Origin of the sequence: Streptomyces sp. NPDC093065 (assembly GCF_044754585.1) — a bacterium.
Lineage (GTDB): Bacteria > Actinomycetota > Actinomycetes > Streptomycetales > Streptomycetaceae > Streptomyces.
Genome location: NZ_JBIVPJ010000011.1, coordinates 1 through 110,754, shown reverse-complemented (window position 1 = coordinate 110,754; position 110,754 = coordinate 1). Strand labels below are relative to the sequence as shown.

102 protein-coding genes, 7 tRNA genes and 2 pseudogenes (1 of these 111 only partly in view) are annotated in these 110,754 nt (G+C 72.7%); 31 read left to right on the top strand and 80 right to left on the bottom strand.

Going from position 1 to position 110,754, the window contains the following annotated elements:
* On the top strand, positions 1-697 hold the 3' portion of the coding sequence (locus ACIQFU_RS20515; protein ID WP_402553270.1) for a DUF349 domain-containing protein. The gene continues 533 nt to the left of window position 1, outside the view; the window shows 697 of its 1,230 coding nt (coding positions 534-1,230); its start codon lies beyond the left edge, outside the window; the stop codon is at positions 695-697.
* Between the two features lie 79 nt (positions 698-776).
* On the opposite strand, the gene relA is transcribed toward ACIQFU_RS20515, so the two are convergent.
* The 15 genes from relA to pgsA all read right to left on the bottom strand — a co-directional run bounded on the left by relA (position 777) and on the right by pgsA (position 16,898).
* Positions 777-3,320, bottom strand: a complete 2,544-nt coding sequence (relA, locus tag ACIQFU_RS20510; protein ID WP_402553268.1) for a GTP pyrophosphokinase — start codon at positions 3,318-3,320, stop codon at positions 777-779.
* Positions 3,321-3,493: 173 nt separating this feature from the next.
* Entirely contained in the window at positions 3,494-4,042 is a 549-nt protein-coding gene (locus ACIQFU_RS20505) for an adenine phosphoribosyltransferase (RefSeq protein ID WP_402553266.1), read from the bottom strand.
* Complete coding sequence (secF, locus tag ACIQFU_RS20500; RefSeq protein WP_402553265.1) at positions 4,039-5,160, bottom strand: protein translocase subunit SecF; 1,122 nt, start codon at positions 5,158-5,160, stop codon at positions 4,039-4,041. The genes ACIQFU_RS20505 and secF overlap by 4 nt, the downstream gene beginning before the upstream one ends.
* 3 nt (positions 5,161-5,163) lie before the next feature.
* A complete protein-coding gene (gene secD / locus ACIQFU_RS20495) occupies positions 5,164-6,978 on the bottom strand; it encodes a protein translocase subunit SecD (protein ID WP_402553263.1) in 1,815 nt (604 codons plus the stop codon).
* 135 nt (positions 6,979-7,113) lie between these two features.
* On the bottom strand, positions 7,114-7,626 hold the full coding sequence (gene yajC, locus ACIQFU_RS20490) for a preprotein translocase subunit YajC (RefSeq protein WP_402553262.1): 513 nt from the start codon (positions 7,624-7,626) through the stop codon (positions 7,114-7,116).
* A 175-nt stretch (positions 7,627-7,801) separates the two neighbouring features.
* Complete coding sequence (gene ruvB / locus ACIQFU_RS20485; RefSeq protein ID WP_402553261.1) at positions 7,802-8,875, bottom strand: Holliday junction branch migration DNA helicase RuvB; 1,074 nt, start codon at positions 8,873-8,875, stop codon at positions 7,802-7,804.
* A gap of 47 nt (positions 8,876-8,922) precedes the next feature.
* The gene (gene ruvA / locus ACIQFU_RS20480) at positions 8,923-9,528 is read right to left on the bottom strand and encodes a Holliday junction branch migration protein RuvA (RefSeq protein ID WP_042825788.1); all 606 of its coding nucleotides are present in this window, start codon (positions 9,526-9,528) and stop codon (positions 8,923-8,925) included.
* Complete coding sequence (gene ruvC / locus ACIQFU_RS20475) at positions 9,525-10,091, bottom strand: crossover junction endodeoxyribonuclease RuvC (protein ID WP_402553258.1); 567 nt, start codon at positions 10,089-10,091, stop codon at positions 9,525-9,527. Before ruvC ends, ruvA begins: the two co-directional genes overlap by 4 nt.
* Before the next feature lie 185 nt (positions 10,092-10,276).
* Positions 10,277-11,029: a YebC/PmpR family DNA-binding transcriptional regulator gene (locus ACIQFU_RS20470; RefSeq protein WP_402553257.1), complete on the bottom strand. Its 753-nt coding sequence runs from the start codon at positions 11,027-11,029 to the stop codon at positions 10,277-10,279.
* A gap of 49 nt (positions 11,030-11,078) precedes the next feature.
* A complete protein-coding gene (pdxT, locus tag ACIQFU_RS20465) occupies positions 11,079-11,687 on the bottom strand; it encodes a pyridoxal 5'-phosphate synthase glutaminase subunit PdxT (RefSeq protein ID WP_402553255.1) in 609 nt (202 codons plus the stop codon).
* A gap of 12 nt (positions 11,688-11,699) precedes the next feature.
* Positions 11,700-12,611: a pyridoxal 5'-phosphate synthase lyase subunit PdxS gene (pdxS, locus tag ACIQFU_RS20460; protein WP_402553253.1), complete on the bottom strand. Its 912-nt coding sequence runs from the start codon at positions 12,609-12,611 to the stop codon at positions 11,700-11,702.
* 111 nt (positions 12,612-12,722) lie between these two features.
* Entirely contained in the window at positions 12,723-13,265 is a 543-nt protein-coding gene (locus ACIQFU_RS20455) for a membrane protein (RefSeq protein ID WP_007447575.1), read from the bottom strand.
* Between the two features lie 824 nt (positions 13,266-14,089).
* A complete protein-coding gene (locus tag ACIQFU_RS20450; protein ID WP_402553251.1) occupies positions 14,090-15,253 on the bottom strand; it encodes a glycosyltransferase family 4 protein in 1,164 nt (387 codons plus the stop codon).
* Complete coding sequence (locus ACIQFU_RS20445) at positions 15,250-16,179, bottom strand: phosphatidylinositol mannoside acyltransferase (protein ID WP_402553249.1); 930 nt, start codon at positions 16,177-16,179, stop codon at positions 15,250-15,252. The genes ACIQFU_RS20450 and ACIQFU_RS20445 overlap by 4 nt, the downstream gene beginning before the upstream one ends.
* Positions 16,176-16,898, bottom strand: coding sequence for a phosphatidylinositol phosphate synthase (gene pgsA, locus ACIQFU_RS20440; protein ID WP_402553442.1), 723 nt, complete (start codon positions 16,896-16,898; stop codon positions 16,176-16,178). The genes ACIQFU_RS20445 and pgsA overlap by 4 nt, the downstream gene beginning before the upstream one ends.
* Before the next feature lie 207 nt (positions 16,899-17,105).
* Here pgsA and ACIQFU_RS20435 point away from each other — a divergent pair, with 207 nt between their 5' ends.
* On the top strand, positions 17,106-19,304 hold the full coding sequence (locus ACIQFU_RS20435) for an elongation factor G-like protein EF-G2 (RefSeq protein WP_402553247.1): 2,199 nt from the start codon (positions 17,106-17,108) through the stop codon (positions 19,302-19,304).
* Positions 19,305-19,545: 241 nt separating this feature from the next.
* Positions 19,546-21,201: a hypothetical protein gene (locus ACIQFU_RS20430; protein ID WP_402553245.1), complete on the top strand. Its 1,656-nt coding sequence runs from the start codon at positions 19,546-19,548 to the stop codon at positions 21,199-21,201.
* Between the two features lie 72 nt (positions 21,202-21,273).
* Here ACIQFU_RS20430 and ACIQFU_RS20425 read toward each other — a convergent pair whose 3' ends face one another.
* The 4 genes from ACIQFU_RS20425 to ACIQFU_RS20410 all read right to left on the bottom strand — a co-directional run bounded on the left by ACIQFU_RS20425 (position 21,274) and on the right by ACIQFU_RS20410 (position 25,886).
* Entirely contained in the window at positions 21,274-21,834 is a 561-nt protein-coding gene (locus tag ACIQFU_RS20425; protein ID WP_402553243.1) for an HIT family protein, read from the bottom strand.
* 88 nt (positions 21,835-21,922) lie between these two features.
* A complete protein-coding gene (thrS, locus tag ACIQFU_RS20420) occupies positions 21,923-23,899 on the bottom strand; it encodes a threonine--tRNA ligase (RefSeq protein ID WP_402553241.1) in 1,977 nt (658 codons plus the stop codon).
* A gap of 92 nt (positions 23,900-23,991) precedes the next feature.
* Complete coding sequence (locus ACIQFU_RS20415; RefSeq protein WP_402553240.1) at positions 23,992-25,266, bottom strand: hypothetical protein; 1,275 nt, start codon at positions 25,264-25,266, stop codon at positions 23,992-23,994.
* Positions 25,263-25,886 (bottom strand): DUF4365 domain-containing protein, encoded by a 624-nt coding sequence (locus ACIQFU_RS20410; RefSeq protein ID WP_402553238.1) that lies wholly within the window; start codon positions 25,884-25,886, stop codon positions 25,263-25,265. Before ACIQFU_RS20410 ends, ACIQFU_RS20415 begins: the two co-directional genes overlap by 4 nt.
* A gap of 171 nt (positions 25,887-26,057) precedes the next feature.
* Between ACIQFU_RS20410 and ACIQFU_RS20405 the strand changes: the two genes are divergently transcribed.
* Positions 26,058-26,783, top strand: coding sequence for a 3'-5' exonuclease (locus tag ACIQFU_RS20405; RefSeq protein WP_402553237.1), 726 nt, complete (start codon positions 26,058-26,060; stop codon positions 26,781-26,783).
* A gap of 139 nt (positions 26,784-26,922) precedes the next feature.
* Here ACIQFU_RS20405 and ACIQFU_RS20400 read toward each other — a convergent pair.
* The 9 genes from ACIQFU_RS20400 to ACIQFU_RS20360 form a co-directional block, all read right to left on the bottom strand.
* Positions 26,923-26,994: transfer RNA gene (locus tag ACIQFU_RS20400), tRNA-Val, on the bottom strand.
* 39 nt (positions 26,995-27,033) lie between these two features.
* A complete protein-coding gene (locus ACIQFU_RS20395) occupies positions 27,034-27,492 on the bottom strand; it encodes an SRPBCC family protein (protein ID WP_402553235.1) in 459 nt (152 codons plus the stop codon).
* Between the two features lie 39 nt (positions 27,493-27,531).
* Complete coding sequence (locus tag ACIQFU_RS20390) at positions 27,532-30,270, bottom strand: Tat pathway signal sequence domain protein (protein WP_402553234.1); 2,739 nt, start codon at positions 30,268-30,270, stop codon at positions 27,532-27,534.
* A gap of 134 nt (positions 30,271-30,404) precedes the next feature.
* Positions 30,405-31,004 (bottom strand): hypothetical protein, encoded by a 600-nt coding sequence (locus ACIQFU_RS20385; protein ID WP_402553232.1) that lies wholly within the window; start codon positions 31,002-31,004, stop codon positions 30,405-30,407.
* 12 nt (positions 31,005-31,016) lie between these two features.
* Entirely contained in the window at positions 31,017-31,928 is a 912-nt protein-coding gene (locus ACIQFU_RS20380) for a carbohydrate ABC transporter permease (RefSeq protein ID WP_402553230.1), read from the bottom strand.
* Complete coding sequence (locus tag ACIQFU_RS20375) at positions 31,925-32,923, bottom strand: carbohydrate ABC transporter permease (RefSeq protein WP_402553229.1); 999 nt, start codon at positions 32,921-32,923, stop codon at positions 31,925-31,927. The genes ACIQFU_RS20380 and ACIQFU_RS20375 overlap by 4 nt, the downstream gene beginning before the upstream one ends.
* Positions 32,923-34,224: an ABC transporter substrate-binding protein gene (locus ACIQFU_RS20370; RefSeq protein WP_402553227.1), complete on the bottom strand. Its 1,302-nt coding sequence runs from the start codon at positions 34,222-34,224 to the stop codon at positions 32,923-32,925. The genes ACIQFU_RS20375 and ACIQFU_RS20370 overlap by 1 nt, the downstream gene beginning before the upstream one ends.
* A gap of 377 nt (positions 34,225-34,601) precedes the next feature.
* Positions 34,602-34,673 (bottom strand) — tRNA-Val (locus ACIQFU_RS20365).
* 78 nt (positions 34,674-34,751) lie between these two features.
* Positions 34,752-35,204: a TIGR02611 family protein gene (locus tag ACIQFU_RS20360; RefSeq protein WP_402553225.1), complete on the bottom strand. Its 453-nt coding sequence runs from the start codon at positions 35,202-35,204 to the stop codon at positions 34,752-34,754.
* A gap of 191 nt (positions 35,205-35,395) precedes the next feature.
* Here ACIQFU_RS20360 and ACIQFU_RS20355 point away from each other — a divergent pair, with 191 nt between their 5' ends.
* Complete coding sequence (locus ACIQFU_RS20355; RefSeq protein ID WP_004002642.1) at positions 35,396-35,809, top strand: SsgA family sporulation/cell division regulator; 414 nt, start codon at positions 35,396-35,398, stop codon at positions 35,807-35,809.
* Positions 35,810-36,110: 301 nt separating this feature from the next.
* A complete protein-coding gene (locus tag ACIQFU_RS20350) occupies positions 36,111-36,671 on the top strand; it encodes a CGNR zinc finger domain-containing protein (RefSeq protein ID WP_402553224.1) in 561 nt (186 codons plus the stop codon).
* A 106-nt stretch (positions 36,672-36,777) separates the two neighbouring features.
* On the opposite strand, the gene ACIQFU_RS20345 is transcribed toward ACIQFU_RS20350, so the two are convergent.
* Both ACIQFU_RS20345 and ACIQFU_RS20340 read right to left on the bottom strand, forming a co-directional pair.
* Positions 36,778-36,957, bottom strand: coding sequence for a hypothetical protein (locus ACIQFU_RS20345; protein WP_402553222.1), 180 nt, complete (start codon positions 36,955-36,957; stop codon positions 36,778-36,780).
* Between the two features lie 163 nt (positions 36,958-37,120).
* Entirely contained in the window at positions 37,121-37,573 is a 453-nt protein-coding gene (locus ACIQFU_RS20340; protein WP_402553220.1) for a hypothetical protein, read from the bottom strand.
* Positions 37,574-37,764: 191 nt separating this feature from the next.
* Here ACIQFU_RS20340 and ACIQFU_RS20335 point away from each other — a divergent pair, with 191 nt between their 5' ends.
* A complete protein-coding gene (locus ACIQFU_RS20335; protein ID WP_402553218.1) occupies positions 37,765-38,289 on the top strand; it encodes a DsbA family protein in 525 nt (174 codons plus the stop codon).
* A 36-nt stretch (positions 38,290-38,325) separates the two neighbouring features.
* Here the strand turns inward: ACIQFU_RS20335 and ACIQFU_RS20330 are convergent, their stop codons facing one another.
* From ACIQFU_RS20330 to ACIQFU_RS20320, 3 genes are read right to left on the bottom strand one after another with little or no spacing between them, the layout of a single operon-like run.
* The gene (locus tag ACIQFU_RS20330; RefSeq protein WP_402553217.1) at positions 38,326-39,150 is read right to left on the bottom strand and encodes a GNAT family N-acetyltransferase; all 825 of its coding nucleotides are present in this window, start codon (positions 39,148-39,150) and stop codon (positions 38,326-38,328) included.
* 52 nt (positions 39,151-39,202) lie between these two features.
* Positions 39,203-40,024: an aminotransferase class IV gene (locus ACIQFU_RS20325; protein ID WP_402553215.1), complete on the bottom strand. Its 822-nt coding sequence runs from the start codon at positions 40,022-40,024 to the stop codon at positions 39,203-39,205.
* Positions 40,021-41,085, bottom strand: coding sequence for a chorismate-binding protein (locus tag ACIQFU_RS20320; RefSeq protein ID WP_402553213.1), 1,065 nt, complete (start codon positions 41,083-41,085; stop codon positions 40,021-40,023). The genes ACIQFU_RS20325 and ACIQFU_RS20320 overlap by 4 nt, the downstream gene beginning before the upstream one ends.
* Before the next feature lie 177 nt (positions 41,086-41,262).
* Here ACIQFU_RS20320 and ACIQFU_RS20315 point away from each other — a divergent pair.
* The 5 genes from ACIQFU_RS20315 to ACIQFU_RS20295 all read left to right on the top strand — a co-directional run bounded on the left by ACIQFU_RS20315 (position 41,263) and on the right by ACIQFU_RS20295 (position 41,731).
* A tRNA-Gly gene (locus ACIQFU_RS20315) sits at positions 41,263-41,335 on the top strand.
* Positions 41,336-41,373: 38 nt separating this feature from the next.
* A tRNA-Cys gene (locus tag ACIQFU_RS20310) sits at positions 41,374-41,447 on the top strand.
* Between the two features lies 1 nt (position 41,448).
* Positions 41,449-41,520 (top strand) — tRNA-Val (locus ACIQFU_RS20305).
* Positions 41,521-41,556: 36 nt separating this feature from the next.
* A tRNA-Val gene (locus tag ACIQFU_RS20300) sits at positions 41,557-41,628 on the top strand.
* A gap of 31 nt (positions 41,629-41,659) precedes the next feature.
* Positions 41,660-41,731, top strand: a tRNA-Val gene (locus ACIQFU_RS20295).
* Between the two features lie 129 nt (positions 41,732-41,860).
* On the opposite strand, the gene ACIQFU_RS20290 is transcribed toward ACIQFU_RS20295, so the two are convergent.
* The 3 genes from ACIQFU_RS20290 to ACIQFU_RS20280 all read right to left on the bottom strand — a co-directional run bounded on the left by ACIQFU_RS20290 (position 41,861) and on the right by ACIQFU_RS20280 (position 43,562).
* Complete coding sequence (locus ACIQFU_RS20290; RefSeq protein WP_402553212.1) at positions 41,861-42,148, bottom strand: zf-TFIIB domain-containing protein; 288 nt, start codon at positions 42,146-42,148, stop codon at positions 41,861-41,863.
* Positions 42,149-42,249: 101 nt separating this feature from the next.
* Positions 42,250-43,185, bottom strand: a complete 936-nt coding sequence (locus ACIQFU_RS20285) for a phosphotransferase (RefSeq protein ID WP_402553210.1) — start codon at positions 43,183-43,185, stop codon at positions 42,250-42,252.
* A gap of 194 nt (positions 43,186-43,379) precedes the next feature.
* Complete coding sequence (locus ACIQFU_RS20280; RefSeq protein WP_402553208.1) at positions 43,380-43,562, bottom strand: hypothetical protein; 183 nt, start codon at positions 43,560-43,562, stop codon at positions 43,380-43,382.
* Positions 43,563-44,151: 589 nt separating this feature from the next.
* On the opposite strand from ACIQFU_RS20280, the gene ACIQFU_RS20275 reads away from it, so the two are divergent.
* Complete coding sequence (locus tag ACIQFU_RS20275) at positions 44,152-45,588, top strand: protein kinase (RefSeq protein ID WP_402553440.1); 1,437 nt, start codon at positions 44,152-44,154, stop codon at positions 45,586-45,588.
* Between the two features lie 52 nt (positions 45,589-45,640).
* On the opposite strand, the gene ACIQFU_RS20270 is transcribed toward ACIQFU_RS20275, so the two are convergent.
* The 9 genes and pseudogenes from ACIQFU_RS20270 to ACIQFU_RS20230 all read right to left on the bottom strand — a co-directional run.
* Complete coding sequence (locus tag ACIQFU_RS20270) at positions 45,641-46,459, bottom strand: TrmH family RNA methyltransferase (protein ID WP_402553207.1); 819 nt, start codon at positions 46,457-46,459, stop codon at positions 45,641-45,643.
* Between the two features lies 1 nt (position 46,460).
* Positions 46,461-47,693 carry a uroporphyrinogen-III C-methyltransferase gene (gene cobA / locus ACIQFU_RS20265; RefSeq protein WP_402553205.1) on the bottom strand — a complete coding sequence of 411 codons (1,233 nt, stop codon included), beginning with the start codon at positions 47,691-47,693 and terminating at the stop codon, positions 46,461-46,463.
* A 190-nt stretch (positions 47,694-47,883) separates the two neighbouring features.
* Entirely contained in the window at positions 47,884-51,552 is a 3,669-nt protein-coding gene (gene cobT / locus ACIQFU_RS20260; RefSeq protein WP_402553204.1) for a nicotinate-nucleotide--dimethylbenzimidazole phosphoribosyltransferase, read from the bottom strand.
* A gap of 373 nt (positions 51,553-51,925) precedes the next feature.
* Entirely contained in the window at positions 51,926-53,152 is a 1,227-nt protein-coding gene (gene cbiE, locus ACIQFU_RS20255) for a precorrin-6y C5,15-methyltransferase (decarboxylating) subunit CbiE (protein WP_402553203.1), read from the bottom strand.
* A gap of 115 nt (positions 53,153-53,267) precedes the next feature.
* Positions 53,268-53,906 (bottom strand): GNAT family N-acetyltransferase, encoded by a 639-nt coding sequence (locus ACIQFU_RS20250; RefSeq protein WP_402553201.1) that lies wholly within the window; start codon positions 53,904-53,906, stop codon positions 53,268-53,270.
* A 158-nt stretch (positions 53,907-54,064) separates the two neighbouring features.
* Positions 54,065-54,892, bottom strand: a complete 828-nt coding sequence (locus ACIQFU_RS20245; protein WP_402553199.1) for a MetQ/NlpA family ABC transporter substrate-binding protein — start codon at positions 54,890-54,892, stop codon at positions 54,065-54,067.
* A gap of 68 nt (positions 54,893-54,960) precedes the next feature.
* Complete coding sequence (locus tag ACIQFU_RS20240; RefSeq protein WP_402553198.1) at positions 54,961-55,698, bottom strand: methionine ABC transporter permease; 738 nt, start codon at positions 55,696-55,698, stop codon at positions 54,961-54,963.
* Complete coding sequence (locus ACIQFU_RS20235) at positions 55,695-56,768, bottom strand: methionine ABC transporter ATP-binding protein (RefSeq protein WP_402553196.1); 1,074 nt, start codon at positions 56,766-56,768, stop codon at positions 55,695-55,697. The genes ACIQFU_RS20240 and ACIQFU_RS20235 overlap by 4 nt, the downstream gene beginning before the upstream one ends.
* Before the next feature lie 431 nt (positions 56,769-57,199).
* Positions 57,200-57,719 (bottom strand): annotated as a pseudogene (locus ACIQFU_RS20230) (HAD-IA family hydrolase); the annotation flags it as partial.
* Between the two features lie 12 nt (positions 57,720-57,731).
* Between ACIQFU_RS20230 and ACIQFU_RS20225 the strand changes: the two are divergent.
* Both ACIQFU_RS20225 and ACIQFU_RS20220 read left to right on the top strand, forming a co-directional pair.
* Positions 57,732-58,091: a hypothetical protein gene (locus tag ACIQFU_RS20225; RefSeq protein WP_402553195.1), complete on the top strand. Its 360-nt coding sequence runs from the start codon at positions 57,732-57,734 to the stop codon at positions 58,089-58,091.
* A gap of 1 nt (position 58,092) precedes the next feature.
* The gene (locus ACIQFU_RS20220) at positions 58,093-58,509 is read left to right on the top strand and encodes a hypothetical protein (protein WP_402553194.1); all 417 of its coding nucleotides are present in this window, start codon (positions 58,093-58,095) and stop codon (positions 58,507-58,509) included.
* Positions 58,510-58,540: 31 nt separating this feature from the next.
* Here ACIQFU_RS20220 and ACIQFU_RS20215 read toward each other — a convergent pair whose 3' ends face one another.
* From ACIQFU_RS20215 to ACIQFU_RS20205, 3 genes are all read right to left on the bottom strand, one after another.
* The gene (locus ACIQFU_RS20215; protein ID WP_402553438.1) at positions 58,541-59,038 is read right to left on the bottom strand and encodes a GNAT family N-acetyltransferase; all 498 of its coding nucleotides are present in this window, start codon (positions 59,036-59,038) and stop codon (positions 58,541-58,543) included.
* Positions 59,039-59,095: 57 nt separating this feature from the next.
* Positions 59,096-59,596, bottom strand: a complete 501-nt coding sequence (locus ACIQFU_RS20210; RefSeq protein WP_402553437.1) for a sigma-70 family RNA polymerase sigma factor — start codon at positions 59,594-59,596, stop codon at positions 59,096-59,098.
* Between the two features lie 74 nt (positions 59,597-59,670).
* Positions 59,671-60,846 (bottom strand): glycerophosphodiester phosphodiesterase, encoded by a 1,176-nt coding sequence (locus tag ACIQFU_RS20205; protein WP_402553192.1) that lies wholly within the window; start codon positions 60,844-60,846, stop codon positions 59,671-59,673.
* A gap of 393 nt (positions 60,847-61,239) precedes the next feature.
* On the opposite strand from ACIQFU_RS20205, the pseudogene ACIQFU_RS20200 reads away from it, so the two are divergent.
* A pseudogene (locus ACIQFU_RS20200) lies at positions 61,240-61,984 on the top strand (lysophospholipid acyltransferase family protein).
* A gap of 76 nt (positions 61,985-62,060) precedes the next feature.
* Here the strand turns inward: ACIQFU_RS20200 and ACIQFU_RS20195 are convergent.
* The 4 genes from ACIQFU_RS20195 to argH form a co-directional block, all read right to left on the bottom strand.
* Complete coding sequence (locus ACIQFU_RS20195) at positions 62,061-63,593, bottom strand: MFS transporter (RefSeq protein WP_402553191.1); 1,533 nt, start codon at positions 63,591-63,593, stop codon at positions 62,061-62,063.
* Entirely contained in the window at positions 63,590-64,141 is a 552-nt protein-coding gene (locus ACIQFU_RS20190; RefSeq protein ID WP_402553189.1) for a TetR/AcrR family transcriptional regulator, read from the bottom strand. The genes ACIQFU_RS20195 and ACIQFU_RS20190 overlap by 4 nt, the downstream gene beginning before the upstream one ends.
* Positions 64,142-64,229: 88 nt before the next feature.
* Positions 64,230-65,201, bottom strand: coding sequence for an aldo/keto reductase (locus ACIQFU_RS20185; protein ID WP_402553187.1), 972 nt, complete (start codon positions 65,199-65,201; stop codon positions 64,230-64,232).
* A 94-nt stretch (positions 65,202-65,295) separates the two neighbouring features.
* Positions 65,296-66,723 carry an argininosuccinate lyase gene (gene argH / locus ACIQFU_RS20180; protein WP_402553186.1) on the bottom strand — a complete coding sequence of 476 codons (1,428 nt, stop codon included), beginning with the start codon at positions 66,721-66,723 and terminating at the stop codon, positions 65,296-65,298.
* A 286-nt stretch (positions 66,724-67,009) separates the two neighbouring features.
* Between argH and ACIQFU_RS20175 the strand changes: the two genes are divergently transcribed.
* The 5 genes from ACIQFU_RS20175 (at position 67,010) to ACIQFU_RS20155 (ending at position 71,421) form a co-directional block, all read left to right on the top strand.
* Positions 67,010-67,597, top strand: a complete 588-nt coding sequence (locus ACIQFU_RS20175; protein WP_402553184.1) for a pyridoxamine 5'-phosphate oxidase family protein — start codon at positions 67,010-67,012, stop codon at positions 67,595-67,597.
* 3 nt (positions 67,598-67,600) lie between these two features.
* On the top strand, positions 67,601-68,320 hold the full coding sequence (locus ACIQFU_RS20170) for a L,D-transpeptidase (protein ID WP_402553183.1): 720 nt from the start codon (positions 67,601-67,603) through the stop codon (positions 68,318-68,320).
* Positions 68,321-68,405: 85 nt separating this feature from the next.
* Positions 68,406-69,788: a ferric reductase-like transmembrane domain-containing protein gene (locus ACIQFU_RS20165; protein ID WP_402553182.1), complete on the top strand. Its 1,383-nt coding sequence runs from the start codon at positions 68,406-68,408 to the stop codon at positions 69,786-69,788.
* A gap of 27 nt (positions 69,789-69,815) precedes the next feature.
* Complete coding sequence (locus ACIQFU_RS20160; RefSeq protein WP_402553181.1) at positions 69,816-70,625, top strand: FMN-binding protein; 810 nt, start codon at positions 69,816-69,818, stop codon at positions 70,623-70,625.
* Positions 70,626-70,680: 55 nt separating this feature from the next.
* Positions 70,681-71,421: an FAD:protein FMN transferase gene (locus ACIQFU_RS20155; protein WP_402553435.1), complete on the top strand. Its 741-nt coding sequence runs from the start codon at positions 70,681-70,683 to the stop codon at positions 71,419-71,421.
* A gap of 196 nt (positions 71,422-71,617) precedes the next feature.
* On the opposite strand, the gene ACIQFU_RS20150 is transcribed toward ACIQFU_RS20155, so the two are convergent.
* The 6 genes from ACIQFU_RS20150 to ACIQFU_RS20125 form a co-directional block, all read right to left on the bottom strand.
* Positions 71,618-72,157 carry an arginine repressor gene (locus ACIQFU_RS20150; RefSeq protein ID WP_007447727.1) on the bottom strand — a complete coding sequence of 180 codons (540 nt, stop codon included), beginning with the start codon at positions 72,155-72,157 and terminating at the stop codon, positions 71,618-71,620.
* Between the two features lie 7 nt (positions 72,158-72,164).
* The gene (locus ACIQFU_RS20145; RefSeq protein WP_402553179.1) at positions 72,165-73,418 is read right to left on the bottom strand and encodes an acetylornithine transaminase; all 1,254 of its coding nucleotides are present in this window, start codon (positions 73,416-73,418) and stop codon (positions 72,165-72,167) included.
* Positions 73,415-74,335 carry an acetylglutamate kinase gene (gene argB, locus ACIQFU_RS20140; RefSeq protein WP_402553177.1) on the bottom strand — a complete coding sequence of 307 codons (921 nt, stop codon included), beginning with the start codon at positions 74,333-74,335 and terminating at the stop codon, positions 73,415-73,417. The genes ACIQFU_RS20145 and argB overlap by 4 nt, the downstream gene beginning before the upstream one ends.
* On the bottom strand, positions 74,332-75,483 hold the full coding sequence (argJ, locus tag ACIQFU_RS20135) for a bifunctional glutamate N-acetyltransferase/amino-acid acetyltransferase ArgJ (RefSeq protein ID WP_402553176.1): 1,152 nt from the start codon (positions 75,481-75,483) through the stop codon (positions 74,332-74,334). Before argJ ends, argB begins: the two co-directional genes overlap by 4 nt.
* Positions 75,480-76,508 carry an N-acetyl-gamma-glutamyl-phosphate reductase gene (gene argC / locus ACIQFU_RS20130; protein ID WP_402553175.1) on the bottom strand — a complete coding sequence of 343 codons (1,029 nt, stop codon included), beginning with the start codon at positions 76,506-76,508 and terminating at the stop codon, positions 75,480-75,482. Before argC ends, argJ begins: the two co-directional genes overlap by 4 nt.
* 93 nt (positions 76,509-76,601) lie before the next feature.
* Positions 76,602-77,126, bottom strand: a complete 525-nt coding sequence (locus ACIQFU_RS20125; RefSeq protein ID WP_402553173.1) for an AAA family ATPase — start codon at positions 77,124-77,126, stop codon at positions 76,602-76,604.
* Positions 77,127-77,315: 189 nt separating this feature from the next.
* Here ACIQFU_RS20125 and ACIQFU_RS20120 point away from each other — a divergent pair, with 189 nt between their 5' ends.
* On the top strand, positions 77,316-77,768 hold the full coding sequence (locus ACIQFU_RS20120) for a DUF6314 family protein (RefSeq protein WP_402553171.1): 453 nt from the start codon (positions 77,316-77,318) through the stop codon (positions 77,766-77,768).
* Here the strand turns inward: ACIQFU_RS20120 and ACIQFU_RS20115 are convergent.
* Complete coding sequence (locus ACIQFU_RS20115; protein ID WP_402553170.1) at positions 77,731-78,351, bottom strand: histidine phosphatase family protein; 621 nt, start codon at positions 78,349-78,351, stop codon at positions 77,731-77,733. The two genes, ACIQFU_RS20120 and ACIQFU_RS20115, sit on opposite strands and share 38 nt — an antisense overlap.
* A 119-nt stretch (positions 78,352-78,470) precedes the next feature.
* On the bottom strand, positions 78,471-79,910 hold the full coding sequence (locus ACIQFU_RS20110) for a PLP-dependent aminotransferase family protein (RefSeq protein WP_402553169.1): 1,440 nt from the start codon (positions 79,908-79,910) through the stop codon (positions 78,471-78,473).
* On the opposite strand from ACIQFU_RS20110, the gene ACIQFU_RS20105 reads away from it, so the two are divergent.
* Positions 79,909-80,835: a DMT family transporter gene (locus ACIQFU_RS20105; protein WP_402553167.1), complete on the top strand. Its 927-nt coding sequence runs from the start codon at positions 79,909-79,911 to the stop codon at positions 80,833-80,835. The genes ACIQFU_RS20110 and ACIQFU_RS20105 overlap by 2 nt on opposite strands.
* A 39-nt stretch (positions 80,836-80,874) precedes the next feature.
* Positions 80,875-81,069, top strand: a complete 195-nt coding sequence (locus ACIQFU_RS20100; RefSeq protein WP_402553166.1) for a DUF1918 domain-containing protein — start codon at positions 80,875-80,877, stop codon at positions 81,067-81,069.
* 19 nt (positions 81,070-81,088) lie between these two features.
* Here ACIQFU_RS20100 and ACIQFU_RS20095 read toward each other — a convergent pair whose 3' ends face one another.
* On the bottom strand, positions 81,089-82,330 hold the full coding sequence (locus ACIQFU_RS20095; RefSeq protein WP_402553164.1) for a glycoside hydrolase family 10 protein: 1,242 nt from the start codon (positions 82,328-82,330) through the stop codon (positions 81,089-81,091).
* Between the two features lie 137 nt (positions 82,331-82,467).
* Between ACIQFU_RS20095 and ACIQFU_RS20090 the strand changes: the two genes are divergently transcribed.
* On the top strand, positions 82,468-83,379 hold the full coding sequence (locus ACIQFU_RS20090; protein ID WP_079032931.1) for a 3-hydroxybutyryl-CoA dehydrogenase: 912 nt from the start codon (positions 82,468-82,470) through the stop codon (positions 83,377-83,379).
* Here the strand turns inward: ACIQFU_RS20090 and ACIQFU_RS20085 are convergent.
* From ACIQFU_RS20085 to infC, 9 genes are all read right to left on the bottom strand, one after another.
* A complete protein-coding gene (locus tag ACIQFU_RS20085) occupies positions 83,370-83,939 on the bottom strand; it encodes an NUDIX hydrolase (RefSeq protein ID WP_402553162.1) in 570 nt (189 codons plus the stop codon). The two genes, ACIQFU_RS20090 and ACIQFU_RS20085, sit on opposite strands and share 10 nt — an antisense overlap.
* A 118-nt stretch (positions 83,940-84,057) precedes the next feature.
* Positions 84,058-85,398 carry a transcriptional regulator gene (locus ACIQFU_RS20080; RefSeq protein WP_402553160.1) on the bottom strand — a complete coding sequence of 447 codons (1,341 nt, stop codon included), beginning with the start codon at positions 85,396-85,398 and terminating at the stop codon, positions 84,058-84,060.
* Between the two features lie 439 nt (positions 85,399-85,837).
* Complete coding sequence (gene pheT / locus ACIQFU_RS20075) at positions 85,838-88,351, bottom strand: phenylalanine--tRNA ligase subunit beta (protein ID WP_402553158.1); 2,514 nt, start codon at positions 88,349-88,351, stop codon at positions 85,838-85,840.
* Positions 88,351-89,472 (bottom strand): phenylalanine--tRNA ligase subunit alpha, encoded by a 1,122-nt coding sequence (gene pheS, locus ACIQFU_RS20070; RefSeq protein WP_402553156.1) that lies wholly within the window; start codon positions 89,470-89,472, stop codon positions 88,351-88,353. The genes pheT and pheS overlap by 1 nt, the downstream gene beginning before the upstream one ends.
* Positions 89,473-89,653: 181 nt before the next feature.
* On the bottom strand, positions 89,654-90,793 hold the full coding sequence (locus tag ACIQFU_RS20065; protein WP_402553155.1) for an ATP-binding protein: 1,140 nt from the start codon (positions 90,791-90,793) through the stop codon (positions 89,654-89,656).
* A 50-nt stretch (positions 90,794-90,843) separates the two neighbouring features.
* Positions 90,844-91,692, bottom strand: coding sequence for a TrmH family RNA methyltransferase (locus ACIQFU_RS20060; RefSeq protein WP_402553153.1), 849 nt, complete (start codon positions 91,690-91,692; stop codon positions 90,844-90,846).
* A gap of 181 nt (positions 91,693-91,873) precedes the next feature.
* On the bottom strand, positions 91,874-92,257 hold the full coding sequence (rplT, locus tag ACIQFU_RS20055; RefSeq protein ID WP_003977226.1) for a 50S ribosomal protein L20: 384 nt from the start codon (positions 92,255-92,257) through the stop codon (positions 91,874-91,876).
* A gap of 97 nt (positions 92,258-92,354) precedes the next feature.
* On the bottom strand, positions 92,355-92,549 hold the full coding sequence (rpmI, locus tag ACIQFU_RS20050; protein ID WP_003977225.1) for a 50S ribosomal protein L35: 195 nt from the start codon (positions 92,547-92,549) through the stop codon (positions 92,355-92,357).
* 114 nt (positions 92,550-92,663) lie between these two features.
* Positions 92,664-93,317: a translation initiation factor IF-3 gene (gene infC / locus ACIQFU_RS20045; protein ID WP_063829748.1), complete on the bottom strand. Its 654-nt coding sequence runs from the start codon at positions 93,315-93,317 to the stop codon at positions 92,664-92,666.
* 384 nt (positions 93,318-93,701) lie between these two features.
* Between infC and ACIQFU_RS20040 the strand changes: the two genes are divergently transcribed.
* On the top strand, positions 93,702-94,067 hold the full coding sequence (locus tag ACIQFU_RS20040; RefSeq protein WP_402553151.1) for a DUF1844 domain-containing protein: 366 nt from the start codon (positions 93,702-93,704) through the stop codon (positions 94,065-94,067).
* On the opposite strand, the gene ACIQFU_RS20035 is transcribed toward ACIQFU_RS20040, so the two are convergent.
* Positions 94,058-94,864 (bottom strand): SseB family protein, encoded by an 807-nt coding sequence (locus ACIQFU_RS20035; protein WP_402553149.1) that lies wholly within the window; start codon positions 94,862-94,864, stop codon positions 94,058-94,060. The two genes, ACIQFU_RS20040 and ACIQFU_RS20035, sit on opposite strands and share 10 nt — an antisense overlap.
* 119 nt (positions 94,865-94,983) lie before the next feature.
* On the opposite strand from ACIQFU_RS20035, the gene ACIQFU_RS20030 reads away from it, so the two are divergent.
* Complete coding sequence (locus tag ACIQFU_RS20030; RefSeq protein ID WP_402553147.1) at positions 94,984-95,961, top strand: serine hydrolase; 978 nt, start codon at positions 94,984-94,986, stop codon at positions 95,959-95,961.
* Between the two features lie 16 nt (positions 95,962-95,977).
* On the opposite strand, the gene mycP is transcribed toward ACIQFU_RS20030, so the two are convergent.
* Positions 95,978-97,159: a type VII secretion-associated serine protease mycosin gene (mycP, locus tag ACIQFU_RS20025; protein WP_402553146.1), complete on the bottom strand. Its 1,182-nt coding sequence runs from the start codon at positions 97,157-97,159 to the stop codon at positions 95,978-95,980.
* Positions 97,156-98,751, bottom strand: a complete 1,596-nt coding sequence (locus tag ACIQFU_RS20020; protein WP_402553144.1) for a hypothetical protein — start codon at positions 98,749-98,751, stop codon at positions 97,156-97,158. The genes mycP and ACIQFU_RS20020 overlap by 4 nt, the downstream gene beginning before the upstream one ends.
* A gap of 300 nt (positions 98,752-99,051) precedes the next feature.
* On the opposite strand from ACIQFU_RS20020, the gene ACIQFU_RS20015 reads away from it, so the two are divergent.
* Positions 99,052-100,260 carry an amino acid deaminase/aldolase gene (locus tag ACIQFU_RS20015; RefSeq protein WP_402553142.1) on the top strand — a complete coding sequence of 403 codons (1,209 nt, stop codon included), beginning with the start codon at positions 99,052-99,054 and terminating at the stop codon, positions 100,258-100,260.
* Positions 100,261-100,277: 17 nt separating this feature from the next.
* Here ACIQFU_RS20015 and ACIQFU_RS20010 read toward each other — a convergent pair whose 3' ends face one another.
* The 4 genes from ACIQFU_RS20010 to glnA4 are packed head-to-tail and all read right to left on the bottom strand — an operon-like array spanning position 100,278 to position 104,911.
* Positions 100,278-101,309: a DUF2510 domain-containing protein gene (locus ACIQFU_RS20010; RefSeq protein ID WP_402553434.1), complete on the bottom strand. Its 1,032-nt coding sequence runs from the start codon at positions 101,307-101,309 to the stop codon at positions 100,278-100,280.
* A gap of 37 nt (positions 101,310-101,346) precedes the next feature.
* Positions 101,347-102,129, bottom strand: a complete 783-nt coding sequence (locus ACIQFU_RS20005; protein WP_402553141.1) for a 3-oxoacyl-ACP reductase — start codon at positions 102,127-102,129, stop codon at positions 101,347-101,349.
* A complete protein-coding gene (locus ACIQFU_RS20000; RefSeq protein ID WP_402553433.1) occupies positions 102,126-103,529 on the bottom strand; it encodes an aldehyde dehydrogenase family protein in 1,404 nt (467 codons plus the stop codon). The genes ACIQFU_RS20005 and ACIQFU_RS20000 overlap by 4 nt, the downstream gene beginning before the upstream one ends.
* Positions 103,530-103,546: 17 nt before the next feature.
* Positions 103,547-104,911, bottom strand: a complete 1,365-nt coding sequence (glnA4, locus tag ACIQFU_RS19995) for a gamma-glutamylethanolamide synthetase GlnA4 (RefSeq protein ID WP_402553139.1) — start codon at positions 104,909-104,911, stop codon at positions 103,547-103,549.
* Between the two features lie 107 nt (positions 104,912-105,018).
* Here glnA4 and ACIQFU_RS19990 point away from each other — a divergent pair, with 107 nt between their 5' ends.
* Together ACIQFU_RS19990 and ACIQFU_RS19985 are read left to right on the top strand one after the other, a co-directional pair.
* Positions 105,019-105,729 (top strand): FadR/GntR family transcriptional regulator, encoded by a 711-nt coding sequence (locus ACIQFU_RS19990; protein WP_402553431.1) that lies wholly within the window; start codon positions 105,019-105,021, stop codon positions 105,727-105,729.
* Between the two features lie 76 nt (positions 105,730-105,805).
* Positions 105,806-106,498 carry a gamma-glutamyl-gamma-aminobutyrate hydrolase family protein gene (locus ACIQFU_RS19985; RefSeq protein ID WP_402553137.1) on the top strand — a complete coding sequence of 231 codons (693 nt, stop codon included), beginning with the start codon at positions 105,806-105,808 and terminating at the stop codon, positions 106,496-106,498.
* A gap of 354 nt (positions 106,499-106,852) precedes the next feature.
* Here the strand turns inward: ACIQFU_RS19985 and ACIQFU_RS19980 are convergent, their stop codons facing one another.
* Positions 106,853-107,707 carry a LysR family transcriptional regulator gene (locus ACIQFU_RS19980; RefSeq protein WP_402553430.1) on the bottom strand — a complete coding sequence of 285 codons (855 nt, stop codon included), beginning with the start codon at positions 107,705-107,707 and terminating at the stop codon, positions 106,853-106,855.
* Positions 107,708-107,906: 199 nt separating this feature from the next.
* On the opposite strand from ACIQFU_RS19980, the gene ACIQFU_RS19975 reads away from it, so the two are divergent.
* On the top strand, positions 107,907-109,085 hold the full coding sequence (locus tag ACIQFU_RS19975; protein WP_402553135.1) for a TDT family transporter: 1,179 nt from the start codon (positions 107,907-107,909) through the stop codon (positions 109,083-109,085).
* On the opposite strand, the gene ACIQFU_RS19970 is transcribed toward ACIQFU_RS19975, so the two are convergent.
* Positions 109,012-109,731: a helical backbone metal receptor gene (locus ACIQFU_RS19970; protein ID WP_402553133.1), complete on the bottom strand. Its 720-nt coding sequence runs from the start codon at positions 109,729-109,731 to the stop codon at positions 109,012-109,014. The genes ACIQFU_RS19975 and ACIQFU_RS19970 overlap by 74 nt on opposite strands.
* Before the next feature lie 10 nt (positions 109,732-109,741).
* Positions 109,742-110,311 (bottom strand): helix-turn-helix domain-containing protein, encoded by a 570-nt coding sequence (locus tag ACIQFU_RS19965; RefSeq protein ID WP_402553132.1) that lies wholly within the window; start codon positions 110,309-110,311, stop codon positions 109,742-109,744.
* Positions 110,312-110,754: the final 443 nt, after the last annotated feature.

The following is a 110,754-nucleotide window of genomic DNA, read 5'->3' as shown; positions in this document are numbered from 1 at the left end:
GGCGTTCTCCAAGCGCCGCAAGCAGCACTTCGCGCAGCTCGACGCCCAGCGCGAGGAGGCCCGCCGGACCAAGGAGCGGCTGGTCTCCGAGGCCGAGGCGCTGTCGAACTCGACGGACTGGGGGCCGACGGCCGCGCGCTACCGCGACCTGATGTCCGAGTGGAAGGCCGCGGGCCGCGCCCAGCGCGAGCACGAGGACGACCTGTGGAACCGCTTCCGCGGCGCCCAGGACGTGTTCTTCGCCGCCCGCAGCTCGGTCTTCGCGGAGCGGGACGCCGAGCAGACGGAGAACCTGAAGCTCAAGGAGGAGCTGGCCGGGGAGGCCGAGAAGCTCGTCCCGGTCACCGACCTCAAGGCGGCCCGCGCCGCGTTCCGTTCGGTCAACGAGCGCTGGGAGGCCATCGGCCACGTGCCGCGGGACGCCCGGCCGAAGGTCGAGGGGCGGATGCACGCGGTCGAGCGGGCCCTCCAGGAGGCCGAGGAGGCCGAGTGGCGCCGGACCAACCCGGAGGCACGCGCGCGTGCCGAGGGTCTGACCGGTCAGCTCCAGGCCGCCGTCGACAAGCTGCGCTCCCAGATCGAGCAGGCCCGCTCCCAGGGCAACGACGCCAAGGCCGACAAGCTCGCACGCGAGCTGGAGGGCCGCCAGGCGCTCCTCGACCAGGCGCTCAAGGGACTGCACGAGTTCGGCGGCTGACGGTCGCCGGCCGCACAGGAGAGGGGCCCCCGTACGCGATGTACGGGGGCCCCTCTCCTGTGTGCGCCGCTGCGGCCCGCTACGACGGCCTGCGCGCCGAGGTCACCCGGTACACGTCGTAGACGCCCTCCACGCCGCGTACGGCCTTCAGGACGTGCCCGAGGTGCTTGGGGTCGCCCATCTCGAAGGTGAAGCGGGAGGTGGCGACGCGGTCGCGGGAGGTCTGGACGGCCGCCGAGAGGATGTTGACGTGCTGGTCGGACAGGACGCGGGTGACGTCCGAGAGGAGCCTGGAGCGGTCCAGGGCCTCGACCTGGATGGCGACCAGGAAGACCGAGGACTGCGTGGGCGCCCACTCGACCTCGAGGATTCGCTCCGGCTCGCGTGACAACGAGTCCACGTTCACGCAGTCGCTGCGGTGGACGGAGACACCGCTGCCGCGGGTGACGAAGCCGATGATCGGGTCGCCGGGGACGGGCGTACAACAGCGGGCCAGCTTGACCCACACGTCCTCGACGCCCTTGACGACGACGCCCGGATCCGCGCTGGTCCGGCGTTTGCGGCCGCGGCCGCGGGCCGGCGGGACCGACTCGTCGATCTCCTCGGTGGCCGCCTCCTCGCCGCCGAGCGCCTGGACCAGCTTCTGCACGATGTTCTGCGCGGAGACGTGGCCCTCGCCGATCGCCGCGTACAGCGCGGAGATGTCGGAGTAGCGCATCTCGTGTGCGAGCGTGACCAGCGAGTCGCCGGTGAGGATGCGCTGGATCGGCAGGTTCTGCTTGCGCATCGCGCGGACGATGGCGTCCTTGCCCTGCTCGATCGCCTCGTCCCGGCGCTCCTTGGAGAACCAGGCGCGGATCTTGTTGCGGGCGCGCGGCGACTTCACGAAGCCCAGCCAGTCGCGGGAGGGGCCCGCGCCGGCCGCCTTGGAGGTGAAGACCTCGACCAGGTCGCCGTTGTCCAGGGTCGACTCCAGCGGCACCAGCCGCCCGTTGACCCGTGCCCCTATGGTGCGGTGGCCGACCTCGGTGTGGACGGCGTAGGCGAAGTCCACGGGGGTGGCGCCGGCCGGGAGCGCTATGACGTCGCCCTTGGGGGTGAAGACGAAGACCTCGTTGCGGGAGAGGTCGAAGCGCAGGGACTCCAGGAACTCGCCGGGGTCCTCGGTCTCCTTCTGCCAGTCGAGCAGCTGGCGCAGCCACGCCATGTCGTTGAGGTGGTCGTCCTTGCTCTTGCCGGACGACCTGGGGGCGTCGGTGCGCACCTTGGAGGCGCCCGCGACGGCCTCCTGCTTGTACTTCCAGTGCGCGGCGATGCCGTACTCCGCGCGGCGGTGCATGTCGAAGGTGCGGATCTGCAGCTCGACCGGCTTGCCCCCGGGCCCGATGACCGTCGTGTGCAGCGACTGGTACATGTTGAACTTGGGCATCGCGATGTAGTCCTTGAACCGCCCCGGAACCGGGTTCCAGCGGGCGTGGACCGTGCCGAGCGCCGCGTAGCAGTCGCGGACGGTGTCCACCAGGACGCGGATGCCCACCAGGTCGTAGATCTCCGCGAAGTCCCGGCCGCGGACGATCATCTTCTGGTAGACGCTGTAGTAGTGCTTGGGGCGGCCGGTGACGGTCGCCTTGATGCGGGCCGCGCGCAGATCCTGCTGGACCTCGTCGGTGACCACGGCGAGGTACTCGTCGCGCTTGGGGGCGCGCTCGGCGACCAGGCGGACGATCTCGTCGTACATCTTGGGGTAGAGGATCGCGAAGGCGAGGTCCTCCAGCTCCCACTTGATGGTGTTCATGCCCAGCCGGTGGGCGAGCGGCGCGTAGATCTCCAGGGTCTCGCGCGCCTTCTTCTCCTGCTTCTCGCGCTTGAGGTAGCGCATGGTGCGCATGTTGTGCAGGCGGTCGGCGAGCTTGATGACCAGGACACGCGGGTCCTTGGCCATGGCGACGACCATCTTGCGCACGGTCTCGGCCTGCGCGGCCTCGCCGAACTTGACCTTGTCCAGCTTGGTGACGCCGTCGACGAGCAGGGTGACCACGTCGCCGAAGTCGCGGCGCAGGTCCTCCAGGCCGTACTCGGTGTCCTCGACGGTGTCGTGCAGCAGCCCGGCCATCAGCGTGGCCGGGTCCATGCCCAGTTCGGCGAGGATGGTGGTGACGGCGAGCGGGTGCGTGATGTACGGGTCGCCACTCTTGCGCTTCTGGCCGCGGTGCCAGCGTTCGGCGACCTGGTAGGCGCGCTCGATCTGGCGCAGGGTCGCCGTCTCGATCTTGGGGTCGTTGCCGCGCACTATCCGCAGCAGCGGCTCCAGGACCGGGTTGTACGGGTTGGCACGCTGGACGCCGAGGCGGGCGAGGCGGGCGCGGACGCGGTTGGAGGAGCCGGAGCGGGCCGGCTGCCCCGCGGGGGTGCGGACCACGGGCGCGTTCTGCGGGCGCTCGGCGGGCAGCGGCTTGGGCCGCGGCTGCTGCTCGGCCGGCTTGTCGACCGGCGCGGACGGGGCATGCTGGATCGGCCCGCGCGTGTCGTTCTTCGCCTGGGGCGCGCTCGGCGCGGGCTTCGCCGCGGACGCCGAGGCGGACTCGGGCTTTGCGGCGGTCAGTGGCTGGGCCTCGTCTGGCAAGAGGACTCCTCGTGCGCGATCCGGGTCCCCCGGTCAGGCTCCGGATACCCCATGGTAGCGATCCTGCCCTCCGGGATCGCCTTCTGGCCGATGTGAGGGCTGTCAACCCGTGCAACGCCTGAGGCGGGCGCCGGATTCCTCCGGGCCCGCCCCAGGTGTGCGGTTCGCGTGGTTCAGACCGTGAGCAGCGCCTTCAGCGGCGCCCCGGCCAGGGCCGGCTCCAGACGGGCGCGCCCGCCGAGGAAGCCCAGCTCCATCAGGACGGCGAGGCCCGCGACCTCGGCACCGGCCCGGCGGATCAGCTCCAGCGAGGCCTCGGCGGTGCCCCCGGTGGCGAGGACGTCGTCGACGACCAGCACGCGGTCGCCCGCGGTGAGGTCCTCGGCGTGCACCTCGATCTCGGCGGAGCCGTACTCCAGGTCGTACGCCTGGCTGAGCGTGGCTCCGGGGAGCTTGCCGGCCTTGCGTACGGGGATGAAGCCGAGGCCCGCCCGCAGGGCCGCCGGGGCGCCCAGGATGAAGCCGCGGGCCTCCAGACCGACGACCTTGGTGGCGCCGGTGTGTCCGGCGACCGCGGCGAGCGCGTCGGTCAGGGCGGCGAACGCCGCCGGGTCCGCGAGGAGCGGGGTGATGTCCTTGAACACCACGCCCGGCTCCGGGTGGTCGGCCACGTCCCGGATGCGGCTGAGGAGCAGCTCCGTGATGTCGGTCGTTCCGGTCATCGGCGCTTCCCCGAGGGCCGGCCGCGTCCCCTGCCACGGGACGCGGGCTGGTTGCGGGGCCCGACGACCGCGGGTGCCGCGTCGTCGGCCTCGTCGTCCGCGTACGGGGCCTCGTCCCCGGCGGCCGGTGCCTGCTCGCCCTTGGCCGACGCCTGGGCGCGCTTGGCGAGGACCCGCTTCTTGAGGGCCTTCATCTGCGGCTCGGCCTCCTTGAGGTCGGCGACGAGCGGCGTGGCGATGAAGATCGACGAGTAGGCACCCGCGGCGAGACCGACGAACAGCGACAGCGAGATGTCGTTGAGCATGCCGGCGCCGAGGACACCGCCGCCGATGAACAGCAGGCCCGCCACCGGCAGCAGCGCGACCACCGTGGTGTTGATGGAACGGACCAGGGTGCTGTTGATCGAGCGGTTGGCGATCTCCGCGTAGGTCCAGCGGGTCTGCTTGGTGATGTCCTTCGTCTGCTCCTTGAGGCTGTCGAAGACGACGACCGTGTCGTAGAGCGAGTAACCGAGGATCGTCAGCAGACCGATCACGGTGCCCGGTGTGACCTCGAAGCCGACGAGGGCGTAGATGCCCACCGTGATGGTGATGTCGTGGATCAGGGCGACGAAGGCGGCCACCGCCATCCGCCACTCGAAGGCGATCGCCAGGTAGATCACCACGAGGACCATGAAGATCCCCAGGCCCTGCCAGGCCTTGCTCGCGATCTGGTCACCCCAGCTGGGGCCGACCAGGTCGGCGTTGATCTTCTCCGCCGGGACGTCCAGGTTCTTGGAGAGGTCCTCCTTGATCTGGTCCGACTGCTGGGTGTCGGTGCCCGCGATCTGGATGCGGAGGCTGCCGTCGCCGAGCTTCTGGACGATCGCGTCGTGGCCGGAGGCCTCCTCCGCCCAGGTCTCGGTCTGGGCGACCGAGGCGCTCATGTTCTTCGGGGTGGTGAAGACCGCGCCGCCCTGGAACTCGATGCCCATGTGCAGACCGCGCACCGCCAGGCCGACGATGGCCGTGATGGTGATGAGGATCGAGATGCCGTACCAGATCTTGCGGTTCTTGACGAAGTCGTAGCCGACCTCGCCGTGGTGCAGTCGGGCGCCGAGTGTGCCGAGCTTCGACATCTCTCACGCCTCCTTCGGGTCGACAGGGCCGGCGGCAGGACGGGACGGACGGCGGGTGCGGCGCAGCGGAGGCTTGGCACCCAGGGCCTTGGGGTCGAGGCCGGACCACTTGTGACCGCTCGCGAAGAACTTGCGCCGGGCCATCAGCGTCAGCAGCGGCTTGGTGAAGAGGAAGACCACCACCACGTCGAGCAGGGTCGTCAGACCCAGTGTGAACGCGAAGCCCTGCACCTTGCCGACCGTGACGATGAAGAGCACCGCCGCGGCGAGGAAGGACACGAAGTCGGAGACGAGGACGGTGCGCCGGGCACGCGGCCAGGCCCGCTCGACGGCGGGACGCAGCGTGCGGCCTTCCCGGATCTCGTCGCGGACGCGTTCGAAGTACACGATGAACGAGTCCGCCGTGATGCCGATGGCGACGATGGCACCGCACACGGCCGGCAGGTTCAGCGCGAAGCCGATGGTCGGGCCGAGCAGCGCCATGATCACGTACGTGAGACCGGCCGAGACCAGCAGCGAGCACACGGCGATGAACGACAGGCCGCGGTAGTAGAACAGCAGGTAGAGCACGACCAGGGCGAGGCCGATGGCGCCCGCGATCAGACCGGCCTTGAGCTGCTCACCGCCGAGCGCGGCGGTGACGGTGGTGACGCTGTCCTCCTTGAAGGTCAGCGGCAGCGCGCCGTAGGACAGCATGTTGGAGAGGCTCTGGGCCTCCTCCTGGTCGAAGCTGCCGGAGATCTCCGCGTTGCCGCCGGTGAGCTCCTGGCTGACGTACGGGTCGGAGACGACCTCGTTGTCCAGGACGATGGCGAACTGGTTCTGCGGGGACTGCTTCTGGGCCAGCTGTCCGGTGATGTCCGCGAACTTCTTGCTGCCCTTGTCCGTGAACTTCATCGTCACGGTCCAGCCGGCGGCGGTCTGCGTGTTGTAGACGGCGTCGGCCTTGTCGACCTCGGTGCCGTCGACCGCGGCGGGGCCGAGGACGTACTTCTGCCACTGGCCCTGCGAGTTCTGGCCGCAGGCCAGCGTCGAGTCGCCCGGCTTGGCACCCTTGCCGGCCTTGGCGCGGGCGTTCTTGTCGGTGCAGTCCAGGGCCGCGTACTGCTGCTGCAGCTTGGCGGCCTCGTCGTCGCCGGAGGCGCTGGCGCTCGGGGACGGGGAGGCGCCGTCGGAGCTCTTCCCGGACGGGCTGGGGTCGGCCTTCAGGGCGTCGCCGACGGCGCGGCCCTGGGTGGTGGCGCTGGCCGACGCGGGGTCCGACGGGGTGCCGCTGCTCGGCTTGTCGCCGTCGGTGGCCTTCTCGCCGTCGGTGGCCTTGTCGGTCGCCTTGTCCGTGGCCTTGTCGGTCGCCTTGTCCGGGGCGCCGCCGGTCTCGCTCGGCGAGGGGCTGCCGGTCGCGTCGGCGCCGGAGAGTTCGGTGGCGAGAACCGGACGGAAGTACAGCTTGGCGGTGGTGCCGACCTGCTGCCGGGCTTCCTTCGAGTTCGTCCCCTTGGGGATGTTGACGATGATGTTCCGGTCGCCCTGGGTCTGGACCTCGGCCTCGGAAACACCCAGACCATTGACACGGCGGTTCATGATCTCGACCGCGGTGTCCATGTTGGTCTTGTTGATCGCGGACTCCTGGCCCGCCTCCGGCACGGCCCGGAGCGTGATGCTCGTGCCGCCCGCCAGGTCGATGCCGAGACGCGGAGTCGTGTGTCCGGAGGCGAACATGCCTCCGGTGAGCGCCACGATGGCGATCAGGATCAGGGCCAGCGAGCGCCCGGGCTTACTCTGAGCGCTCGCATTCTTTCCCTTTTTAGGTGCTACCACCTTTGCGTACTCCCTCTCGGGCCGCTTCGCGCCCAGAAGGCGTCACCGGCGGCCATCACATGGTGTCCGGATCCGTGCGAGCCGCGCGTCACGCGGGGTGCGCGGGAACCCGTCCCGCGCACCCCGGGGCACGGCTTACTTCGCCTCGGAACCGCCGTCGGACTTCCTCGCCTGCTCGTCCGTCTTCGCCTCGGCGGGTGCGGCGTCGACCGTCGGCTCGTCGGCCGGCTCGTCGTCCGGCTCTTCGGCCTTCTTGCCGAGGTCGACGGACTTGTCGTCGGAGGCGGCGTCGGCGGGGGCGTCGGTCTCGGTGAGGGAGGAGGCGTCGTCGGGGACGACGTCCGCGTCGGACTTCAGGTCGTGCTCGATGCCGTGCACGATGCGGTTGTACTCGTCGTCGGTGAGGACGGCGCCGATGCTGTTCTTGGCGAAGAGCAGCTCGACCCCGGGACCGGCGTCGAGGAGGACCGTGTCGTCGTTGACCTCCTTGACCGTGGCGTACATGCCCCCGATGGTGCGGACCCCGGAACCGGGTTGCATCTCGTTCCGCATGTTGGCGGCCTGCTGCTGCTTCTTCTTCGCCGACCGGGTCATCAGGAACATGGCCCCGATGAGCACGATGAACGGGAGGAGGGTCACGAGACTCACGGGTCGGTACTTCCTTCACACGACCGCGATGGTGAGCGGCCTGATGGTTGGGGGTGTGTACGCCGCCGACAAGGGCGGCATCGGCGGAGTCTAGGCGAGTCCGCGCGCATGGAACAACGCCCAGCATGGCACCGGGGTTCCTGCTCCGGCGAATGTGCCCCGCGTGAGCGGGTCGTCACGCCCCGAACAAGTCCTGTTGTCCGTTTCCTGAACTCTGCGAACGCGGCGGGGTGAGGCCGAGATGGGCCCATGCGGCCGGAGTGGCCACCCGCCCGCGTGGGGTGCGGGCGAGCAGACCCTCCCGTACGAGGAAGGGTTCGGCGACCTCTTCCACTGTCTCACGCTCCTCCCCCACGGCGACGGCGAGCGTGGACAGGCCGACCGGCCCGCCGCCGAACAGCTTGAGGAGGGCCTCCAGGACTCCGCGGTCGAGACGGTCCAGGCCCCGGGCGTCGACCTCGTAGACGGCGAGGGCCGCCGCGGCGATCTCCTGGGTGATCAGGCCGTCGGCCTTGACCTGGGCGTAGTCGCGGACCCGGCGCAGCAGGCGGTTGGCGATGCGGGGGGTGCCGCGGGAGCGGCCGGCGATCTCGGCGGCGCCGGTGGTGTCGATCCCGACGTCGAGGAGGCCGGCGGAGCGGTGGATCACGCGTTCCAGTTCGGCCGGTCCGTAGAACTCCATGTGGGCGGTGAAACCGAAGCGGTCGCGCAGCGGCGGCGGCAGCAGTCCCGCTCGCGTGGTGGCGCCGACCAGGGTGAACGGGGGCAGCTCCAGGGGGATGGCGGTGGCACCCGGCCCCTTGCCGACGATGACGTCGACACGGAAGTCCTCCATCGCCATGTAGAGCATCTCCTCGGCCGGCCGGGACATGCGGTGGATCTCGTCGAGGAAGAGGACCTCGCCCTCCTGGAGGGAGGAGAGGATCGCAGCGAGGTCGCCGGCGTGCTGGATGGCGGGGCCCGAGGTGATGCGGATGGGCGCTTCCATCTCGGCCGCGATGATCATGGAGAGGGTGGTCTTGCCGAGGCCGGGGGCACCGGACAGCAGCACGTGGTCGGCGGTGGCCCCGCGCGCGCGTGCGGCGCGCAGCACCAGGTCGAGCTGCTCGCGGACCTTCTCCTGGCCGATGAACTCGCCGAGGTCCTTGGGTCGCAGGGCGGCCTCCACGGCCTGGTCCTCGCCGTCGGCGACAGCACCCACCAACCGCTCGGCGGCGGCCTCCGCGTCGGTCGTGTCGTCCCAGTTCACTTCGTTCTCCTTGCCGTGGCGCACCGGGTGGGTGGTGGCGGGCGTGGTCAGCGGGCGCGGTTCAGCGTCTGCAGGGCCGCCTTGAGCAGCGCGCCCACCTGCGGGGTGCCCCCGGCGGCCTCCGCCTGCGGCGCCACGGCGGAGACGGCCTCGTCTGCCTCGCGGGTGGCGTACCCGAGGCCGATGAGGGCGGCGTGCAGCTGGTCGCGCCAGCCGGTGCTGACCGGGGCGCCGACGGCGGGGGCGCCGATCGGTTCGCCGAGCCGGTCCTTCAGCTCCAGGAGCAGCTTCTGCGCGCCCTTCTTGCCGATGCCGGGGACGGCGGTGAGCGCCTTCTCGTCTCCGGTGGAGACGGCTCTGCGCAGGGCGTCGGGCTGGTGCACGGCGAGCATGGCCTGGGCGAGGCGGGGGCCGACGCCGCTGGCGGTCTGGAGCAGCTCGAAGACCTGGCGCTCGTCGTCGTCGGCGAAGCCGTAGAGGGTGAGCGAGTCCTCGCGGACGACGAGGGAGGTGGCGAGCCTGGCGGGCTTGCCCAGCCGCAGGGTGGAGAGCGTGTTCGGCGTGCACTGGACGGCCATGCCGACGCCGCCGACCTCGACCACCGCTGCGTCGGGGGCGAGGGCGGCGACGGTGCCGCTGACGAAGGCGATCATGCGGGGCGGCCTTTCGACGGGTGGGGGGTCTGCGGGCGGCGCGCGCCCTGGGAGGCGTGCCGGGCGACGGCCTGCTGGAGGCGGTTCTGCGCGGGGGCGCGCCAGATGTGACAGATGGCGAGGGCGAGGGCGTCGGCGGCGTCGGCCGGTTTCGGCGGGGCGTCGAGCCGCAGCAGGCGGGTGACCATGGCACCGACCTGTGCCTTGTCGGCGCGCCCGCTGCCGGTGACGGCGGCCTTGACCTCGCTGGGGGTGTGCAGGGCGACGGGGATGCCGCGCCGGGAGGCGCACAGGATGGCGACGGCGCTTGCCTGGGCGGTGCCCATGACGGTGCGGACGTTGTGCTGGCTGAAGACGCGCTCCACGGCGACGAACTCCGGCCGGTGTTCGTCCAGCCACCGCTCGATGCCCTGCTCGACGGCGACGAGGCGGTGACCGAGGTCGGCGTCCGCGGGCGTGCGGACGACGCCGACGCCGACCATGGTGAGCGGCCGCCCCGCGACGCCCTCCACGACGCCGACTCCGCAGCGGGTCAGCCCGGGGTCCACCCCCAGTACGCGCACGGCGCCTCCTTTGCGGCTGAACCGCCGCCGCTCTCGCGGACCCGGCCGGTCACCGTCGGGGTTGCTCAATCGACGGTCGCGGTCCGTGGACGGTGATCTTTGACATGCGTAAGGCTATCGGGTGCCACCGACAACGCGACGGGCCGACGGGTGGTGTCCCGTCGGCCCGCTGAGCAGGGGACGCGTTACGCGTCGACCTTCTCCATGACCTCGTCGCTGACGTCGAAGTTGGCGAAGACGTTCTGCACGTCGTCGCTGTCCTCCAGGGCGTCGATGAGCCGGAAGATCTTCCGCGCGCCGTCCTCGTCCAGCTCGACCTGCATGGTGGGGACGAAGTTGGCGTCGGCGGACTCGTAGTCGATGCCGGCCTCCTGGAGGGAGGTGCGGACCGCGACCAGGTCGGTGGCCTCGCTGAGCACCTCGAAGGACTCGCCGAGGTCGTTGACCTCCTCCGCTCCCGCGTCCAGGACGGCGCCGAGGACGTCGTCCTCGCTCAGCTCGCCCTTGGGCACGATCACGACGCCCTTGCGGTTGAACAGGTACGACACCGAGCCCGGGTCGGCCATGGAGCCGCCGTTGCGGGTCATGGCGACGCGGACGTCGGAGGCGGCGCGGTTGCGGTTGTCGGTGAGGCACTCGATGAGCACCGCGACGCCGTTGGGGCCGTAACCCTCGTACATGATCGTCTCGTAGTCGGCGCCGCCGGCCTCCAGGCCACCGCCGCGCTTGACCGCGGAGTCGATGTTCTTGTTCGGGACCGACTGCTTCTTCGCCTTCTGGATGGCGTCGTACAGCGTCGGGTTGCCCTCGATGTCGACGCCGCCCATGCGCGCCGCGACCTCGATGTTCTTGATCAGCTTCGCGAAGAGCTTGCCGCGCTTGGCATCGATCACGGCCTTCTTGTGCTTCGTCGTAGCCCATTTAGAGTGGCCGGACATCTGCCTGTCTCCTTCGCGTAACCCATCTCCTGCAACGAACGCAGGAATCCTACAAGGACCGGGCCGCCCGGTTCGCGCGCACCATGTCGGCGAAGAGCCGGTGCACGCGGTGGTCACCGGTCAGTTCCGGGTGGAACGACGTGGCCAGCGCGTTGCCCTGGCGTACGGCGACGATGTGGCCGTCGTGTTCGGCGAGCACCTCGGTGGCGGCGCCCACGGACTCCACCCAGGGGGCACGGATGAAGACGCCCTCCACGGGATCGCCCTCGACGCCCTGGACGTCGACGGCGGCCTCGAAGGACTCGTTCTGCCGGCCGAAGGCGTTGCGGCGCACGATCATGTCGATGCCGCCGACGGTCTCCTGCCCGGAGCGCGGGTCGAGGATCTTGTCGGCCAGCATGATCATGCCGGCACAGGTGCCGTAGACGGGCATGCCGTCACGCACGCGCGCGCGAAGCGGTTCCATCACGCCGAAGAGGACGGCGAGCTTGGAGATGGTGGTGGACTCGCCGCCGGGGACGACCAGGCCGTCCACCTCGGCGAGTTCTTCGGGGCGCCTCACCGGCCTGGCCACGGCGTCGGCCACGGCCAGGGCGACAAGGTGCTCCCGTACGTCGCCCTGGAGCGCCAGGACGCCGATGACGGGGGTGTCACTCATGGGTCGGGGGCCTTACCAGCCGCGGTTGGCGTAGCGCTCGGTCTCGGGGAGGGTGTCGCAGTTGATGCCGACCATGGCCTCGCCGAGGTTGCGGGACGCGTCCGCGATGATCTTCGGGTCGTCGTAGAAGGTGGTGGCCTTCACGATGGCGGCGGCGCGCTTGGCCGGGTCGCCGGACTTGAAGATGCCGGAGCCGACGAAGACGCCCTCGGCACCGAGCTGGCGCATGAGCGCGGCGTCGGCCGGGGTGGCCACACCGCCGGCCGAGAAGAGGACGACCGGGAGCCTGCCCAGCTCGGAGACCTCCTTGACCAGCTCGTAGGGGGCACGCAGGTCCTTGGCGGCGGCGTACAGCTCGTTGTTGTCGTAGCCGCGCAGCCGGGCGATCTCGTTCTTGATCTGGCGCAGGTGGCGGACGGCCTCGACGACGTTGCCGGTGCCGGCCTCGCCCTTGGAACGGATCATCGCGGCGCCCTCGGCGATCCGGCGCAGGGCCTCACCGAGGTTGGTGGCGCCACAGACGAAGGGGGTGGTGAAGGCGAACTTGTCGCTGTGGTTGACCTCGTCGGCCGGAGTGAGGACCTCGGACTCGTCGATGTAGTCGACGCCGAGGGACTGCAGGACCTGGGCCTCCACGAAGTGGCCGATGCGGGACTTGGCCATCACCGGGATGGAGACCGCGTTGATGATGCCCTCGATCATGTCCGGGTCGGACATCCGGGCCACGCCGCCGTCCTTGCGGATGTCGGCGGGGACGCGTTCCAGGGCCATGACGGCCACGGCGCCCGCGTCCTCGGCGATCTTCGCCTGCTCCGGCGTGACGACGTCCATGATGACGCCGCCCTTGAGCTGCTCGGCCATGCCGCGCTTCACACGGGCGGTGCCGGTCTCGGGTGCCTGGTTTTCGGGGAGCGTGCTGGACACGGGTACCTCGCTGAGGAGAAGGGGGTTTGTGCAGCAACGAGGAAACGTGAGGCGAGCGGGCCACAGCAAGGGCCAATGGACAGGCGGTGGATCGTTTTCGCCCCCGGGTGCTTACGCGGCCCGCTCCACCAGGGCGGCCGGCGACTCGTCGTCCATCTCGAAGGCTAGTGGGAAGGGCGCGTGTCCGGCCAGGCGGAACCAGCGGACCTTGCGGTGCTCGCGCAGCCTGCGGGCGGCTCCCACCGCGTCGTTGTGGAACCGCCGGGCCATGGGCACCCGCCGTACGGCCTCGGCCAGTTCGTGGGCGGCCGCCTCTCCCCCGGGAGCCTCGCGCAGTGCGTCCACCTGGTGCGCGTCGGCGAAGACGGCGCGCAGGGCCTGGCTCAGCTCGCTCTCGGCGACCTCCCGCAGCTCCTCCTCGGCCTGCCGGGCGGCGTGCGCGGCCTCGTAGAGGACCATGGAGGCGGCGGGGTCGAGCACGCCGGAGGTGGCGAGCTCCTGGGCCACGGACGCCCTGCGCAGCAGCTGCGCGTCCAGGGCGGCACGGGCGGCGTCGATCCGGGCGTGCAGCCGGTCCAGGCGGCCAGCCGTCCAGCTGAGGTACAGGCCGACGGCGACGAGGACGACCAGGATCCAGATGAGGGTTGCGGTCACGGGCCGCAACCCTATCGGTGGTCGGCGCGACCCCGGTGGGGCGTGTTCGGGGACGGTCTCCTCCCGTCCGCCTGAGACTCGGCGAACGACGGCGACGTCAAGCGCCGACGGCGAGCCGGCTCGCGCCGGCGATCGCACCCGCCTGCGCGCGCACCGGTCGCCCGCACCATCGGCGTCCGCATCATCGACGCCCGCACCACCATCGGCGGCCCCCTGCACAACAGCGGCCGCCCGCACGCCGGCGCCCCGGTGCACGACGCCGACACCTCGCGACGACCTCCCCGTGCCCGCGCCCGCCAGAGGACACGAAACGATCACCCGGGGCCGGCCCAGCCGAGCCCCACCCTCGCGGCCCCCCGCCCGCACGACGACGGCCCGGCGAACGACGGCGGCGTCAAGCGCCGACGGCGAGCCGGCTCGCGCCGGCGATCGCACCCGCCTGCGCGCGCACCGGTCGCCCGCACCATCGGCGTCCGCATCATCGACGCCCGCACCACCATCGGCGGCCCCCTGCACGACAGCGGCCGACCGCACGCCGACGGCCCGGTGCACGACGCCGACACCCTGCGACGACGTCGCCATACCCGCGCCCTCCGGAGGCCGCGAAACGATCACTCCGGACCAGCCCGGCCGAGCCCCACCATCGCGGCCCCCGCCCGCACGACGACGGCCCGGCGCACGACCCGGACTCCCCGCGACGACGGCCCCATGCCCGCCGCACGGCCGCGCCCGCCGTGAACGCGAGACGATCACCCCGCATCCACCCGGCCGAGCCGTGTCCGCCGGTGGCCGTACGCGCCGTGGGCGACTGTCTGCCGGTGCGGTCAGTCCCTTGCCAGGCCGAAGCGGGCCCGCAGGCCCGTCGCGCGGTCGTCCGTCGCCACCGCCGCCGCCCCCGCGGTGACCGTCTCGTAGACGGACAGGATGTCCGCGCCGACGGTGGACCAGTCGAAGCGCCGTACGTGGGCGCTGCCCCGCTCCCGCAGGACGGCACGCCGCTCAGGGTCGGCCAGCAGGCGTACGGCCGCGTCGGCCAGGGCGTCGGCGTCCTCGTTGGGGAAGAGTTCACCGGCCGCTCCCCGGTCGAGGACCTGGGCGAAGGCGTCCAGGTCGGAGGCGAGGACGGGGGCGCCCGCCGACATGGCCTCGACGAGGATGATGCCGAAGCTCTCGCCTCCGGTGTTGGGCGCCACGTACAGGTCGACGCTGCGCAGGAAGCGGGCCTTGTCCTCGTCGCTGATCATGCCGAGGAACTCCACGCGGGGGCGCAGCTCCTTGGGCAGGCTCTCGACGGCCTCCTCCTCGTCGCCCCGCCCGGCGACCAGGAGCCGGGTCTGCGGGCGGGCGGCGAGGATCTTCGGCAGGGCCCGCATGAGCACCGGCAGGCCCTTGCGCGGCTCGTCGATGCGCCCTATGAAGCCGATCGTGTCGCCCTGCCACTCGGGCTTGGGCTCGGCGTCGGCGAAGAAGTCGACGTCGACGCCGTTGGGGATGACCACCGCGTCGCCGCCCAGGTGCTCGACGAGCGTGCGGCGGGCGTACTCGCTCACGGCGATCCGGGCGCTGATCTTCTCCAGGGCGGCCTGGAGGATCGCGTACGCCGCGATCATCGCGCGGGAGCGCGGGTTGGAGGTGTGGAAGGTGGCCACGATCGGGCCCTGCGCCGCCCAGCAGGTCAGCAGGCCCAGCGAGGGCGAGGTCGGCTCGTGGATGTGGATGACGTCGAAGGCGCCCTCGTGCAGCCAGCGCCGGACCCGGGCCGCCGAGAGGAAGCCGAAGTTCAGCCGGGCCACCGAGCCGTTGTAGGGCACCGGCACCGCGCGGCCGGCGGAGACGACGTACGGGGGCAGCGGCGTGTCGTCGTCGGCCGGGGCGAGGACGGACACCTCGTGGCCGAGGCGGATGAAGTACTCGGCGAGGTCCCGGATGTGGAACTGGACGCCGCCCGGCACGTCCCAGGAGTACGGGCAGACGATGCCGATCCTCACTGGGCGCCCCGCTCTCCGGCTCCCGGTGCCCTGGCCGGGTCGAGGTCCTTGAGCCACAGCCGCTGCAGCATGTGCCAGTCCTCCGGATGGTCGGCGATCCCCGTGGCGAAGGCGTCGGCCAGCGCCTGTGTCATGACAGACGTCTTCTCGGCCCGGGTGCCTGACTCGGGTACCTCGACCGGGGGATGCACCCGGCCCTGCATCACGGGCGAGTCGTCGTACCAGAGCGTCACCGGCAGCAGCAGCGCGCCCGTCTGCTGGGCGAGCAGGGCGGGACCGGCCGGCATCCGGGCCGTCTCGCCGAAGAAGCCGACCTCCACGCCGGAGGCGGACAGGTCGCGGTCGGCGACCAGGCAGACCAGGCCGCCGTCGCGCAGCCGCCGGGCCAGCGTGCCGAAGGCGGTGCCGCCGCTGTGCGGCAGGACCTCCATGCCGAGGCCCTCGCGGTAGGCGACGAAACGGTCGTACAGCGTCTCCGGCTTGAGGCGCTCGGCGACGGTGGTGAACGGGATGCCGAGCTTCGTGGTGACCCAGGCTCCGGCGAGGTCCCAGTTGGCCAGGTGCGGCAGGGCGAGTATCACGCCCTTGCCGGCGTCCATGCCGTCGGTGAGGTGGTGCAGGTCCTCGGGGGCGAAGCCGCCCCCGATCCGCTCGGTGCTCCACGCCGGGAGCCGGAAGGACTCCATCCAGTAGCGCAGGTACGAGCGCATCCCCGCGCGCGAGAGGGCGGCCAGCCGCTCCGGGCTCGCGCCGGGCACCACGCGCGCGTAGTTGCTCTCCAGACGGCGCACCCCCGCACCGCGCCGCTTCCACGCGAGGTCGGCGACGGTGCGGCCCAGACGCACGGCGGCGGGCTCGGGGAGCTTCTTCACGGTGGCCCAGCCGGCACCGTACAGACCGTCGGTCAGCCGGTCCCGAGCGCTCACTTGGCCGCCTCGGTGCCCTGGCTCTCCTGGGCGGCGTCCGCCTCGGCGGCCTCCCGGCGGACCGTGACGACGCGCTGGACCAGCGTGACGAGGCTGCCGACGGCGACGATCCACAGGGCGACCGGCAGGAGGTACTGGATGCCGGGGACGCCGAACTTGTGCAGCCCGGCGAATCCGGCGGCGACCAGCGAGATGACGAGGCGCTCGGCGCGCTCGACCAGTCCGTTGACGGCCACCGGCAGACCGATCGCCTCGCCGCGCGCCTTGGTGTACGACACGACCTGCCCGCTGGCCAGGCAGAAGATCGACACCGCGCACAGCACGTTGTCGTCGCCGCTCCCCGCATACCACAGGGCGAGGCCGCCGAAGATCGCGCCGTCGGCGACCCGGTCGAGGGTGGAGTCCAGGAACGCGCCCCAGCGGCTGGAGCGGCCCAGCTGGCGGGCCATGTTGCCGTCGACCAGGTCGGAGAAGACGAAGAGCGTGATCACCACCGTGCCCCAGAAGAACTCACCCATGGGGTAGAAGACCAGCGCACCCGCGACCACACCGGCGGTGCCGAGGAGCGTGACCGTGTCCGGGCTGACGCCCCGGCGGATGAGAAACGCGGCGAACGGTGTGAGGACACGCGTAAAAAATGCACGCGCGTACTTGTTCAGCATGGCCTTCCCGACGGTCGGTGTGGCGCCGCGGCCCTTGCTGGCCACCGGCTGGCCCATCGTAGTCACGCGCGCGCGTGGGCGGTGGCCGGGCACCCTGAGCCGTCGCCGGGCGGCCGGTGGGCGGCGGGATCGGGTCCTTCGTATGGACGCGGCGTGACGGGAGTGGAAAGCTCGAAGGACCGCGGGCGTCGCCGGAGCCGCCAGTGCACGCGGTCCCGCGTGTCCGCGCCCACAGTGACCTCACCGTGCACGGGAGGCAAGGACATGGGCGACAAGGCACACACCCATCCCGGAGCCGCCGGAAGGGCGACGGCGGCCGACCACCCCACCTCCGTACGGAACGTGGTGCTGGTCGGCCACTCCGGATCGGGCAAGACGACATTGGTGGAAGCTCTCGCGCTGACGACGGGAGCGGTGAACCGGGCGGGCCGCGTGGAGGACGGCGGCTGCGTCTCGGACTACGACGACATGGAGCACCGCCAGCAGCGCTCCGTACAGCTCTCCCTGGTGCCGGTCGAATGGGACGGCATCAAGATCAACCTCTTGGACACTCCCGGGTACGCCGACTTCGTCGGTGAACTGAGGGCCGGTCTGCGTGCGGCGGACGCGGCCCTCTTCGTCGTCTCGGCCTCCGACGGCGTGGACGGCGCGACCCGCATGGTCTGGGAGGAGTGCGCCGCCGTCGGCATGCCGCGCGCCATCGTGATCACGCACCTGGAGGCCGCCCGCGCCGACTTCGAGGAGATGACGCGGATCTGTGCGGAGGCCTTCGGCGGCGACGACCCCGACGCCGTGCTGCCGCTGTACCTGCCGCTGCACGGCCCGCCCGCGCCCGACGGGCACGCGCCCGTGACGGGGCTCGTGGGTCTGCTGTCGCGCAAGCTGTTCGACTACGCGTCCGGCGAGCGCGTGGCGTCGGAGCCCGGCGAGGCGGAGCTGCCGCAGCTCGACGAGGCCCGCTCGCTGCTGATCGAGGGGATCATCTCGGAGAGCGAGGACGAGACCCTCATGGAGCGCTATCTCGGCGGCGAGCAGGTCGACGTCAAGACGCTCGTCGAGGACCTGGAACGGGCCGTCGCACGCGGGGTGTTCTTCCCGGTGCTGGCCGCCGCGCCGGCCGCCGACGGCGCCCGGCAGGGCCTGGGCACGGTCGAGCTCCTGGAACTGATCACGCGTGGCTTCCCGACGCCCCTGGAGCGCTCGGCGCCCCGGGTCACCACTCCCGAGGGCGCCGGGCGCGAGCTGCGGCTGTGCGACCCGGAGGAGTCGCTGGTCGCGGAGGTCGTCAAGACGTCCTCCGATCCGTACGTCGGCCGGATCTCCATGGTCCGGGTCTTCTCCGGCACCCTGCGCGCCGACCAGACGGTGCACGTGTCCGGGCACGGGATGACCGACCGCGGACACGAGGACCACGACGTCGACGAGCGGATCGGCGCCCTGTCGACGCCGTTCGGCAAGCAGCAGCGGCCGGTCTCGCACGTGATCGCGGGCGACCTCGCCTGCGTGGCCAAGCTGACCCGCGCGGAGACCGGGGACACGCTCTCCGCCAAGGACGACCCGCTGCTGATGGCCCCCTGGGAGATGCCCGACCCGCTGCTGCCGCTGGCCATCGAGGCGCACAGCAAACCCGACGAGGACAAGCTCTCCCAGGGGCTCGCCCGGCTGGTCGCCGAGGACCCGACGATGCGCCTGGAGCACAACCAGGACACCCACCAGGTGGTCCTGTGGTGCCTGGGCGAGGCCCACGCCGACGTGGCCCTGGAGCGGCTGCGCAGCCGCTACGGCGTCCAGGTCGACGTCGTGCCCCACCGGGTCTCCCTGCGCGAGACGTTCGGCGGCCGGGCGGCCGGGCGGGGGCGGCACGTGAAGCAGTCCGGCGGGCACGGGCAGTACGCCATCTGCGAGATCGAGGTGGAACCGCTGCCGGGCGGTTCGGGCATCGAGTTCGTCGACAAGGTCGTCGGCGGCGCGGTGCCCCGGCAGTTCATCCCGTCCGTCGAGAAGGGCGTGCGGGCGCAGGCCGCCAAGGGCGTCGCCGCGGGCCATCCGCTGATCGACGTGCGGATCACGCTGCTCGACGGCAAGGCGCACTCGGTGGACTCCTCCGACGCCGCCTTCCAGACGGCGGGCGCGCTGGCGCTCAGGGAGGCCGCGGCCGAGGCGAGGATCCATCTCCTGGAGCCGGTGGCCGAGGTGGGCGTGCTGGTCGGCGACGACTACGTGGGCGCGGTGATGAACGACCTTTCCGGGCGGCGCGGCAAGGTGCTGGGCACCGAGCAGACCAGTGACGGACGGACCCTGATCAGGGCCGAGGTGCCCGAGATCGAGATCGGGCGCTACGCCGTGGACCTGCGCTCCCTCGCGCACGGCACCGCCCGCTTCGACCGCCGCTACGCCCGGCACGAACCGATGCCGGCGCAGGTCGCGGACCGGCTGCGCGAGGAGGTACGGGTGGCGTCCTAGCGGAACCCGGAGCTCCGGGGTGTGGTCCGCCGTACCGGGGCCCGCTCCCCCGTGCCGGAGGCGCCCGCCCCGGCGTGCGACGGCGCGCCCGGCGGTCAACCCGCGTGCGTGGGAGCGCCTTTGGCGGTCCCGTGACGCGCGACGGTGCCGGCGGATACGCTGATGACCAGATCAACAGGTGTGCGGGGCAGGGAAGTCGGGAAGGCCGCAGGAGCGACAGTGGTGGCGATCGGGGGCGGGAATGACCGTTGACGGCGGTTACGCGGACTTCTTCGGACCGCAGGTGCCGCGCACGGACGACGGCGGCCAGACGGCCACCTTCGCGCTGGCCTCGGCCGCCTACCGGGACAGCGAGGCCGACGAGATACTCAAGGCCAACAGCGAGTGGCACAAGTCGGCCGTGAGCAAGCCCCGGATCAAGCTGTTCCGGCCCAACCTGGGCGAGGCGTACTCCCGGGCGATCATCGACCGGATGCTGGGCCCCAAGCGGGCCCCGCTCATCCAGTCCTTCGGCACCCAGCCGCAGGTGGTCGTGGAGCACAGCCTCGCGGCGCACCGTATCCGCAGGGACCGGGACAACTGGCTGAGCGCCGTCATGGTGCTGTGCGGCCTGCTGTTCCTGCCCGGACTGCTGGTCTGGCTCCTGGTCTTCCAGATCCGCCTCACCGTCGGCCGGCGCGAGGACAAGCGGGCCGGCGCGCTCGCCACCGCGTTGCTGCTGGCGATGGGGGTCCTCGCCGTGCTCTTCCTGCTCAAGATGCCCTTCAGCGGCTTCTGGGCCTGGTATGCGCGCGCCTGCGTCGTCGCCCCGGTGGTCGGCTGGTTCTGGGCCAAGCGGATCTGCGAGCGCACCGCACGGGACCTCCGGGAGCGCTGGAGCGGCCTCCTGTCCGGCGCGGGCGTGGGCGCCAAGGTGCCCGAGGCGGTGCCGAGCAGCCCCGGCGAGACGGCTGCCGAGGAGCTGCGGCAGTCACTGGCCCGGCTCAGCGCCGAGCAGCAGTCCAACTCCGTCTTCTACGCCGGGCCCAAGGGCATCCTGGGCATGGGCACCCGCTGGGGCAACTGGCAGCTCGCCGAGGAGCTGGTCCCCGTCGATCCGGACCGGGAGATCAACCCGTTCCGCAGCTGGGACGTGGTCAAGGCCATCCACGACCGGCTGCGCATGCTGGAGCGCGGTCCGCTGCACACCGGCGGCTTCCCCAAGCCGACGGTCCGGCACTGGATCGTGACGCCGATCGCGGAGGACGCCGGCGCGGTGTCCCGGCCCGAGGGCACGGACGTCGAGGCGTACCAGGTCAAGCAGCACGCCATACAGGAGATCTGCGACAAGCAGCAGTTCGGCGCGGGCGACCGGCACTACCTGGGCGTGCAGTGGACCCTGTGGGACGGCCAGTTGGTCATCTCCATGCTGATCACGGTGACGGTGCTGCACGAGACGCTGCGCATCGAGGTCACCGGACACGCCCTGGGCCCGGTGCACGGCCTGTTCACGAGCAAGCCCGCGGCCAAGGAGAAGACGGTCCAGAAGTCCGTCAAGTTCTGGGAGACCCGCACGGTGAAGCTCCCGCTGGTCGACACCGACGAGGTGGTACGGCTGGCCGCGCGGGCGCCGCTGACCTGGTACCCCCCGCTGCTGTACTGGCTGGGCGGCAAGCTCACCCTGCCCGAGCCCTTCGGCGTGCGGCACGCCTGGGCGGACCGGCCGTGGCGGCACCGCTTCATGGCCGACGACGCACTGCGGGCGGCCACGCCGGTCCTGCGGGCGGTGCACTCGGCGGCGATCAAGGTGCTGAAGGAGAACGGCGTGGACACCGAGAAGTTCGGTGCGCGCGCGGGCGGCCTGAGCGGCGCGGTGCAGGAGGCGGCACCGAAGAAGGCAGACGTCTACGACGCGTAGGCCTCCGGCGGTTGGCCGAGGGTGCTCAGGTGGGCGCCCCCGGACCCCGCTCAGGCCTGGACGGCCTCGTCCTCAGACGCCGGACGGGCTGGAGGGCCAGGCGTCCGCCAGCATCTTGCGGGTGTCCCCCAGCAGCTGCGGCAGCACCTTCGTGTGGCCGACCACGGGCATGAAGTTCGTGTCGCCGCCCCAGCGGGGCACGACGTGCTGGTGGAGATGGGCGGCGATGCCCGCGCCCGCCACCGCGCCCTGGTTCATGCCGATGTTGAAGCCGTGGGCGCCGGACGCGGCGCGCAGCGCCGTCATCGCCTGCTTGGTCAGCTCGGCCAGCTCCGCGGTCTCCACGGTGTTCAGCTCGGTGTAGTCGGCGACGTGGCGGTAGGGCACGGTCATCAGGTGCCCGCCGTTGTACGGGTACAGGTTGAGCACGGCGTACACGTGCTCACCGCGCCGGACGATCAGCCCGTCCTCGTCGGACTTGGCCGGGATCGAGCAGAAGGGGCAGCCGTCGTCGGCGCCCGGGCCGCTCGGCTTGTTCTCGCCCTGGATGTACGCCATCCGGTGGGGCGTCCACAGACGCTGGAACGCGTCCTGCGTCCCCACTCCCAGCTGCTGCTCCGGCTCACTCGTCATGCGTGCAGCATATGGCGTCGCCCACGGCGACCGGGAAAGGCCCCCGGGATCTCCCCGGGGGCCCGTCACACGCCGTCGAACCCGGCGATCAGACCTGCACCCGCTCCTCGACGACCTTGGCGATCTTCGCGATGGCCTCGTCGACGGGGATGCCGTTCTCCTGGGAGCCGTCGCGGTAGCGGAAGGAGACCGCGCCGTTCGCCATGTCCTCGTCGCCCGCGATGACCATGAAGGGCACCTTCTGCTTCTGGGCGTTGCGGATCTTCTTCTGCATGCGGTCGGAGGAGGAGTCGACCTCGACGCGCAGTCCCTGCCTCTTGGCGGCCGCGGCGAACTTCTCCAGGTACTCGACGTGTGCGTCGCCGATCGGGATGCCCACCGCCTGCACCGGCGCGAGCCACGCCGGGAACGCGCCCGCGTAGTGCTCCAGGAGCACCGCGAAGAACCGCTCGATGGAGCCGAACAGCGCGCGGTGGATCATGACCGGGCGGGTCTTGGTGCCGTCCGCGGCCGTGTACTCCAGGTTGAAGCGCTCCGGCAGGTTGAAGTCGAGCTGGATGGTCGACATCTGCCAGGTGCGGCCGATGGCGTCCTTGGCCTGGACGGAGATCTTCGGGCCGTAGAAGGCGGCGCCGCCCGGGTCGGCCACGAGCTCCAGGTTCTGCTTCTCGGCGACCTGGCGCAGCGTCTCGGTGGCCTCTTCCCAGGCCTCGTCGGAGCCGACGAACTTCTCCGGGTCCTTGGTGGAGAGCTCCAGGTAGAAGTCGTTCAGGCCGTAGTCGCGCAGGAGGTTGAGGACGAAGGTGAGGGTCTTGTCCAGCTCCTGAGACATCTGCTCCCGGGTGCAGTAGATGTGCGCGTCGTCCTGGGTGAAGCCGCGGGCCCGGGTCAGGCCGTGCACGACGCCCGACTTCTCGTACCGGTACACGGTGCCGAACTCGAACAGGCGCAGGGGCAGCTCACGGTAGGAGCGGCCGCGCGCGTCGAAGATCAGGTTGTGCATCGGGCAGTTCATGGGCTTGAGGTAGTAGTCCACGCCCTCGTCGAGCTGCATGGGCGGGTACATGCCGTCGGCGTACCAGTCCAGGTGGCCCGAGGTCTCGAAGAGCTTCCCCTTGGTCGCGTGCGGGGTGTAGACGAACTCGTAGCCCTCCTCCTCGTGGCGGCGCCGCGAGTAGTCCTCCATGACCCGGCGGACGATGCCGCCCTTGGGGTGGAAGACGGCGAGGCCGGAGCCGATCTGCTCCGGAATGGAGAAGAGGTCCAGCTCGCTGCCGAGCTTGCGGTGGTCGCGCTTCTCGGCCTCGGCGAGGAACTCCAGGTGCGCCTTCAGCTCGTCCTTGGTGGGCCAGGCGGTGCCGTAGATGCGCTGGAGCATCGGGTTCTTCTCGCTGCCGCGCCAGTAGGCGGCGGCGTTGCGCATGAGCTTGAACGCCGGGATGCTGCGGGTGGTGGGCAGGTGGGGGCCCCGGCAGAGGTCCTTCCAGCACAGCTCGCCGGTCTTGGCGTCCAGGTTGTCGTAGATCGTCAGCTCGCCGGCGCCTACCTCGACGTCCGCGCCGTCGTCGTGCGAGGCGGATCCCTTGAGGCCGATCAGCTCCAGCTTGTACGGCTCGTCGGCGAGCTCCGTGCGGGCCTCGTCGTCGGTGACCACGCGGCGGGAGAACTTCTGCCCTCGCTTCTGGATCTCCTGCATCTTCTTCTCGATGGCCTTGAGGTCATCGGGGTGGAAGGGCTTCTCGACGTCGAAGTCGTAGTAGAAGCCGTCCTTGACGGGCGGGCCGATGCCCAGCTTGGCCTCGGGGAACAGCTCCTGCACGGCCTGGGCCATGACGTGCGCGGTGGAGTGGCGCAGGATGTTCAGACCGTCCTCGGAGGAGATCTCGACGCCCTCGACGGTCTCGCCGTCCTCGACCTCGTACGCGAGGTCCTTGAGCTCGCCGGCCACGCGCGCCGCGATGATCGAGCGCCGGCCGGCGAAGAGCTCCGCGGCCGTAGTGCCCGTCGTCACCACGCGTTCTTCCCGCTCGGAATCCCGCTGGATGATCACACGGACGTCTGACACCGGTCTCTCCTGACTGAAGGTGGGGCCGCGGCGCCATACCGGAGCGCACGCATGAGGGCGATCGTACCGACCCGGGCCCGCCCACCGCGAAATCAGTCCCGGCACTCCCCTGCGTCGCCGCAGGACTCCTCGAGGAAGGCCGCGACCTCCACATGCTCCTGGACGGCCTTGAGCAGCCGGTCCCGCTCCGCGTCGTCGACCTGTACGGGCGTGATCTCGCAGGCGCCGGTGAGGCGGCGGAATCCGCCCCGGCTCTCCAGCCGCCCGAGCACCCGTACCGGCAGCCCGACGAGGTGGGCGTGCCCGGCGATCCGGTACGCCTCCTCGTCCAGCGCGACGCGTACGTGCGGCACCTCTGCTCCGGCCAGCACCCGCAGCCGTACGGTGCCGGTGCCGCGCGGTCCGGGCCGGCGCATGCGGACGACGGTGCCGGTGATCCGCACCGGGACGGAGGGTTCCGCGCGCAGGTATCGGGCGGCGGCCTCGCGCAGGGCGGGCAGGTCGCCGGGGGTGAACTCGACGGGTTCGGCGGGCGCGCCGCAGCCCTCGGGCACGCCGGCGGCCGGCGCCCACCGGACGGCGATCCTGGCCCCCTCGCTGCCCCGGACCAGGGCGACGAGCGCTTCGGTCAGCTCGTGGCTGACGCCGGCGGCGACGGCCGAGTCGAAGGCCTCCATGCCGCCGGTGGCCCGCCGGTAGTCGACGGCCTCGCGGGCGGCGTACAGGGCCTGGTGGAGGCGTACGGCGAGGGGGCGGACGTCGGTGACCGGCAGGAACGCCGTGAGCAGACGGCCGCCGGGGGCGGGACCCACCAGCACGTTCTCCAGGGCCGCGGCGGCGGCGCGCCGGTGCCGGGCGCCGTAGTAGCCCGCACGCGCGCGCGTGGCGAGTGCTCCGGCGAGCAGCGTCCGGCGGGCGGCGGACCGCAGCTGTTCCTCCGCGGCCCAGGAGGCGGTGCCGCCGGGGCCTGCCGGTGTGTCGCGTTCCCAGCGGATCTCGTCGCTGGGGACGGCGAGGGAGAGGAGGATCTCGCGGGCGGCGGGTGTGCCGCTGCGGGACAGGGCGAGCAGCGCATCGGCGAGCAGGTCGTCGCTGTCGGGGAAGGCACGGCTGACGGGCACCAGGAGGCTGGTGGCGCCGGCGGCCGGGCCGGGCGGGGTCCAGCGGCCGTATCGGCCCGGGGCGCCGCCGCGGCGGTGCCAACCGTGCCGGTGGAGCAGGGCGGTCAGCACGGCCGGGTCGACGGTGCCGGACTCGGGCGGGCGGTCGTCCCGCAGGGTGTCGTCGAGGGCGTCCGCCGGGTGCGGCGGTACCGGCCGAAGGGGTCCGACTGACGGCCGGGGTTCGCCGGCCGGGCGGTGCCTCATGGTTTCCCTCCCGTCCCGACCCGCGTCATGATCTCGCACAGCGCCCGGTCGTCGAAGATCCGCGCGGTCGGTATCCGCACGGTGGTGCGCCGCCGTCCGGTCACCGGGTGTCCGGCGAGGTTGGTCCAGTAGCAGCAGTGCCTGAGGTCGAGCCGGTCGTGGTCCGCGCGCAGCCACTGGTCCCGGGACCGGGGGACGATCATCACGACCAGGATCTTGTGCACCGACACGGGGGTGCGGGCGAGTTTCGCCAGGTGGTCGTTGTCCAGGGTGAAGGAGAAGAAGCGCCCCGTCAGGTGGGGCGGGGGCGCGGCCCTCTCCGTCGGGGGTGGTGGCGGGAGACGGGCGGGCGGATGCGGCGGGAGCTGGTACGTCGCCTTGAGCTGCACCTTGATGGTGACCTCGTCGTCGACCGTGTGTCCGGGGGCGCTGTGGCTGACATGCCAGTCGATGCCGTTGTCCGGGAAGGGCTGGGAGAGCGAGCAGCCCGCCGCGGCGGCGACCGCGTGGAGGTAGCCGACCTGCAAGGTCTCCATGCAGGCGGTGGTGGCGAGAGAGCCGCGTGCGGGCGCGGTGCGCTCCGGAAGCAGCCCGCCCCGTTCGGGCTGCGCAATGGCCATGACCAACAGCCTTCCAGAACTGGTGAATCCCCGCTGCGGGTCTGTGAACTGCAAAGACCCGTACTCCTGTTGTGTCCCTGCGGCGTACGTCGCAAACAGCCCGGGTATCACCGAACCGGGACAAGACACGGCGCGTCAGCTGCCGCGCTCGGACGAGGAGTTGAGTGCCCTATGACGAGCTGGTTCGAGGGGCCGCTGGCCGCCTTCGACACGGAGACCACGGGTGTGGACACCGAGACCGACCGGATCGTGTCGGCGGCCCTCGTCGTCCAGGACGCGCCGGGGCTGCGGCCGCGGGTGACCCGGTGGCTGGTGAACCCGGGCGTGCCGGTGCCCGAGGCGGCGACGGCGGTGCACGGGCTGACCCAGGAGCACGTGGAGCGCCACGGCCGGTGGCCGGCGCCGGTGATGTACGAGATAGCCGAGGCGCTGGCCGAACAGGCCCGCGCCGGGCGACCGCTCGTGGTGATGAACGCGCCGTTCGATCTCACCCTGCTGGACCGGGAGTTGCGCCGGCACCGTGCCTCCCCCCTCGGCCGCTGGCTGGAGCGGACGTCACTGCACGTGCTGGACCCGAGGGTGCTGGACAAGCAGCTGGACCGCTCTCGCAAGGGCCGCCGCACCCTCACCGACCTGTGCGCGCACTACTGCGTGGAGCTGGAGGGCGCGCACGACGCGGCGGCCGACGCCCAGGCCGCGCTGGAGGTCGTCCGGGCGGTGGGGCGCCGCTTCCAGGCGCGGCTCGAGCGCCTCTCCCCCGCCGAGCTGCACACCCTGCAGGCGGTGTGGCACGCGGGTCAGGCGCGGGGGCTGCAGGCGTGGTTCGCGCTCAACGGCACCGAGGAGTCGGTGGACCCGGCCTGGCCGCTGCGCCCGGAGTTGCCGGCGGCGGCGTGACCCTTCGTCCCCGGCCCGCGCGAACACCGGGGCGGGGGTGCGGGTGGCGGAGCCCCCCCCTGCGCGCGGCGAGGCCGCGCAGAAACGACGAAGCGACGTGGTCCGCGGTTTCCGCGGACTCACGTCGCTGTCACGAGCGTGGGCGATACTGGGTTCGAACCAGTGACCTCTTCGGTGTGAACGAAGCGCTCTCCCACTGAGCTAATCGCCCGGGAACGGACTGAACAATACAGGGCGCTCCGCGTTTCCATCAAACCGCTTGCCGACCGCCTGCCAGGTGGGCGGCGAGGCCCCGCCGCCCGGCCCGCATCATGAGCCGGTGGTTGGCCCGGAACAGGGGGCGTCCCGGCACGGCCAGGCGGCGCAGCAGCGGCTTGCCGACGACGACCTCCTGGTCGTAGCGGGCCACGGTGCCGGAGCCGCGCGGTGCGACCGTCCAGCGCGCCCAGCCCTCCATGTCGCCGCTCATCACGACCTCCAGCACCCCCGCGGCGGGGTCCCGGCGCCCCTCCCGCACGACCGTCGTCAGGTCGTACGGGAGGAGGGAGCGCACCCGGAGGACGCCGCTGGTGTCGTCGAGCCGGGTGACCTCGCGGACCTGGTGCCACCAGCGGGGGTAGTCCTCGATCCGTTCCAAGGCGCGGTAGACGTCCGGGGCGGGTGCGGGCAGCGGCCACAGGCTGCGGAAGCGGTAATGGTTCCAGTCCACCCGTGCAGTGTGCCCGCGCGCGCGTCCGCCGGGGGCCGGCTAGGGCATCCTGTCCCCCAGGAGTGCGAGGTTCTCGATGGCGGCGAGGCCGTAGAGGGCGGTGTCGTTGGTGGACACCCAGCTGGCCTCGCTGCCGGGGACCAGGGCGGCGGGGCCGCTCAGCTTCTCCGTCTTCCAGGGTGCCGACTCCCGGTAGCCGTCGGAGTCGTAGAACTTCTGCCACGCGCGCGTGGCGAGCCTGTCGTCGCCGGTCCGTACGGCCGCGTAGGCGTCGAGCCGCGAGTGGCCCTGGAAGAGGATGAGGCTGCCGAAGTCGGATCCGTAGCGTTCCGCCTGTTCCGTCTTGCTCGCGTTGAAGTAGCGGCAGTAGTCGTAGTACGCCTCTTCGAACTTCGGCATGTCGACGAGGTCGATCAGTTCGGCGCACAGTTCGTTCAGGCCGAAGACGGCGGACAGGTGGGAGACGTCGACCTCGGGGGCGTCGGCGACGGCGAACTTTCCGGTGTCCAGGTCGTACAGGCCGCTGCCCTGGACGAAGCCGTTGGGCTGGGCGGCGATGGTCTCCATGGTGGACAGGACGCGGTCGCGGGCCTTCTCCCACTTCGGGCCCTTGCGTTCCCACTCGGTGAGCCACGCCGAGACCAGGCCGCTCCAGTCGGTGCCGAAGCCGATCGACAGGGCGTTGCGGTCGGGGGTGTACGGCTCGGTGCGGATCTTGCGGAGCGGGTCGAGGGCGAGGAAGGTCTCGTCGGAGTCGACGCCCGCGCGCATGAGGTCGCCGACGCGTTCGTCGGCGGTGAGGAAGTAGTAGAAGCGCCGGTAGGTGGTGTTGGCGATGCGCTGCTGCTTGGCGCTGTCGGCGTAGTGCTGGACGCCGTGCCGGGTGCCGAGGCCGGCCCATTCGCCCAGGTGGTAGACGTCGACCTCGCCGGTGTGCCGGGTCATGGCCTCGGCGAAGCGGAAGATGTCGGCGCGGCCGGAGCGCAGGTAGGCGTACCAGAGCCACAGGTCCGGGGAGAGCTCGGAGTTGTCCCAGGCGTAGCCCCCGATGTCGTAGCGCCAGGTGTGCCGGGCGGCGTCGTAGCTGTGCATGATGTCGCCGTAGTCCCAGAAGCCGTACCAACGGCGTTGCTCCACCTGGTCCTTGTAGTAGGTGAAGAGGAAGTCGAGGTGGTCCTCGATCTTCGCCCTGGCCGGTGTGGAGCGGTCGGGCTCGGAGTAGAGGCCGGGGCCGAAGACGCCGGCCTTGACGAGTTGCTTCGGCGGTGCGGCCAGTTGCGGCAGGACGCGTACGGCCTCGACCTGTTCGGCGAGTTCGCCGGCGCTCGGGGTGGCGGCGTTGGCCCAGAAGAGGAGTTCCGAGGTGCGGGCGATGCCGTAGGGGGTGCCGAAGCCGGGTTCGTAGTCCTCGTAGGTGATGTTGAGGCCTTCGAGCTGTTCGGGGAAGGTTTCCTGGCCCATGCCGTCGTGGTAGAAGCGCAGGTCCATGGGCTGGGCCTCGGGCGACCAGAGCCAGAGGGTGACCTCGGCCGCGTCGGTCGCGGCGTCGCGGATGTCGAGTTGGGCGGGGTACTTCTCCCAGAAGTCGCGCAGGCCGAAGGAGAGGCCGCCGCCGGCGCCGCCGACGTAGCCGAAGCCGGAGGCGCGACGCCCGCCGCCGGCGCCGATCCAGCCGTGCCCCTTCTTGGTGCGCTTGCGCAGGGCGAAGCCGTCGGCGGACAGCTGGGAGAGGGTGTAGTCGCCCCATTCCGGGATGTACTGGAGGCGGGTGGTGACCCGTTGGTCCCAGGTGGCGGGGTCGGGCAGCTTCTCCCCGGCGAACTGGGCCGCCTGGACGGCGGCTCCCGGGTCGCGGCGCAGTCCGGTGATGCCCTTGACGGCCTCGCTGAGCAGGCCGGTGCCCTCGCCGCCGATGCGGACGTGGCGGTCGTAGGAGGCGTCGCGCATCGGGACGGTGAAGCGGACGCCGAGGCCGCGGACGAAGTCGCCGCTCGCCTTTCCGGGCTCCTGCTTCCCGTCGAAGGTGACGGTGTGCACCATGCGGAAGGAGTCGGCGCCGGCGTAGAAGTAGAGGCGGACGGAGAAGGGGAGCAGGCCGCGGTGGCCCTTGCGGTGCCTGCCGTCGATGCGGACGACGGCGCGGACCGGGCCCTCCTGCTCGACCTTCACCTCGTCGATCGCGCCGTCGAAGCGCTCGTACTTCACCGTGCCCTGGTCGCCGTCCTCGATCTCGGGCTGGCGCAGCAGGACGAGGCGGCCGTTCCTGGCGATCTCGGTGGAGCCGCGGGTGACGGATGTGATGAGCGCGGACCCCGACTTGCCGATTCTCGCGGTGATGACGCCGGTCGATATGGCGATGGTGCCGCCGCGCCGGTCGACGGTGACCTTCTTGTCGGGGGCGGCGGGGTCGCCGGCGTCCAGGGTGAGCTTGCCGTTGCCCGAACCGACCGCGTGCGCGGTCCACTTGAGGGAGCCGTCGGGCCAGTACGCGAGCGGCCAGGACTGCACGGGCACGGCCCTGCCGTCCTCGTCCGTGACGGCGAACGACTGGTCCTCCCGGAAGGTGCCCCGGGGCCAGGGGACGCCGACGGTGGAGCCGGGGGCGGCGCCCAGACCGCCGTCCTCCAGCCAGGTGAGGGTGACGGGAGCGTCGTCGGCGACCGGTGCGGCGGTGGGCGCGGCCTGCGCGTTCTTCGTGCCCAGCGCCCAGCTGAACTGGGCGGCGGCGCCGGCGACGGCGGCCGCCTTGAGGAGGGACCTGCGGGGGATGGGGGACATGGCCTTTCCTTTCCGTGCGGGCGTGCAGGGGTGTCAAGGGCATGACAGAGGAGGCCGCGGCGTCGGGACACCGGCCTCGGTGCGCGGGGGGGGCGGTCCCCCCGGTCCGGGGCCGCCGGGGCGCGGGCGTCGGGTCAGCGGCGCCGGAAGCGCTCCTCCACCGCGACGGCCGCCGCGGCGACGGCGCCCAGGACGGCGACGGCCAGCGGTGCGCTGAACCAGGCCGAGCAGACCACGACGGCCAGTCCGCCGACGAGGAGGAAGGAACCGGCGGGGTCGAGCACCGTGCGCCGGCCCGCCCGCGCGAGAAGTACCCGCCAGGAGGCGCCGGGGTGCCAGTCCGCCGCCGCGCGCAGGCCCGCGACGGCCGCGCCGATGAGGGCGAGGACGCCGACGGCGCCGACCAGCGGTCCGCCGGGCAGGCCGTCCCGCACGGCCCGTACGTCGATCCAGACGACCGCCAGGGCGACCCACCCGGCGAGCCCGACCAGCCAGCCGTGACGCGCCGCCGCCAGGAAGTCCGCGGCGAACTCCCGCAGACCACCGCTCTCGTGGGCCGGCCGGCGCCGGAGATGCCGCGCGCCGGCCGCGAAGGCGGCGGGGTAGGTGACGAGCGGCAGCGCCGCCACCGCGATCCACACGCCGGTGAGCAGGCACTCGGCGAACAGGGCGAAACCCTGGGCGAACCGGGACTCCCCCGGCCCCGTACGGGTTTCGGCACGCGCTTCGGTCATCGGAATCCCACCTCAGCCCTTCAGGCCGGACGTCGCCATGCCGTCGATCAGATAGCGCTGGAAGGCCAGGAAGAAGGCGAGGACCGGCAGCAGGGCGACGAGCGACATGGCGATCATGCCGCCGTAGTTCGCCAGGCCCTCCTGGTCCACGAACATCTTCAGACCGAGGGAGATCGTGTACTTGCCGGGCTCGTTGAGGTAGATCAGCGGGCCCATGAAGTCGTTCCAGGAGTTGATGAAGGTGAAGATCGCGCTGGTGATCAGCGCCGGCCGGCACAGCGGAAGCACGATCGACCAGTAGATCCGCAGGTGCCCGCAGCCGTCGAGGCGGGCCGCCTCGTCCAGTTCCCGGGGCAGGTTGCGCATGAACTGCACCATCAGGAAGACGAAGAACGCCTCGGTGGCCAGGTACTTCCCCAGCAGGAGCGGGGTGTACGTGTTGATCATGTCCAGGTTGCGGAAGAGCACGTACTGCGGGATCAGCAGCACGTGGTAGGGCAGCAGCAGCGTGCCGATCATCAGCGTGAACAGCAGGTTGCGGCCGGTGAACCTGATCTTCGCGAAGGCGTACGCGGTCAGCGAGCAGGACACCACGATGCCGATCACGGAACCGACGGCGAGGAAGAGCGAGTTGACGAAGAAGGTGGAGATGGAGATGTCCGCGATGCCGTCGGCGAGGCTGGCGTAGTTGTCCGTGATCGGGTCGCCCGGGAAGAGGTCCAGGCTGCCGACGATGTCGCCGCTCTCCTTGAAGGAGCCCCCGATCACCCAGAGCACCGGGTAGAGGATCACGGCGAGGATCGCGAGCGAGCCGAGGTGCCAGGCGAGCGACCCGGGCAGAGCGCGCCGGAGCACGGCCGCCCTGGTGGACCGGGGCGGTGGGGCATCGGCGGCCGGTGTGACGTCGGTGGCCTGCGCGCTCATCGGCCGCCCTCCTCGTAGTGCACCCAGCGCTTCTGGGACCAGAACAGCACCGCGGTGACCAGGGCGACCGCGACCAGCAGCATCCACGCCATGGCGGAGGCCAGGCCCATGCGGCTGTTCTCGAAGCCCTGGACGTACAGGTAGCAGGTGTAGACCATCGTGCCGTCCGCGGGACCGCAGGCGTTGCCCCCGGCGCCGCCGCCGACGATGTAGGCCGAGCTGAAGATCTGGAAGGAGTGGATGGTCTCCAGCAGGACGTTGAAGAAGAGGACCGGGGAGATCGTCGGCAGGGTGATGTTCCAGAACTGCCGCAGCTTTCCCGCGCCGTCCACGTCGGCCGCCTCGTACAGCTCGCGGGGGACCTGCTTCAGACCGGCCAGGAAGATGACCATCGGGGCGCCGAACTGCCAGACGGTCAGCGCCACGAGGCTGTAGATGATCAGTTCCGGGTCGCCGGTCCAGCCGCCGGCGTCGATGCCGAAGAACTGCTGCGTACGGTCGACGACCGCGTCGTCCGAGAAGATCGCCTTCCACACGATGGCGACGGACACGCTCGCGCCGATCAGCGACGGCGCGTAGAACGCGGCCCGGTAGAAGGCCTGTCCGCGCCGCTTCTGGGCCAGCAGCAGCGCGACGCCGAGCGCCGCGATCAGCTTGATCGGCGTACCGACCACGACGTACCACAGGGTGATGCGGACCGAGTGACGCCAGCGTGGGTCGCCGAACATCTCGGAGAAGTTGTCCAGGCCGATCCACCGGGGCGCGTCGAACAGGTTGTAGTCGGTGAACGCGAAGTAGAGCGAGGCGACCATCGGTCCCGCCGTCAGCAGCAGGAATCCGGCGATCCAGGGGGACATGAAGAGGTACCCGGCGAGGTTCTCCCGGCGGCCCTGCCGCTTCGGCCCGGTGGGGCGCGGCGGCTTCGCCGGACCGTGCCGCGGCTCGGAGACCGTCGGGCCCTCCGTCGCGGGGGCGTGTGTCACGGCGCTTCCCATCAGCCGGCGAGAGCCGTCTTCGACTCGGTGAAGAACTGCTTGACGGCCTCCTCGACGGACCGCGAACCGAGCGCCATCTCCTCGGCGATGCGCAGGAAGGCGGCCTCGCAGATGTCGGCGCCGTTCGGGTGCGGGGTGATCTGCTCCAGGACACCGGCCGCGACGAGGGACTCCTCGTAGGCGGCGATGGCCTGGTTGACCGGGTCGGTCGGCTTGTACGCGTCGTACTGGGCCTGCGTGGTGGGGACGCCCCGGTCGTAGCCCATGATCTTGGCGACCTCGGGGTCGTGGACCATGAAGTCGATGAACTGGGCGACCTCCTTGGGGTGCTGGGTCCGCTTGTAGGCGCTGAGCATCAGGGAGCCGAGGTACTGGCCGGTCCGCTTGCCGTCCGTGGTGGGGATCGGCGCGAGGCCGTACTCGCTCTTGCCCTCGGAGGTGTAGCGGACCGTGAAGTTGTCCCAGGTGAACTCGCTGCCGGCGAGTTCCGCGGAGAGCGCCGACTTGGGCTTGATCTGGGCGACCTTCTTGGCGTCGGCGAACAGGCCGGACTTCACGCCCTTCTCCGCCTTGGTCCACCAGGTGGTCAGGTCCGCCTCGGTGAAGCCGAGTCCGTCCTTCGTGAAGAAGGCCTTGCCGTTCTGACGCAGGTACAGGTCGTAGAGGTACATGACGCCGTACATGCCGCTGTCCCCGGCCCGGCCCGTCCTGTCGCGGACCTTCGTCATCGCCTCGTCGAAGTCGTCCCACGTCCAGCCCTGTTCGGGCTTGACACCGGCCCGGGTGTAGACGGGCTTGTCGATGACCAGGGCCATGGAGTTGGAACCGACGGGCACACCGAGGAGTTTGCCGTCGATCTCGCCGAACTTCTCCAGTCCCGCGCGGAATCCGTCCATGGAGAGGTTTCCCGCCTCGACCTGCCCGCTCAGATCGAGCAGGACATTCTTGGCGTCGTATTTGCGCAGAAATCCGATGGCATTCTGGAAGACGTCCGGCGGATTCCCTCCGGAGGCCTGGGTGTTGAACTTCTTCCAGAAGTCGGTGTACGGCTGGAAGTCGGTCTTGACCTTGATCTTCGGATACTTCTTCTCGAAGAGCGCGATGGTCTTGTTGATGCGTTCCGCCCGGTCCTCGGCACCCCACCAGGAGTAACGGATCGTCACCGTTCCGTCCCCCGAGCCGCTGCCCCCGCCGCACGCGGTGGCCGTGGCCCCCAGCCCCGCTACGGCCAGCGAGGCCCCCGCCGCCTTGAGGACCGTCCGCCTCCCGGCCTTCCGTTCCCCAATTCCGCCCTGCTGCATACGAGCCTCCCCGCGACAACACTCTCGCTCATGAATCGTTTCAAGTAAGCGCTTGCTGGCACAAGGTACGGAGGGCCCACGGACGCGTCAATGATTCGGACAGGAATTCACGGGCCGCACCCCACGGCGGCGACGGCGCCGGCTCCCGGGACCCCGGCCGGCAGCTGGAAGAACGGCCAGGTCGGCGCGGCGTGACCGACGGGCCGAACGCCAGAGGACCCTCCGGGGCGGGCGGCGCGGAAGGTCACGGTTGGGTGACGGCGCACGCAGGCGGAACGCCCGGGAGCCCGGCGCGCGCCGCCCGGGGCGGCGGCCCGGACGCACACACGAAGGCGGCCCCGCTCACGATGGTGAGCGGGGCCGCCTTGATGATCCGGTGGGCGATACTGGGTTCGAACCAGTGACCTCTTCGGTGTGAACGAAGCGCTCTCCCACTGAGCTAATCGCCCGGACGCAGGAAGAACATTACCCCATGTCAGAGGCGCCCGTGACCAGCGGGGCGGCCGGCGGCGCCCCCTCGCGGACGATCACTGGTCCTTGATCTTCCAGGGCATCTCGAGGCCGAACTTCCACAGGTAGATCCCGGCCAGCACGCCGATGATCACGACACCGATCGAGGTCAGGACGATGTTCCGGCGCCGGACCTTCGGATCGAGGGCACGCTGCGCCGCCTCGGTGACCTTGCGCTTGGTCCAGCGCAGCACCAGCTGGGCCCAGACGAACTCGGTCGCCCAGATCGCCATGCCGCCGAAGATCACGACCCAGCCCGGTCCGGGGAGCGGCAGCATGATGATGCCGGCCACCACGACCGCGAGGCCGACGACGAAGACCCCGACCTGCCAGCTCAGGTGCAGCGCACGGCGCGCCTTGACGAATTCCGGCGCCCGCGAACCGAGCGCCGGCCCGGCCGCGGCGTCCTCCGTCCCCGAACGGTCTTCCGCCACGGCCGCCTCGCCGGACTTGTTACTCCCCGTGTTCATACGGCCAAACACTACCGGAGCGAAACCTGTCACCGGAATGGGCGTACGACCCGAACGATCTCTCGGCCGGAAGAGTTACGTAAACGCACGCAAAACACTCAGAGGGGTTTACAACGGCACCGTAGGTGGCATGTCGATTTCGCCGACGTGCGAATCCCCGAGCGCACACTGAGCGAAAGGCCCTGGCGCTTATGAACACCACGGTCAGCTGCGAGCTGCACCTGCGCCTCGTTGTGTCGAGCGAGTCCTCCCTGCCTGTCCCCGCAGGCCTGCGGTACGACACGGCCGACCCCTACGCCGTGCACGCCACCTTCCACACCGGAGCCGAGGAGACCGTCGAGTGGGTGTTCGCCCGCGACCTCCTCGCCGAAGGTCTCCACCGTCCCACCGGGACCGGCGACGTCCGCGTCTGGCCGTCGCGCAGTCACGGCCAGGGCGTCGTGTGCATCGCTCTCAGCTCCCCGGAGGGCGAGGCACTGCTCGAGGCCCCGGCGCGGGCCCTGGAGTCCTTCCTGAAGCGCACAGACGCCGCCGTGCCCCCCGGCACGGAACACCGGCACTTCGACCTCGATCAGGAGCTCTCGCACATCCTGGCGGAAAGCTAGGGCGGGGCCCCGCGTGAAGCCGCCCGTCGCCGTCGACTCGGGGTGACGGCACGGGCCCGGACAACCGCATACGGCACACACGGCGTCGTCGCCGCGGATCTCCGCGGGGGCGGCGCCGCTGCGTGCGCGGCGCCGGGAACGAAGGCGGACCGGCCTGCGTTGAACGGGCAGGGCAGGGCAGGGCAGGGCAGGGCAGGGCATGGCCGGGACCGGATCGCGACCGCTTCGCCCGCCGCGCCAGCCACTACCATCGGCCACCATCGGCGGGCGCCCGCCCGACCCCCAGGCCAGGGAGCGAAACGTGCTGATCACCCACGACACCCGGTGCGCGCTCGACACCGTGGTGGATCTGGTGAACACCGTGCCGGAGGACGAATCGGCTCCGGACGGGCTGCCGGACGTCGCGGCCCTCCAGGAATTCGTGGGAACGCACGACATCAGCGACGTCGGGGTGCTCTCGGAACTCGACCTCTCGGCAGTGCGCAGGATCCGCGGACGCTTCGCGGCGGTCTTCGCCGCCCCCGACGCCCGCACCGCGGCGGGACTGATCAACGACCTGGTCGCGGCCGCCGGCACCACGCCCCGGCTCACCGACCACGACGGCTACGACTGGCACATCCACTACTTCGCGCCCGGCGCCTCCGTCGCGGACCACCTGACCGCGGACTGCGGGATGGCGCTGGCGTTCTTCGTGGTCGCCGGGGAGCAGGAGCGGCTGCGACGCTGCGAGGCCCCCGACTGCCGGCGCGCCTTCGTCGACCTGTCCCGCAACCGCTCGCGGCGCTACTGCGACAGCCGCACCTGCGGAAACCGCTTGCACGTGGCCGCCTACCGGGCCCGGCGCAAGGAGGCTGCGGGCTGACGCCACCCTTCGGGCCCTCAGTGGCCGCGAGTGGCCGCGAGTGGCCGCGGACGCTGGAACGGCGACGCGGCCCCCGGCGGGTGGCGCCGGGGAGCGCGGGTACGGCTCACAGCAACAGCAGATCGTGCAACGAAGCCATGAGCAGCAGACACCCGATCACCGCAAGGAAGATCATGAGCGGTGGCTGGGAAAGGGCGAAGAGGCAGCCGCGTGGTTCGTCCTTCGTCCGCGCGGTTTCGCTCTGTCTCGTGTCCAGCTGGGAGTCCAGCTGAGGGGGGTCCGGCATCTCGCCGCGATGATGACGCAGCAGGTGAGGTCTTCGCGATCACCACGCCCGTAAAGACCGGGTGTTCGTTGAATGTCGCAATGTCCGGTCGGATCGTGATCATTCCGGAGCGCGCGCTGTCGGCCTCGGACCGCTGTGCCGCATCAGCCCCGGGCGCCGGGCGTCATATCCCGTGCTTCTTGAGGATGGCCTCGATGTCGCTGAAGTCGTCGTCACCGCCCCGGGACGCCTTCGCAGGCCGGGACGCGGGCTCGGCGGCTGGCCGGGCGCCCGACCCGAGGGACGGCGCGGAGGCTCCCGGTGCCACCGCGTCGCGCCGGGCGGCGGCCCGGGCCTCCTTGCGCTCCTTGCGGGTGCCGCCGCGACGGCGCTCCACGGCACGTGTGGTCATGAAGAGCACCCAGGCCACGCCCAGCACTCCGAAGCCCGCCCAGGCCACCGGGCTGAAGGCCGTGTCGGCCAGCCACTCGACGACTCCGGTCATCACCAGGCCGATCGGGACCAGCGAGTAGGCGGCGATGCGTGCGGCGGTGAGGAACCGCCTGCGGTACGCGGTGACCGCCGCGATGCCCAGGCCGGCCGCGGACACCGCGGAGCAGACTGTCTCGGCAATCATCCGGTCCTCCAGGCTGGGCTCGGTCGGGCATGACTGGCTCGTCCCTTCCATCCTGCACCGTCCGCCCGCCCAGAGGCCATGCCGGAGGCCCGAGATCAGGGAGATCTCCGGGTCGGCTCCTCCGCAGGTGCCGGCGGGCGACGTACGACGCCGGTTGGGGCGGCGCGCCGCGGGCTGGAAGGATGGGGGGCATGAGCGACTCCTCCCCCGCCCGTCCCGGCGCACCCGTCCTCGACGTCTGGTGCGAGCTGCAGTGCCCGGACTGCCACACCGCCCTGGCCGACCTCCGTGCCCTGCGCGCCCGCTACGGCGACCGTCTGGAGGTGCGGCTGCGGCACTTCCCGCTGGAGAAGCACAAGCACGCCTTCGCCGCCGCGCAGGCCGCCGAGGAGGCCGTCGTCCAGGGCATGGGGTGGCCGTACGCCGAAGCCGTCCTGGACCGGGTCGGGGAGCTGGACCGCAGGGGAGAACCCCTGCTGGTCGAGGTGGCCCGGGGGCTGGGACTCGACGCGGAGGAGTTCGACACGGCGCTCGTCGACGGCCGGCACATCCTGATCGTCGACGCCGACCAGGCCGAGGGCAAGGCGATCGGCGTGACCGGCACCCCCACGTACGTGATCGGCGGCGAGCGCCTCGACGGCGGCAAGAGCCAGGAAGGGCTGCGCGAGCGCGTCGAGGAGATCGCCGACCGGCTGCTCGCCGAGCAGCCGGGCTGAGGACGGGAGCGGGCGGCCGGATCCGGCCGCCCGCCGTCACAGCAGCGACTTGCAGTAGCTGTACCGGGTGGTCGTGTAGCCGAGCGACTCGTAGAGCCGCTCGGCGGCGGTGTTCCCGGCGAAGACGTTGAGGCCTATCAGCGGGCGGCCGGCGGCGATCGCCTGGGCCTCGGCCAGCAGCATCAGGGTGCGGCCGTGTCCCCGGCCCCGGTGGGCCGCTTCCGCCTCGACGTCGAAGACGAAGGCCCGGTCCTCCCGCAGCGCAAGCCACAGGGTCCCGACCCGCTCGCCCTCGTGCTCCAACACGCTGAACAGCATGTTCTCGGTGGCCTCCGCTCGGGGCAGCAGCACTTCGTGATCGCGGCGGGCCTTGGCACGCGCGTCGGCCTCGGGCAGGCCCCGCTCGATCCAGGTCCGGGCGTACTGCTCCGTTTCGTAGGCCTGCCAGGCGGCGAAGTCCTCCGGTGTCATGGGCCGGGCCCGGCTGCCCCCGGGCAGGGCCGGCGGGGTGTCGCCGAGCGGCTTGGTCATGGTGCGGTTCCGCAGGGCGTAGCCGAGCCCTTCGGCGAGCCGCGTGCCCCCCTCGGCGTCACCGGCGACGCTCGCCTCCATCAGCCGGCAGCCCCAGCCGCGTGCCACCTCCTCCGCGGCGAGCGCGGCCACCGTGCCCCGGCCGCGCCGGCGGTCCGGCCCGTCGACGCGCAGCTTGTGGATCACGGCCACCGAGTCGCCGAGGTCGCGTGAGGTGCCGAGGTGCAGCACGCCGACGGGACGGCTGTTCACACACACCTGGTAATGGCGCGAACGGGTCCCGTCGGCGGCGCGCTGGAGCGGCTCGGTCGGCCGCAGAGTCGTTGTCATCACGGCAGTTCTACCCACCGCGGACGGGAACGGCAGCCGAATTTCAGCGGCTCTACGGGTCCAGGTCGTCCCCGGACCGCTCCTCGAAGACGCGCATGGCCTTGGCGGTCACCGGCCCCGGTGCGCCCGGCAGTTCGCGGTCGTCGACGCGGCGCACGGCCTGTACGTCCCGCAGTGTGGAGGTCAGGAACACCTCGTCGGCGCGGTCCAGCACGTCCAGCGGAAGGTCGGTCTCGCGGGCCCCGGTCCACTCGACCGCCAGGGCGCGGGTGATCCCGGCGAGGCAGCCGGAGGCGACCGGCGGGGTGTGGATCTCGCCGTCGAGGACGACGAAGACGTTCGACCCGGTGCCCTCGCACAGCTGTCCCACCGTGTTGCCGAACAGCGCCTCGGTGGCGCCCCGTTCGCGGGCGCGGGCGAGGGCGACGACGTTCTCGGCGTACGAGGTGGTCTTCAGGCCGGTGAGCGCCCCGCGTTCGTTGCGGGTCCAGGGCACGGTGATCACGGCGGTCGAGTCGGGGCGGCGGGCGGTCTCGCCGAGGGCTACGACGAGGGTCGTGCCGTGCTCGCCGCGGTCCGAGCCGAGGGGGCCGTGGCCGCCGGTGTAGGTGATGCGCAGCCTGCCGAGGGCCATCGGGTTGGCCTCGACGACGGCTGCGCAGGCGCGGCGCACCTCGTCGAGGTCCGGGTCGGGCAGGCCGAGGCCCCGGGCCGACCGGGTCAGCCGCTCCAGGTGCCGGGTCAGCGCGAACGGCCTGCCGTCCACCGCCTTCACCGTCTCGAAGATGCCGTCCCCCACGGTCAGCCCGTGGTCGAACACGGAGACGCGGGCGGCCTCGGTGTCCTGCAATCCGCCGTCGAGCCAGATCTTCACGTCGCCAGCGCCTCTCCACTCACGTTCGCCTCGTACGCCCCCGACGCTACCGCGAGCAGCCGGGACGCCTTCAGTTCGGTCTCCCGCCACTCGCCGTCCGGGTCGGATCCCCAGGTGATGCCGGCGCCGGTGCCGAAGCGCAGCCGCGCCACCGCCCGGTCGCCGGCCCGGTCGATCCAGAAGGTGCGGATGCCGACCGCCAGCTCGCCGGTGCCCCGGTCGGCGTCGACCCAGCCGATGCCCCCGCAGTACGGGCCCCGGGGCGCGGTCTCCAGCGCGCCGATGATCCGCAGGGCGCTCGACTTGGGCGCGCCGGTGACGGACCCGGGCGGGAAGGCGGCGCCGAGGAGCTCCGGCCAGCCGGTGCCCGCGCGCAGCTCACCGCGCACCGTGGACACCAGGTGGACGAGGCCGGGGTGCTTCTCCACGACGCACAGGTCGGGCACCGAGACCGTGCCCGTCGCGCAGACCCGCCCCAGGTCGTTGCGGACCAGGTCCACGATCATCACGTTCTCGGCGTGGTCCTTCTCCAGCAGGTCGGCCTCGGTCCGCCCGGTGCCCTTGATCGGCCCGGACTCGACGGTCCGGCCGTCCCGGCGCAGGAACAGCTCGGGCGACGCGGTGGCGATCTCGACGCCGTGCCCCGGCAGCCGGATCGTCCCGGCGTACGGCGCCGGGTTGCCGCGGGCCAGCAGGGCGGTGAGCGCGTCCACGTCGGCGCCCGGCCCGACCGGCGCGGTCAGCACCCGGCAGAGGTTGGCCTGGTAGACCTCGCCGGCGGCTATGTGCTCGCGGATGCGCCGTACGCCCGCCGTGTACGCGGCGCGGTCGAGGGACGACGTCCAGTCGCCGACGGCGGGGCCCCGCCATGCGCCCGGGACCGGCGCGGGCACCGCCTCGGTCCGTACGTCGGCGAAGCGGGCGCAGGTCAGGCGGCCTTCGAAGTCCGCGCAGACGGCCCAGAACCCCTCGGATTCGAGGGCGGCGGGATCGCTCGTGACGTCGAGGAGGCCGGTGGCGAGACGGTCGCCGAAGCGGGCGAGCGGAGGGAGGTCGGGCACGCTCCCGAGTTTAGGCCGGTGGCCCCCAAGTGACCCGAACGTGTCCTTCCGGGTGCCCTGACCAGGTCCGCGAGCGGACGCACCGCAGCACGCTGCACAAACGCGTTTTTGTGCTGGCCCCGGAATCCGCTAGAGTTCATCACGTCGCCGGGCCGCGCAAGCGGAACGAACCGACAGGCGGACGTAGCTCAGTTGGTAGAGCGCAACCTTGCCAAGGTTGAGGTCGCGAGTTCGAGCCTCGTCGTCCGCTCGCAGGAACAGGGGGCCTCCCGGGCCTCCTACGCTCCTGGTGGAGTGGCCGAGAGGCGAGGCAACGGCCTGCAAAGCCGTCTACACGGGTTCAAATCCCGTCTCCACCTCCAAGGACGATTAGCTCAGCGGGAGAGCGCTTCCCTGACACGGAAGAGGTCACTGGTTCAATCCCAGTATCGTCCACTGATCCGCCAGGATCACCGATCCGTACGGATCCCCGCGCGATTAGCTCAGCGGGAGAGCGCTTCCCTGACACGGAAGAGGTCACTGGTTCAATCCCAGTATCGCGCACGCGGTATTCTGCTCCACCGCAGCACTCCCAGGACGATTAGCTCAGCGGGAGAGCGCTTCCCTGACACGGAAGAGGTCACTGGTTCAATCCCAGTATCGTCCACACGGAACGAAGCCCCCGGCCGTCTCGAACGGCCGGGGGCTTCGTCGTGTGCGGACTCGCCCCGGCGGTGGTCCCGGTGCGGGCCCGTCCGCACGGGCCCGTACTGGGCCGATCAGCTGGATCGGTTGCTCAGCTGGAGAAGAGCATGCGTCCGAAGCCCTTCTGACGGTGGTGGCCGTAGTGGCCGTGGTGGCCGCCGTGCGGGGCGCCCCACACCGGTGCCTGGGCCGCCGGGTAGGCCTGCGGTGCGGCGGGCGGGGCCGGCGGAGCGGGCTGGGACCACTGGGCCTCCAGGCGGGTCAGCGACTCCAGCTCGCCGTAGTCGAGGAAGATGCCGCGGCAGCCGCTGCACTGCTCGATCTGAACGCCGTTGCGGTTGTAGGTGTGCATCGGTGCGTGGCACTTGGGGCACTGCATGCTCGGCTCAACTCCTCGCCGGTCGGTCCTGCTTCACATATCGCCAGGACAGACTCTGTCCCGCCGCGGGTCGGTTGCACCCTACTGGGCGGAACTTCGGCTCAACCCCGTGGGACGTCGGGCCGGACGGACGCCATGCGGGCACAGGCGTCGACGAGGGAGCACTCGACCTCGTCCAGCGGCCGGTCCGCCAGAACCGCCTTGGTGACGGCCCGGGCCGCGGTCTGCGCGGTGAGCGCGCGGGCGGGGACGTCCAGGACGGGCCAGGGGTCGCCGTCGGCGGGTACGGCGGGTCCGCCGGAGGCGCGGTAGGCGGTCAGGAAGCGGTGCCACTCCTCGGGCGGAAGCAGCCCGCAGGCGTACCAGGCCGCCGGGCGGGCGAGGTCCCAGGCCGGGACGCCGGTGCCGAGGTCGTCGACGTCGATCAGCAGCCAGGGGCCGTCGGGGGCGGGATGGCGTACGAGCTGGCCGAGGTGGAGGTCGCCGTGGCAGAGGCTGGTGGTGTCCGGCATGGCGGCCGCGCCGCGCGCCCAGGCGGGGAGCCCGGACCAGGCCGCCAGTACGGGCGCGGTGGCGGGGTGGTGGAGCGCGGTCTCCCGGAGGCGGGCGACGGCGAGGGCCGCCTTCGCCGGGCCGCGCATGGGCGGTACGGCGGCGGGGGCCGTGGTGCGGTGCAGGCGGGCGAGGAGGGTGGCCGCGGCCTCCCACGGCGCGGCGTCCGGATCCTCGGGGTCCACGGGTGTGCCGTAGGGCCAGTACGTGACCAGTCGTCCGTGCAGGAGGACGGGGGCCGGGGCGAGCGGGGGCAGGAGCACGCCGGGGAGGCGGGCCGCCGCGGTGACACGGAGGGACAGCTCTGCGGGGTCGGCGTCCGCGGCGTGGGCCTTGGCCACGGTGCCGGCGTGCCGGACGACGGTGGCGTCGGGGCGGTCGGCGAGGGTGGCGGCGCCGCAGGGACAGGCCGGGGTGCGGGCGTGGGCCGTTTCCCTGACGCGGGCCTCGAGGGCGGGGAGAAGGGCGAGGGCGTCCGTGGTCACCTGGGTGAGGGTACGCAGGCGCGGGGCGCCGAGGTGGGTGCGGTCCCGGGGCACGCCCGGTGGGAGGGCAGAGCAATGCCGGCGCAGCTCCCCAGCTGCGCCGGCATTTTGCCGTCCGCCGCACCCCCGTCCCCACGGGGTTTCATGGATGGATGTCCCCGCCCGGACCGCTCTTCCGGGCCTGGGGTCGCCGCTCAGCGCCCCAGCACCACACCCACGGACGACGCCTGTGTGGCCACTGTCTCCCACCCGTCGAAGACGAGGAGGAGCAGGACCGCCAGGGGCAGGGCCATGAGCGTCGCCACCGCGGGGTGGCGACGGCCTTGACGGCGGTCTTCCCGTGTGCGGACCAGCGTCCGCGGCACCGTCTGGGCCATGGTCCCTCTCCTGACCGTTTCGTTGTCTCGTTGCAGCGGCGGGTGTCTGACCTCGGGGGACGAGTGCTGCACCCGCCGCTTGACCTCAAATCTATGCGTCGGGCGGTCGCCCGACGTCATGCCCTCGTACCGATTGCCGGGCCTCCCGGAGGATGAGCCACAACCGGTGGACTACTCCCCTGGGTGGAGACCGGTTCCCGGGTCTCGGGGTCTTCCCGGAAGGGGTGCCCACCGTGTCCGGGTATCTCCGGACTGTCCGGTGACTTCCCTCACTTCAGCCGCCCTCCCACCCGCCTCCGTCCCCGGCTCGGACCCCACCCCGCGCACCACCGGACCGCTGCCGCGCGGCCGCTGCCCGCCCTCCCCGGCCCTCCCCACCCGGTCGTCCACGCCCGGCCCAATCCCCCGGCCCCGGCGGCGGGTTGGGATCATGGTCGGTGGGTGGCCGGTCCGTCCGTGCGATCGCTGACCGCGCCTCAACTGTCGCGCGGGGCACTGACAATCCGTTGTCCCGAGAGGGCGCGGCCTCTGCGCGCGGGCGGCCGTGGAAACGTAAGCTGTGGCACGTCACAGGGACCGGGCAGCGGGGATGAACATGGCGATGATGCGCCTGAGGCGCGAGGACCCGCGCGTCGTCGGCTCGTTCAGGCTTCACAGGCGGCTCGGCGCGGGTGGGATGGGCGTGGTCTACCTGGGCTCCGACAAGAAGGGGCAGCGGGTCGCGCTGAAGGTCATCCGGCCGGATCTGGCCGAGGACCAGGAGTTCCGGTCGCGGTTCGCCCGCGAGGTCTCGGCGGCCCGGCGCATCCGGGGCGGCTGTACCGCCCGGCTGGTCGCCGCGGACCTGGAGGCGGACCGTCCCTGGTTCGCCACTCAGTACGTACCCGGCCCCTCCCTGCACGACAAGGTCGTCGACGGGGGTCCGCTCGTCGCCGCCGACGTCGCGGCCGTGGGCGCCGCACTGTCCGAGGGCCTGGTCGCCGTGCACGAGGCCGGGGTGGTGCACCGCGACCTGAAGCCGTCCAACATCCTGCTGTCCCCGAAGGGACCGCGGATCATCGACTTCGGCATCGCCTGGGCCACCGGCGCCTCCACCCTCACGCACGTCGGCACCGCGGTCGGCTCCCCCGGGTTCCTCGCGCCGGAGCAGGTGCGCGGGGCGGCGGTCACGCCGGCGACGGACGTGTTCTCGCTCGGTGCGACGCTGGCGTACGCGTCGATGGGCGACTCGCCCTTCGGGCACGGCAGTTCCGAGGTGATGCTGTACCGGGTGGTGCACGAGGAGGCCCAGCTGCACGGCGTCCCGGACGCGCTCGCGCCGCTGGTGCGGGCGTGCCTGGCCAAGGATCCCGAGGAACGCCCCAGCACCCTTCAACTGTCGCTGCGGCTCAAGGAGATCGCCGCCCGGGAGGCCCAGGGCATGGCCGACGTCCGGCCGCCCGCGCCGCGCAGTGGTGAGGCGGACGTGGCCACGGGCCGGCTTGCCGACACCTACCCGGAGCGTGCCCAGCGTCGTCCCCAGGGCCGGGCGGGTGCGCAGGGCACTCCGGCGCCGCGCGGCACGTCGGGATCGCGGGGTCCCGCGTCCCGCGGTTCCGGTTCCGTCCCGTCGCGGGGCGGCTCGCGCGGCGGAGGGCCCTCGCGCGGTGGTACGCCGTCGCGGAGCGGCGGTACGGGGGCGCGGTCCGGGGCCAGGCCCACGCCGTCCTCCCGCGACACGACCGGACGGAAGGCCTCCCGCAACGACGGTGGTCGTCCCGCGCCCCGCAGCGGCGCCGGCCGTACGGCCCCGAGGACGACGGGGACCGGCTGGCGGCGCCCCGCCAATCCCCGGCTGCTGCGGCAGCGTCTGTTCGTGTTCGTGGTGGTGACGCTGCTGGTCGCGCTGGGCATCGCCGCCGCACAAGGCTGTCAGGGACCCTCGCGCGGGCTCGGCGACGACCGGGGCGGCGTGCGGGCGGCGGCGCAGCAGGAGCGGGTGGACCCGCCCGGCGACCTCCCGGGGCAGCGGGCGCCCCGGCGCTGAGAGCCGCGCCCCGCCGGGTGCGGCGTTCGCGGCACGGACCGCCGGGCCGGCCCTACGCCGACGGGCGTCCCGCCGTCACCGCGTAGAAGGCGACCGCGGCCGCCGCGCCCACGTTCAGGGAGTCGACGCCGTGGGACATCGGGATGCGGACCCGGGTGTCGGCCCCCGCCAGGGCCCGCCGGGACAGGCCGCTGCCCTCGGCGCCCAGCATGAGCGCCACCCGGTCCATGCGGTGCGGGGCGACCGCGTCGAGGGGCTCGGCCCGCTCGTCGGGGGTGAGGGCGAGCAGCGGGAAGCCCGCCTCGCGGACCGTCGCCAGACCGGCCGGCCAGACGTCGAGGCGGGCGTACGGCACGGAGAAGACCGCGCCCATCGAGACCTTGACGCTGCGCCGGTAGAGGGGGTCGGCGCAGTCCGGGGAGAGCAGGACCGCGTCCATGCCGAGGGCGGCGGCGGAGCGGAAGATCGCCCCGATGTTGGTGTGGTCGTTGACGGATTCCATGACGACGACGCGGCGGGCGGTCGTCAGGAGGCCGGCCGCGGTGGGCAGCGGCTTGCGCTGCATCGAGGCGAGCGCGCCGCGGTGCACGTGGTAGCCGGTGACCCGTTCGGCGAGCGCCGGGTCGACGACGTACACGGGGGCCGGTGCCTCGTCGATGACGTCGCGCATGGTGTCGACCCACTTGGCCGACAGCAGCATCGAGCGCATCGCGTAACCGGCCTCGCCCGCCCGGCGGATGACCTTCTCGCCCTCGGCGATGAAGAGGCCCTCGGCGGGTTCGCGGCGGCGGCGCAGCTCGACGTCGGTCAGGCCGGTGTAGTCGTGCAGGCGCGGGTCGTCGGGGTCGTCGATCGTGATGAGCTCGGCCACGTCAGGCCGTCCCGTGCGGACCGACGGCGACGACCTCGCCGACAACGATGACGGCGGGCGGCCTGACCTCCTCGGCGACGACCACCTCGGCGACGGTGGCGAGGGTCGCGTCCACGCGGCGCTGGGCGGCCGTGGTGCCCTCCTGGACGAGGGCGACCGGGGTGTCGGGGGACTTGCCGTGGGCGACGAGGGTCTCGGCGATCCTGCCGATCTTGTCGACGCCCATGAGGATCACCAGCGTGCCGGTCAGCTTCGCGAGGGACGGCCAGTCGACCAGGGAGCGCTCGTCGTCGGGAGCGACGTGCCCGCTGACCACGGTGAACTCGTGGGCGACGCCCCGGTGGGTGACCGGGATGCCGGCCGCGCCGGGGACCGAGATCGTGCTGGAGATGCCGGGGACGACGGTGCAGGCGATGCCCGCCTCGGCCAGCGCCTGCGCCTCCTCCATGCCCCGGCCGAAGACGAACGGGTCGCCGCCCTTGAGCCGTACGACCGACTTGCCCTGCTTGGCGTGCTCGATCAGCGCGTTGTTGATGGCCTCCTGGGCCATGTAACGGCCGTACGGGATCTTGGCCGCGTCGATGACCTCGACGTGCGGCGGCAGTTCGGCGAGCAGGTCGCGGGGGCCGAGCCGATCGGCGATGACGACGTCGGCCTCGGCGAGCAGGCGGCGGCCGCGGACGGTGATCAGGTCGGGGTCGCCGGGTCCGCCGCCGACCAGGGCGACGCCGGCGGTACGGGTGCGCTGGTGCGGGGCGACGAGGGTGCCGTCGCGCAGGCCCTCCACCACCGCGTCGCGAATGGCGGCGGTGTGGCGGGGGTCGCGGTGGCGCGCGTCGGTGGTGAGCACGGCGACGGTGACGCCCTCGCTGTGTCCGGTCGCCGGGGTCCAGGCCGTGGCGCGGTCGGCGTCGTCGGAGCGGACGCACCACACGCGGTGCCGCTCGGCCTCGGCGGAGGCGGCGTTGTTGGCCTCGGTGTCGCCGGTGGCGATCAGGGCGTACCAGGCGTCCGCGAGGTCGCCCTCCGCGTAGGGGCGCTTCTCCCAGGCGATCTCGCCCGTGTCCGCCATGGCCTCGACGGACGGGGTCGCGTCCGGGGAGACGAGGCGGATGTCGGCGCCGGCCGCGATGAGGGCGGGCAGGCGGCGCTGGGCGACCTGCCCGCCGCCGAGGACGACCACGCGACGGCCGGTGAGGCGGAGGCCTACGGGGTAGGCGGGGTGTTCGGCCATGCGGGGACGGCTCCTCTGGCGGCGGTGGCGCTGACGTGCGGATTTTACGGCGGGGTGGCCGGTGGGGGCTCGGGTGGTCCGGTGGGTGGACCGCTGGTCCGGTGGCTGGACGGCCGGCGGGCGGGGTACGGCCCGGGAGAGCCTCCGCGGGGCCCGGCACCGTGGTCCCGGACCCCGCGTCGTGCGACCGCTACTTCTCGGTGACGCCCGCCGAGTCGAACGTCGCCACCTCGTGCATGGCCCGCGCGGTGCTCTGCACCATCGGGAGCGCGAGCAGCGCGCCGGTGCCCTCGCCCAGGCGCAGGTCGAGGTCGACCAGCGGTCGCAGGCCCAGCTTGTTGAGCGCGGCGACGTGGCCGGGCTCGGCGCTGCGGTGACCCGAGATGCAGGCCGCGAGCACCTCGGGGGCGATCGCGCGGGCCACCAGGGCGGCGGCGCCTGCGCTGACGCCGTCCAGGATCACCGGGGTGCGCAGGGAGGCGCCGCCGAGCAGCAGGCCGACCATGGCCGCGTGCTCGAAGCCGCCGATGGCCGCGAGCACGCCGATCGGGTCGGCCGGGTCCGGCTGGTGGAGTTCGAGGGCGCGGCGGACGACCTCGGTCTTGCGGGCCAGCGTCTCGTCGTTGATGCCGGTGCCGCGGCCGGTGACCTCGGCCGGGTCGGCGCCGGTGAACACGGAGATGAGCGCGGCGGACGCGGTGGTGTTCGCGATGCCCATCTCGCCCGTGAGCAGCGCCTTGTTGCCGGCCGCCACCAGGTCGCGGGCGGTCTCGATGCCGACCTCGATGGCCTGCTTGGCCTCCTCGCGGGTCATCGCGGCGCCGGTGGTCATGTCGGAGGTGCCCGCGCGTACCTTGCGCGGCAGCAGGCCCGGCGTGGCGGGCAGGTCGGTGGCCACACCGACGTCCACGACGCACACCTCGGCGCCGACCTGGGTGGCGAAGGCGTTGCAGACGGCTCCTCCGCCCAGGAAGTTGGCCACCATCTGGGCGGTGACCTCCTGCGGCCAGGGGGTGACGCCCTGGGCGTGCACCCCGTGGTCGCCGGCGAAGACCGCGACGGCCGCGGGCTCGGGGATGGGCGGCGGGCACTGCCGGGACAGTCCGGACAGCTGCGCGGAGATGATCTCCAGCATGCCGAGCGCGCCGGCCGGCTTGGTCATCCGCTTCTGCCGCTCCCAGGCCTCGCCGAGCGCCTTGGCGTCCAGCGGGCGGATCTGCGCGACGGTCTCGGCGAGCAGGTCGTGCGGCGCCTCGCCGGGCAGGGCACGACGGCCGTACGTCTCCTCGTGGACCACCCAGGACAGCGGGCGGCGCTTGGACCAGCCTGCCTGCATCAGCTCGGGCTCGTCCGGGAACTCGTCGACGTATCCGACGCACAGGTAGGCGACGACGTCCAGGTGTTCGGGCAGGCCGAGGGCGCGGACCATCTCTCGCTCGTCGAAGAAGCTGACCCAGCCGACGCCGAGGCCTTCGGCGCGGGCGGCGAGCCAGAGGTTCTCGACGGCGAGCGCGGAGGAGTACGGCGCCATCTGCGGCTGCGTGTGGCGGCCGAGGGTGTGCCGGCCGCCGCGGGTCGGGTCGGCGGTGACGACGATGTTGACCGGGGTGTCGAGGATGGCCTCGATCTTCAGTTCCTTGAACTGCTTGGCCCGGCCCTTGGGCAGCGACTTCGCGTACGCGTCGCGCTGGCGCATCGCCAGTTCGTGCACGGCGCGGCGGGTGTCGGCGCTGCGGATGACCACGAAGTCCCAGGGCTGGGAGTGGCCGACGGAGGGCGCGGTGTGCGCTGCCTCCAGGACGCGGAGCAGCACCTCGTGCGGGATGGGGTCGCTGCGGAAGCCGTTGCGGATGTCGCGGCGCTCGCGCATGACCTTCAGTACGGCCTCGCGCTCGGCGTCGTCGTAGGCGGGGGCCGCCGGGCCGGCGGGCCGCGGTGCCTCCCCGACCGCGGCCGTGTCCGACTCGTGCGGAGCTTCTTGCGGAGCGAGGGCTTCCTGTGCTCCGGCGACGTCCTGGGGCGCGGGCTCCACGTGGGCCGACTCGGGTGCCGGCACCGTATCCGTCGCTTCGGCCGCGTGGTCGTCCTGGCCGGCGCCGCGGGTGTCCAGGTCGTCGGCGCTCTGGAGGAGTTCGGGGTCGGACTCGCGCGGCGCCGGTACCGCGGCCGCGGTTTCCGCCATGAACGGCGCTGCGGCGAACGGCTCAGCGGGGGCCTGCTCCGGCGCCGGGGCCTCCGGCGGGACCAGCACCGCCTCGGGCGGCGTGGGCGCGAGATGCGGGGTCGTGGGCACCTGACCGCCGTCGACGGGCACGAACCGGCCCACGGGCTGCTCGGGGTGCGCCTCCGGGACGACGGGGTCCTGGGCCTGTACGGGCTGCGGCTCCGGCGCGGGCTCCGGCTCCTGCGCGGTGGTGCCGGTGACGGCCGCGTCGGTCCCGGCCGGCTCGTGGGTGCCCTCGGCCACGGTCTGCTCCTGGGGCTGCGACTGCTCCTGCTCGTGCTCCTGCGGTACGCCGGCGTCCACGAGGGCCTGGGGGCCCTGGGCGGGCTGCGTTGCGGGGGTCTCCGGGGCGGGCTGCGCCACCGGCTGCGGCTGGGCGGACGCCTCCAGGACGGGCGCGGCCTGCTCCGGGACCTCATGGACCTCCGGCACCGGAGACGGCTCGGGTGCGGTCGCTTCGGGCGCCGCGACGGCCACGGGCACGTCCGGCGCCTGGGCATCGGCTGTCTCCGGCCCGGATGGAGCGGAGGGTGCGGCTTCCTGCGGTGCAGGAGCCTCCGTGGCGTCGGCCACCCGAGGCTCTTCAGGGCCCCGAGGAACTTGGGCCGATGCCTCCTGCGGCACCGACTGCTCAGGAGTCTCCGGGCCCTCAGGGGCCGCGGGGATCTCCTGGTCCTCCGGGATGTCCTGAGCCTCCGCAGCCTCCGTGGCGGGCTCGCTCACGGGCTCCCGGGTGACCGCCTCGGCTTCCCGCACGGGGGCGGCGGACTGCTCCGGGGCGGCGCTCGGGGTGGCCGGTACGGCAGCGTCTTCCTGCGCGGCGTGCTCGGCCGGGCCGTCCTGCTCTGCCGGACCGTCCTGCGCGTCGGGCGAGCCCTGCACGGCCTGCGCGGCCTCCGGCACGGCCTCCTGACGCGGTTCGCCGGGCTCCCCGGCACCCGCGGCCGCCGCGCCCGTCGCCGCCACGGCCTCCGTCGCGACGCGGGTGACGAGGGCCTGCGCCGCGCCCACCGGCTCGGGTGCCTGACCCGGTACCGGAACAACCGTTTCCGCATGCCCCGCCCCGGCGTTCACCGGCGCCTCCTGGGTCTGCGGTGCCGTCTGCGGCGCCGTCTGCTGTGCCGTCTGCTGTGCCCCCCAGGGCACCGCCGCCTGCGGGGACGCCACGGCGGCCTGCGGAACGTCGAGGTACTCGGGCCCCCCGGCCGACGGGCCGGGATGCCGTACCGGCGCGTCGGCGGGTCCGCGGTCGGCGAGAGAACGGACCGGACTCGCGGAGGTGTCCGGGATCGGCGGACCGAGGTGGAGGGGTCTGCGCTGCGGGACCGGGGCGGACAAGGTGTCCTGCGCCGGATCGGGCAGGCGGACGCCGCCGAGGTCGACCGAGCCGCTGTCACGGCCGGACATCTCGTGCGGTCCCGGCTGGTGCACGGTCTCGACGACCGGCTCCGGCGCCGGCGGCGCGACCTCGTTGCCCCAGGCACTCTGGGCTCCCGGCAGCAACAACAGGTCCTCGTCCTCGGCGGTGGCCTCGGAGAGGTAGGTGTACGCGCCGGGTGCGGGGACGCCCGGCTGCTCCACCATGCCTGCGTTCTCCGGCAGCCCCTCGCCCGGGATCTGGCCGGTGTCGGTCATGCGTAACCCCTCGCCCATCGGTTAGTGCTTCTACGACCAGCTCGCCCGGGACGGCGCACCGACCGCCCCGTAGTGAAGAACGAGCGTGCGTGCCCAGCGGCACGAACGACCCGCAGGAAAAGACGACAAAGCCATTCAGTGGCATTGTCGCGGTCGTTCCCCCGCCACGACAGCTTGATCCGCGACGGCCCGCTGTGGACTGCGCCACGTTGCGCGTCCTCCGGTTCTGCCGTACCACATCCGCCCCCGAAGGTACGGGTTTTTACGGACATCGCCCGACGAACTGCCGGGTGTCCGCACGCGGTACAACAATCCGCCAGCCTACCCCGCGCGGTATGAACAACCGATCACGGGGCGCGGTCGTCGTCGGTCCTCAACGGGGTGCTTCGCGCCGCACGATCTCTCCGCTGAGCAGGAACGCGACGCTCCGCTCCGTCTCCGTCCAGGCCCGGGTGTCGAGTCCGACGGACTGCAGCAGGGCGCACTCGACGCGGTAGCCGTGCTCCGTCAGGTCCCTGCCGACGAGTTCGGCCGCGTCACGGGTGGCGGCGTGCGCGACGATGCGCTGCGGACGACGGTCGGCGACCGCGGAGACCACGGCCGCTCCCCCGCAGCCGACCCGGACGACGTCCGGTTCGGGAAGGTTCTCCAGGATGTGCGGGGCGTCGCCGTGCACGGTCTGGAGCTGGACGCCGAAGTTCCGTGCGGTGGCCTCGGCGCGGGCGCAGGCGTCCCGGTCCCGGTCGACGGCGATGACGGCGGCGCCGGCCCGGGCGGCCTCGGTGGCGAAGGCGCCGCTGCCGCAGCCGATGTCCCACACGAGGTCGCCGAGTCGCGGCCCGAGCCGGGCGAGTTGGGCCGTGCGGAGCAGATCGGCCTCCCCCTCGCCCAGGTCACCGCCGTACACCGTGGCGGGCAGGGACCAGCCGCGCGGTCCGGTGGCGGGATCGCGGCCGGCGATCCACCCGGCGCCGTCGCCCGCGGCGGCCTGACCGGTGCTCCCGCCGGCCACGATGACGACGTTCGGATCGCGCCAGGTGTGGTCGGCGGCCTTGTCGGAGGTGACGACGGTGACCCGTTCGCGGGTGGTGCCGAGTTCCTCGCAGATGACGAAGGTGCGGTGGACGCCCTCCATCAGCAGGCCCAGTTCGGCCGGTCCGGCGCCCGGTGAGGTGAGGACCGCGACCTTGGTGTGGGCCCGGCACACGTTCACCGCGCGTCGCAGGGTGCGGGGGTGGGCGACGACCACATGGGCGTCGTCCCAGGGCATTCCGGCGCGGGCGAAGGCGGCGGCCACGGAGGAGACGGCGGGGACCACCTCCACCTCCAGGCCGAACTCGGGCGCCCGCAGGGTGCGTACGACGCCGAAGAAGCCGGGGTCGCCGTCGGCCAGTACGACCGTCGTGCCGCGGTGGGCGGCGAGGCGGCGGGCGGCGAGGGCGACGCTGCCGAGGCGGATGCGTTCGGCGGTGGGCGGCACCTCGGGAAGCGCCAGGTGGTGTGCGGCGCCGGCCACCAGGGTGGCGGCGCCCAGTGCGGAGCGTGCCGCGGCGGTCAGCGGCGAACCGTCCCAGCCGATCACCGTGACCCGGTCGGCCATCGTCGTCAGTCTCCAGGGTTTTCGCAGGTCGTGGTCGCGGAACCTCGCGGGCGCGCCCCGAGAGGGTACCTGGTGCGGCCTGGGCTCGGGTGGTGGCGCAGGTGGCCCCCGTGTATCAGTTCCAGTCCGTGAAGGTGGTGAAACCGTCGGAGTCGGTCAACTGTCCGGTGCTGCCCTCCAGGTCCTCCGGCAGCAGGCTCCACACGATGAAGTCAGTGCGCACGTCCGTCCAGACACCGTCCTCGGTGCGTGCGCGCGCCATGCAGGCGCCGCGCAGGACGCCCTCGCTGATGCAGCCGATCTTCTGGGCGACCTGCTGGGAGGCGGTGTTGTCGGCCGCGGTGCGCAGCTCGACGCGTTCGAACTTCTGGTCGCCGAAGAGCCACTGGGCGGTGGCCAGCGCGGCCTCGGAGGCGTACCCCTCACCCCGGGCCCAGGGGGCGACTATGTAGGAGAGTTCGGTGGCCCGTACGTGCCAGTTGGTCTTGGTCAGCCGGATGACGCCGACCAGTCGCTGGGTGAGGAACTCGGTGACGGCGAGGTCGAGCCCCCGGCCCGCGACGCGTTCGGCGGGGGCGTGGTCGCCGATCCAGGCGGCGGCGTCGGCCTCGGTGAAGGGCTGGGGGACGTGGGTCCAGGCGGCGACCTGCTCGTCGTTCATCATCGCGGCCAGCGCCGGGACGTCGTCCTCGTCGAGGGGGCGCAGCACCAACCGCTCCGTGCTGATGGAGATGTTGGGGAAGGTGCTCGTCATGCGCCGCTCCGTAACCTGTGTGACCGTCAGGGCCTGCTCGAACTGCCCAGCATGCAGCATGAAAGCACTCAACCACACCACCGGGTCCGCCCCGTGAGCACGGAGCGGGCCCGGTGGGTGACGCGGTGTGGGGCCCGGGACGCGGGCCCGGACGGGGCTCAGAACGAGGGCAGGACCGCGCCGGCGTACTTGTCCTCGATGAACTTCTTCACCTCGGGCGAGTTGAGGAGCTTCGCGAGCTTCTTGACGCGCGGGTCGTCCTCGTGGCCCTCCTTGACGGCGAGGAGGTTGCTGTTCGGGTTGTCCTTGGCGCTCTCCAGGACGAGGGCGTCCTTCGCGGGCTTCAGGTCGGCCTCGATCGCGTAGTTGCCGTTGACGACCGCGGCGTCCACGTCGTCCAGGGAGCGGGGGGTCTGGGCCGCCTCCAGCTCCTTGAACTCGAGGTTCTTCGGGTTCTTGGTGATGTCGGCGGGGGTCGCCGCGGTGCCGACGCCGTCCTTGAGGGTGATGATCCCGTTGGCGGCGAGCAGCTGCAGCGCGCGGCCCTCGTTGACCGTGTCGTTGGGGACGGCGACGGTCGCACCGCTCTTCAGGTCGTCGGCCTTCTTCACCTTGTGCGAGTAGAGGCCGAGGGGCTCCAGGTGCACGTCGACGACGGACACGACGTGGGTGCCGTTCTTCTTGTTGAAGTCGTCGAGGTAGGGCTGGGTCTGGAAGTAGTTGGCCCCCACGGAGCCGTCCTCCGTCGCCGTGTTCGGCGTGACGTAGTCGGTGAACTCCTTGACCTCGAGGTCGAGGTCCGCGTCCTTCGCCAGGTTGTCCTTGACGTAGTTGAGGATCTCGGCGTGCGGGGTGGGGCTCGCGGCGACGACCAGCGGGCCGGAGGTGTCGGAGGCGGAGTCCTTGTCGGAGCCGCAGGCGGACAGGCCGAGGGTGAGGGCTCCGGCGGCGAGGACGGCGGTGGTGATCTTGGCGGTGTTACGCACGAAAAGTGCCTTTCCTGAGGTGGTGCGGCCCCGTCCCGGTGGGGCGGGGAGTTTCTGGAGGAGTGCGGTCAGGCGACCTTGCTCACGTCGGCCGCGGCGGGCTCCTTGGCCTTGAGCAGCCGGAGCCTGGGGGCGGCTCCGCCGCGGCCGCCGCGGCGGTGCAGGGTGCGGGCCGAGAAGTCGCCGGCGAACTGGATGATCGAGATGGCGACGGCCAGGAGCGCGACGGTGATCCACATGAAGCCGGGTTCGAAGCGCTGGTAGCCGTAGCGGACGGCGAGGTCGCCGAGGCCGCCGCCGCCGACGGTGCCGGCCATGGCGGAGTAGCCGATGAGGGCGATGACCGTGGTGGTGGTGGAGGCGATCAGGGAGGGCAGCGCCTCGGGGACCAGGACCTTGCGCACCACGGTCCAGGTGTTGCCGCCCATGGACTGGACGGCCTCGACGAGCCCTCCGTCGACCTCGCGCACGGCGGTCTCGACGAGCCGTGCGAAGAACGGGATGCCGCCGATGGCGAGCGGCACGATCGCGGCCTCGCTGCCGATGGTGGTGCCGGTCACCCAGCGCGTGAAGCTCATCAGCGCGACCATGAGGATGATGAACGGCATCGAGCGGCCGATGTTCACGATCTGCCCGATGACCTTGTTGACCAGGAGGTTCTGCACCTGGCCGCCGCGGTCGGTGAGGACGAGGAGCACGCCGATCGGGAGCCCGAGGACGACGGCGATCAGGGTGGACCAGCCGACCATGATCAGGGTCTCCCAGGAGGCCTGCTCCAGCAGCGGCTGCATCTGCGACCAGGTCACTTGGCACCTTCCTTCACCAGCGAAGCCGACGCGGCCGAGCCGGCCGGCACGTCCGGCGTGTCCGGGACCTCGTTCACCACGTCGATCTGCAGGCCCTGTTCGCGCAGGAAGCCGACGGGCACGACGTTGTCCTCGTAGCGGCCGGGCAGTTCGATGCGCATCCGGCCGACCTGGAGGCCGCCGACGGTGTCGATGGCGGCACCGAGGATCGATATGTCGATGTTGTAGGTGCGCGAGAGCTGGGAGATGACGGGTTGGGTGGCGGCCTCGCCGTGGAAGGTGACGTCGAGGACGGTGCGGTCGTCCCCGGAGGCCTCGCCGCCGACCGGGAAGAGCGCGGCGGCCAGTTCGGAGCCCGGAGTGGCGAGGAGTTCGCCGACCGTGCCGGACTCGACGATGCGGCCCCGGTCCATGAGGGCGGCCGAGTCGCAGATGCTCTTGACGACGTCCATCTCGTGGGTGATGAGCAGGACGGTCAGCCCGAGCTGCCGGTTGAGGTCGCGCAGCAGCTGCAGGATGGAGCGGGTGGTCTCCGGGTCGAGGGCGCTGGTGGCCTCGTCGGAGAGCAGGACCTTGGGGTCGCCGGCCAGGGCGCGGGCGATGCCGACGCGCTGCTTCTGGCCGCCGGAGAGCTGAGCGGGGTAGGCCTTGGCCTTGTCGGCGAGTCCGACGAGGTCGAGCAGCTCCAGCGCCTTGCGGGAACGATCCTTCCCGGACCTGCCGAGGATCTCCAGCGGCAGTTCGACGTTGTCCTGGACGGTCCGCGAGGAGAGCAGGTTGAAGTGCTGGAAGACCATGCCGATACGGCTGCGCGCCTGCCGCAGTTCCCTGCCGGCGCGGGGGCCGCGGCCGGCCAGCGCGGTGAGGTCCTGGCCGGCGACGGTGACCGTGCCGGCGGTGGGACGCTCCAGGAGGTTGACGCAGCGGATGAGCGAGGACTTGCCGGCGCCGGACTGTCCGATGACGCCGTACACCTCGCCCTCGCGGACGTGCAGGTCGACGCCGTCCAGGGCGGTGACCTCACGGCCGCGTGAACGATAGACCTTGGTGAGGCCCGATGTGGTGATCACGTGGGTTTCCGTCACTGTCGAGTGCGCGGCGCGGTGGTGTGCGCCGGGCACGGGGCGTTGTTCTTCGGGTTCTCGGGTCCTTCGGAACGCGGCACGGTTCTCGCGGTGGCGGTGTGCCATGGCGGTGGGGCCGGGGAGAAACGTGTGCGCGGGGCGTGGCTCGGCCGCGTGCGCGCCGGGCGCGGGCGGACATGAGCGGGCGCTCGCTTCGGGGCGCGAGGCTCAGGTGGTGCGGGGGCCCTCTAGAAGGCGCACATTCGGCGGCACATACAACGAGCACCGGGCGTCGTGGTCGCCTCGGTCGCAGGGGTGCGGTCGCTCGTGGTGCTCATGCGGATCAGTAAAGCAGACGTATGCCCCTGTCCGGAGACCCGCTGTCCGGATACTGGACAGCCGTGGACGGCGGGCGGCCGCGGGCGCGCTGCCCGGCCTCGGACGGGGATCCCGATTCCGGCCCCGGTGACCAGTGCCGACAAGGCCGAGAGGTCGTCGACCACCAGGCCGGCGTCGGGTTCACGGGCCCGGTGGGTTGTGGCCAACGCCACGGTCCGCATGCCGGCGGCGCGGCCGGCCCGGAGCCCGGCGGGAGTGTCCTCGAAGGCGGTGCGCTCGGCCGGGTCGCACCCAGGGCGCGGACGCCGAGGAGGCAGGGGCCGGGGTCGGACTTGCCGCGGGCGACGTCGGCGGCGGAGAGCGCGTCGAGGAAGTCCAGGGCGCCGGACGGCAGGTGCACGCCCCCGTTCGGCGGGTCCTCGACCTCCAGGCGCTCGATGCGTGTCACGGCTTCGGCGGGCAGCAGGCCGGCCGCCGGCTGCCCGTGCGGTTCCACCCGCCCGAACTGCTCAGCGGTGATCCCGTACTGGACGGCCGGCGCGTCCGGCGGCGGCGCACGGACTCCAGGGTGCTCCCGACCCTGCGGGGCCGGGGGCCGCGGTCCTTTTCGGCCGTAATAGGCTCGCTGCCATGCTTGACGTCCTGACGCTGGTGACCGGCGTCGCCGCGCTGCTGCTCGCCGCCTGGTGCGGCTGGGCCGCCTACCGTGACCAGCCGACGAAGGACTGGCACTTCATCGGCATGGCCGTGGTCTCGGCACTGGCGCTGATCCAGCTGGTGATCGGCGTCGTGCGGCTGGCGCGGGGCGCGGAACCGGAGCAGGGCACGACGATCTTCGTGGCGTATCTGCTGGGCGCCTTCGCCTGCGTACCGGCGGCGGGGTTCATGTCGCTGGCCGAGCGCACCCGCTGGGGCTCGGTGACGGTCGCCGCCGGCGGTGTCGTCCTCGCCGTCCTGGAAGTGCGGCTGTATGACATCTGGGGAGGCTGACATGGTGGCCACGCAGGAGAAGCAGACCGGGCGGCGGCTGATCAGCGGGCCCGGCATCCTGCTGGTGTGGCTGTACGGCGTGATGGTCGTCGGCGCGCTGTCGCGGTCCGTGTACCAGATCGCGACCGAGTTCGACCGGGCACCGCTCGCCTACTCGTTGTCGGCGGTCGCGGGCGTGGTCTACGGCTTCATCACCTACACCCTGGTGCGCGGCGGCGAGACGGCCCGCAGGGCGGCGCTGGTGTGCTGCGCCGCCGAGCTGGTGGGCGTCCTGACGGTCGGCACCTGGACGCTGGTGGAGCCGTCCGCCTTCCCCGACGCGACCGTGTGGTCGGACTACGGGATGGGGTACCTCTTCATTCCGGTGCTGCTGCCGCTGTCGGCCCTGTACTGGCTGCGCCGGGCCCGCACCGCGTAGCGGTCCCGGTCCGGCGCCCGGCGTTCGGGATTCAGGCCGTGGTCGCGTACGTCTCGGCCGGCTTCTCCAGGACGAGCATGGGCACGCCGTCCGTGCCCTCGGCTGTCCCCACCGTCTCGTAGCCGACCCGGCGGTACAGCCGCAGGTTGCTCTCGCTGCGGTGCCCGGTGTGCAGCCGGAAGCGCTTGGCGCCGCGCTCTCCGCCCAGGGTGGACTCGGCGGCCCGCAGCAGCCGGGCCCCGATGCCGTGCCCCTGGAGGCGGGGGTGGACGCAGAGCTTGCCGATGGACGCCGCCCCGTCCTCGGTGAGCCGCCCCCGTACCGAACCGACGACCTCGTCGCCGAGCCGCGCGACGAAAACGCAGTCGGTGGCGACCTCCTCGCGCACGGAGTCCAGGGTCTGGACGAGCGGGTCGATGCGGTAGTTGGCGTACAGCGCCGCCTCGCTCTGGAAGCAGAGGTACTGCAGCCGGAAGATCTGCTCGGCATCCTGTTCGGTCGCCGCCGAGATGGTCACGCTCATGCCCATGTGCGCACGCCTCCCGCTCACCTGATCACCTGTGGTCCCCCACTCCTATCCCCGTCCTCAGCCCGCCGCAACCTCCGGCGTCAGCAATCGCCGCAGACATCCCAGACATCGGGAGCGTTCCGGGCCAAGGCTGCCCTGTGAGATACCCAACTCCCCCGCGATTTCCCGGTATGTGAGGTCCTTGGGCGACAACAGGGCCTCCAGCAGCCGGGGGCAGCGGCCCGGCAGCCGGCGCACGGCCTCACGCAGGGCGCGGTGCCGGGCCGCGGTGAGCGCGAGCCGCTCGGGCTCGTACGCGTACTCGGCGACACCGTCGGGTTCGGTTCCGTAGGGCCGCTCGTTCCGGGTCGTGCGGCGGGTGCGGCGGGCCTCGGTGCGCACGGCGCTGCGCAGCCAGCGGTGCGGGTCGGGCGGCGGGCCCTCGGCCTCCAGGCGTTCCAGCAGGCGCAGCCAGACCGCCTGTTCCAGGTCGCCGGGCTCGGCTCCGGATGCATATGCCTCGGCCGAGGCCTCGGCGGTGAGGAGAGGGCGCAGGGTGGTGACCAGGTCGGGCGTCATATGCACGTCGACGCGGCCGCCCGGGCCGCGGGTTGCCCGGGCGGCGGAGCTTCACCCCAACCGGGTTTGTTCGCTCAGCTGTTGACGAAGTCCTCGCGGGCCAGCAGGCCCGTGTCCGGGTTGTCCGTGAAGACGCCGTCGATGCCCGTGGCGAAGTAGGTCCGGAACGCGCCGAAGACGTCGCCGTAGGCGTCGGGGTCGTCGCCCTTGCGGAACTCTGCGGGCAGGAAGGGGTTTTCGTTGCGCATGGTGTAGGGGTGCAGGATCAGACCGGCACGGTGTGCGTCGCGGACGAGCGTCGTCGGCTCGGTGAGACGGCCGGCGGAGTCCTTCGGGACGATCAGGTCCAGGGTGGGGCCGATGCCCTGCGCGTAGGAGGCGATCTCCTTGAGGCCCTTGGGCGTGACGAGGTCGGCGGTGGTGCGCGGGTCGCCGGTCTCGACGAAGTCCCAGGGCCGGCTGTTCGCGTCGGACAGCAGGACGGCCAGGGGGTTGTCGACCAGCCTGCTCATCCGCTGGATGCCGGTGGGCTCGAAGGACTGGATGATGACGGGCGAGTTCTTCCGGTCCTTGCGGTACTTGCGCAGCAGCCGCGCCACGCGCTCCTCCGTGCCCAGCCCCAGCTTGCGGAAGTAGGTGGGGTGCTTGAGCTCGGGGTAGATCCACACCTGCTTGCCGCGTTTGCGGCTCTGCTCGTCCTGCCAGCGGAGCACCTCCTCGAAGGTGGGGATCTCCCAGCGGCCGTCGTAGAGGGTGTTGTGCGGCCGGTTGGCGGGGATGCGCTCGGTGGCGCGGAGCGTCTTGAGCTCGGCGAGCGTGAAGTCCTCGGTGAACCAGCCGGTGGTGGAGACGCCGTCGAGCAGCTTGGTGCGCTTGCGGCCGGCGAACTCGGGGTGGTCGGCGACGTCCGTGGTGCCGCCGATCTCGGGCTCGTGCCGGCAGACGAGGTGGCCGTCCTTCGTGGGGACGAGGTCACCGGCCTCCACGATGTCGGCGCCGAGGTCCAGGGCCAGTTCGTAGGAGCCGAAGGTGTGCTCGGGGCGGTAGCCGCTGGCGCCGCGGTGGCCGATGACGGTGGGGACCGGCAGGCTCTTCACCCCGTCGTGTCCGCCGCCGTGCCGGGCGCCGGCGGCTCCCGCCGTGCCGGGCAGGCCCAGTACGGCCCCGCCCGCGCCGAGCACCGCCGCCCCGAGCAGCGCCCGCCGTCCGGTGCCGCCGCCCGCCCGCTCGTCCGACTCCTGCGTTCCCATGGACCCTCCTGCCGTCGACCGTCCCGTGCGGGCCGATCGTAGGGGCGCGTACATGACGAGCGGGAGACCGCGACCGGAACACGCGGGTGCGCGGGGATGTCGCATCGAGGGGGTGCGGGACGCGGCCGGGGGCGGACGGCCGGCTTGACGGCGGCGTGGCGGGGTAGGCGAGAGGGGAGAGGTCCGGTGGTGCCGCCCGGCGGCGCGCCTCACGCGGTCGGCGTGTCGGATGTGCTTCGATCCGGGCCGTGCCCGCACCATGGAACCGCTGCTCCGGTCGTCGCGGGCGCGACCTGCCTCACATCCGCGTGGCCGCGCGGCCGTCGCGCGGTGCCCCGGCTCCGCAGGTGAACGCGCGTCAACGGCGCGTAGGACCCGGCCGACCCGAGGTGCGTGACACCCCGGACCGCGAGTAATGTCCTCACCTGCACAGACTCATACCGCATCCCCGACACCGGAGGACCCGTTGTCCCGCTTCGTGTTCATCAAGGCAGTGCTCGGTCCGATCATGCGCCTGATGTGCCGTACACGGGTGGAGGGCGTGGAGAACATTCCGGGCGAGGGTCCGGTGATCCTGGCCGGCAACCACCTCACCTTCATCGACTCGGTGATCATGCCGCTGGCCTGCGACCGGCAGGTCTTCTTCATCGGCAAGGACGAGTACGTCACGGGCAAGGGCCTCAAGGGGCGGCTGATGGCCTGGTTCTTCACCGGGGTCGGCATGGTCCCGGTCGACCGGGACGGCGGCCGGGGCGGGGTGGCGGCGCTGATGACCGGCCGCCGCATCCTGGAGGAGGGCAACGTCTTCGGCATCTACCCGGAGGGCACCCGCTCCCCCGACGGCCGCCTCTACCGCGGCCGCACCGGCATCGCCCGGCTCACCCTGATGACGGGCGCCCCCGTCGTCCCCTTCGCCGTCATCGGCACCGACAAGCTCCAGCCGGGCGGCGCGGGCCTGCCGCGGCCGGGCAAGGTCACGGTCCGCTTCGGCGAGGCGATGGAGTTCTCCCGCTACGAGGGCATGGACCGCGACCGCTACGTCCTGCGGGCGGTGACCGACTCCGTGATGACCGAGGTCATGCGACTGTCCGGCCAGGAGTACGTGGACATGTACGCGAGCAAGGCGAAGGCGGCGTAGTTCCGCGAACCCGTCTACGCGATACGGCGGACCGCCCGGTGGGCGGTCCGCCGTATCGCGTTCTCGCGCGCTGCCGCTACACGTGCTCCGCTCCGTCCTCCAGGCGCTGGCCCCGCAGCAGGAACCAGGCTGCCGCGGCGGCGGCCAGCAGCACGGCGGCGCCGACCCCGGCCGCGAGGGCCAGTCCGTCGACGAAGGCCTGACGGGCGGAGTCCAGCAGCGTCCGGGCGGTGTCGGCCGGAAGCCGGCCCGCCGCCTCCACCGCGCCGCCCAGTGACTCGTGGGCGGCGGCCGGGGTGCCCGCGGGGCCGGTGAAGTCGCGGTAGACGCCGGTCACGATGGAGCCGAGCACCGCGATGCCGAGGGCGGCACCGAGTTCGTACGCCGTCTCGGAAACCGCGGAGGCGGCGCCCGCCTGTTCCCCGGGCACGCTGGAGAGGATCACGTCGGCGGTGACGGTGAACGCGAAGCCCGCGCCGAGGCCGACGACCAGCAGGGCCGTGCCGAGCAGCGGGTAGCCGGTGTGCTGCCCGACGACGGTCAGCGCGGCGAGCGCGATGCCGACGGCGGCGAGCCCGCCGGAGACCACGACACGGACCGAGAAGCGCCGGGCCGCGCGGCCGGCGATCAGGCCGGCCACCACCGCGCCGACGGCGGCGGGCAGTTCGGCCAGCCCCGCCTCGAAGGGCCGCCTGCCCTGCACGAGTTGCAGGTACTGGGAGAGGAAGAACACCAGCCCGGACAGGCCCAGGATGGTCAGCAGGTCGGCCAGGACCGCGCCGCTGAACCCGCGGTTGCGGAACAGCCGCATGTCGAGCAGCGGGACCGGCATGGTCAGCTGGCGGCGGACGAAGCCGTACAGCGCGGCGGCGCCCAGCAGGCCCGCGGCGAGCGTGGCCCACGCGAATCCGTGGGCGGCGGCCTCCTTGACGGCGTAGACGACGCCGACCATGCCGACCAGGGAGAGGGTGACGCTGAGCAGGTCCCAGGGGCCCGGGTTCGGGTTGCGGGACTCGGGCAGCAGCTTCACTCCGACGACGACCAGGACGGCCATCACGGGCAGGTTGATCAGGAAGACGGAGCCCCACCAGAAGTGCTCCAGCAGGAACCCGCCCACGATCGGACCGACCGCCGTGCCCGCGGAGGCGGTGGCGCCCCAGATGCCGACGGCGAGGCTGCGTTCGCGGGGGTCGTGGAAGAGGTTGCGGATCAGGGCGAGGGTGGCGGGCATCAGGGTGGCGCCCGCGACGCCGAGCAGGGCCCGGGCGAGAATCATCACCTCGGGTGTGTGCGCGTAGGCGTTGAGGACGGAGATCGCGCCGAACGCCGTGGCACCGACGAGCAGGATCCGCTTGCGGCCGATGCGGTCGCCGAGGCTGCCCATGGAGACGAGCAGACCGGCGATGACGAAGGAGTAGACGTCGCCGATCCAGAGCAGCTGGGTGCCGGAGGGGGCGAGGTCCTCGCTGATGTAGGGGGTCGCGAGACCGAGGACGGTCGCGTCGACGGCCACCAGCAGCACGGCCAGCACCAGGACGGACAGCGCCAGCCAGCGGCCGGGGCGCTTCACCGCCTCGGCCGGGTGGGTCGGCTGCAGGGTGCGGTTCATGGTTGTTCTCTCCGGAGCGCGCCGCCGAGCAGCAGCTCGACGATCATGTGGGTGAAGTCGTTGCGGGCCACGCGGCCCTCGGTCACAGCCCAGGCGCCGGAGGCCAGCAGGCCGTACAGCGCCTCGGTGAGCCAGACGGGCGTGAGGTCGATGCGGAACTCGCCGCTCTCCTGGCCTCTGCGGAACAGTTCGGTGAGCCCGGCGTCGATGCGGGCCCAGCCCTCGTTCTGCTCCTCGCCCTCGAAGAGCTGGTTCTCCGTGTAGAGGAAGGCGAGCAGGGCGGCGGAGGGTTCGATCGCGCGGACCAGCCGGCGCACCGCGTCGGCCGCCGGCCCCTCCTCGGTGCGGGCCGCATCGAGGGCGGCCTCGCACTCGGCGATGCCCAGCGACTCCAGCGCGCGGACGAGGGCGTCACGCCCGGCGAACTGCCGGTGCAGTGTGGCACGGCTGATCCCGGCGGCCTTGGCGACCTCGTCCATGGTCGCGGTGGACTTCCGGGTCAGCAGGGCCGCGGCGCTGCGCAGTACCTGTTCACGATCGACGGCCATGAGACAACGATAACGCACATGAGACATTCTCGTCTCACTATGTGCATGTGTGACTCACCTCTCGGGGTCAGTCACGGCTTGCGGGCGCTCAGTGCCAGGGCAGCTGCCCGCGCTGCTCCCAGTAGGCCTCCGGGGTCTCCACGAGGGTGCCCAGGCGTGCCACCTGGTCGCCGTCGAGGTCGACGACGGCGGCGTGCAGGTTGGAGCCGAGCTGGTTCACGGTCGCGGCGCCGGACAGCACGACACCGGCCCAGGGCTGGCGAAGGACCAGCGCGAGGGCCACCGCGTCGCAGCCCAGTGCCGTCTCCTCCGCGACGGCACGGAGGACGGCGGGCGCGTGACGGTCCGCGAGGCGGCCGTTGGCCATGCCCTCCTTGACGATCACGGTGAGGCCCGCCTCGTGCGCCTCGGTGAGCGCGGGTCCGGCGGAGGTCTCCAGCGCGTTGTACGTCGACTGGACGGTGCGGAAGAGGGGCTCGCCGTCGACGGTCACCGCGAGCGCGGCGCGGATCGCCTCGGCCTGGGCGGGGCCGCTGGTGGAGAAGCCGATGGTGCTGCCCTGTGCGGCGGCCTCGGCCAGCCGGGCGTGCAGCTCCTTGTCGGTGAGGGCCGGACTGTCCGGGGTGAGCGAGTGGATCTGGTACAGGTCGAGCCGGTCGCCCAGCAGGGCGTCGGTCTCGGCGCGCTGACGGTCGTAGGTGGCGACGCCGTGGTCCTTGACCTCGTGCTTCTCGGCGTCGGCCGACCAGTCGGCGGTGTAGGTGTATCCCCACTTGCTGCCGACGACCACGTCGTCGACGTCCGGACGGTCCCGGAGCCAGCCGGCCAGGAACTCCTCCGAACGGCCGTAGGAGCGGGCCACGTCGAAGTAGCGCACGCCCTGCGCGTAGGCGGCGTCCAGGAGGTCGTGGGTGCGTTCGCGCAGCGCCTCGACGGTGCGGTCGGCCGGCAGGTCCCGGTCGCGGCCGAGGTTGATGTAGCCGGGACGGCCGACGGCGGCGAGACCCAGCCCGATGTGACAGGTGGGGGTGGTCGCCGCGGCCAGGCGGGCGAAGGGCATCGCGGGCTCCGTTCGGTCGACTGCTGAAGCTGCTGAGCTGTTGACCAACGTAACCGCGATGCCCCTCGGGCACACCGGCTGCTGCTTCCCGCCGCTACTTCTTGGCGTCCGCCCAGGCGTGCTGAGCCGCCACGTCCGCCTTCACCTCGGCGAGCTGGACGGCGACCGCGCTGGGCGCCGTACCGCCGCGGCCGCTGCGGGAGGCGAGGGCGCCGGGGACGTTGAGGACGGTGCGCACCTCGGGGGTGAGGTGCTCGGAGATCTTGGCGAACTGCTCGTCGGTCAGCTCGTCCAGCTCCTTGCCGTCGGCCTCGGCGACCTTCACGCACTCGCCGGCCACCTCGTGCGCGACACGGAACGGCACGCCCTGCTTGACCAGCCATTCGGCGATGTCGGTGGCGAGCGAGAACCCGGCCGGGGCCAGCTCCTCCATCCGCTCCCGGTGCACGGTGAGCGTGGCCGTCATGCCGGTGAAGGCGGGCAGCAGGACCTCCAGCTGGTCGATGGAGTCGAAGACCGGCTCCTTGTCCTCCTGGAGGTCGCGGTTGTACGCGAGCGGAAGGGCCTTGAGGGTCGCCATCAGGCCGGTCAGGTTGCCGATGAGGCGGCCGGACTTGCCGCGGGCCAGCTCGGCGATGTCCGGGTTCTTCTTCTGCGGCATGATCGAGGAGCCGGTGGAGAAGGCGTCGTGGAGGGTGACGAAGGAGAACTCCTTCGTGTTCCAGATGATGATCTCCTCGGCGATCCGGGAGAGGTTGACGCCGATCATCGCGGTGATGAAGGCGAACTCGGCGACGAAGTCGCGCGAGGCCGTCCCGTCGATGGAGTTGCCCGCGCTGCCGTGCTCGAAGCCGAGGTCGCGGGCGACGGCCTCGGGGTCGAGGCCGAGGCTGCTGCCCGCGAGGGCGCCCGAGCCGTACGGGGAGACGGCCGTGCGCTCGTCCCACTGGCGCAGCCGCTCCGCGTCCCGGCCCAGCGCCTGGGCGTGGGCGAGGACGTGGTGGGCGAAGAGCACCGGCTGGGCGTGCTGGAGGTGGGTGCGGCCGGGCATCGCCACGTCCGGGTGGGCCTCGGCGAGGCCCACCAGTGCGTCCTGGAGGTCGGCGATCAGGGAGCCGACGGTCCGGGCGTGGTCGCGCAGGTACATCCGGAAGAGGGTCGCCACCTGGTCGTTGCGGGACCGCCCGGCCCGCAGCTTGCCGCCGAGGTCGGGACCGAGGCGTTCCAGCAGCCCCCGCTCCAGGGCCGTGTGGACGTCCTCGTCGGCGACGGTGCCGGTGAAGGAGCCGTCGGCGACGTCCGCCTCCAGCCGGTCCAGCCCGGCGATCATCCGGGTCAGCTCGTCCTCGGTGAGCAGCCCCGCCTTGTGCAGCACGCGCGCGTGGGCACGCGAACCGGCGATGTCGTAGGGCGCGAGCCGCCAGTCGAAGTGGACGGACGCGGACAGCTTCGCCAGGGCCTCGGCGGGACCGTCGGCGAAACGGCCGCCCCAGAGCCGGACGTCACCGCTGTTGCTGCTCACTTGGGTCGCTCCTCACCGTACGATCACTGTCATGCATGAGTATGCAGAGTCTTGCATGTTTCGTCAATCCGACTCGCGCCGGGCGGCGGCTGAACGCGGGCCCCCACCCTTGCGTATTCCCCCGGCCGGGTGCAGGCGCCGTGGCCGCCCCGCAACCGCCGGCCGGGACGGCCACGGCTCGGACCCCGCCCGCACCGGGCTCCGTCCGGAAACGGCGTCGTCCGGATGGCGGGACCGCCGGAAATTGTCCGGACAGGGAGACGGCCGGCACGCATAATCGTTAGACATGGGAAAGACTTATGAGCGCATAGACGGCAGGCTCCGCACCTTCATCGAGGCGCAGCCCCTGTTCTTCACCGCCACCGCTCCGCTGTCCGGCGACGGCACGGTCAACCTGTCCCCCAAGGGCCTCACGGGCTGCTTCGCGGTCCTCGACGAACTGACCGTGGCCTATCTCGACTTCGCGGGTTCCAACGCGGAGACCATCGCCCACCTGCGGGAGAACGGGCGGATCACCCTGATGTGGTGCGCCTTCCAGGGCCCGCCGAACATCGTGCGGGTGCACGGCCGCGGCGAGCCGGTCTTCCGCGACGACCCCCGCTTCCCGGAGCTGCTGACCCACTTCCCGGACATCGACACCGGCGCGCACGGGCTGCGCGCGGTCATCGTCGTGCACGCGGAACTCGTCCGCGACACCTGCGGCTACGCCGTCCCCTTCATGTCCTACGAGAGCGACCGGGACCTGCACGGCAAGCGGTTCGCCCGTGAGGACGACGCCTCGCTGAGCGCGTACTTCACCAAGAAGGAGCACATCGCCTCCAGCATCGACGGACTCCCCGGGCTGCCGTTGCCGCTGCCTCCTTCTACCGTCTGACCCATGCGCCCCGGTCTCCTCGTCGCCGCCCTTCTCTCCGCCTCCCTCCTCACGCTCGGCGCCGCCCCCGACGGCGGGGCCGCTCCCCGGCCGCTGCCGGACCGTATGGCGAAAACCGGCGGCGGCAGCCAGCTGATCACCGCCGTCGCCCCGGACACCGGCTCGACCACGGGCACCGTCACCTGGTGGGACCGCACGGGCGGAAGCGAAGGTCGCTGGGTGGCGGCCGGTTCCGCGCCCGCCCGCTTCGGATCCGGCGGGCTCACCGACGGGGCGACCCGCATCCAGGGCACGAACACCACGCCGACGGGCCTGTACGACCTGCCGTACGCCTTCGGCATCGAGGCGGCACCGCGCGGGACCGCGTACCGGTACCGCACGGTCCGCCAGGACTCCTGGTGGTGCCAGGACAACGCCTCCCGCTCCTACAACCGCTGGAGCGAGCCGCGCCCCGCCGACTGCCGGGCCGCCGAGGCCGAGCACCTGATCACCTACCCGGCGCAGTACGCCCACGCCCTGGTCGTCGGCTTCAACTACGACCGTCCGGTGCGCGGCCGCGGCGCGGGCATCTTCCTGCACGTCGACGGGCGCGGGGCGACGGCCGGATGCGTGTCGGTGCCGAAGGAGGCGATGCGGCGGATCCTGCGCTGGGCCGAGCCGGGAGAACGGCCGCACATCGCGATCGGCACCGCCGGCGGACCGACGGCGATCACCCGGTACTGACCCGGCGGCATTGCCGGCGGGGCTGAACGCTCGCCCGACGTGGCGCGTATCTGTGGGCCAAGGGTCAAGTCCCCACGGAGGAACCGTGACCACCACGCTCGCCGGCGGCCGTGCCGCCCGCCGTCAGACCATGCGGCGCATCCGTCCGCGCCGCTCCCCCGCCGTCCCCCTGCTGCTCGCCGTGTGGGCGGGCGCGGCGGGCGTGTTGTGGCTGTGGTGGCGCAACACGCCCGCCATCTCCGACGACACCGGCAAGATCCTCGGCGCGGGCCGGATCACGGGTCTGCTCGCCGGATACCTGATGGCGCTGGTGGTGCTGCAGATGGCCCGGGTACCGGCGCTGGAACGGCGCGTCGGGTCCGACCGGGTCGCCCGCTGGCACGCCATGACCGGCCGCTACACCCTCTGCCTGGTCCTCGCCCACGTCTTCCTGATCATGTGGGGTTACGCGGCGCAGGCCGGCCGGAGCCTCGGCGACATCGTCGCCCAGACGGTCGACTCCGTGAACCAGCTGCCGGACATGGGCAAGGCGGCCGTCGGCACCGGCCTGCTGGTCGTCATCGGGCTCCTGTCCATCGGCCCCGTCCGCCGACGGATCCCGTACGACGCCTGGTACCACGTGCACCTGCTCACCTACGCGGTGGTGTTCCTGACCTTCTGGCACCAACTGACCGCCGGCAACGAGTTCGCCGTCGAGCCGCTCGCCAAGAGCGTCTGGTACGCCCTGTACGGCTCGGTGACCGCTCTGGTGCTCTGGTACCGCGTACTGACCCCCCTTCGCCTCAACCTGCGGCACCGGATGCGGGTGGAAGCGGTGATCGAGGAGACGCCCGGCATCGTGTCGGTGCTGATCGGCGGGCGCCGGCTGCACCGGATGGGCGCGGAGGCCGGGCAGTTCTTCCGCTGGCGGTTCCTCGCCCCGGGGATGCGGTTCAGCTCCCACCCGTACTCGCTGTCGGCGGCGCCGCGCCCGGACATGCTGCGGATCACCGTGAAGGCGATCGGCGACCACAGCGCCCGGCTGCGCGAGCTGACACCGGGCACCCGGGTGTGGGCAGAGGGGCCGTACGGCGCCCTGACCGCCCAGCGCCGCAGCCGTGGCAAGGTGCTGCTGGTGGCGGGCGGGGTGGGGATCACGCCGATGCGGGCGCTGTTCGAGACGCTGCCCGGCGCGTCCGGCGACATCACGCTGCTCTACCGGGCCAACAGCACCCAGGACCTGGCGCTCTGGGACGAGCTGGCCGGCATCGCCGACGAGCGGGGGGCCCGGCTGATGTACGCGGTGAACAGCCCGGACGGGGAACGCCCGGACATCTCCGCGGAGACGCTGGCCCGCAAGATCCCGGACGTCGAGCGCCACGACGTCTTCCTGTGCGGACCGCCCGGCTTCGCCCAGTCGGTGTACGAGGCACTGCGCGGCGCGGGGGTCCCCGCTCGCCGTATCCACCACGAGTCGTTCGAGATGTGAGCGACGGACATCGGGAGTCCAGGACAGATGAGGAAAAGCCACCCCGTTCGGCGCACCGTGCTCGCCGGGGCCGCCACCGTGTCCGGGATCGTGCTGCTGCTGTCGCTGAAACCGGCGTCCGATCCGGGCTCCGCCTCGGCGGCGGGCGGCGCGGCCCCGCCGGTGGCCGCGCAGTCGCCGCAGGGCGGCCGGGGCGCCGGAGCCGGCACGGTCACGGGTGACGCGGCCCGTACCCAGTACGGGCCCGTGCAGGTCAGGCTCACGGTGAGCGGCGGGAAGATCACCAAGGCCGAGGCCGTGCAGGCGCCGAAGGGCGGGCAGAGCGACCGGGTCACCGCCGACGCGGTGCCCAAGCTCAACCGGGCCGCCGTGACCGCGGGCACCGCCGACATCGACGCCGTGTCCGGCGCCACCTACACCAGCGCCGGCTACCGGAAGTCCCTCCAGTCGGCCCTCGACAAGGCGGCCGCGGCGGCCGGATCCGCCGGGCAGGAGTCCGGCGGGGCGGAGGAAGGGCCGGGCTCGGAGGCGGGCGGGCAGGACACCGGCGGCGCCGGGCAGGGCACGCAGGTGCTCACCGGTGAGGCCGCGCAGACCCAGTACGGCGCCGTGCAGGTCCGGGTCACCGTCAGCGGCGGGAGGATCACGGACGTCGAGGCCCTGCAGGCGCCCAAGGGCGGTCGCAGCGACCAGGTCACCGCGGACGCGGTGCCCAAGCTCAACCGGGCCGCCGTGACCGCGGGCACCGCCGACATCGACGCCGTGTCCGGCGCCACCTACACCAGCGCCGGCTACCGGCAGTCCCTCCAGTCGGCGCTGGACCGGGCCGGTGGCTGACACCGGGGCCGGGTCCGCACAGGCTCCCGCCGCGGTACGTCATGTGGAGGAGGCGATGGGGACCGTCTTCTCCTTCGACGTCCGCGGCGGGGAACCGGCGGCCGTACGGGCGGCGCTGGACGAGGCGGTCGCCGGGCTGCACCGGGACGACGAGGTGTTCAGCACCTACCGGGACGGCAGCGAGATCTCCCGCCTGGCGCGCGGGGAGCTGACCGTCGGCGCGTGCGCGCCGGAGGTAGCCGAGGTGCTGGAGCTGGCGGCCGAGGCGGAGCGGGTGAGCGACGGCTGGTTCAGCACGCGGTACCGGGGCCGGCTGGATCCGACGGGGATCGTCAAGGGCTGGGCCGTGGAGCGCGCCGCGCGGGGAATCGCGGCCGCGGCCGGTGCGAGTGGTGTCAGCGTCAACGGTGGTGGGGACGTGCAGCTGCTCGGGACGCCGGGGGCGGGACGGCCCTGGCGGGTCGGCGTGTCCGACCCGCTGCGGCCGGGCGGGCTCGCGGCGGTCGTCTCGGCGGCGGGGGTGGCGGAGTTGGCCGTGGCGACGTCCGGCTCCGCCGAGCGGGGTGCGCATGTCGTCGATCCGCGCACCGGGCGCTCGGCGGTGACCGACCTGCTGTCCGTGACGGTGGTGGCGCCCCGGCTCACGTGGGCGGACTGCTGGGCGACGGCGGCGTTCGCGATGGGGGCGCGGGAGGGGCTGCGGTGGCTCGAGTCGCTGCCCGACGTCGAGGGGCTGCTGATCACGGCGGGGGACGAGGTGCGGTGCACGGGAGGGCTGGCGGCCCGCTTGGGCTGAGGTACCGGCGTTGCACTCGCCCGCGTTCGCGGGGTGCCGCTGCGCCCACCCGTGCCGCCTGGGGGTACCTCCCAGGCCGTTCAGGCACTGGGGGAGGCACGACTGCCCGCAGCGGCGCTGGGGGGATCAGGGGCGCGGGGAACTGCGCGACCGGCCACGACGCGCCCGCGGTCGGCGGACCACCGCACCGCCCCCTTCAGCCCCCGTTCTGGGCCAACCGCAGCAAGTGGTCCGCCAGGGCCTGCCCTCCCGCAGGCTCCCGGCTGATCAGCATCAGCGTGTCGTCGCCCGCGATCGTCCCCAGGATGTCGTGGAGTTCCGCCTGGTCGATCGCCGAGGCGAGGAACTGCGCCGCCCCCGGAGGGGTACGCAGGACCACGAGGTTCGCCGACGCCTCCGCGGAGATCAGCAACTCCGCGGAGAGCCGCCGCATCCGCTCCTCCTTGGCCGACTCCCCGAGCGGTGCCCGGGGCGTACGGAAGCCGCCCTCGCTGGGCACCGCGTAGATGAGGTCGCCGTCGGTGTTGCGGATCTTGACCGCGTTCAGCTCGTCCAGGTCCCGGGAGAGCGTCGCCTGGGTGACGGTGAGTCCGTCGTCGGCGAGCAGCTTCGCCAGCTGGCTCTGCGAGCGGACCGCCTGCCGGTTGAGGATGTCCACGATCCGGCGGTGGCGTGCGGTGCGGGTCTGCGGCAGGGCGGGCCCGGCCGTCTGCTCGTGCTCCTGCGCGTGGCTCATCGTCGTCTCATTCTCCGGATCGTCCGTCCCCGTGGGCCGTCTCGGCGGCCTGGTCAAGGATGCCGGGCAGCGCCCCGAGGAACGCCTCCACCACGTCGTCGCCGAGGTTCAGCGCGGGCATCAGCCGTACGACATCGGGCGCGGGCGCGTTCACCAGGATTCCGGCGTCCTGAGCCGCCTGCTGCGCCTGGGCGGCGAGCGGCTCGGTGAGCACGATACCCAGGAGCAGTCCGGCGCCCCGGACGTGGGCGACCAGGGGGTGGCCCAGGCCCTCGGCCCCGCCCCGGAGCTTCTCGCTCTGGCGCTTGACGTGGTCCAGCAGTCCCTCGTCCGCGATGGTGTCCAGGACGGCGAGTCCGGCCGCGCAGGCGACCGGGTTGCCGCCGAAGGTGGTGCCGTGGTGGCCGGGCTGGAGCAGGTCGGCGGCGCGGCCGAAGGCGACCGTGGCGCCCAGGGGCAGTCCGCCGCCGAGGCCCTTGGCGAGGGTGACGACGTCCGGCAGCACGCCCTCGTGGGCCTGGTACTCGAACCAGTGCCCGGTCCGGCCGACGCCGGTCTGCACCTCGTCCAGGACGAGCAGCGCGCCGGTGGCAGCGGTGATGGCGCGGGCGGCCTTGAGATAGCCGGGGGGCGGGACGACGACGCCGTTCTCGCCCTGGACCGGCTCGATGATCACCAGCGCCGTCTCCTCGGTGACCGCCGCGGCCAGCGCCTGCGGGTCGCCGTACGGCACGTGCGTGACGTCGCCGGGCAGCGGCAGGAACGGCTCCTGCTTTCCGGGCTGGCCGGTCAGCGCCAGGGCGCCCATGGTGCGGCCGTGGAAGCCGCCCCGGGTGGCGACCATGTGCGGCCGCCCGGTCAGCCGGCCGATCTTGAAGGCGCCCTCGTTGGCCTCGGCGCCGGAGTTGCAGAAGTAGACCTTGCCGTCGCGGCCGAAGTGCTGGAGCAGCCGTTCGGCGAGGGCGACGGGCGGCTCGGCGATGAAGAGGTTGGAGACGTGGCCGAGGGAGGCGATCTGCCGGCTCACGGCGTCCACGACCGCCGGGTGGGCGTGGCCGAGCGCGTTGACCGCGATGCCGCCGACGAAGTCGAGGTACTCCTTGCCGTCGGCGTCCCACAGCCGGGAGCCCTCGCCGCGCACCAGGGGCAGGCGCGGCGTGCCGTAGTTGTTCATGAGCGTGCCCTGCCACCGCTCGGTCAGCTGCGCGTTGCCCGCCGCTCCTGCGGCGCCCCCTGTGTTGCTCACGACTGTGTCGCTCACGACTCCCCCTGTTCGTCCGGCACGACCATCGTGCCGATCCCCTCGTCGGTGAAGATCTCCAGCAGGATCGAGTGCTGGACCCGGCCGTCGATGACGCGGGCGGTGGTGACGCCGCCCCGTACGGCGTGCAGGCAGCCCTCCATCTTCGGCACCATGCCGGACGACAGGTCGGGCAGCAGTTTCTCGAGCTGGGTGGCGGTGAGGCGGCTGATCACCTCGTCGGAGTTCGGCCAGTCCTCGTAGAGGCCCTCGACGTCGGTGAGGACCATGAGAGTCTCGGCGCCGAGCGCCGCAGCGAGTGCCGCAGCCGCCGTATCAGCATTGACGTTGTAGACATGGTGGTCGTCCTGGGAACGGGCGATCGACGAGACGACCGGGATGCGGCCGTCGGCGAGCAGTGCCTCGATGGCGCCGGTGTCGATCTCGGTGATCTCGCCGACCCGGCCGATGTCGACGAGCTCGCCGTCGATCTCGGGCTGGTGCTTGGTGGCGGTGAGGGTGTGCGCGTCCTCGCCGGTGAGGCCGACGGCGAGCGGTCCGTGCTGGTTGAGCAGCCCGACCAGCTCGCGCTGCACCTGCCCGGCGAGCACCATCCGTACGACGTCCATGGCGTCCTCGGTGGTGACGCGCAGGCCGGCCTTGAACTCGCTGACGATGCCGTGCTTGTCGAGGGCGGCGCTGATCTGCGGGCCGCCGCCGTGCACGACGACGGGCTTGAGGCCGGCGTGGCGCAGGAAGACGACGTCCTGGGCGAAGGCGGCCTTGAGACCCTCGTCGATCATGGCGTTGCCGCCGAACTTGATGACGACGGTCTTGCCGTGGTGCCGGGTCAGCCAGGGCAGCGCCTCGATGAGGATCTGGGCCTTGGGGAGTGCGGTGTGCCTCCGCGTGGGTCCGTTGCTCTTTCCGTCGCTCATGAGGAGTACGCGCTGTTCTCGTGGACGTAGTCCGCGGTGAGGTCGTTGGTCCAGATGGTGGCGGTGGCGTCGCCCGCGGCGAGGTCGGCGACGATGTGCACCTCGCGGTAGCGCATGTCGACCAGCTCGCGGTCCTCGCCCACGCCGCCGTTCTTGCAGACCCAGACGCCGTTGATGGCGACGTTCAGCCGGTCGGGCTCGAAGGCCGCGTCGGTGGTGCCGATGGCGGAGAGCACGCGGCCCCAGTTGGGGTCCTCGCCGTGGATGGCGCACTTGAGCAGGTTGTTGCGGGCGATGGTGCGGCCCACCTGGACGGCGTCGTCCTCGGTCGCGGCGTTCACGACCTCGACCCTGATGTCCTTGCTGGCGCCCTCGGCGTCCCGGACGAGCTGCTGTCCGAGATCGTCGCAGACGGCCCGTACGGCCTCGGCGAAGGCCTGGTACTCCGGGGTGACGCCGGAGGCACCCGAGGCGAGCAGCAGCACGGTGTCGTTGGTGGACATGCAGCCGTCGGAGTCGACCCGGTCGAAGGTGACCCGGGTGGCGTCGCGCAGGGCGCGGTCCAGGACCTCGGTCTCCAGGTCGGCGTCGGTGGTGATCACGACGAGCATGGTGGCGAGGCCGGGGGCGAGCATGCCCGCGCCCTTGGCCATGCCGCCGACGGTCCAGCCGTCCCCCGTGGCCACGGAGGTCTTGTGCACGGTGTCGGTGGTCTTGATGGCGATGGCGGCCTTCTCACCGCCGTGCTCCGAGAGCTGCCCGGCGGCCGTCTCCACGCCCGGGAGCAGCTTGTCCATGGGCAGCAGTACGCCGATGAGCCCGGTGGAGCAGACGGCGACCTCGCCCGCTCCCGTCCCGAGGACGCCGGCGGCCTTCTCGGCCGTGGCGTGCGTGTCCTGGAAGCCCTTGGGCCCGGTGCAGGCGTTGGCGCCGCCGGAGTTGAGGACCACGGCGGTCAGCTCACCGCTCTTGAGGACCTGCTCCGACCACAGGACCGGCGCGGCCTTGACGCGGTTGGCGGTGAAGACGCCCGCGGCGGAGCGTCGGGGGCCGGTGTTGACCACGAGGGCCAGGTCGGGGTTGCCGCTCTCCTTGATCCCGGCGGCGATGCCGGCCGCCGTGAATCCCTTTGCTGCCGTCACACTCACGGCGCAACTCCGATCGTCGTCAGTCCGGTGGTCTCGTCGAGACCGAGGGCGAGGTTCATGCTCTGTACGGCACCGCCCGCGGTGCCCTTGGCCAGGTTGTCGATGGCGCCGATCGCGATGATCCGGCCCGCGGCGGCGTCGTGGGCGACCTGCACCTGGACGGCGTTGGAGCCGTATACGGAGGCGGTAGCGGGCCACTGTCCCTCGGGCAGCAGGTGCACGAAGGGCTCGTCGGCGAAGGCCTTCTCGTAGGCGGCCCGGACCGACTCGGCGGTGACCCCGGGCCTCGCCTTCGCGGTGCAGGTGGCAAGGATGCCGCGGGGCATCGGCGCGAGGGTCGGTGTGAAGGAGACGGTGACGGGCTCGCCGGCGACCGCGCCGAGGTTCTGGATCATCTCGGGGGTGTGCCGGTGGCCGCCGCCGACGCCGTAGGGCGACATGGAGCCCATGACCTCGCTGCCCAGCAGGTGCGGCTTGGCGGCCTTGCCGGCGCCCGAGGTGCCGGAGGCGGCGACGATCACGGCCTCGGGCTCGGCGAGCGACGCCGCGTAGGCCGGGAAGAGGGCCAGGGTCACGGCGGTCGGGTAGCAACCGGGCACCGCGATGCGCTTGGACCCCTCCAGCGCGGCGCGGGCACCCGGAAGTTCGGGAAGACCGTAGGGCCAGGTACCGGCGTGCGGCGAGCCGTAGAACGCCTCCCAGTCGGCGGCGTCCTTGAGCCGGAAGTCGGCGCCCATGTCGACGACGAGGACGTCCGGCCCGAGCTGCTCGGCGACGGCGGCGGACTGCCCGTGGGGCAGCGCGAGGAACACGACGTCGTGACCGCCGAGCGCCTCCGGCGTCGTCGCCTCCAGCACCCGGTCGGCCAGCGGCAGCAGGTGCGGTTGCAGCGCGCCGAGCCGCTGCCCCGCGTTGGAGTTGCCGGTCAGGGCGCCGATCTCGACCTCGGGGTGGGTCAGGAGCAGACGCAGCAGCTCACCGCCCGCATACCCACTCGCTCCGGCCACCGCCGCACGTACCGCCATGGAAAGCCCTCCTCCTGGATGGCATGACTATACGTTTCGCTGCACGTTTATGCAATCCAGTGGATACTGGCCCACGGCGGGGCCGTCGAAACCTCAGCCCTTGACGGCCTCCGCGATCAGCAGCGCGGCCCGGTCGGGCGTGAGGTGCGTGGTGTCGACGACCTCGGCATCGGCGTGCAGCCAGGTGCGGGCCGCCTCGGCGTAGGGCTCCAGGTACCGGAGCCGGAAGGCGGAGTCCGGACCCACCACGGTGTCCCCCGCGATGCGCGCGCGAAGGGTGTCCCGGTCGGCGTGCAGGACGAAGTGGCGCACGGGGATCCCGTGCCCGGCGAGACCGGTGGCGATCTCGCGCCAGTACGCCTCGACCAGGACGGTCATCGGCATGACCAGCGTGCCGCCGGTGTAGTCGAGCACCCGGCGGGCGGTCTCGACGACGAGCGGCCGCCACGGAGCCCAGTGCTGGAAGTTGTCCGTGTCGGGCAGCGCCGGTGTGATGTCCATGAGCGTCTCGCCGACCTTCTCGGCGTCGAACACCCGGGAGTCCGGGAGCAGCCGCTGCACGAGTGAGGCGGTCGTGGTCTTGCCCGCACCGTGGGTGCCGTTGAGCCATACGATCATGCGCCCCATCCTGCCGGGTTCGCGGGCCCCGCGTGGACGGGTCGACGGTGAGCGCAGACACTCTGCGACGCACCCTTCGGGACATCGGACGCCGGTCAGCAGTTCGAACGGCAGGATGGGGGAGGGGTTCAGGCGCGTCGACGGGCGCGTGCACGGGCCGGAGCAGGCCGGAGCGGGAAGGCGAGGGAAATGGGCGAGTCGTGGCCGGTGCCCGACGTACTGGCGTATCTCGCGGGGCGGTGGCGCACCGAGCGGACGGTACGGGATCTGGCGAGCGGCCTGGACGGCCGGTTCGAGGGAGTCACGTCCTTCGACCCGCTCGACGGCGGCGGGCTGGTCGGCCGGGAGTCGGGCGCCTTCACCTGGCAGGGCGTGACCCGGCCCGCCGAGCGGACGCTGCGCTACGAACCCGGGGGCGGGCCGGGCCACGCGGACGTGCGCTTCGCGGACGGCCGCCCCTTCCATGGCCTGGATCTGACCTCGGGGCACCATGTGGCCGACCATCCGTGCGCCGCCGACCTCTACCGCGGCGAGTTCACCGTGCGGGGCCCGGACCGTTGGCGGACGGTGTGGCGGGTGGGCGGACCGGCCAAGGACCTGCTCCTCACAACGGATTACCTTCGCGAAACGCCGGGTGCGTAGCGCCCTGTTCCGGCATGCCCTCGAAGCGGAGGCTCCAGCGGCCGGCGCGGCCCGTCACGGTGGTCGCCGACAGCGGGCGGACGTCCAGGTTCCAGTACGTTGCGGGCGGTGCCTTCAGCGCGTAGACCAACGCGGCCCGGATCACGGAGGGTTCGGCCACGGCGACGATGCGGTCGCCGTCGTCGCCGGGACGGGTGTCGAGCCAGCCGCCCACGCGGGTGATGAAGGCCAGCAGCGGCTCCCCGCCGTGCGGCGCCGACCGCGGATCGGCGAGCCAGGCGTCCACGGCCGCCGGTTCGCGGGCCATGGCCTCTCCGAGCGTCAGACCGCGCCACCTGCCCATGTCGCAGTCCCGAAGGGCCAGTTGGATCAGCGGCGCACAGCCGAGGGCGTCACCGGTGGCGCGGCTGCGGGGCGTGGGCGAGCAGTAGCGCAATTCGGCCGCCGCGAGCGCCCGGAGGCCGGCCGCGGCGCGCAGCACCTCGTCCCATCCGGCCTGGTCGAGCGGCCGCTCGTCGTCGAACCGCTCCGCGAGCAGCGGTGAGCTGCGTGCGGCCGCGACGAACGTGACCCGAAGCGCCATGCCGTGATGGTGGAGCGCGAAGGTATCCAGGTCAAGGGGTGTTACCTGTGGGTCACCCAGGGTGTGCCCCGGCTCACCGACTGCTCGCCCGGCTCCGCACCGCCCCTGGTGCGCCCGCGTCAGCCGTCCCACGCCTCCAGGCAGGCGGTGCGCAGCCTGCGTACCCCTTCCGCGATCTCCCCGACGTTCGCGACCGCGGCGAAGCTCAGCCGGAAGTGGGCGGCCGGGGGTTCGGCGCTGAAGTACGGGCGGCCCGGGGTGATCGCGACGCCCGCGCGCAGGGCGGCCGAGGTCAGCGCGGTCTCGTCCATGCCCTCGGGCAGCCGGGGCCACAGGTGGTAGCCGCCGGAGGGGATGTGGGCCAGGGTGATCTCCGGGAGTCGCAGGCGCAGCTCGGAGGTCATCGCGTCCCGGCGGGCCTTCAACTCGGCCGAGACCGCGCGCAGGTGACGCGGCCAGGCGGGCGAGCCGACGAGTTCCAGGGCCGCCTCCTGGAGCGGCCGCGGCACGAAGAAGGTGTCGACGACCTGGATGGCCCGCAGGCGTTCCAGCACCGGCCCGTGTGCGGCCAGGGCACTCACCCGGAAGCTGGGCGAGGTCGCCTTGGTGAGCGAGCAGACGTGGACGACGACGCCGTCCGGGTCGTCGGCGGCGAGCGGGGCGGGCAGCGGGCCCGCGTCCTCGTGCACGAGCCGGCGCACGAAGTCGTCCTCCACCACGAAGGCACCGGCCGCCCTGGCGATGCGCAGCACCTCGCCGCGCCTCTCGGGGGCGAGTACGGCGCCGGTCGGGTTCTGGAACAGGGGCTGGCAGACGAAGACGCGGGCGCCGGTGGCGCGGAAGGCGTCGGCGAGCAGCGCGGGGCGGACACCGTCGGCGTCCACGGGCACGGGCACCGGGCGCAGGCCGGCCGCCCGCGCGATGGCCAGCATGCCGGGATAGGTCGGGGACTCGACGAGGACGGGGGTGCCGGGCGGGGCGAGCGCGCGCAGCGCGGTGGCCAGCGCGGACTGGCCGCCGGCGGTGATCAGCACCTCGGCCGCCGTGATGGCCCCGCCGATGCCCCGCGCGAACCACTCCCGCAGCTCCGGCAACCCCTCCATCGGCGGCCGTCCCCAGGCGCCGGGGCGCCGTCCGGCCCGGGCGAGGGCGGCGGCCATGGCCCGCTCCGGCTGCAGCGAGGGGTGCAGATAGCCGCCGTTGAACTCCACGACACCGGGCGGCGGCGCGGCCAGCGAGACCAGTACGCCGGAGGCGTCCACCGAGCGGGGTACGAGGTCGGCGGCACCGTCGGCGCTCAGCGCGACCTCCTGCCAGGAGGTGTCCCCGGCGGGCGCGGCCGAGGGGCGCGGCCGGGCGCGGAAGGCACCGGCGCCGGGCCGGGTGACGACCAGACCCTCGGCGGCCAGCCGGGCCAGGGCGCGGGAGACCGTCACCGGGCTCACCCGGAACCGGTCGACGAGCGCCCGGCTGGACGGGAGCTTTCCGCCGGGTGAGTAGCGGTCCAGCTCCCGCCGCAACACGGTCACCAGGTCAGCGACGCTGCTACGCTCTTGCATGAGAGCACAGAGTAGCGCTACCGCAGCGCCCCGGATAGCAGTCGGTGCCGCGGGCACGGACTCCGGCGGCAGGTCCTTCGGCACCGTCCAGGCCGCCCTGGGTGTCGTTGCCTTCTCCCTCACCTTCCCCGCCACCGCCTGGGGCCTGGAGGGCTTCGGCCCCTGGTCCCTGATCGCCGTGCGCAGCGTCCTGGCCGCCGCGGTCGCCGGGGGCTGTCTGCTGGTGCTCCGGGTGGCACCGCCCGAGCGGCGGCACTGGCTCGGCCTCGGGGTGGTCGGTGCGGGGGTGGTGCTGGGCTTCCCCCTGCTGACCACGCTCGCGTTGCAGACGTCGACCACCGCGCACGCCGCCGTCGTGGTGGGTCTGCTCCCGCTGACCACCGCGCTGCTGTCGGCCCTGCGGGTCGGCACCCGCCCTTCGCGCACCTTCTGGATCGCGGCGCTGGCGGGTGCGGCGGCCGTGATCGCCTTCACGGTGCAGCAGAGCGGCGGCGCGCTGACCTCGGCCGACGCCTATCTCTTCGCGGCTCTGCTGGTGTGCGCGGCCGGTTACACGGAGGGCGGCCGGCTGGCCCGGGTGATGCCGGGCTGGCAGGTCATCGGCTGGGCGCTGGTGCTGTGCCTGCCGCTGACCGTGCCGACGGCGGCGGTGGCGCTGTCGCAGGAGCCGGTGCACCTGACGGCGCACAGTGTGACCGGGCTGCTGTGGGTGGCGATCGGCTCCCAGTTCCTCGGCCTGGTCGTCTGGTACCGGGGCATGGCGGCGATCGGCATTCCGAAGGCCAGCCAGTTGCAGCTGGCCCAGCCGCTGCTCACACTGGTGTGGTCGGTACTTCTCCTGGGCGAGCACCTGACGGTGGCCGCTCCGCTGACGGCCGCGGCGGTACTGGTGTGCATCGCGGTCACCCAGCGGGCCCGGGGGTAGGGCTCTGCCCGGCGGCTCACAGGCGAGGAGGCCTCACGGATGCACGCAACCAAGGGCGACCAGCTGGTCCAGCACGGCCGGGTGGTCGGTGAGCACGACAAGGTCGCGGAGATCGTCGAAGTCATGGGCGACAAGGGCGCTCCCCCGTACCGGGTCCGGTTCGAGGACGGGCACGAAGCCGTGTGCTCGCCCGGTCCCGACTCGGAGATCCGGCACAGGGAGATCCAGCTCTGACCCCGCCCGCCAACGGGGTTCAGCGCGGTGCGGCGGCCGGCTGCGTGTAGTGGTCGGCGGCCAGCCGCGCCATCGCGCCGCTCCGGTCGTCGGCGACGTCCTTCGCGGAGAAGTAGACGTGCCCGCGGACTTCCGGGTAGCGCGCGGCCAGCGCGAGGTGACGTGAGAGTTCGGCCGGGTCCTGCCAGGCGGCGGGCTGGGCCGGGTCCCCGGACTTGTACAGCGCCTCCCCCACGTAGAGCCGGGTCCGGCTGCCCTTGGCCACTCCGGCCCACCAGGGCAGCAGCTTCGCGTAGTCGGCGCCGTCCAGGCCGATGTTCCAGTACAGCTGCGGCACGACGTAGTCGATCCATCCCTCGCGCACCCACTTGCGGGTGTCCGCGTACAGGTCGTCGTACGTCTGCACGCCCGCCCGGGTGTCCGAGCCGCGCCCGTCGGTGGCGGCGTTGCGCCACACGCCGAAGGGGCTGACGCCGAACCGGGCGGCCGGGCGGACCTGCTTGACCCGCTGTGCCGTCTCCCGGACCAGCCGGTCGACGTTGTCCCGCCGCCAGTCGGCCTTGGTGGCGAAGCCGGCGCCGAAGGTGCCGAAGGCCCCGCCGTCGGCGAAGCTCTGGCCGGCCACCGGATAGGGGTAGAAGTAGTCGTCGAAGTGGACCCCGTCCACGGCGTACTTCGCCACCGCGTCCATCATGGCGTCCTGCACGAAGGCCCGGACCTCGGGCAGCCCGGGGTTGTAGTAGAGCTGCCCGCCGTACGGCACCACCCAGCCGGGGTTCTTGCGTGCGGGGTGGGAGGAGACGAGCCGGGCCGGGTCTTCGTGGGTGGCGACGCGGTACGGGTTGAACCAGGCGTGCAGTTGCAGGCCGCGGGCGTGGGCCTCCTTCACGGCCGTGCCCAGCGGGTCCCAGCCCGGGTCGCGGCCCTGGCTGCCGGACAGGTACTGCGACCACGGCTCGTACGGCGAGGGCCACAGCGCGTCGGCCGAGGGCCGCACCTGGAACATCACGGTGTTGAGACGGTGCCGTACCGCGTTGTCGAGGTGCTCGATCAGCTCCGCGCGCTGCTCGGCGGCGCGCAGCCCGGCGCGGGTGGGCCAGTCGCGGTTGGCCACGGTGGCCAGCCACATCCCCCGCATCCCCGCGGCGGCGCTGCGCGAGGGCGTCGGCTCCGCGGAGGCCGGGGCCGCGGACGCCCCCGGCGCCACCGTGAACGCCGACAACGCCGCCACCGTGAAGGCACGGCGCGAGACACCGCCCATGGGAAGACCTCCTGAACGCTGTGGATCCGCGTGGTCACGGATCGTGTACGGGGCCTCAGCATGCCCGACCCGGGAGACGGATCCGTGACCATTCGGGGGTAACGTGCTCGATCGGAGCAGGCGACGGGGACCCCGGCATGCCTGCTGCCAGCCGTGGAGTCAGCGAAAGGGACGATGTGACCGGCATCTCGGGAGATATCGCACGCGTCGGCGTGGTGGGCTGCGGTCAGATGGGGGCGGGCATCGCCGAGGTGTGCGCCCGCTCCGGTCTGGAGGTGATGGTCGCCGAGACCACCGGCGAGGCCCTGGAGATCGGCCGCACCCGGCTGTACAACTCGCTGACCAAGGCCGCCGAGCGCGGAAAGATCACCGAGGAGGAGCGGGACGCGACGCAGGCGCGCCTCAGCTTCACCACCGACCTCGGCGAGTTCGCCGACCGTGATCTGGTGATCGAGGCCGTCGTCGAGAACGAGCAGGTCAAGACCGAGATCTTCCAGGTGCTCGATCAGGTCGTGACCCGGCCGGACGCGATCCTGGCCTCCAACACCTCCTCGATCCCGCTGGTGAAGCTGGCGGTCGCCACCTCGCGGCCCGACCACGTCATCGGCATCCACTTCTTCAACCCGGCCCCGGTGCAGCAGCTCGTCGAGCTGATCCCGGCGCTCACCACCTCCGAGGGCACGCTCAGCCGGGCCCAGCTGTTCACCGAGAAGGTGCTCGGCAAGCACGCGATCCGCGCCCAGGACCGCTCCGGCTTCGTGGTCAACGCGCTGCTGATCCCCTACCTGCTCTCCGCGATCCGGATGTTCGAGTCGGGCATCGCCAGCCGCGAGGACATCGACAACGGCATGGAGATGGGCTGCGCCCACCCGATGGGCCCGCTGAAGCTGGCCGACCTGATCGGCCTGGACACGGTCGCCTCGGTGGCCTATTCGATGTACGAGGAGTACAAGGAGCCGCTCTACGCCGCTCCCCCGCTGCTCCAGCGCATGGTCGACGCCGGCCGCCTCGGCCGCAAGAGCGGCTCGGGCTTCTACGCCTACGGCTGATCACCGGCGACGGGGCCGGGCGGGGTGTCCTGCCCGAGCCCGAGGTGGTGCAGCAGGAGCAACGCGGCCGCCATGTTGGCGGCCGGGACCTCCCCGCGGGCGACGAGGTCGGGTACGAGCTTGAGCGGCACCCATTCCCGGCGCTCCGACTCGAAGTCGTCCACGGGGTGTCCGACGAACGTGCCCTCGTCGGCCCAGTAGATGTGGTGCCGGGCGTCGGTGAGCCCGTTGGAGGGCTCCACACTCATCAGGTGGTGCAGCGGTCCGGGCCGCCAGCCGGTCTCCTCCTCCAGCTCCCTGGCCGCCGCCGTCTCGACGTCCTCGCCGTCCTCGACGACGCCGGCCGCGAGCTCCCAGCCCCAGCTGTCGGTGATGAAACGGTGCCGCCACAGCAGCAGGACCTCGCCCGCCTCGTTCACGACGGTGGCCACGGCCACGGGGCGCATCCGTATCAGGAAGTGGTCGAGGTGCCGGCCGTCCGGCAGGGCGACATCGGCCAGATTGACGCTGAACCAGCGATTTGAGTACACATTCTGTTCGCTCTGTTTCGTCCACTGCACGGTTCTGCCACCTTTCTTTGAGTAGGTGGCAATATCGCAGTAGCCGTCTCCGGGCAGCAGGCGTACGCGGGCCGCTCAGGGTGCAGTGGCGGGCGCAGGGCGGCCGGGGACGGACCGCCTACAGCGGGACGCGCAGCGCCCCGTCGATGAGTTCGGCGGCTTCGGCCGTGCCCGCGCAACCGCTGCTCACCAGGTGCTCGCGCACCGCGCGCAGCCGGTCGCGCAGCCGCTGAGACTCCATTCCCCGGGCCTGTTCGGCCATCTGCACGGCGGTGGCCACCGCCTTGTCGGCATGCCCCTGGCGCAGCTCGATGGTGCTGAGCATTGCGAGCCGGTGCACGCGCCCCCGGTCGTGCGCCGGGGTGTCCACGGCGGCCGCCGCGTGTTCCCCGGCCGCCGCGAGTTCGCCGAGGCTCAGCAGCGCCTCCGCCACCTGGACGTTGACCAGCCCCGGCTGCACGTAGCCGGTCTCGTCGGGTTCGTACCCGCGCCGGATGCGCTCGGCCGCCTGCTCGGCCCGGCGGATGCAGGACAGCGCGCCGGTGCCGTCGCCCAGGTGCGCGTACGCCTTCGCCTGCATCGCGTACAGGTCGGAGGCGAGCGCGGGGGTGATGTGCCGGCCGGCGGCGCGCAGCGCGGCCTCGGCGAAGGCGACGGCCTGCCGGTACTCCCGCATGTACAGCGCCTGGTTGACCAGCAGCGCGATGACGTAGGCGCCGAGCCCCCGGTCGCCGCTGGCCTTGGCGAGGCGGAGCGCCTGGTGGAAGTAGCGCTGGGCGAGGCCGTGCGCGTCGGAGTCGTACGCGCAGATCCCGGCGACGGCCACCAGACCTCCGGTGGCCCGGTGCAGCTGCCGCCCGGTCGCGTCGGTGTAGCTGCCGCGCAGCAGCGGAGCGGCCTCGGAGTTGAGGAAGCCCACGATGCGGGCGCGGGTCGCGATGCCGCCGGCCTTGCGGTACATCTGCTCGTAGTGCGTGCGGGCGCAGCGCACCGTCTCCAGGTCGGCCGCGGTCACCCGGTGCCGTCCCCCGCGGGAGACGTCGGTGTCCTCGGGCGGGTTCTCCCACTCCCAGACCGGCAGCACGGCGGGCGTGCCGGTGAGGGCGGGGGCGCCGAGGATGTGCGGGCGCTGCTGCTGGTCGGAGCGCCACAGGGCGGTCGCGCGCTCCACGAACCCGGACAGCGAGCCGGTGTGCGGGGCGGCGGGTTCGCCGGGCACGCCGAGGCCGATGTCGTCGAGGGTGACGGGACGGTGCAGCCGGGACGCGAGGACCTCGCAGATCAGGTCGGGCACCTGACCTCGCGGCCGCTGCCCCTTCAGCCACCGTGCGACGGCGGTGTGCTCGTACCGCAGTGCGAGCCCGCGTGCCCGCCCCGCCTGGTTGACGTGCGCGGCCAGTCCCGCGTGCGAGATCCCGGCTTCGTCGAGGATCGCGTCGAGCAGGGTGTTGGGCTGCATGGTGCCCCCCGGTGCATCGGTGCCGACAGCGTAGTGCGTCGGTGTTCGCACGGGGTGTGAACGGAGTGCGCGCATCCGCAGCGTGTGCGCGCTGTCGCGGAGAGTTCCGGGCCGGTTGACTGAAGGGCCTCGAAAGAGGCCGGCCGGGCCGCCGGCTCCCCCTCGTACAGTGCGGCGGCCCGCACCCACGCCGTCCGCCCGGCTGCCTGCCCGACACTCCGTGGCGGGGCGGACGGCGAGCCGGCTCCGCCGGGTGCGTAGAGGCTTGCGGTGCGTTTCGGCTGCGGGTGCGTCGTGGTTGCTCGCGCAGTTCCCCGCGCCCCTGAAGAAGGCACGTTGCGCTGACGTCCCTCAAAGGGGCGCGGGGAACTGCGCGACCGGCCACCGACTACCCGCGACCGCCGAACCGGCAGAAACCCCACGCCCCTTGGGCGAACCGCTAACTACGCAGCACCGCTCCGACCCGCTCGCCCGCGAGGGCAACCGCGGCATCGCGGGCGGCCGACGCCTCGTCGACCGTAAGCGTCCGGTCCCCCGCGCGGAAGCGCAACGCGTACGCGAGGGACTTGCGCCCCTCACCGAGCTGCTCGGCGTTGTCGTACACGTCGAACAGCCGGATGGACTCCAGGAGTTCACCCGCGCCCTCGCGCAGCGCCGCCTCGACGTCGGCGGCCGGCACGAACTCGTCGACCACGAGGGCGACATCCTGCGTCGCGACCGGGAAGGTCGAGATGCCCGGTGCCTGCGGGGTGTCGTCGCCGACCCGCTCCACGGTGTCGAGGTCCAGCTCCATCGCGCAGGTGCGTGCGGGCAGACCCAGCGTCTTCAGGACCCGCGGGTGCAGCTCACCCGCGTGCCCGACGACGCGGTCCTCGCCGTCCACGGTGAGGACCAGCTCGGCGCAGCGGCCCGGGTGCCAAGGGCCGTACTGTCCCTTGCGGAGGATCAGCTCGGCCCCCGCTTCCCGTGCCACGAGGCGCCCGGCTTCCACCGCGTCGGCCCAGTCGGCCGGGCGGCCCTTGCCCCACCAGCCGGCCTGCTCGCGGGCGCCGGTCAGGACCACGGCGACGTGCCGGGGCTGGTCGGGCAGCGCGGCGTCCAGCGCGGCGAGGTCGTCCTCACCGGGGCGCCGGTCGACGGGCAGGTTCGCGGCGACGCGCTGCTCGTCGCGCGGGTGGAAGGCCAGGCCGGTCTCGAACAGGGCGAGGTCGTGCGCGCCCCGGCCGTCGTTGCGGCGCAGCGCCCCGAGCAGGCCCGGCAGCAGCGTGGTCCGCAGTGCGGGCTCCTCGTCGCTGAGCGGGTTGACCAGCTTGACGACGCGGCGGGCCGGGTCGTCGGCGTCGAGACCGAGCTGGTCGAAGACCTGCTCGCCGACGAACGGGTAGTTCAGCGCCTCGACGAACCCGGCGCCGGCCAGGGCGCGCCCGACGCGGCGGTGCAGCCGCTGGCGGGCGGTCAGACCGCGGCCCGCCGGGGGACGGGGCAGCGTGGAGGGCAGGTTCTCGTAGCCCTCCAGGCGGATGACCTCTTCGGCCAGGTCGTTCGGGTCGGTGAGGTCGGGCCGCCAGGACGGCACGGTGACGATCAGCTCGTCCTGGCCGTAGACGTCGCAGCCCACCTCCTGGAGGCGGCGTACGACGGTCTCGCGGCCGTAGGTCACGCCCGCGACCTTGTCCGGGTGGTCGGCCGCCACGGTGATCGTGTGCGGCACGGGCGGAGCGCTGATCTCGGTCACGCCGGACTCGGCGGTGCCGCCCGCGAGCAGCACCAGCAGGTCGACGGTGCGCTGCGCGGCAGCGGCGGCGGCCTGCGGGTCGACGCCGCGCTCGAAGCGGCGGGAGGCCTCGGAGGACAGCCGGTGCCGGCGGGCGGTGCGCGCGATGGCGACCTGGTCGAAGTGGGCGGCCTCGATGACCACGTCACTCGTCGCGTTCTCGGCGTCGCCGTGGTCGGCGATCTCCGTGTTGGCGCCGCCCATGACGCCCGCGAGGCCGATGGGGCCGCGGTCGTCGGTGATGACCAGGTCCTCGGCGTGCAGCTTCCGCTCGACGCCGTCGAGGGTGACGATCTTCTCGCCCTCCTCGGCCCGGCGCACCCCGATGGTGCCCTGGACCAGTCCACGGTCGTAGGCGTGCAGGGGCTGGCCCAGCTCCATCATCACGTAGTTGGTGACGTCGACGGCGAGCGAGATCGGGCGCATGCCGACCTTCTGGAGCCGCCGCTGGAGCCAGATCGGGGAGCGTGCCTCGGCGCTGAGGCCGGTCACGGTGCGGGCGGTGAAGCGGTCGCAGCCGGCGGGGTCGGCGATCTTCACCGGGTAGCCGTAGGCGTTCGGGCCGGGCACGTCGAGCAGGGCCGGGTCGCGCAGCGGCAGACCGTAGGCGATGGCGGCCTCGCGGGCGACGCCGCGGATGGACAGGCAGTCGCCGCGGTTGGCGGTGACGGCGATGTCCAGCACCTCGTCGACCAGCTGGAGCAGTTCGACGGCGTCCTTGCCGACCCCGGTCTCCGGCGGCAGCACGATGATGCCGTGGGTGCCGTCGTCGCCCATGCCCAGCTCGTCGCTGGAGCAGATCATGCCGTGGGACGTCTTGCCGTAGGTCTTGCGGGCGGAGATCGAGAAGCCGCCCGGCAGGGTGGCGCCGGGCAGGACCACGACGACCTTGTCGCCGACGGCGAAGTTCCGGGCGCCGCAGACGATCTCCTGGGGCTCACCGGTGCCGTTGGCCTGGCCTACGTCCACGGTGCAGAAGCGGATCGGCTTCTTGAAGCCCTCCAACTCCTCGACGGTCAGCACCCGGCCGACGACGAGGGGGCCCTTGAGGTCGGCGCCCAGGTGCTCGACGGTCTCGACCTCCAGACCGGCCGAAATCAGCTTGGCCTGCACGTCGCGGCCGGTCTCGGTGGCCGGCAGGTCGACGTACTCCCGCAGCCAGGAAAGCGGGACCCGCATCAGATCTCCATCCCGAACGGCCGGGTGAACCGGACGTCACCCTCGACCATGTCTCGCATGTCCTCGACGTTGTGGCGGAACATCAGCATCCGCTCGATGCCGAACCCGAAGGCGAAGCCGCTGTACTTCTCGGGGTCGATACCGCAGGCGGTGAGCACCCGCGGGTTGACCATGCCGCAGCCGCCCAGCTCGATCCAGCCCTCGCTGGAGCAGGTGCGGCAGGGCCGGTCGGGGTTGCCGACGGACGCGCCCTTGCAGACGTAGCAGAGCATGTCCATCTCGGCGGAGGGCTCGGTGAAGGGGAAGAAGTTCGGCCGCAGCCGGGTCTTCATCTCCGCGCCGAACAGCGACTGGACCATGTGGTCCAGGGTGCCCTTGAGGTCGGCCATGGTCAGGCCCTCGTCGACGGCGAGCAGCTCGACCTGGTGGAAGACGGGGGTGTGCGTGGCGTCCAGCTCGTCGGTGCGGTACACGCGGCCGGGGCAGATCACGTAGACCGGCAGCTCGCGCTCCAGCGCGGAGCGGATCTGCACGGGCGAGGTGTGGGTGCGCAGCACGACGCCGGACTCGGAGCCGCCGTCAGGACCCTGCACGAAGAACGTGTCGGCCTCGCCGCGGGCGGGGTGGTCCGGGCCGATGTTGAGGGCGTCGAAGTTGAACCACTCCGCCTCGGCCTCGGGGCCCTCGGCGACCTCGTAGCCCATGGCCACGAAGATGTCCTCGATGCGCTCGGAGAGCGTGGTGAGCGGGTGGCGGGCGCCGGCCGGTACGCGGTCGTGGGGCAGCGTGACGTCCACGGCCTCCTCGACCAGGACCCGCGCGTCGCGCTCGGCCTCCAGCTCGGCCTGGCGTGCGGCCAGCGCCTTGTTCACGGCGCCTCGGGCCATGCCGACGCGCTTGCCGGCCTCGGCCTTGGCCTGCGGGGGCAGGGCGCCGATCTCGCGGTTGGCCAGCGACAGCGGGGAGGTGCCGCCGGTGTGGGCGACCTTGGCCTCCTGGAGCGCGTCGAGGGAGTCCGCGGCGGTGAAGGCGGCGAGCGCCTCGTCCCGCATGCGCTCGATCTCTTCCGGTTTCAACGCCTCGACCTCGACAGGGTCGTACGACTTATTCGGTGCCGACATCTCTTCCCGTGCTTCCGATTGGCTGGCTGGGACGCCCCGTCTACGGTCCTCAGACGGGGCGGAGACGCTTCGTCGACGCTTCGTCTGCGGATCTGGACGCAAAGGTGCCAAAGACCGAGTCTAACGGGGCTGTGGAACGCTGATTACGCCCGTGGGGGTCGTCGGCCGCCTCGGGTGCTTCTCAGGTGAGGTACGCCGGTGCCGCCACGGGCAGGGTAAATCGGAACTCGGCGCCGCCGCCGGGGGCGCGGCCGACCGTGATGGTGCCGCCGTGGGCTTCGACGATGCCCTTGACGATGTACAGCCCGAGGCCGGTGCCGCCGCGCTTGCTGCCCCGCCAGAAGCGGGTGAAGACGCGGTTCATGGATTCCTCCGGGATGCCCGCCCCCTCGTCGCTCACCGTGACCGACGTGCCGGTGTCCTCCCCCTCGCGGGGGGACGCCGTGGGCGTGACGTCAATGGTGACGGTTCCCTCGCCGTGCCGCACGGCATTTTCCAGCAGGTTGCTGAGCACCTGGTCGACCTTGTCGGGGTCGGCCCACAGGTCGGGCAGCGGCTGGGCGAGGCGGAGCAGGAACCGGTCGGCCTCCTGACCGGCGGCGACGTAGGCCTGGATGTGCCGGCCGACGGCGGCGCCGATGTCCACGGGCTGGCGGCGGACCTCAAGGCGGCCGGAGTCGATGCGGGAGATGTCGAGCAGCTCGGCGATGAGCCGGGTGACCCGGTCGGCGTCGGCGTCGACGGTCTCCAGCATCAGCCGTTTCTGGTCGTCGGTGAACCTCTCCCACTTGGCCAGCAGCGTGGCCGTGAAGCCCTTGACGGAGGTGAGCGGGGAGCGCAGTTCGTGGGCGACGGTGGCGATCAGCTCGGCGTGGCTGCGCTCGGTGCGGCGGCGGGCCTCGGTGTCACGCAGGGTGACGACGACGCGGTGGACGGGGCCGAGGGGTTCGGTGCGGACGTAGCGGGCGGTGACCAGGACCTCGTGGCCGCCGGGGAGCAGCAGGTTGCGCTCGGGCTGGCGGACGCGGATGGCGAGGCCGCCGTAGGGGTCGGTGAGCTGCCACCAGCGGCGGCCCTCCAGGTCCTCCAGTGGCAGGGCGCTCTCCAGGGGCTGTCCGAGGGCTTCGGCGGCCGGGGTGGTGGTGATGCGGACGGCGGCCGCGTTGAAGCAGATCACCCGGCCGTGCTCGTCCGCGACGACCAGGCCGTCGGGCAGCTGGTCCGGGCCGACGCCGAGGTCGGCGAGATCGCCGGGCGGGCGGGGCGCGGGCGGACGCGGCGCTCCCCGTGCTCCCGGTGCGCTGCTCGTGCCGACGCTCATCCCCGTACCCCACCTCTCAACCGCGCAGGGGCCCTGAGCTGGTCACCCTACTAGCTCGTGGTGACGGAGCGGCACCCTCCGGCGGCACGCTGTGCACGCGCCGACGCGTAGAGACATACGGCGGCGGCGGTCGCGAGGTTCAGACTCTCCGCCTTCCCGTGGATCGGGACGCGCAGCACGGCGTCGGTGAGCGCGCGGGTCTCCTCCGGGAGCCCCCAGGCCTCGTTGCCGAACACCCAGGCGGTGGGCCCGCCCATGGTGCCCGCGTCCAGTTCGGTGTCGAGGTCGTCCTCGCCCGCGCCGTCGGCGGCCAGCACCCGTACCCCTGCCTCCCGCAGCCCGGCGACGGCCCGTTCGACGGGGACGCCGACGGCGACCGGCAGGTGGAACAGGGAGCCGACGGAGGCGCGTACGGCCTTGGGGTTGTACAGGTCGACGGAGGCGTCGGTGAGCACGACCGCCTCGGCGCCCGCGGCGTCGGCGCAGCGCAGCACGGTCCCGGCGTTCCCGGGGTCCCGGACGTGCGCGAGCACGGCGACGAGCTTGGGGCGGGCGGCGAGGATCTCGTCGAACGGCGTGTCCAGGAACCGGCAGACCCCGACCAGACCCTGGGGGGTGACGGTGGTGGAGATGTCCTCGATCACCGCGTCGGCGGCGAGGTGCACCCGGGCGCCGACGTCACGCGCGGCCCCGACGATGTCGGCGTACCGCTCAGCGGCGTCAACGGTGGCGAACAACTCGACCAGCGTCTCCCCGTACCCCGCGGCCTCCCGCACGGCCTGCGGCCCCTCGGCCAGGAACAGCCGCTCCTTCCCCCGAAAATTCCGCTTCCCGAGCCGCCGCGCGGCAGCGACACGGGGGGACCGGGGGGAGATCAGCTCGGGGGCGGCTGGGCGCACTCTTCTCACCTTCAGATATGAATCGACGCGGGCTGGGGCGCCCCTTCAGGGGCGCGGGGAACTGCGCGACCAGCCACGACGGCTCCGCAGCCGAACGACGGGCCAAGGCGGTGGGCAACCGAAGGGACCCGCAGGCTCCAGCCTGCGGGTCCCTTCGACTACGGCTCAAGCCGGCGCAGCGTCACGCCGCCTTCGGCGCGTTCACATCGCTCGGCAGCGCCTTCTGCGCGACCTCAACGAGCGCGGCGAACGCGTTCGGGTCGTTGACGGCCAGCTCGGCGAGGATCTTGCGGTCGACCTCGACGTTGGCGGCCTTCAGGCCCTGGATGAAGCGGTTGTACGTGATGCCGTTGGCGCGGGCAGCGGCGTTGATGCGCTGGATCCACAGCTGGCGGAAGTCACCCTTGCGCTTCTTGCGGTCGTTGTAGTTGTAGACCAGCGAGTGGGTGACCTGCTCCTTGGCCTTGCGGTACAGGCGCGAACGCTGACCGCGGTAGCCGGAGGCCTGCTCGAGGATCGCCCGGCGCTTCTTGTGGGCGTTGACTGCCCGCTTGACGCGTGCCACTTGTTAACTCCTTGTAGCGGGGCCGCGGTGGTCCTCACGCGGCCCGGTATCGATTGGGTCCCGGTCCTGCCGTACGGCGCTCAGTGGCGCCCGTACGTCACTTGCCGAGAAGCTTCTTGATCTTCGCGGCGTCGCCCGGGGCCATCTCGGCGTTGCCGGTGAGGCGACGCGTCACGCGGGACGACTTGTGCTCGAGCAGGTGGCGCTTGCCGGCGCGCTCACGGAGCACCTTGCCGGAGCCGGTGATCTTGAAGCGCTTGCTGGCACCGCTGTGCGACTTGTTCTTCGGCATAGCGCCGTTCTCTCCTCGTCGGTGGCGCTCCGGTGCCCGGTCGTGAAACCGGGCACGGTGGGAGCGTCGCTCTTGTATTCGGTCTGTGTCCTGGGGACTGGCGGCCCCCCGGGGTCACGCTTCGGCGGGTGCCTCGGCCGGAGCCTCGGCCTCCTCGACGTCGGCCTCCGCGGCGTTCTGCGACTTGCCGGGGTTCGCCTTCGCGTCCGCCTTGCGCGCTTCCTGCGCCTGGCGGGCCTCGGCCATCGCCTCGGTCTTCTTCTTGTGCGGACCGAGAACCATGATCATGTTCCGGCCGTCCTGCTTCGGGTTCGACTCCACGAAGCCGAGGTCCTGGACGTCCTCCGCGAGACGCTGCAGCAGTCGGTAGCCGAGCTCCGGCCGGGACTGCTCGCGACCACGGAACATGATCGTGATCTTGACCTTGTCGCCCTGCTTGAGGAACCGGACGACGTGACCCTTCTTGGTGTCATAGTCGTGCGGGTCGATCTTCGGCCGGAGCTTCATCTCCTTGATGACCGTGTGCGCCTGGTTCTTGCGCGCCTCACGGGCCTTCATGGCCGACTCGTACTTGAACTTCCCGTAGTCCATGAGCTTGCACACGGGCGGACGGGCGTTCGCCGCGACCTCGACGAGGTCGAGGTCGTACTCCTGCGCAAGCTCCAGGGCCTTGGCAAGCGGGACAATCCCGACCTGCTCGCCGCTGGGACCGACAAGTCGCACCTCGGGAACGCGAATCCGGTCGTTGATGCGGGGCTCGGCGCTGATGGATCCTCCTCGGTAGCACCACGCGACGGTCTGGCGGACAGCCGCGTAACGTCTGTGTTCGTTAGACCTAACCGCGCCGGCACACAAAAAATGCCCCGGACGATCACAGGCGGGGCTCCTCGAACTGCTACCGGAGCACCGCCGCGATGGCCGCGGGGCGCGATTTCGGGCTGGTCACCGCCGCTGGGACGGGACCGCCTGACCGGTGACCCGCCGTCCTCAGGACGGCCAGGTGGGAGTTCGAAGCCTCCACTTGTGGGCCGGATCCGCTGCCGTGGGCGTGCGTGTCCGACCGGTCGTTACACAAGGTTAGCAGCTCGGCGGGGGAAGGGCTAACCGAGTCCGAGTGGGGCCCGCTCCCCCGCTGCGCCTATCGTGTGCGGCATGAGTGAGACCCCTCCTGAATCCCCGGCGAATCCCGACTTCGACGCCATGACCCGCGACATCGCCGAGGTCCCCGCTGTCGAGGTGATCGTGACGGTCGCCGTCAACCTGATGAGCGCCGCCGCCGTGAAGCTGGGCCTGACCGAGGAGGGCGACGCGCACAAGGACCTGGACGAGGCCCGCAAGCTGGTGCACGCGCTGGCCGGTCTGCTGGACGCGACCGCGACCGAGATTAGCTCGTTCCACGCGGCGCCGCTGCGTGACGGTCTGAAGTCGCTCCAGCTGGCCTTCCGCGAGGCCTCGCTGGTCCCGGACGAACCGGGCCAGGGTCCGGGCGAGAAGTACACGGGCGCGGTCTACGGCTGACCGCCGCCCTCCCTGAGCTGTCCCCGCACGTACAAGGGCTCGCCCGGCGGCGTCGCCCCGGTCGGCAGCAGTGCCAGGTCGAGGCCGCGCACCAGGCGGGCCCTCAGTGTGTCGTCGGCGGCCAGCCGCTCGGCGACGGCACGGGCGGCCTTCGCCGCGTCGGCGTCCGGATCCAGGACCAGCGCGAGCGTGCCGTCGGCCCGCCCCGGCCCGAGGTGGGCGCGGAGCACGGCTGGCTCCTCGGCCAGGGCGGCGCGCACGGCCCGCGCCACGGCCGGGTCGGCGAGCGGATCGGTCGTCGTACGCCCCTCGGCCAGCGCCAGCAGCACCGCTCCCGTCAGCTCGAACGCCACCGGCCCGGCCAGATCCAGTACGACGGTGTCCGCCTTCTCGTGCGCGGCGGCCTCCAGTGCCTGGTGCACGGGTACGGCTACGGGGCGGGCCTCCGGGTCCCAGCGGGCGAGCGACTCGGTGGACGTGAAGGCGGGCAGCGCGGTGCGGTCGCCCGCCTTCAGGGTCGGTACGGCCATGTCGCTGGTCTTCTCACGGCGCAGCCCGCCCTCCCGTCGCCCACCACCACCCTTCCAAAGAGCTTCGCGCCCCTCTTGACTGTCCTCCTCCACCTCTCCGAGTACGGCGACGACGGGCACGAGCAGCCGGGCGCCCTTGAGCGCCTCCAGCACAGGCGCCACGGCGGCGCGGTCCTCGGCCCAGGCGGCGAGCGCGGCGCTCAGCCGGGGGTCGGCGGAGCCGTCGTCGTCGGAGAAGGCGGAGTCGGGGATGTTCTTGTTCGCCACGGTCCCCGACCCTATCGGGGTGCGGGTACGGCACTTCTCACCGGTCTCTCAGGGATCTCTGACCCGGATTTCACCTCCGCCCCACGGCCCGCACAGCAACCGCCTGAACCATCGCCGCCATGGCACCCTCCAGAGCCCGGCGGGCACGGCGGGCCCGGCGGCGTCCTGCCCGGGTACGGCCCGCCCTGATCGTTCTCGCCGTCGTCGGCGCCACGGCCACCGGCGCCGTGTACTGGCAGGGTCACGCGCGCCCGGGGGCGGACGCAGCCGTATCGTCGTCGGCCTCGGCACCCTCGGGCGGGGAGGAATCGGTGGAGACGGTCGAGCCGGTCGGGACGGCCGAGCCGCAGATGGACGGTGACGCGCGGCTCGCCGCGGCCATGGCGTCGGTGGCGGTGGCGGACGGCGCCGAGGTGTCGGTGGCGGTGCTGGACCCGGACTCCGGCGAGAGCGCCTCGTACGGGGCGGGCGCCTTCGACACGGCGAGCATCGTCAAGGTCGACATCCTGGCGGCGTTGCTGCTCCAGGCCGAGGACGCGGGGCGTTCACTGACCGCCGCGGAGAAGTCGTACGCCACCGCGATGATCGAGAACAGCGACAACGACTCGGCGTCGGCGCTGTGGCGGGCGATCGGGACGGCCGACGGACTCGACGCGGCGAACGAGCGCTTCGGCCTGACGGGGACGGAGGGCGGCGAGGGCACGCTGTGGGGGCTGACGCAGACCACCGCCGCCGACCAGGTCGCGCTGCTGCGGCAGGTGTTCGTCGGGGACGGCTCGGAGCTGGGCGAGGCCTCGCGGACGTATGTGCGGGAGCTGATGGAGCGGATCGCCGACGGTCAGCGGTGGGGCGTGTCGGCGGCGGCCGACGGGACCGGCGGGACGGACGGTCCGGTGTGGGCGCTGAAGAACGGCTGGCTGCGACGCGGCACCACCGGGCTGTGGGTGGTCAACAGCATCGGGCGGATCGAATGCGGCGGCCACGGCTACCTGGTGGCGGTGGTGTCGCGGGGCAGCGCCACGCAGGCGGAGGGGATCGCACTGACCGAGACGGCGGCACGGGCGGCGGTGTCCGTGTTCACGGACGGCACCCTCTAGCGACCGCTCCGGGCGGTCAGAAGCCGTCGGGGCGTTCGCGGCGGCCCCGCCACAGGACGACGGCCGCGACCACCAGGACGCCGCCCGCGCCGCCGGCCAGCGGGGCGGCCCAGGCCGAGGTGTCGTCGTCGGAAGCGGGGTCGTCGGGTCCCGGGCCGAAGTACTCGTCGCCGTACGCCGCCGCCTTCAGGCCCTCGGGCTTCAGCCGTCCGGCCGCCTCGACGGCGGCGGCCGGGTCGATGAAACCGAAGCCTCGGGAGTCGTCGCGGCCCCCGGCCGGGGCGTTGCGGGCGGTGTCCTCCAGGAGGGCCTTGACCTGGGCCGGAGTGAGGTCCGGGTGGGCCGCCTTCACCAGGGCTGCGGCGCCGGAGACGAAGGCGGAGGCGGCACTGGTGCCCCAGCCCTCGTAGTAGCGGTGGTCGGGGTCGGCGATGATCACGTCGACGCCGGGGGCGCTGACCGTGGCGTACCAGCGGCGGGTGGAGAAGGAGGCGCGGGTGCCGTAGCGGTCGACGGCCGTCGCGGCGATCACGCCCGGGTAGGCGGCCGGGTAGGAGACGTGGTCGCCCTTCTCGCCGCCGTTGCCGGCCGAGGCGACGACGATCACGCCCTTCTTCAGGGCGTACTGGACGGCCTCGTCCTCGGCGGGTTCGGGATGGGCGGAGGCGGAGTCGTCGCCGAGGGAGAGGTTGATGATGTCGGCGCCGTGGTCGGCTGCCCAGCGGATGCCCTCGGCCAGGGCGTTGCCGCGGGTCTTGCGGGCCTTGGCGCGGGAGGGGTCGCCGTCCTCCAGGATCACCCGCAGGGGGAGGATCCTGGCCTCCGGGGCGATGCCCATGACGCCCTCGGCGTTGCCGGTGCCGTGTCCGTGACCGGCGATGATCCCGGCCATGGCGGTGCCGTGCCGGGCCCAGGAGCGGTCGCCCTCGCTCGCACCGAAGCCGACCAGGTCCTTGCCCGCGAGGACGTTGCCGGCCAGGTCCGGGTGGTCGGCCTCGACGCCGGTGTCCAGGACGGCGACGGTGACGCCCGCGCCCTTGGTGGTGCGCCACACCTCCTCGGTGTGCATGGCGTCCAGGGCCCACTGCTGGGCGCGGATGCCGTCCGCGTGCGCGGCTGTCGCCGGGGCCAGGACGAGGGCGGCGGCGAGGAAGAGGCTCAGAGCCCCTGTTCCGCGGCGGACGGCTGCGGGGGTCACGACGGGTGCTCCGTGGGCGCGCCGACGTGTCTGCGCAGGGCGCGTTCGACGCGGTCGGCGAGGCCCTGCGCCTCGTGGCCGAGACCGGCCTGGGCGGGTGCCGACGCGGCGCCGGACTCGGTGGCCTCCTCGGCGGGTTCGGGTTCGTCGACGCTGCGGTCGTCGGCCCAGCCGGAGACGGCGTAGACGACGACGGGGGCGTCGGTGAGGACGGAGACGGTCCATGCGGCCCGCTGGGCCGCGCCGAAGCCCTCGGCGACGGTGCCCTTCGCCGCGTACGGCAGCGGCATGAGGTCGGCCCGGCGGCCGAGGCCCTCCTTCTCGAAGCGGCCGGCCAGCGAGGTCATGGCGGCGGCGTCGGCCTTGGTGAAGAGCAGGCCGACGGTGGTGACGTGGCTCTGGGTGGCGTCGGTGTAGGTGGCGCGCAGCAGGCGCGAACAGCCGACCGGTTCGAACACCTTGGCGAGCAGTCGGTCGAAGGCCCCGGCGCAGTCGCCGTCCGGGGCGACGGCGACCCGCGTCCAGGTCCGGTCGGCACCGCCGGGGCCCGCGCCCCTGCCCTGGACGGTGGGCGGGAACAGCTGGTCGACGGGCACGCTGTGCCACAGCTCCCCGGCCTCGGTGTACGCACTACTCCGTGCGCCCTCGTCCCCGGAGTCCCCGGCGAGCCAGCTGCCCGTGACGGCCCCGGTGAGGAGTCCCACCCCGAGCACGAGGCAGACGGCCGCGGCGACGACCTGGGGGCGCGGACGCCCGCCGAGCGGACGGGGCCGGGCCATTGCGTCGTACCCCTCGGGCTCGCCGAAGGAGACCCGGGGGCGCGCGTCGGCCGGGGGCGTGGGGCTGTTCGGAGTGTTCGGGGTGCTCCAGGAGAAGGCGGGGTCGGGGCGGGCGGGGGCCGGCCGGGGCGTGGGAGGTTCCGGGGCCGCCGGTCGCGGTTTCGGGTCCTCTGCCGTGTCCGCCGGGACCGGGCGCAGGCGCGTGGTCGTCTCCGCCGGTGTCTCCGCGGGCGCACCGGGGCGGTGGGGCGGCGCCTGCGGCACCCCGGCGCCGCGCGGGGCTTCACGGCCGACGGTCGGCGCGGTGTCGGGGAAACGGGCGGAGGCCCGGGGTGGCGCGGGCACGGGGTCGCCGGGCCGGGGGTCGCCGAGCCGGAAACGCGGGTACCGGGGCCGCGCGCCGGAGCCCTCGGAGCTGCCGGAGGTTCCGTCCCGTCCGCCGGCCGAGGGGGCGGGCGCGTCCGCGTCGCCCGCGCGCCGCGCCGGGACGGCGGTGGAGGGCGCCTCGGTGTCCCCTCGCGTGCCGGGGTGCGCGGCCTCCGGGTCGCCGCCGCGCTGCGCCGGTGCCGTCACCGGGCGGGGCGGGACACCGGAGCGGGGCGGGGCTCCGATGCGGGGCGGGGTGCCCGGACGCGGCGGCGTCTGCGGGCGGGCCGGGACCGCCGGGCGGGCGGCGGCACCTGCACCCGCTGCGGGGTCCTCGCCCGGCGCGGGTTCCGGACGGGGCGGCGTTTCGGGGCGGGGCGGTGCGTCGGGGCGGGGCGGGGTATCGGGGTGCGAGGGGAGGGAGGCGCGGCGCGCTTCCGTGCTCATGCACCCCCCGTTTCCTCGGGCCCGGCCCGTTTCTCCGACACGGGCGGGAGACCGTGGTCCTGACCGTGTCTCCTGCCCCCGGCCCGGCGCGGAACGATCCGTCCCGGGCACGCATACCCGCTGCGGAGGACCACCATCCCGGCGAGGGCTGCGGGTCCCTGCCGCCGGGGTCGGGTCCGCCGTGCGTGCGCGTCACTCTACGGCGTGACCCCGCCGTAGGGGGAACCAGTCCGCGCGCCCGTGGCATTGGCCCGGATCGTCCCCCTACCCCGCGGTAATCCTGTCTGGCAGGCTGCCGTCATGACCGCACGCGCCGCCGACCGGGCCCGATACGACCGGGCCACCGCCCATCTGGACGCCCCCGTGGCGATCGTGGACCTCGATGCCTTCGACGCCAACGCGGACGACCTGGTCCGCCGCGCCGGCGGCAAGCCGATCCGGGTCGCCAGCAAGTCCGTACGCTGTCGTGCGCTGCTGGAACGCGCCCTGGCCAGGGACGGTTTCGCGGGCGTCATGTCGTTCACGCTGGCCGAGTCCCTGTGGCTGGCGCGCTCCGGTTTCGAGGACGTGCTGCTCGCCTATCCGTCGGCGGACCGCGCCGGGTACGCCGAGCTGACCGCCGATCCGAAGCTCGCCTCCGCCGTGACCGTGATGGTGGACGACCTGTCGCAGCTGGATCTCGTCGACGCGGCGCGCGAGGGCGAGGGCGGCCGGGAAGTCGTGCGGGTCTGCCTGGAGTTGGACACCTCGCTGAAGCTGCTCGGGGGCCGGGTGCGGGTCGGGGCCCGGCGCTCGCCGCTGCACTCCCCCGCCCAGGTCGCCGACCTGGCCCGCGCGGTGGCGCGCCGGCCGGGGTTCGAGGTCGTCGGCATCATGGCGTACGAGGGGCATGTCGCCGGGGTCGGGGACGCGGTGGCGGGGCGTCCGTTCCGGTCGCGTGCCGTGCGGCTGATGCAGGCCGCCGCCCGCCGGGAACTCGCCGAGCGGCGGGCCGCGGTGGTGCGGGCGGTGCGGGCCGTGGTGCCCGGCCTGGAGTTCGTCAACGGCGGCGGCACGGGCAGCGTGCAGCACACGGCCGCCGAGGACGCGGTGACGGAGATCGCGGCCGGTTCGGGCCTGTACGTGCCGCGGCTGTTCGACAACTACACGTCGTTCCGCGGTCGTCCCGCGGCGCTGTTCGCGCAGCCCGTCGTACGGCGGCCGGGCGTCGGGGCCGTGACCGTGCTCGGCGGCGGCTACCCGGCCTCCGGCGCGGCCGGCGCCGACCGGCTGCCGGTGCCGTACCTGCCCGAGGGGCTGCGCTACGACCCCCAGGAGGGCGCCGGCGAGGTGCAGACGCCGCTGCTGGGCTCGCCCGCCGACGACCTGCTCGTCGGCGACAAGGTGTGGTTCCGGCACGCCAAGGCCGGGGAGCTGTGCGAGCGGTTCGACGCACTGCACCTGGTGGAGGGGGACGCGGTGACGGCGACGGTGCCGACGTACCGGGGCGAGGGGCGCACCTTCCTGTAGGCGGTCTCCGGGGCGGGTCAGTCCGTCGGGCCGAGGCCGCTGCCCACGCCGCCGCCGGTGTCCGCGTCGCCGATGGGCCGGATGCCCTTGGTGATCTCGTCCATGACGGCCAGGGGCGGCCCGTCCTCGCCTGCGTCGAAGACGTAGCGGACGAGGATCGGGGACTCGGTGCCGACGGTGGAGGGGAACACCATCGACTGCACGTAGCCGCCGGGCCCCTTGGCCGTCTTCACCCTCCGGCGCACGTAGTACCCGGCGCGTCCGGCGACCGCGACGGGGCCGGACGCGACCTCCTCGTGGGACCGGATGCCGCCGAAGGGCTTGTTGCCGATCAGGTCGCGGTCGTAGGCGTCGTCGGCCGCGTCCTCGATGTCCTGCTGCGCGAGGATCCTCGGGGAGGACTCGGCGTTCGCCGTGACGGTGCGGGAGACGACGAGGCCGTGCCGGCAGACGCTGCCGTCGGCGGGGCAGTCGTAGGTGCCGTCCGTGGTCATCATGACGTCGTCCTCGGCGACGTACTTGGGCAGGACCCAGCCCTCGGGCAGCGGGAAGGTGATGCCGTTGAGCTGGTCCTCGACCACGGCCGGGTCGTCGGCGGAGGGTTCGGAGGCGGTCGGTGAGGGGGACGGCGACCCGCTCACCGGCGAGGGGTCGGTGGCGGTCGCCGTGACCGGCGGGGTCTGCGTCCGCGGGCTGCCCTCGTCGTCCTCGCCCAGCACGAACACGCCGGTGACGATCGCCGCGACCAGCACGGCCGCGGCGGTGGTCACGGCGACGGCCTTTCCGCGTCCGCCGCCGCCCGTGCCCGGTCCACCGCCGCCGGGTACGCCGCCGGTGGACAGCGGCACGGTCGCCGCCCGGCCGGGCTCCGCCCCGTAGGGCGTCGGCGTCGGCTGCTGCCCGGGCACCGGCCGGGGGGCATGGCCCACGGCAGGCCCGTACCCGATCGGCTCGGGGGCGCGCCGGTGTTCCGTCCAGGCCGTGCCGTCCCACCAGCGTTCCTGGTGCGGGGCCGACGGGTCGCGGTACCAGCCGGGCGGGGGCGTCATACTCATCCCGGCACTGTAGGACGCCGCGCGCGGTGTTCTACAGCGGTGTGACGTACGCCCCCGAGATCCCGCCGTCCACCAGGAAGTCGGTGGCGTTGACGAAGGAGGAGTCGTCGCTGGCCAGGAAGGCGACGGCGGCGGCGATCTCCCGGGCCTCTGCGAACCGTCCGACCGGGATGTGGACGAGGCGGCGCGCGGCCCGCTCCGGGTCCTTGGCGAACAGCTCCTGGAGCAGCGGGGTGTTGACCGGCCCGGGGCACAGCGCGTTGACGCGGATGCCCTCCCGGGCGAACTGCACGCCCAGTTCCCTGGACATGGCGAGGACGCCCCCCTTGGAGGCGGTGTATGAGATCTGGGAGGTGGCCGCGCCCATCCGGGCCACGAAGGACGCGGTGTTGATGATGGAGCCCCGGCCCTGGCGCCGCATGTAGGGGATGGCGGCCCTGCAGCACAGGTACACGGAGGTGAGGTTGACCTCCTGGACGCGCTTCCACGCCTCCAGGCCGGTCTCCAGGATGGAGTCGTCGTCCGGCGGCGAGATGCCGGCGTTGTTGAACGCGACGTCGACGCTTCCGTAGGTGTCGTACGCCGCCGCGAACAGCGCCTCGACCTGCTCGGGGTCGGTGACGTCGGCCTTGACGAAGATGCCGGCGGTCTCCTCGGCCGCCGCTTTCCCCCGGGTCTCGTCCACGTCGCCGCAGACGACGTGGGCGCCCTCGGAGGCGAGCCGGCGGACGGTGGCGAGGCCGATGCCGCTGCCCGCGCCCGTGACGACGGCGGTACGGCCGACGAGCCTGCGGCAGACGATGTCTTCGCTCACTGTGCGGGGCCCTCCGTGCTCGACGAAACGTTGCTGATGAAGACGTTCTTGGTCTCGGTGAACGCGGTCAGCGCGTCCGGGCCCAGCTCGCGGCCGACGCCGGACTGCTTGAACCCGCCGAACGGTGTCCAGTAGCGGACACTGGCATGGGAGTTGACGGACAGGTTCCCGGCGCGCACCGCGCCCGACACGCGCAGCGTGCGGCCGACGTCCCGGGTCCACAGCGAGCCGGACAGGCCGTAGTCGGTGGCGTTGGCCAGGCGGATCGCGTCGGCCTCGTCCTCGAAGGGCAGGACCACGGCGACGGGCCCGAAGACCTCCTCGACGGCCACGCGCGCGTGCGCGTCGACGCCGGTGAGGACGGTCGGCGCGAACCAGTAACCGGGGCCGCCCTCGGGTGCCTTGCCGCGGATGCCGGGGGCGTCGTCGGGAACGTGGGAGCGGACGCGGTCCAGCTGGGCGCGGGAGATCAGCGGGCCCATCTCGGTGCTCTCGTCGGCCGGGTCGCCGACGCGGACGGCCTCGATCGCGGGGGCGAGGAGGGCGAGGAAGCGGTCGTGCACGGATCGCTGGACGAGGATGCGGGTGCGGGCGCAGCAGTCCTGGCCCGCGTTGTCCAGGAAGGACATGGGCGTGGCGGCCGCGGCGGCCTCCAGGTCGGCGTCGGCGAAGACGATGTTGGGGCTCTTGCCGCCGAGTTCGAGGGTGACGGGCTTGAGGAGCGCGGCTCCCTTGGCGGCCACCCGTCGGCCCACGGCCGTGGACCCGGTGAAGACGATCTTGGCGACGCCCGGATGCTCGACGAGCGCGTCGCCCGCGACGGGGCCGTGCCCGGGCAGCACCTGGAGGAGGCCCTCGGGAAGGCCCGCCGCCAGGGCGATTTCGGCCAGGCGCAGGGCGGTGAGGGGGGTCGTCTCGGCGGGCTTGAGGAGGACCGCGTTGCCCGCCGCGAGCGCCGGTGCGGCGGCCCAGGCGGCGATCGGCATCGGGAAGTTCCAGGGGGCGATGACGCCGACGACGCCGAGCGGTTCGAGGAACGTGACGTCCAGGCCGCCGGCGACCGGGATCTGGCGACCGGTGAGCCGCTCCACTCCCCCGGCGGCGTAGTCGAGCAGGTCGCGGACGTTGCCGGCCTCCCAGCGGGCGTTGCCGAGGAGGTGTCCGGCCTCCGTGACCTCCAGTCGGGCCAGTTCCTCCAGGTGCTCGTCGACGCCGGCGGCGAAGCGGCGCAGCAGCCGGGCCCGGTCGCCGGGGGCGAGGGCGGCCCAGGCGGTCTGCGCCCGCGCGGCGCGTGCGACGGCGGCGTCCACGTCGGCCGCGGAGGCGGCGGGGACGGTGGCGACGACCTCTTCGGTGGCGGGGTTCAGTACGACCAGCTGGTCGGGGAGATCTTCGGACAGCTCGGACAACCGGTGCCTCACATGCGTTCGAAGGAGCGGCGCAGTTCCCAGTCGGTGACGGCGGCGTCGAACGCGTCCAGTTCGACGCGCGCCATGTTGCGGTAGTGGGCGACGACCTCGTCCCCGAAGGCGGCCTTGGCGAGGGTGCTGTTCTCCCACAGCTCGGCGGCCTCGCGCAGGGTGGTGGGGACGTGCTCGAAGTCGGCGGCGTAGGCGTTGCCCGGGCAGGGCTCGGGCAGCTCCAGGCGCTGCTCGACGCCGTGCAGTCCGGCGGCGACCATGCCGGCCACCGCGAGGTAGGGGTTGACGTCGCCGCCGGGGAGGCGGTTCTCGAAGCGGAGCGAGTGGCCGTGACCGACGACGCGCAGGGCGCAGGTGCGGTTGTCGTGGCCCCAGGCGACCGCGGTCGGGGCGAAGGAGCCGGGCTGGAACCGCTTGTAGGAGTTGATGTGCGGGGCGTAGAGGAGGGAGAACTCGCGCAGCGCCACGAGTTGTCCGGCGAGGAAGTGCCGCATGACCTCGGACATGCCGCCCTCGTGTCCGCCGGCCATGACGCTCCGGCCGTCCCTGCGGGCGAGCGAGAGATGGATGTGGCAGGAGTTGCCCTCCAGCTCGTTGTACTTGGCCATGAAGGTGAGGGACATGCCCTCCTGGGCGGCGATCTCCTTGGCACCGGTCTTGTAGACCGCGTGCTGGTCGCAGGTGACCAGGGCCTCGTCGTAGCGGAAGGCGATCTCGTGCTGGCCGGGGTTGCACTCGCCCTTGGCGGACTCGACGGTGAGACCGGCGCCGGCCATCTCGTTGCGGATGCGGCGCAGCAGGGGTTCGACGCGGCCGGTGCCGAGGACGGAGTAGTCGACGTTGTACTGGTTGGCGGGGGTCAGCCCGCGGTAGTTGGCGTCCCAGGCGTGTTCGTAGGTGTCGCGGAAGACGATGAACTCCAGCTCGGTGCCGACCTGTGCGGTGTACCCGTGCCCGGCGAGCCGCTCCAGCTGGCGGCGCAGGATCTGGCGGGGCGCGGCGGGCACCGGGGAGCCGTCCTCCCAGGCGAGGTCGGCGACCACCATGGCGGTGCCCTCGTTCCAGGGCAGCCGGCGCAGGGTGGCGGGGTCGGCGTGCATGGCGAAGTCGCCGTAGCCGCGGTCCCAGGAGGACATGGCGTAGCCGTCCACGGTGTTCATGTCGGCGTCGACGGCCAGGAGGTAGTTGCAGCCCTCGGTGCCGTGGGCCAGGACCTCGTCGAGGAAGAAGCGGGCGGCGAACCGCTTGCCCTGGAGGCGCCCCTGCATGTCGGGAAAGGCCAGGACGACGGTGTCGATGTCACCGGCGGCGACGAGGGCGTGCAGTTCCTCGACCCCGAGCGGGGGTGTGCGGTCTGCCACGGGAAGAGCCTCCTTCTGGCCGGGAGCCATAAGGTATTGCCGGGAACCTTTGGTTGGGAAGGGGGCGCGGCGGCGTGCGGGAGGAATCCGGCGGGAGCGCCGGGAGCGTGACGGACCGGCTGGCGCCGGTACTGCGGCCGGTGCGGGCCGGAAACGGCTTCGAGGAGGCGCTGGAGCAGATCCTCCAGGTCGTCAGGCTGGGGCTGGTGGCGGCGGGCGAGCGGCTGCCGGCCGAGCGGGAGCTGGCGGAGCGGCTGGGGATCAGCCGGGTGACGCTGCGCGAGGTGCTGCGGGTGCTCCAGGACCAGGGGCTGGTGCGGGCGCGGCGCGGCCGGTACGGCGGAACGTTCGTGCTGCCCCGCGCGGACGCGGCCGGCGAGGACGAGCTGCGGCGCCGGGTGGCCGGGGTGGACATCGAGGACGTGCTGCGGTTCCGCGAGGTGCTGGAGGTGGGGGCGGCCGGGCTGTGCGCCGCACACGGACTGCCGGACGGGCGGGCGGCGCGGCTGCGCGAGGCACTGGCCGGCACACGGGACGCTCCGCTGGCGCAGTACCGGCGGCTGGACACGATGCTGCACCTCACCCTCGCCGAGCTGTGCGGCTCGCCGGCGCTGGCGGCGCAGTACGCGGCCGTCCGGGCCGGCCTCAACGACCTGCTCGACTGCATCCCGCTGCTGGTGCGCAACCTGGAGCACTCCCAGCGTCAGCACGCCGCGCTGGTGGAGGCCGTGCTCGACGGGGACGCGGACGGGGCGCGGGAGATCGCCCGGGAGCACTGCGCGGGGACGGCGGCGCTGCTGCGGGGGTTTCTGACGTGAACGCCTTGCCGTGGCGGCGTCCTGCGGCAAAGGTGTGACGACGGTCCATTGTGTGGTCCGATTTCCTGGAGGGTGGATGGCGGGCAGGCCGCTGATCGGTGTCAGCACGTATCTGGAGTCCGGGGCGCGCTGGGGTGTGTGGGAGCTGGAGGCGGTGCTGCTGCCCGCCGGGTATCCGCGGCTGGTGCGGCGGGCGGGCGGACTGGCCGCGATGCTCCCGCCGGACGAGCCCGAGCATGCCGCCGCGGCCGTCGCCCGCGTCGACGGGCTGGTGATCGCGGGCGGCCCGGACGTGGAGCCGGTCCGCTACGGCGCCGAGCCCGATCCGCGCACCGGCCCGCCGGCCCGGGCCCGGGACACGTGGGAGCTGGCGCTCATCGAGGCGGCCCTGGCCGCGCGCGTCCCCCTGCTGGGCGTCTGCCGGGGCATGCAGCTGCTCAACGTCACCCTGGGCGGCACCCTGGTCCAGCACATCGAGGGGCACGCCGAGGTGGTGGGCGTGTTCGGCGGCCACCTGGTCCAGCCGGTGCCGGGGACGCTGTACGCCGGTGCCGTGCCGGAGGAGACGTTCGTGCCGACGTACCACCACCAGGCGGTGGACCGGCTCGGCACCGGCCTGATCGCGTCGGCCCACGCCGCGGACGGCACCGTGGAGGCCGTGGAGCTGCCGCCCGGCTCCGGCTGGGCCCTGGGCGTGCAGTGGCACCCGGAGATGGGCGAGGACGTACGGGTGATGCGGGCCCTGGTGGACGCGGCACGGTCGGACTGAGCGGAGCCCGGGGACCTGCCCGGTCCGGGCCGGTGACGGCGTTCGAAGCGTGCCCCGGTGGGACGGGGCCGGGCAGTCCGTACGACTCGCGGCCCGGAGGCCGTGACGGTCCCGCGCGGCACCGGGCGGGCCGTGAACCGCCCCCGCCGGCACGCCGCCCCCCGCGGAACGGGGGCCGCCGAGCCGCACGACTCGCGGCCTGCAAGACAGCACGCCGCCCCCGGATCGGCGACGGCACTCGACACCCCCGGCCAGCGGGACGGGACCGAGGGACCACGCGGCTCGCGGCCCGGGACGGAACAAGCACCCCGCACCACCCCGGGGCGGGCTCGAAGCGCGGCTTCGTCGGCGCGCCTAGGCCCGGGTCAGGGAGAGCAGCCGACGGGCCGGGCCGGTCGGGCGGTGGCCGGTGGGCCAGACCGCTCGCAGGTCGCGGGCCAGGACGACGTCCGCCACGGGGACGCTCACCAGGCGCCGGGTGGTCAGTTCCTCGCCGACGGCCAGTTCGCTGAGGACGGAGGGTCCGGCGCCGCCCACCGCGGCCGCCTTCACCGCCGTGGTCGAGGACAGTTCGATCAGGGGGCGGGCCAGTCCGCCCAGCGCCGCGTCCAGGACCTGCCGGGTGCCCGAGCCCTTCTCGCGCAGGATCAGCGGGGTCGCCGCCAACTCCGCCGCCGCGAGCGGGCGCCCGCGGCGGGCCCAGGGATGGCCCGGCGCGGTCACGACGATGAGCCGGTCGTGGCCGATGACCGCGGAGTCGAGGCCGGTCGGCACACTCACCCCCTCCACGAAACCGAGGTCGGCGTCGTCGGACAGCAGGCGCTCGGCGACCGCCGCCGAGTTGCCCGCGAGCAGCGACACCGCCGTGTCCGGCAACTGGGCGCGCAGCGCGACCAGCCAGCCCGGCAGCAGGTACTCGGCGATCGTCATGCTCGCGGCGACCCGCAGCCGCGAGTCCCGCCGGTCCCGCAGCGCCTGCGCGCCCGCGTCGAACGCCTCGGCGGCCTCCACGATCCGCCGCGCCCAGTCCGTGACCAGCGCGCCCGCGTCGGTGAGCCGGGAGCCGCGCGGCGAACGGTCCACCAGGGCGACACCCAGCTGCCGTTCCATCGAGCGGATGCGGCTGCTGGCGGCCGGCTGGGTGATGCCCAGTTCACGCGCCGCACCGCCTAGGCTGCCCAGGCGTGCCACCGCCAGCAGCAGCTCCATCGCCCCGAGGTCCGGCACCCGGTGCGCCAGCGAGCCCGCCACGGACCGTCCCCGGTCGTCGTGCCCGCCCTGCGTGCCGCCCACGCCGCCCGTGCCGCTCCCCGCCCCGCTCCCAGCGTCCCTGCTCATAACTCCAGCTTATGCCCTCATAGAGACGTGGTCCCTGGTCAGGGGTTTCCCCGGCCGGGACCGTGGAGTCATGGTCACCGCAGCCCAGCCCCGCCCTCCTTCCCCCTCCCCCTCTCCCGCCGTCGGCCCGGCCGTCCGCCGGGTACCGGCCGTCCGCCATCTCGGACCCAACTGGTACGCCTGCGTCATGGGCACCGCCATCGTCGGCACGGCGGGGGCGGCGCTGCCCGGGCAGGTACCCGGTCTGCGCGCCGTCTGCACCGCGGTCTGGGCCCTCTCGCTGGTCCTGCTGGTGGTCCTGCTGGCCGCCCGGTCGCTGCACTGGCGCCACCACCGCGACCAGGCCCGCGCCCATCTCCTCGATCCGGCCGCCGCGCCGTTCTACGGCTGCCTGTCGATGGCCCTGCTCGCCGTCGGCGGCGGCGCCCTCGCCCTCGGCCGGGACTGGGTCGGCACCCCGGCAGCGGTCGCCCTGGACGCCGTGCTGTTCACCGCCGGTACGGTGATCGGGCTCGCGGCGGCGGTCGCCGTGCCGTACCTGATGGCCGTACGGCACCGGATCGAGCCGGGGCAGGCCAGCCCGGTGTGGCTGCTACCGCTGGTCGCGCCGATGGTGTCCGCGGCCGTCGGACCGATGCTGGTGCCGCACCTGCCGCCGGGACAGCCCCGCGAGACGCTGCTGCTCGCCTGTGTCGCGATGTTCGGGGTGAGTCTGTTCGCGACCCTGCTGACGCTGCCGGTGGTGTTCGGCCGACTGCTCACCGGCGGCCCGCTGCCGCTCGCGCTCACCCCGTCGCTGTTCCTGGTCCTGGGGCCGCTCGGCCAGTCGACGACCGCCGTGGGCAAGTTCGCGGACGTGGCGCCGGGCATCGTGCCGGGGCCTTACGCAGAGGGCTTCTCGGTCTTCGCCGTGCTGTACGGAGTGCCCGTGACGGGCTTCGCGCTGATGTGGCTGGCCCTGGCCGCCGCGCACGTCGTCAGGGCCCGCCGGCAGGGCATGGGCTTCTCGATGACGTGGTGGTCGTTCACCTTCCCCGTGGGCACCTGCGTCACCGGCGCCGAGGCGCTGGCCCGCGAGACGGGGCTCGTCGCCTACGACGGGCTCGCCGTCGCCCTGTACGCCCTCCTCGTCGCCGCCTGGGCCGTGGCCGCCGTACGCACCGCGCGGGGCCTGCTCAGCGGCGCGCTGCTCGCAGGGCCGCGGCCAGTACCCGGGGCGCCTCTGCCAGCGACGGCCCGTACCACGTGAGACACCGCCCGTCGACGAGGGCGCAGGGCAGGCCGGGGAAGGCCTCGGGGCCGTCTTCGGCGGTGAAGCGGTACGGCTCGTCCGGCAGGACCACGACGTCCGGGCGGGCCGCCCGCAGTTCGTCCACCGGGACCCTCGGGTAGCGCTCGGGGTGTGCCGCGTACAGGTGGTCGACGCCGAGGCGGGCCAGGACGTCCCCGGCGAAGGTGTCGCGGCCCAGCACCATCCAGGGCCTGCGCCAGACCGGGACGACGGCCGTGGCACGCCGCCCGGGCACGGGCGGGTCGGCCCAGGCCGCCTCCGCCTCGTCCAGCCAGCGGGGCCGGGAGGACGCGCCGCAGGCGGTGAGTGTCCGGTCCAGCTCGGTGAAGGCCTGCGGGACGGTGCGCACCTCGGTCACCAGCACCTCGACGCCCCCGGCGCGCAGGGCGTCGAGGTCGGGGGCGCGGTTCTCCTCCTCGTTGGCGATCACCAGGTCGGGGGCCAGGGAGAGGATCCGGTCGGTCTTCGGGTTCTTGGTGCCGCCGACGCGTACGACGTCCAGGCCGGCCGGGTGGGTGCACCAGTCGGTCGCGCCCACCAGCGCCCCGGGGGCGGTGGCGGCCACCGCCTCGGTCAGCGACGGCACCAGGGAGACGACCCTCACCACCGCGCACTCACCTGCGGGGGCCTTCCCGGACCGCCTCGATGTGCTCGGCGACGGCGACGACGATCAGCCGGGTGTCGGGCACCGTGGCCCGCCAGCGGTGCCGCACGCCGCCGGTGAGGTACAGCGTGTCGCCCCGTCCGAGCCGGTAGGCGCGGCCCTCGGCCTCGATCTCCACGGCGCCCTCGGCGACGAACATCAACTGGTCGTTGCGGTACTGCAGTTCCCGGCCGGCGTCGTGGTCGCCGGTGAACTCGGAGGCGTGCATCTGGTGGTGTCCGCGCACCAGAGAGCGCACCCTGGGCGCCAGCTCGGGGTCGGGGTCCTCGGCGCGGACCACGTCGACGCTGCACGCGGGGTCGGCCGCGGCGAGCAGTTCCACGGCGGTGGTGCGCAGGGCGTCGGCCACCTTCTCCAGGGAGCTCTGGCTGGGCCGCGCCCGGTCGTTCTCGATCTGGCTCAGGAAGGGCACGGACAGGCCGCTGCGCTCGGCCACCACTGCGAGGGTGAGTTCGAGGTCCCGGCGCCGCCGCCGTACGGCCGCGCCCACCCGGAGGTGCTGATCTTTGTGGTCGCCCATCGCTCCGGCTCCCTCCTTCACCCGTCCTCGTGCCGTCGACGTGTCCCGTGCGGGGCGCCGTCCTCCTGATGAGTTCTCTGCACCCTACGCATGTTCGGCAAACCGTTTCATGCGGCCGTCACATCGATGTCACGGTGCGGTGGCCGCGACCTCACGGTTCTCGCCACCGGCGGGACGGTCCACGGGCCATACCGGTTCAAGGCACAGACGGCCTCCCCTGTTCCCGCCAGCCGTTCCCGCCCCGGCACGGCCCTGCTCAGGTGCGGGGTTGGCGCTCCGTGGTTGGCCGAATCCCTACCGTGTCCGACTCCGGGACGACCCGAGGGGTGGGGGCGGGGGGGGCCCCCCCCGGGGGGGGGGCCCGGCCCCCCCCCCGGGGGGGCGGGGGGGGGGGGCCCCCCCCCCCCGGCCGGGGGGGGGGGGGCGGGGGGCCCGGCGACGGC

Excerpts from the sequence above, each read along its gene's own strand:
- ACIQFU_RS20505 (WP_402553266.1), bottom strand. The coding sequence starts at position 4,042 with ATGACCGGAACGACCGACATCACGGAGCTGCTCCTCAGCCGCATCCGG.
- secF (WP_402553265.1), bottom strand. The coding sequence starts at position 5,160 with ATGTCGAAGCTCGGCACACTCGGCGCCCGACTGCACCACGGCGAGGTC.
- ruvA (WP_042825788.1), bottom strand. The coding sequence starts at position 9,528 with ATGATCGCCTTCGTCAGCGGCACCGTCGCCGCCCTCGCCCCCGACGCA.
- ACIQFU_RS20470 (WP_402553257.1), bottom strand. The coding sequence starts at position 11,029 with ATGTCCGGCCACTCTAAATGGGCTACGACGAAGCACAAGAAGGCCGTG.
- pdxT (WP_402553255.1), bottom strand. The coding sequence starts at position 11,687 with ATGAGTGACACCCCCGTCATCGGCGTCCTGGCGCTCCAGGGCGACGTA.
- pgsA (WP_402553442.1), bottom strand. The coding sequence starts at position 16,898 with ATGGGCCAGCCGGTGGCCAGCAAGGGCCGCGGCGCCACACCGACCGTC.
- ACIQFU_RS20435 (WP_402553247.1), top strand. The coding sequence starts at position 17,106 with ATGGGCGACAAGGCACACACCCATCCCGGAGCCGCCGGAAGGGCGACG.
- ACIQFU_RS20430 (WP_402553245.1), top strand. The coding sequence starts at position 19,546 with ATGACCGTTGACGGCGGTTACGCGGACTTCTTCGGACCGCAGGTGCCG.
- ACIQFU_RS20425 (WP_402553243.1), bottom strand. The coding sequence starts at position 21,834 with ATGACGAGTGAGCCGGAGCAGCAGCTGGGAGTGGGGACGCAGGACGCG.
- ACIQFU_RS20415 (WP_402553240.1), bottom strand. The coding sequence starts at position 25,266 with ATGAGGCACCGCCCGGCCGGCGAACCCCGGCCGTCAGTCGGACCCCTT.
- ACIQFU_RS20410 (WP_402553238.1), bottom strand. The coding sequence starts at position 25,886 with ATGGCCATTGCGCAGCCCGAACGGGGCGGGCTGCTTCCGGAGCGCACC.
- ACIQFU_RS20405 (WP_402553237.1), top strand. The coding sequence starts at position 26,058 with ATGACGAGCTGGTTCGAGGGGCCGCTGGCCGCCTTCGACACGGAGACC.
- ACIQFU_RS20390 (WP_402553234.1), bottom strand. The coding sequence starts at position 30,270 with ATGTCCCCCATCCCCCGCAGGTCCCTCCTCAAGGCGGCCGCCGTCGCC.
- ACIQFU_RS20385 (WP_402553232.1), bottom strand. The coding sequence starts at position 31,004 with ATGACCGAAGCGCGTGCCGAAACCCGTACGGGGCCGGGGGAGTCCCGG.
- ACIQFU_RS20380 (WP_402553230.1), bottom strand. The coding sequence starts at position 31,928 with ATGAGCGCGCAGGCCACCGACGTCACACCGGCCGCCGATGCCCCACCG.
- ACIQFU_RS20375 (WP_402553229.1), bottom strand. The coding sequence starts at position 32,923 with ATGGGAAGCGCCGTGACACACGCCCCCGCGACGGAGGGCCCGACGGTC.
- ACIQFU_RS20370 (WP_402553227.1), bottom strand. The coding sequence starts at position 34,224 with ATGCAGCAGGGCGGAATTGGGGAACGGAAGGCCGGGAGGCGGACGGTC.
- ACIQFU_RS20360 (WP_402553225.1), bottom strand. The coding sequence starts at position 35,204 with ATGAACACGGGGAGTAACAAGTCCGGCGAGGCGGCCGTGGCGGAAGAC.
- ACIQFU_RS20355 (WP_004002642.1), top strand. The coding sequence starts at position 35,396 with ATGAACACCACGGTCAGCTGCGAGCTGCACCTGCGCCTCGTTGTGTCG.
- ACIQFU_RS20345 (WP_402553222.1), bottom strand. The coding sequence starts at position 36,957 with ATGCCGGACCCCCCTCAGCTGGACTCCCAGCTGGACACGAGACAGAGC.
- ACIQFU_RS20340 (WP_402553220.1), bottom strand. The coding sequence starts at position 37,573 with ATGATTGCCGAGACAGTCTGCTCCGCGGTGTCCGCGGCCGGCCTGGGC.
- ACIQFU_RS20335 (WP_402553218.1), top strand. The coding sequence starts at position 37,765 with ATGAGCGACTCCTCCCCCGCCCGTCCCGGCGCACCCGTCCTCGACGTC.
- ACIQFU_RS20330 (WP_402553217.1), bottom strand. The coding sequence starts at position 39,150 with ATGACAACGACTCTGCGGCCGACCGAGCCGCTCCAGCGCGCCGCCGAC.
- ACIQFU_RS20290 (WP_402553212.1), bottom strand. The coding sequence starts at position 42,148 with ATGCAGTGCCCCAAGTGCCACGCACCGATGCACACCTACAACCGCAAC.
- ACIQFU_RS20280 (WP_402553208.1), bottom strand. The coding sequence starts at position 43,562 with ATGGCCCAGACGGTGCCGCGGACGCTGGTCCGCACACGGGAAGACCGC.
- ACIQFU_RS20275 (WP_402553440.1), top strand. The coding sequence starts at position 44,152 with ATGAACATGGCGATGATGCGCCTGAGGCGCGAGGACCCGCGCGTCGTC.
- cobA (WP_402553205.1), bottom strand. The coding sequence starts at position 47,693 with ATGGCCGAACACCCCGCCTACCCCGTAGGCCTCCGCCTCACCGGCCGT.
- cobT (WP_402553204.1), bottom strand. The coding sequence starts at position 51,552 with ATGACCGACACCGGCCAGATCCCGGGCGAGGGGCTGCCGGAGAACGCA.
- cbiE (WP_402553203.1), bottom strand. The coding sequence starts at position 53,152 with ATGGCCGACCGGGTCACGGTGATCGGCTGGGACGGTTCGCCGCTGACC.
- ACIQFU_RS20250 (WP_402553201.1), bottom strand. The coding sequence starts at position 53,906 with ATGACGAGCACCTTCCCCAACATCTCCATCAGCACGGAGCGGTTGGTG.
- ACIQFU_RS20225 (WP_402553195.1), top strand. The coding sequence starts at position 57,732 with ATGCTTGACGTCCTGACGCTGGTGACCGGCGTCGCCGCGCTGCTGCTC.
- ACIQFU_RS20220 (WP_402553194.1), top strand. The coding sequence starts at position 58,093 with ATGGTGGCCACGCAGGAGAAGCAGACCGGGCGGCGGCTGATCAGCGGG.
- ACIQFU_RS20215 (WP_402553438.1), bottom strand. The coding sequence starts at position 59,038 with ATGGGCATGAGCGTGACCATCTCGGCGGCGACCGAACAGGATGCCGAG.
- ACIQFU_RS20210 (WP_402553437.1), bottom strand. The coding sequence starts at position 59,596 with ATGACGCCCGACCTGGTCACCACCCTGCGCCCTCTCCTCACCGCCGAG.
- ACIQFU_RS20205 (WP_402553192.1), bottom strand. The coding sequence starts at position 60,846 with ATGGGAACGCAGGAGTCGGACGAGCGGGCGGGCGGCGGCACCGGACGG.
- ACIQFU_RS20195 (WP_402553191.1), bottom strand. The coding sequence starts at position 63,593 with ATGAACCGCACCCTGCAGCCGACCCACCCGGCCGAGGCGGTGAAGCGC.
- ACIQFU_RS20190 (WP_402553189.1), bottom strand. The coding sequence starts at position 64,141 with ATGGCCGTCGATCGTGAACAGGTACTGCGCAGCGCCGCGGCCCTGCTG.
- ACIQFU_RS20185 (WP_402553187.1), bottom strand. The coding sequence starts at position 65,201 with ATGCCCTTCGCCCGCCTGGCCGCGGCGACCACCCCCACCTGTCACATC.
- ACIQFU_RS20175 (WP_402553184.1), top strand. The coding sequence starts at position 67,010 with ATGGGAAAGACTTATGAGCGCATAGACGGCAGGCTCCGCACCTTCATC.
- ACIQFU_RS20170 (WP_402553183.1), top strand. The coding sequence starts at position 67,601 with ATGCGCCCCGGTCTCCTCGTCGCCGCCCTTCTCTCCGCCTCCCTCCTC.
- ACIQFU_RS20160 (WP_402553181.1), top strand. The coding sequence starts at position 69,816 with ATGAGGAAAAGCCACCCCGTTCGGCGCACCGTGCTCGCCGGGGCCGCC.
- ACIQFU_RS20155 (WP_402553435.1), top strand. The coding sequence starts at position 70,681 with ATGGGGACCGTCTTCTCCTTCGACGTCCGCGGCGGGGAACCGGCGGCC.
- ACIQFU_RS20150 (WP_007447727.1), bottom strand. The coding sequence starts at position 72,157 with ATGAGCCACGCGCAGGAGCACGAGCAGACGGCCGGGCCCGCCCTGCCG.
- argB (WP_402553177.1), bottom strand. The coding sequence starts at position 74,335 with ATGAGCGACGGAAAGAGCAACGGACCCACGCGGAGGCACACCGCACTC.
- argC (WP_402553175.1), bottom strand. The coding sequence starts at position 76,508 with ATGGCGGTACGTGCGGCGGTGGCCGGAGCGAGTGGGTATGCGGGCGGT.
- ACIQFU_RS20125 (WP_402553173.1), bottom strand. The coding sequence starts at position 77,126 with ATGATCGTATGGCTCAACGGCACCCACGGTGCGGGCAAGACCACGACC.
- ACIQFU_RS20120 (WP_402553171.1), top strand. The coding sequence starts at position 77,316 with ATGGGCGAGTCGTGGCCGGTGCCCGACGTACTGGCGTATCTCGCGGGG.
- ACIQFU_RS20115 (WP_402553170.1), bottom strand. The coding sequence starts at position 78,351 with ATGGCGCTTCGGGTCACGTTCGTCGCGGCCGCACGCAGCTCACCGCTG.
- ACIQFU_RS20105 (WP_402553167.1), top strand. The coding sequence starts at position 79,909 with ATGAGAGCACAGAGTAGCGCTACCGCAGCGCCCCGGATAGCAGTCGGT.
- ACIQFU_RS20110 (WP_402553169.1), bottom strand. The coding sequence starts at position 79,910 with ATGCAAGAGCGTAGCAGCGTCGCTGACCTGGTGACCGTGTTGCGGCGG.
- ACIQFU_RS20100 (WP_402553166.1), top strand. The coding sequence starts at position 80,875 with ATGCACGCAACCAAGGGCGACCAGCTGGTCCAGCACGGCCGGGTGGTC.
- ACIQFU_RS20095 (WP_402553164.1), bottom strand. The coding sequence starts at position 82,330 with ATGGGCGGTGTCTCGCGCCGTGCCTTCACGGTGGCGGCGTTGTCGGCG.
- ACIQFU_RS20090 (WP_079032931.1), top strand. The coding sequence starts at position 82,468 with ATGCCTGCTGCCAGCCGTGGAGTCAGCGAAAGGGACGATGTGACCGGC.
- ACIQFU_RS20080 (WP_402553160.1), bottom strand. The coding sequence starts at position 85,398 with ATGCAGCCCAACACCCTGCTCGACGCGATCCTCGACGAAGCCGGGATC.
- pheT (WP_402553158.1), bottom strand. The coding sequence starts at position 88,351 with ATGCGGGTCCCGCTTTCCTGGCTGCGGGAGTACGTCGACCTGCCGGCC.
- pheS (WP_402553156.1), bottom strand. The coding sequence starts at position 89,472 with ATGTCGGCACCGAATAAGTCGTACGACCCTGTCGAGGTCGAGGCGTTG.
- ACIQFU_RS20065 (WP_402553155.1), bottom strand. The coding sequence starts at position 90,793 with ATGAGCGTCGGCACGAGCAGCGCACCGGGAGCACGGGGAGCGCCGCGT.
- rpmI (WP_003977225.1), bottom strand. The coding sequence starts at position 92,549 with ATGCCGAAGAACAAGTCGCACAGCGGTGCCAGCAAGCGCTTCAAGATC.
- ACIQFU_RS20040 (WP_402553151.1), top strand. The coding sequence starts at position 93,702 with ATGAGTGAGACCCCTCCTGAATCCCCGGCGAATCCCGACTTCGACGCC.
- ACIQFU_RS20030 (WP_402553147.1), top strand. The coding sequence starts at position 94,984 with ATGGCACCCTCCAGAGCCCGGCGGGCACGGCGGGCCCGGCGGCGTCCT.
- ACIQFU_RS20020 (WP_402553144.1), bottom strand. The coding sequence starts at position 98,751 with ATGAGCACGGAAGCGCGCCGCGCCTCCCTCCCCTCGCACCCCGATACC.
- ACIQFU_RS20015 (WP_402553142.1), top strand. The coding sequence starts at position 99,052 with ATGACCGCACGCGCCGCCGACCGGGCCCGATACGACCGGGCCACCGCC.
- ACIQFU_RS20010 (WP_402553434.1), bottom strand. The coding sequence starts at position 101,309 with ATGACGCCCCCGCCCGGCTGGTACCGCGACCCGTCGGCCCCGCACCAG.
- ACIQFU_RS19985 (WP_402553137.1), top strand. The coding sequence starts at position 105,806 with ATGGCGGGCAGGCCGCTGATCGGTGTCAGCACGTATCTGGAGTCCGGG.
- ACIQFU_RS19980 (WP_402553430.1), bottom strand. The coding sequence starts at position 107,707 with ATGGAGCTGCTGCTGGCGGTGGCACGCCTGGGCAGCCTAGGCGGTGCG.
- ACIQFU_RS19975 (WP_402553135.1), top strand. The coding sequence starts at position 107,907 with ATGGTCACCGCAGCCCAGCCCCGCCCTCCTTCCCCCTCCCCCTCTCCC.
- ACIQFU_RS19965 (WP_402553132.1), bottom strand. The coding sequence starts at position 110,311 with ATGGGCGACCACAAAGATCAGCACCTCCGGGTGGGCGCGGCCGTACGG.